Origin of the sequence: Pseudocitrobacter sp. RIT415 (genome assembly GCF_003057695.2) — a bacterium.
GTDB lineage: Bacteria > Pseudomonadota > Gammaproteobacteria > Enterobacterales > Enterobacteriaceae > Pseudocitrobacter > Pseudocitrobacter faecalis.
Window position 1 is genome coordinate 57,672 of sequence record NZ_QBJC02000001.1, and the last position, 115,343, is coordinate 173,014.

The window sequence follows — 115,343 nt, forward strand, 5'->3', positions numbered from 1 at the left end:
ACACCAGGCGGCTGAAGATATCGCGGCCAAATTCATCGGTTCCAAACCAGTGCTGCGCATTGGGTGCGGTGAGCGCGTTGTTGAGATCCTGCACCAGCGGGTTATACGATGCGATAAGCGGTGCAAAAATCGCCACCACCAGCAGCAGAAAAATAATCCCGCCGCCGATAGCGGTAAGCGGATTACGCGCCATCTTGCCGATAAACCCGCCCGTACGCTGCAACGCGCGTTTGATGCGCGCGACACCTTCGCCGCCGCCGGAGTTGACTGGCGTATCCAGAGAAACGGTCATGATTTTGTCCTCGGATCAAAGAGTTGATAAAGCATGTCGGAAAGCAGGTTCAGCATCACAAAGATCACCCCGACCACCAGCACGCAGCCCATCACCGCGTTCATATCCCCCAACAGCAGGCTGCCGGTGAGATAGGAACCAAAGCCCGGCCATGAGAAGACGGTTTCAATCAGCACCGCGCCTTCCAGCAGTGAGCCGTAGGCCAGCGCAACGACGGTCAGCAGCTGTACCAGAATGTTACGAAACGCGTGATTCCAGATGACCTGACGTTCGGTCAGCCCCTTCACACGGGCGGTGATGATGAACTCCTGCGACAACTGCGCCAGCATAAAGCTGCGGGTCATACGGCTGATGTAGGCCAGTGAGTGAAAACCGAGAAGCGCAGCGGGCAGGATCAGGTGGTTAATCGCGTTCCAGAACACCGTGCCGTTACCCGCCAGTAGCGCATCGACGGTCATTAACCCGGTTCGGCGCGGCACCAGGCCGTCCAGACCTAAATCCACACGCCCCGCGCCACCCACCCAGCCGAGCCACGCGTAAAACACCAGCAGCCCCATCATCCCCACCCAGAAGATTGGCGTGGAGTAGCCCGCCAGGCTGATAATTCTCACCACATAGTCGGAAACGCTGTTACGACGCGCCGCCGCCAGTACACCCAGCGGAATGCCGAGCCCGGCACCGACAATAATCGCCATCGTCGCCAGCTCCATGGTGGCCGGGAAGACGCGGATAATATCGTCGAGCACTGGCTTCCCGGTAAGCAATGCGTTGCCTAAATCACCGTGCAGCAGGTTGCTGAAGTAGATACCAAACTGCGCCGCCAGAGACTTATCAAAGCCCAGTTGCTGATAAACCTGCTGATAGGTGCTTTGATCCGCATCCGGGCCGACAATCGCTAATACCGGGTCGATAGGCATTACCCGCCCGATGAAAAAGGTGAGTAATAGCAGGCCGAACAGCGTAATAGCGACCTGCATCAATCGCTGAGAGAATCGCCGGGCGCGCGAGCCCGGCGCAAGTATGACCATACTCATCCTTTGTCTCCTTCGCTGACTTTATAAACTCCACGCAAAAACGTGGTGGCCGAGGGATGCGACTGGAAATCTTTGACGTCGTTACGCACCACCACCGAATCAACCATCTGCGACAGCGGTTGCAGCGCCGGGATAAGCTGGTCATAACGGGTCTGGATCGCCTGATAGTCAGCCAGTTGTTTTTGCGGGTCGCGCTCAAGCAGCGCAGTGTCGATCATCTCGTTGAGTTGCTTGTCGTAAAATCCGGTACGCCAGCCCTGGAAATTGGTCAAACGCGCTTCATCGCGGTTATCCGGGTTGTACACCAGCGCACGCAGGCTGGAGTGCGGATGGGGCTCCATCCCGCTACCGCCACGCCCCACCAGCAGGTCAAACTTGCGTTCACGCATCGCGCCGTAAATCTGGTTACCGGTGCCGGTAATGATTTTGGCGTTGATGCCCGCCTGCATCAGCGTTGACTGAACGGCAATCGCAATGTTGAGAAAAGGCTGATCGGCAAGGACGCGCAGCGTAGTGTCGAAACCCTCAGGATATCCCGCTTCCGCCAGCAGTTTCTTCGCCCGAGGAATATCGAGCTGATAGCCAGGGTCAGGCAGGGTTGACGGCATTCCGGCTTTGATAGGACGCTGGTGCAGCACCCCGTAGCCTGGCATCAGCGCTTTGTTGATTCCCTGATAATCAATCAGATAGCGCACCGCTTCGCGTACTTTCGGGTTGGCAAAGTGGGCCTCTTTCATGCTCATCGCCACGTAATACACCGTACCTTTCTGCACCGCTTCCACCGTCAGATTGGGATCGTTACGCAGGGCATTGATATCGGACACGGCCATATTATTAGCAACGTCCAAATCCCCCTTTTCAATCATCAGACGCAGGGTTTGCGACTCCTGAAAATGGCGCAGCACCACCCGGCTCATTTTGGCCTCTTCACGCCAGTAGTGCGGGTTGCGCTTCATTCGCAGTACATCTTTCGCCTGCCAGGTTTCCAGCATAAAGGGGCCCGAACCGGCTTCATTGGTGGTCAGCCAGCGGTTACCCCAATCATTATTGATTTCATGCTGCTGCACGGTTTTGCTGTCGAGCACGCCAAGGTTACCGAGCGCCCCCAGAGAGTAGATAACCAGTTGTGGATCGTTGGCCTTCGGTAGCGTGATTTGCACCGTGTAGGGGTCGGGCGCGCTCACCTGGTTATCAATATTTTTCTTACTGAAGCCATAGGATTTCCACACCGACGCCTGCGCGAGATTCAGGTGCAGAATACGGCGCATCGACCACACCACATCATCAGCAGTAAGCGGATTGCCGGAATGGAAGGTAACGTTGTCGCGCAGATGGAAGGTCAGCACCTTGCCGTCCGGGCTGATATCCCAGGATTTCGCCAGCGCCGGCTTCACGTTGGTGAGTTGATTGGCATCAAGCTCCACCAGCGAGTCGTAGAGATTAACGACAATGCCTACCACCTCGTTCCCGGTCATCGCCGCCGGGTCGAGGGTCAGCAGATTGTTCATATTCATACCAATGATGAGCTGATCGGGGGGCGTTTTCGCAAGCGTCACCCCGCTCCCCATCATCAGCGATAGCGCGAGTAAACACGCGCCCGCGAGGGAAGATTTTTTCATCTGTGTATACCGTTTGTAGGGTTGAAGTATTTTTATCTGTCAGTCGTGGCTGACGGTATTGGCTTCGATATACGCAAAATTAATATCTTCCCCGAGACCCGGCCCCTGCGGCAGATGCACAAAACCATCGGCGTCCATTGGGTCAACAATGGCGTTCAGGTAAGCCGCGGGCTCATCGTAGTTCAGGAAAGGATGCAGCAGGCCACGTTCGTACCAGCGACAGTTGCGAATCGCCCCCACCACCGCCAGGCTCGCCGCGCCGTTGCCATGCACTTCGCAATCCATGCCGAAGGATTCCGCCAGCGCCGCAACCTTCATGGTTGGCGTGATGCCGCCGACGCCGTTCGCGCCCGCACGCAGAATGTCGCAAGCTCCGGCTTTCACCCAGTCGGCGCGGCTGTGGTGCTTGCCGCCAAAGCTTTCCGGGCCAATCACCGGAATAGAAAGATTTTCCGCAAGCCAGGCGTAAGACGACATGCTGTCCTCTTCCATTGGCTCTTCAAACCAGGCGAAGTTGAGTTTTTCCAGCTCTTTACCGATCCACAGCGCTTCGGTGCGGCTGTACCAGTGATAACCGTCGATCATCAGGTCGATATCCGGGCCAACGGCTTCACGCACAGCGGCGCAGGCTTTGATATCCATTTTCGGGTTGGGCGCAAAAGAAACTGGCGGCATCCAGGTGTGCAGTTTGATGGCCTTATACCCGCGCGCCACCAGCGTTTCGGCAAACGCAGCGTACTCTTCCGGCGTGGAGAGCCCGCCTTTCAGATCGTCGCCGCACATGGTGCTGCCGTAGGCCGGAACTTTATCGCGGAAGCCGCCCAGCAGTTTATACACCGGCATATTGAGCTTGCGTCCTAGTAAATCCCACAGCGCCTGCTCGACAAACGACAGCGCGCGCTCGGTCAGTTGGTGTGCGCTCCCGCGCTGCCAGTGCACCAGATCCTGCCAGAGGCGCTCACGGTTAAACGGATCCTGCCCGACCAGCACTTTGCGGAAAAAGGTATTCACCACAAACGGGCGCACCACTTCCGGCGGGGCAAACGAAAAGCCCTGAGTGCCGTCATCAGCAGTAATCGTGAGCATCGCCATTTTTGCCAGGCTTTCCGCTCCGGGGTGCGAATGGCCTGCGCTGTCGGACACCCGACGTGTAGGGTATTGAAATACAGTGACGTTTACAGATTCAATTTTCATTATGTGTCCTTAGTACAACAAAAAGTGGGCATTGCGGATGCCACAATCCTGTGACTTACACTTCCCGGCAAGCCGGTTTTAAGTAATTGAAAAAGCGTTTCACTGGATAATCTAAGCACAAAATATGAGACCTGCCTCGGACAAATCCCGCTAACGATTGACTGTTTTTTGGGCATAAGCACGAGGGGACGTGACTGTTTTCACAAAAGGAGAGAGAAATGTGAGGGGGATCGTGACGAGAAAAGGTAAACCCGGCGAGGCAAAAACTCGCCGGGAAAGGTCATTATGCGATGGTGACTTTACTATCCAGATACACATCCTGAACCGCGTTGATTAACTGCACGCCATCGGCCATTGATTTTTTGAAGGCTTTACGCCCCAGAATCAGGCCCATACCGCCCGCGCGTTTATTGATAACCGCTGTACGCACCGCGTCGGAAAGGTCGGTTTCACCGCCTGCCGCACCGCCGGAGTTAATCAGCCCGGCGCGTCCCATATAGCAGTTCGCCAGTTGGTAGCGCACCAGATCAATGGGATTCTCGCTGGTGAGTTTGCTGTAGACGCGATCGTCCGTATAGCCAAAGTTCACCGCTTTATAGCCGCCGTTATTCTCGGCCATTTTCTGCTTCACAATATCCGCGCCGATGGTGGCGGCCAGATGGTTTGCCTGCCCGGTGAGGTCAGCGGAGACATGGTAATCGACACCGTCTTTCTTGAATGCCGGGTTACGCAGGTAGGCCCACAGCACGGTGACCATCCCCAGTTCATGCGCGCGTTCAAAGGCGGCGGAGATCTCTTCAATCTGGCGACGAGACTCTTCAGAGCCGAAATAGATGGTGGCGCCCACGGCAACCGCGCCCAGATTGAATGCCTGTTCAACGCTGGCATACAGCGTCTGGTCGAAGGTATTCGGGTAGCTCAGGGTTTCGTTGTGATTGAGTTTGACGAGGAACGGAATGCGGTGCGCGTAACGACGCGAAACAGATGCCAGCACGCCATAGGTGGATGCCACGCAGTTACAGCCCGCTTCGATCGCCAGCTCAACGATATTTTTCGGATCAAAATAGAGCGGGTTAGCGGCAAACGATGCACCGGCAGAGTGCTCTACGCCCTGGTCAACGGGCAGAATCGATAAGTAGCCGGTTCCGGCCAGACGTCCGGTATTATAAAGCGTCTGCATGTTTCGCAGCACGGCAGGCGGACGGTTATTGTCCATCATCACCCGGTCAACGTAATCGTGACCTGGCAGATAGAGTTGGTCGGCTGGAATGGTCATACAACGATGCTGTAAAAGGCTGTCGGCGTCTTTGCCAAGCAATTGCGTAATATCAGTCATGGCGATGCTCCCGTAATGCCAACGTCGTGTCGGCGTGAATTTCCTGCCCGGAATTTTTGGGCAGCAATAAGTCTGGTCGCGGAAACGGGAATTTTCCATTCTCCGGGCATTTTTAAGCGCAATCTGCTGGCACGATTCATGGACGGTAAAGTGTTACACCGGTCAAAGTTTCACCTTAAAGGTATTTAAAAGGTATTACATGATGGTATGGTCTCTACGTACCTTACCTGTCAGGAAGGATTTAAAGATGAAAACTACAGTAAAGCTGTCGTTCATGATGTTCATTGAGTGGTTTATCTGGGGCGCGTGGTTTGTTCCCTTGTGGCTGTGGCTAAATAAGAGCGGATTTTCAGCGGGCGAAATTGGCTGGTCTTATGCCTGTACCGCGATTGCAGCTATCCTCTCACCGATTCTGGTCGGCTCGCTGACAGACCGTTTTTTCTCGGCACAGAAAGTTCTCGCCCTACTGATGTTCGTTGGTGCAGCGCTGATGTATTTTGCCGCACAGCAAACCACGTTTGCCGGCTTTTTCCCGCTGCTACTCGCCTACTCGCTCACCTATATGCCGACCATTGCCCTCACCAACAGTATCGCCTTTGCCAACGTGCCGGACGTCGAACGTGACTTCCCGCGCATTCGCGTCATGGGCACGATCGGCTGGATAGCCTCCGGACTGGTGTGCGGTTTCCTGCCGCAAATGATGGGCTATAACGATATTTCACCCACAAACATTCCTTTGTTAATCACGGCGGGTAGCTCGCTGCTGCTGGGGATTTTCGCGTTCATGCTGCCGGACACCCCACCGAAAAGCACGGGGAAACTGGACTTCAAAGTCATGCTGGGGCTGGATGCGTTAGTCCTGCTGCGCGATAAAAACTTCCTCGTCTTTTTCTTCTGCTCATTCCTGTTCGCCATGCCGCTGGCGTTCTACTACATCTTTGCCAACGGGTATCTCACCGAAGTCGGCATGCAAAATGCCACCGGCTGGATGACGCTCGGCCAGTTCTCCGAAATCTTCTTTATGCTGGCACTGCCGTTCTTCACCAAACGCTTTGGCATTAAAAAGGTATTATTGCTTGGTCTTATTACCGCAGCGATCCGCTATGGATTCTTTGTCTACGGTGGCGCAGAGCAATACTTCACTTATGCCCTGCTGTTCCTCGGTATTTTGCTCCACGGCGTGAGCTACGATTTTTACTACGTTACCGCCTACATCTATGTGGATAAAAAAGCCCCGGTACATATGCGCACCGCGGCACAAGGGCTTATCACGCTCTGCTGCCAGGGTTTTGGCAGCCTGCTCGGTTACCGCATTGGCGGCGTAATGATGGAAAAAATGTTCGCTTATAAAGAGCCGGTGAATGGGTTGACCTTCAACTGGGCGGGCATGTGGGGCTTCGGCGCTATCATGATTGCCGTTATCGCTGTGCTGTTTATGCTTTTCTTTCGCGAGTCGGATAAAGAGATCACTGCTATTAAGGTGCAAAACGACCCACGCGACGCTGCACTGACACAAGGGGAAATAAAATGAAAACAGAACGTATTCTTGGCGCGCTGTACGGCCAGGCATTGGGCGATGCGATGGGAATGCCTTCAGAGCTTTGGCCGCGCTCACGCGTGAAGGCTCACTTCGGCTGGATCGACCGTTTCCTGCCGGGGCCTGCTGAAAACAATGCCGCCTGCTACTTTAACCGCGCGGAATTCACTGACGATACATCAATGGCTTTGTGCCTCGCAGACGCCATTCTTGAGCGCCAGGGGCAGATCGACCCGGATCTTATTGGCCGTAATATTCTGGCCTGGGCGGAAGGCTTCGATGCGTTCAACAAAAACGTACTGGGCCCGACCTCCAAAATTGCGCTAAACGCGATCCGCGATGGCAAACCCGTTAGCGAACTGGAAAACAACGGCGTCACTAACGGCGCGGCAATGCGCGTTTCGCCGCTGGGTTGCCTGCTGCCCGCAGCCCATCTCGACCACTTTATTAATGAGGTTGCACTGGCCTCAAGCCCAACGCATAAATCGGATCTTGCGGTAGCTGGTGCGGTGGTGGTGGCCTGGGCCATCTCCCGCGCCATTGATGGCGATAGCTGGCAGACCATCGTCGATTCACTGCCTTCCGTGGCCCGTCACGCACAGGAAAAACGCGTGACCACCTTCAGCGCCTCACTCGCCGCGCGTCTGGAACTGGCGTTAGATATTGTCCGCAAGGCTCACGGTACGGAATCCGCCAGCGAGCAGCTTTATCAGGTGGTCGGTGCAGGAACCAGTACGATTGAATCCGTGCCCTGCGCTATCGCAATGGTCGAACTGGCGCAGGGCTGCCCCAACCGTTGTGCTATTTTATGCGCCAACCTCGGGGGGGATACAGATACCATCGGGGCGATGGCAACGGCGATTTGCGGGGCACTGGGCGGTATTTCGGCCATTGACCCAGTGCTGAAAAAGCAACTCGACGACGTCAATCAACTCGATTTTTCCCGCTACGCAACCGCACTGACGAAGTATCGCGAGCAACGGGAGGCGTTATGAATGTCGCGTCGCGATTAACCACCTTAGGTAATCGACGTCCAATAACCGTCGTTGGCGCGGCGGTGATTGACGTGATTGCCGACGCCTATGCCCTGCCCTGGCGCGGCTGCGATATTGAGCTGCAACAGCAAAGCGTCAATATTGGCGGCTGTGCGCTGAATATTGCCGTGGCGCTCAAACGCCTCGGTATGCGTGCCGACAATGCGCTCCCCATCGGACAAGGCGTCTGGGCCGATATCATCCGCAATAATCTGGCTCGTGAGGGCCTGATCAGTTGCATTGATGGTGTTCAGGGTGATAACGGCTGGTGTCTGGCGCTGGTTGAGCCAGACGGCGAGCGTACGTTTATGTCGTTCAGCGGCGTCGAAAATCAGTGGAATACCGGCTGGCTGGAGGCGTTATCCGTCGCACCACAAAGCCTGGTGTCGCTTTCCGGTTATCAGCTTGCGTCGCCGTGCGGCGAGTTGCTTGTCCGTTGGCTTGAAAGCCTGCAAGACGTCACGCCATTTATCGATTTTGGCCCGCGTATTGCCGATATTCCCGATGCGCTGATGACGCGAATTATGGCCTGTAAGCCTGTTATTTCACTGAATCGCCAGGAAGCCGACATCGCCGCCGCACGCTTTAATTTACCGCCGGAAACCCGGCAGTTCGGTCGTGCATGGATGGCGACGTTTGGCACACCGCTTATCGTGCGTCATGACAAAGAGGGAGCATGGTATTTCAGCCCGCAGGAACAGGGGCTGGCAGCACCGTTTCCTGTGACGGTCGTTGACACCATCGGCGCGGGCGACAGTCACGCAGGCGGTACGCTGGCAGGTCTTGCTTCTGGCTGGACGCTCAGCGAATCCGTATTGCTCGGAAACGCGGTCGCGTCCTGGGTGGTCGGTCACCGTGGCGGCGACTGTAGCCCAACGCGCGAAGCACTACTCCTCGCACACAAAGACATATAAATCACTGCGGCAGTGGCTGATGCTGAACTCAATCGGCCGCTGCTGCTGGTCAAGCGCAACCTGTTTAATCACCAACACCGGGATTTTTTCATCCATCCGAATGTGCGACTGAAATTCCGCATCCGGCATCCGGGCGCTGACTCTTGAGCGCGTGCGCTGTGGAAAAATGTGCTGGCTGCGAAAATAGTCATACAGGGACACGCCAATCTCATCCACATCATGAATCAACTGGGCGGGCACCCAGGACTCTTCAATGGATACAGCCTCTTCATCCACATAACGAATGCGTTTGAGCAGAAAAACCTCGCTTCCTGACGCAATAGCCAGTTGTGACGCCACCTCTTCCGGGCAAGGCACAATCCGTTTATTCACCCACAGGGTATCTGGCTTTTTACCCCGTAACACGACCTGCTGGGAAAATCCGCGTGCTTCCTTCAGGGAATATTCAAAAATATTATTGATTTGCGTGCCATAACCGCGCGCACGCGTCACCACGCCTTCCTCTTCCAGCGTTTGCATTGCTTTGCGCACCGTGATGCGCGACACGCCGGTTAACTGGCTCAGATCACGTTCACCCGGCAAAATATTGCCGTGCTCAAGTATTCCGCTGCGTACGGCATTTTTCACCGTTTCAGCGAACTTCAGATAGAGCGGCGTGTTATCCGCTGCGGCAATACGCTCAGTAATTTGTGCGATTAACCGCGTATGTGATTGTTCCATTTATCTTTCCCTGCAATGGTCTCCGAGCCAGTATAGGTGGCGTCACGCCGGAAGACTACTCCCGGCAAGGAAATGGTGTTTATTCATCCCGCACGACGCGTTGTAACAACGTAAAAGCCTGTTCGACCTGCGGTGGCAGCGGTGCGGCGTTGCGCATCAACGCCACCGTTCGTGTAAGCTCCGGCTGCTGAAGCTGCACCACTTTTAGCTGCGGATCGCAGAGGTGCGCGGTGTAAAGCTGCGGCAAAATCGCCGCCGCCAGCCTGGAGCGCACCAGGCCGTACAGGGTTTCAATGTAATCGACGTGATAGCGAATATGCAGCTTCAGACGCTGACTCTCGTCGAGCGCCCCCACCAGTCGCTGAATATTACCTTTGGAAAAGACGGCTACATCGCGTCCAGCAAGTTGCTGCCACGGAAGATGGGCCGATTGGGCAAGCGGATCGCCAACATGCAGGACGGCGACAAACGGATCCTCCAGCACCGGGAAAACCTGTAAGGCCGGGGACACAGAACTGTCCAGCGCACCAATGCCGAAATCCAGTTGCCCGTTCAGGATCTGCGTCACTAACGCATCGTTAGTGAGATCGTGAAACTCCACCTTCAGCCGGGGAAATGCCTGCGCCAGCCGTTCGGCCACGGTCGGAAACAACAGCGAACTGACCGAGGGTACCAGGCCAATCCGCAAAGTGCCGTCGCCGCCGGATTCAACAATTTGCCGCATATCGCTGAACGCCTGCTGGGCGACGTTAAGCACCCGCTCGGCATGAGGAAGAATGGCAACGCCCAGCTCCGTCAGCGTCACGGCGGCGGCGGTCCGGTTGACCAGCTTACCGCCCAGCACCGTTTCAATCTGCCGTAGCGCGCTGCTCAGTGCGGGCTGGCTTATCGCGAGCTTACTGGCGGTATCGGTGAAGTGACGCAACCGGGCCAGGGTAACGAAATACTGAAGCTGCTTTAGAGAGAGTGCGGGAAGCCGTTGCCAGGGTTCGGTCATGATGGGTTTCGCATTGTTGGTTTGTTGCAGAATAACCTTTTCTTATCAGGTGATAAATTTTTTCAGCGAGGCAAACGTTTGCCATCACCTTTCACACTTCGTAAAGTAGCGCCCATATTGAATGACCGGACGATAGCTATGCTTAACACTGACTCCCTTCGCCGCCGGGCGATAGCCGCCGCAAAAGGCGACGCGCCTTTCGATCTCCTGCTTACCGATGCCAGCATCGTCGATATGGTCACCGGCGAAATTCGCGAAGCGGATGTGGGTATCGTCGGCGAAATGATTGCCAGCGTGCATCCGCGCGGCAGCCGCAGCGACGCATCAGAAACACACTCACTGCCAGGCTCTTACCTCTCGCCAGGTTTTATCGACACCCACGTCCACCTCGAAAGTTCTCATCTTCTTCCTGCCCGTTACGCGGAAATCGTGCTGGCGCAGGGCACAACGGCAGTATTCTGGGATCCGCACGAACTGGCGAACGTGCTGGGCGTGGAGGGCGTGCGTTTTGCCATCGATGCCAGCCGCAATCTTCCGCTGCAGGTGATGATTGCCGCACCCTCCAGCGTGCCCTCCACGCCGGGGCTGGAGATGTCAGGCGCCGATTTCGCCGGCGCAGAAATGGAAACCATGCTCAACTGGCCGGAAGTGTGTGGCGTCGCGGAAGTGATGGATATGCACGGCGTGCTGAACGGCAGCACGCGGATGCAGGAGATCCTTAGCTGCGGCTTACAAAGCGGTAAGCTGATTGAAGGCCACGCACGTGGGCTAAACGGGGCCGGGTTACAGGCTTACCTCGCGGCGGGCGTGACGTCGGATCATGAACTCACCTCCGCCGAAGATGCGCTGGAAAAACTGCGCGCCGGGCTAACGCTGGAAATTCGGGGTTCGCATCCTTATCTGCTGCCGGACATCGTGGCCGCGCTGAAGACGCTCCCGCATCTCTCCTCGCAGATCACCCTCTGCACCGATGATGTGCCCCCGGATATGTTGCTGGAAAAAGGCGGTATCGTGGCGCTGCTGAATCTGCTGATTGAGCACGGCTTACCCGCCGTCGATGCGCTGCGTTTCGCCACGTTCAACGGCGCTCTGCGGCTCAAGCGCGATGATTTAGGGCTGATTGCCGCGGGTCGTCGTGCGGATTTGGTGGTGCTGAATTCACTGGACACCATTACCCCTCAGCAGGTCTATGTTGCCGGGAAACGTATCGCCCGCGATGGCGCAATGATTGAACCGCTGCCGGCGGCGAGCCACCCTACGCTGCCAGATACCATGCATCTTTCATCGCTCAGCCCGGACGATTTCGCCCTTCGGATCGCTGACATCACACATGGCAACGCACGGCTGAAACATATTCGCGGCGCACGTTTTACCGAATGGGGTGAAGTCGATGTGCAAATCCGCGAGGGCCGCGTCGTGCTGCCAACCGGGTTCAGTCTGATTTGGGTACAGCATCGCCATGGTCGCCACGAGGCCAGGCCGCAAATCGCCCTGCTGGAGGGCTGGGGTGAACTCCAGGGGGCGATCGCCACCAGCTACTCGCACGATTCGCATAACCTGGTGGTACTGGGCCGCTGCCCGCGCGAGATGGCGCTGGCAGCCAATACCCTGATTGCCAGCGGCGGCGGGATGGCGCTGGCTCAGCATGGTGAGATCATCGCCCACGTGGCGATGCCGATAGCCGGTATGCTCTCTGACCTTCCAGCCCCTGAACTGGCGAGCGCATTCCGCAACCTGCGCGAACGTAGTGGTGACATTGCCGACTGGCAGCCGCCGTACCGGGTATTTAAGGCCATTGAAGGCACCTGTCTTGCCTGTAACGCCGGGCCGCATCTGACGGATTTGGGGCTTACCGATGGCGCAACACGTCAGATTGTCGACCCGCTTATTCACTCTTCGCACCAGGAAAGGAGCACCCACTAAATGGCTGACCACTCCCTTAATACGCCTGCCTCTGAGAGCTGGCTGGAACGTTGTTTTTCCCTACGCGCTCGCGGAAGCTCTGCACGCACCGAATGTCTGGCGGGCATCACGGGATTTCTCGCCGCCGCGTATCTGCTGGTGGTGATCCCCGGACTGCTGGCTGCGGGCGGGATGGATAAAGGCGCGGCGACTACTGGTACAATCCTGGTATTTGTGGTCGGCACATTGCTGATGGCGTTTTATGCCAATCTGCCGTTTATTGTTGGGCCGGGAATTGGCGGCTCGGTATTAGTCGGCGTCTCGCTGGCCGGAAACGCCGGAATTGGCTGGCCGATTGGGCTGGGGATTGCCTGCTGGTCAGGCGTGCTGTTTTTCCTGCTTACCCATTTTGGCCTGCGCGAAGTGGTCACCCGCTCGGTGCCGCAATCCATCAAACTGGGGCTGACGGCGTCTATCGGGATTTTTGTCGCCCTGCTCGGGTTTCGTAATGCCGGGTTGGTGCTGGCAAGCGCCAAAAATAACGCTTTGATGCTGGGGGATTTTCTTTCGCCGGGCGCGCTGGTGGCGCTATGCGGGCTGTTTCTGGCAATTGCCCTGCAGGCGCGGCGCATTCCTGGCGCTATCCTGTGGGCAATTCTGTGCGCGACGCTGGTAGGTATTCCGGCAGGTGTCACGCATCTGCCATCAAGCTTTATCGCCCTGCCCCACTCGTTAACACCGGTGTTTGCGCAGGTGGATATCATTGGCGCATTGAATATCGCTTTCCTGCCCTATCTGTTTGTCTTCTTCGCCTCAGAGTTTTTCTCAACCATGGGCACCACGCTTGCCGTCGGCGGGGAGGCGGGCCTGCTGGATGAAGAAGGCAATATGCCACACATCAACCGCCCGTTTATGGTTGACTCCATCGCCGCCGCGCTGGGCCCGTGGGTCGGCATCCCGGCCGCGACAGCGCTGATTGAGTCCTCAGCCTCGGCGGAAGCAGGCGGCAAAACCGGCATGACCGCGCTGGCCGCCGCCATGATGTTCCTGCTGATGCTGCTGTTTACGCCCGTTGCGCTGATGATCCCCAAAGAAGCCACCGCCCCGGCGCTGATCCTGATTGGTCTGAATATGTTTAGCGGCCTGCGTAAGGTGGATTTGGCGAATTTCACCGACGGTTTACCGGTGTTGATGATGGTGATGATCACGCTTATCGCCAACAGCTTCGGAACAGGTATCGCGGGCGGGTTGCTGTTTTATGTGGTGATTAAAACCATTGCCGGGAAGTGGCGGGAAATCCCTCTTGGTTTATGGATTCTGGCAGTGCCGCTGGTGTATTACTTTGCGACGCTGGTGCGCCATTAATGGGGTAGTCATCTGCAGTCTTTAGCGGATAGTGCACGGCACGACTATAAGAGTAAATCTATTTTTAGGGATATATCGCTTATATCCCTTTTAACCCTTGCGTCAGGGACATCACCCGTTAAATATATTATATTTCAATGAATTAATAATTTTTGTAGGTTAATAATAAACGACGATAAGCAGCGCTGGAAACTTTAACGGGATTCGGATACTTTTACTCAACTCTTCTGAAAAGGTTATGGCAATGGTCTTAATCAGAGCTGCACAATTAAAAGATATCCCCTCACTTAAAAATCTTTTTTGCCAATTGGGTTATCAAACAGATGCTGAGCGACTGGAAAACCACATTAATAAGCAGGATATGACTATTAACATCCTGGTTGCGGAATCAGATAAGGAAATCTCGGGTGTTATTGTAGTGAATTTTATCACGCCGATACATGAAGATGGCTTGTGGGCATTAATTTCAGCTCTGGTTATAGATGAATCGTCGCGGGGAGCAGGGATCGGACAATTACTTCTTATGGCTTCAGAGCAAATTGCTCTGGATAAGGGATGTTCTCAAATTGAGCTTTCGAGCAGTGAAAGTCGAGTCAGAGCACACACGTTTTATGAAACCAACGGCTATAGGGAAGTGAGGAAGCGTTTTGTAAAACGCCTCATTATTCAATAAGCGTTAACAATACCGCTCGTACTCCACCGTTTCCCGGATTTTCAGCAACGCATTTTGTAAGTTCTCAATTGATACAGAGCCCAGAGCAATCCTGAGCGCCTGGGGGACAAACCGTAATGTGCTGATTGGCTTTATTTTCTGGTACAAAGGCTTGCCACCGGAGGGATTGCTATCGTCGGTCAACGCCAACTCCTCCAGCCATTCTTAGGGCTGAGACTCTCCGCCATGCTATTGAATGAGGTGGTGGGCTCCCGCAGGTTTTCCCGATAAAACGGAGCAAACGCAGGCTGAAGATATGGCGGCCTAAGAAGCTGATAGCGGATACTTTATGCTCCGTAAAGCCTGCCATATGCGTAAAGCAGGCTGTTTATTACGCCATTACCACCAGGCGTGAAAATGATGTACCGGGCCAATCCCGCTGCCAACTTCCAGCGTATCGGCTTGCGCCAGCGCGGCAGAAAGCCAGATTTTCGCTTCCAGCACCGTATCGCCCCAATTGCTATGGCGCGGGCGCAGTGCCGCCAGCGCGGCTGATAATGTACAGCCGGTGCCGTGGGTATTTTTGGTATTGACGCGCGGCGCGGTAAAACGCTGCTCGCCGTCGCGGGTAAACAGCCAGTCGGGGCTTTCCGCGTCGTCCAGATGACCACCTTTCATAAGAACGGCGCCACATCCCATCGCCAACAGCGCACGCCCCTGCTCCAGCATTTCTCGCTCATTACGCGCATGCGGCGCATCCAGCAATGCCGCGGCTTCCGGCAAGTTCGGCGTAATTAATGACACTTGCGGAAGCAGGCGTTTACGCAGGGTTTCCACCGCCGAAGGCGAGAGTAGCGCATCACCGCTTTTCGCCAGCATGACCGTATCCAGTACCACATTTTCCACCCGATGGCGCTGTAATCGTTCCGCCACGGCTTCAACAATGTCCGTTTCCGCCAGCATACCGATTTTGGTGGTGTCGATGCGCACATCGTTAAACACGGAATCCAGCTGCGCGGCGACAAAATCCGGTTCAATACGATAGACCGACTGCACGCCATGGGTGTTTTGCGCCACCAGTGCGGTGATCACCGAACAGCCGTATGCGCCCAGGGCGGAGAAGGTTTTCAGGTCAGCCTGAATACCCGCACCACCGCTTGGATCGGTACCCGCAATAGTTAATGCATTAATCCGTTTCATGCCAGTGCCTCCCCATTCAGTGCATACAGCGCATCTAAAAATGCCGGGACAAAACTGCCCGGCCCGTTATCCTGCGCCGCTCGCCCCCCCGCCAGTTTCATAAAGGCGCAGGCTGAGGCAACGTTATCCAGCCTGTCGCCCGGCAGCGCACAGCTTGCCGCGACGACCGCCGACAATGCGCAACCCGTCCCCACTACGCGGGTCATCAGCGGGTTACCGCCCGTGACCGCGACAACGCGTTGTCCATCGGTGATGTAATCCACTTCGCCCGTCACCGCGACAATAGTCCCAATTTGACGAGCCAGCGCCTGCGCCGCAGGTAGCGCAGCGGCGGCCGTATCCGTAGTGTCCACGCCGCGCCCGCCCGCGCTCATCCCCGCCAGCGCCATAATTTCAGAGGCATTCCCCCGAATGGCGGCAGGTTTTAAGGTCAACAGGTCGTGGCAAAACTCGGTACGTAACGTTAACGCGCCCACGGCGACAGGGTCGAGAGTCCAGGGTTTACCTGCGGCGTTCGCACTCAACGCAGCGGCTTTCATCGCCTGCGCGCGCGGCTGCGTCAGCGTGCCAACGTTTATCAATAACGCATCGGCAATGGCAGAGAACTGCGCGGCTTCCTGCGCATCAATCACCATCGCGGGGGATGCGCCGAGCGCCAGCAGTACGTTAGCGGTAAAGGTCTGCACAACGTCGTTAGTCATGCAGTGAACAAGGGGGGCGTGATGACGAAAAAGATGTAACGAATGCGCGATTTGCGCGGGGCTAAGCGGCTCTGCTTGCATGGTTTGCTCCTGCCAGAACGTCCAGAAGCAATGACCTGACGGTCTCTGACTTCCCTACGCTGGCATTATCCAGATCAGGTGGTACGGGTTTTTCTCAGCCTTCACAAGGAAGGGCACCCCGAGTCATCAATACAACAAATTCGTGTATCGCAGCAGGTTACGGCAAGTGCCGGGCGGAAGCAAGCTGCACAAACCATTTGCAATCCCCCCATCATCGGCCCACAATTATTCACAAAGGTGATGGCGTTCCACCTTTCCCAACCGCCCTGCTGGGGCTGATGACGCCTGGTATACCCTCTTAACACGGAGGTATGTCAGGCTGTCTGTCGTTTGAAGACCCGCGCATACCTCGCAACCTGACGAGGTTTTTTTATGCCTGTTTATCACCATGCGCTGGTGCTGATTAATAGCAGCCTTGATGGCATTCCCCTGCTTGATCACGCCGCAAAAATGGCGCAGGAGAACGCGATGACGATAACCATCGCGCATATCAGCACCGATTATCGCGCCCTCAATTATGTCTCTGACAGCCTGATGGATGACGTGGTTTCGCAGGAAGTCATTCAGGCCAAAGCCCTGTTGAGCGAGCTGGCGGAATCCGTTTCCCTACCGGTACAAACGCTGGAGTTAGTCACGACCCGTCGCTTTGAAGATGTCGAATCCTGTATCCGCGATCGCCGTATCGATCTGGTCATCGCCGGGCATCACAATCGCTTGCTGGGCGTGCTCGCCTCCCACTCCCTTGAGTACATCAACCACTTGACGGTGGATGTGCTGATCAAACATTTAGCATAAGGATTTACGCGCGTGATGTATCGTTCATTACTGGCCGTTATAGTGGGCGGCTCAACCGGGTGTGTGATTCGTTGGTGGTTGTCGATGAAACTGAACAGCCTTTTCCCGAGCCTACCACCTGGCACGCTGGTGGTTAATCTGGTGGGTGGTTTTATTATTGGCGCGGCGCTGGCGTTCTTTTTGCGCCAGCCGCAGTTAGACCCGGCGTGGAAGTTACTGATTACCACCGGTCTTTGCGGCGGGATGACGACCTTTTCCACTTTTTCGGCGGAGATCGTCACCCTTTTGCAAAACGGCAACTATCTGTGGGCGATGATTTCCGTGATAACTCACGTGGTGGGATCGCTCCTGATGACCGCTGCCGGGTTCTTTTTGATGACGCTGGTTTAACCCCTGCGCTGCACCAGCGCTTCACAGCGTTCCTTCACCGCTTCATACAACAACCGCACCGCAGGCGAGAGCTGCTTGCGATGCGGGCAAATCATATTCAGCGGCACGCAGTCGCCTTCATAGTCTGGCAGCAGCAGTTTCAGGCGGCCCTGAAAGACATCTTCACTGACGTCGAGCCAGGACTTATTGGCAATGCCTTCCCCGGCAATTGCCAGCCGGCGAATCACTTCCGCATCATCACTAATAATTGTGCCATTGACCTGCACCTCGTGGGTTTCCCCCCCGGCAGTGAGCGTCCAGCGATCGAACAATCGGCCTCGCAGCACATACGTCAGCGCATCACACTTTCCTAAATCGGCAGGCGTTACCGGTTCGCCATTTCTGGCGATCCACTCTGGCGAAGCGACCAGTACACGGCGATTATCTGGCGCGATCGGCAGCGCAACGTACGATGCGTCCTCATTGGTGCCGTAGCGAAATGCCACATCGACCGGATCCTTAAACACATCCGTCACCTGGTCTGAGAAAAGAATGCGTAGCTTAAGCGCCGGGTGACGCAGGCGAAACTGGCGGAAAATACCGAGCAGCAGATTTCGCCCCAAATCAGAAGGCACCGCAATTTGCAGCGTACCGCGAATTTCATCATCCGGCGTTTGGATCTGCTGAAGCCCGGCCTGCATCGTTTCCAGCATTTGCGTGGCATAAGGCAGCCAGGTTTCGCCCTCCGGCGTCAAGCGCAGACTGCGCGTTGAGCGGGCGAACAGACGGATATTGAGCGCCGTCTCAAGACGCTTAATGGCGGAACTCACCTGCGCAGGCGGCAGACCAGCCTCGCGCGCCGCTTCGCTGAAACTGCTTAACGCCGCTGCGCGCACGAACAGGGTTAAATCTTCCAGCCTGAGCATTTTCACTCCTCAACGATAAGTCCTGTCGCCGCGAATGGATTTTTCCGGCAAATATCACCGGATAATATCATTCTTAGAGTTTACCCAACATCACAGAGGTGGTTATGAAAGCGATTGCGATTACTCAGGCGGCTGGCGCGCACGGCAACATTGAAGCATTAGAAGAAATTACCCTGCCCGTTCCCGTGGCGGCGGGCCACGATTTGCTGGTAGAAGTCAACGCCATCTCCGTTAACCCGGTCGATACCAAAGTGCGTGCCGGTTTTAGCGGCGACACGCCGCGCGTACTGGGCTGGGATGCTGTCGGCGTGGTGAAATCCGTTGGCGAGAAGGTCACCCTGTTTAAAGCGGGCGACGAAGTCTGGTACGCGGGCGCGTTAACGCGTCCAGGCAGCAACAGCGAGTTCCAGTTGGTCGATGAGCGTATTGTCGCCCTTAAGCCGCGTTCGCTGGATAACGTTTCTGCCGCCGCCCTGCCGTTAACCTCCATTACTGCGTGGGAACTGCTGTTCGATCGCCTGGGCATTCAGGAAAATGGCAATAAAGGCGACGTACTGCTTATTGTTGGTGCGGCGGGCGGTGTGGGTTCCATTTTGACTCAACTGGCGCGCAAGCTTACGAAAATGACGGTGATCGGCACCGCCTCGCGCCCGGAAACGCAGAAATGGGTCGCGGATGCCGGAGCACATTACGTTATCGACCACAGCAAACCTATCGCTGAAGAACTTGTTCGCATCGGTATTCCGGCAGTGACGCACGTCGCCAGCCTGACGCACACGGATAAACACTATTTGCAGCTGATTGAAGCCCTCGCCCCACAGGGCAAACTGGCGCTGATTGACGATCCTGAAACCCTGGATGCACGCCCGTTAAAAACCAAAAGCATCTCGCTGCACTGGGAATTTATGTATACCCGCTCGATGTTTGAAACGCCGGATATGATTGCTCAACATCAGTTGCTGACTCGCGTCGCCGCATTGATTGATGAGGGTGTGATCAAAACGACGTTGGGCGAGAAATTAGGAGCGATTAACGCGGAAAATATTCGCCAGGCGCATCGCCAGCTTGAGACCGGGAAAACCATGGGCAAACTGGTACTGGAAGGCTTCTGAGGCGGCGCTGTTACATTTTTTACTAAAAAACCTATTCTGTGATACAAAAGAGCGTCGATCTGCCTGTTAATTTTAAGAGAAAAAGGCAGACTCTACACCCTTAAGCATTCTGGTTATCGTTGGAGAAAGAATGGGTAAATGTAGATTATGGCTTCTGGCTGGCCTGATGGCCGCCGGAACCGCCTTCGCCGCGCCAGGCACGGGCATTCAGAAGTATGAACTGAAAGAGTTTGTCGCTGATTTCACCCACTTTAACATCGGGGACACCGTTCCTGAGATGTACCGTACTGACCAGTACAACATCAAGCAGTGGCAGCAGCGCAATCTGCCTGCGCCAGACGCGGGAACACACTGGACTTACATGGGCGGCAACTACGTGCTGATTTCTGACACGGACGGGAAAATCAGTAAAGTTTACGACGGCGAAATCTTCTATCACCGTTAATGAAAGAGGCGCATAACCCGCCTGGGTTATGCGCCTGAACGCTTATACCGCGCGGAAGGGAATTTCGCCGGGGATCACTTCACCCTGCCAGTAAAGCTGGGCGGCGGTTAAATCCGCCAGTCGACGATAAATTTGCGTAAATTCACTGTCCGGGCGATTCACCACCGTCGGGGTGCCTTTATCCAGATCTTCACGCAGGCTGATGTGCAGCGGCATCTGGCCCAGCAACTGGGTATGATATTTCTCCGCCAGTTTTTCTGCGCCGCCGGTACCAAAGATAGGTTCGTGGTGACCACACTGGCTGCAAATATGCATGCTCATGTTTTCCACGATGCCCAGCACCGGCACTTCCACTTTCTCAAACATCACGATGCCTTTTTTGGCGTCGATAAGCGCGATGTCCTGCGGGGTGGTAACCACCACCGCGCCGGTGACCGGAATGTTTTGCGCCAGCGTCAGCTGAATGTCACCGGTGCCCGGCGGCATATCCAGCACCAGATAATCGAGATCCGGCCATAAAGTCTCCTGTAGCATCTGCATCAGGGCTTTACTGGCCATCGGGCCGCGCCACACCATCGCGTTATCGTCAGTGACCAGATAACCAATCGAGTTTGTCGCCAGACCGTGAGCCATAATCGGCGCCATATGGGTGCCGTCTGGTGAGGTCGGACGCTGATTTTCCGCGCCCAGCATGGTCGGAATTGACGGGCCGTAGATGTCAGCATCGAGAATGCCGACTTTCGCCCCTTCCGCTGCCAGCGCCAGCGCCAGGTTGACGGCTGTAGACGATTTCCCTACCCCGCCCTTACCGGAACTCACGGCAATAATATTTTTCACGCCATTCACACCCGGCTGATTTTTAACGCGCTTCAGCGTGGCGATGTTATGGGTCAGTTTCCAGTCGATAGCATTCGCACCCGTGATGCGCAGCAGGTCAGCACTGCATTGCTCTTTCAGCTCTTCAAACGCGCTATTCCAGACAAACGGCATTTGCAGCTCAATGTGCACAGTGCCATCCAGCAGCGCCACATGGTGCAGCGCCTTCAGCGTGGTGAGATTATGCTTCAATGTAGGATGCTGAAAATTAGCCAGCGTCCCGGCAACCATCGCGCGCAGGCGCTCGGGGGATGTGGCCTGGGATTGAGAACTCATCCCGACTCCTTTGTTCTTGTGAGTAAACCTTCGTTGAACAAGTTTACCTGAAACACTTAGGTTTGTGCTTACTTAATAATGCCCCTTTTGGTAATATCGAAAACCCTTTTCTCTACATAAGAAGTAATGTTCATTATGACTCAAGTCGCGAAGAAAATTCTGGTAACGTGCGCTTTGCCGTACGCCAACGGCTCAATCCACCTCGGCCACATGCTGGAGCATATCCAGGCTGATGTCTGGGTCCGTTACCAGCGAATGCGCGGCCACCAGGTAAACTTCATCTGCGCGGACGATGCACACGGCACGCCGATCATGCTGAAAGCTCAGCAGCTCGGGATTACCCCGGAGCAGATGATTGCCGAAATGAGTCAGGAACATCAGGCTGATTTTGCTGGCTTCAACATTAGCTACGACAATTACCATTCAACGCACAGCGATGAAAACCGCGAGCTATCGGAGCTGATCTACGGTCGCCTGAAAGAGAACGGTTTTATCAAAAACCGCACCATCTCTCAGCTTTACGATCCGGAAAAAGGCATGTTCCTGCCGGATCGTTTTGTGAAAGGCACCTGCCCGAAATGTAAATCGCCGGATCAGTACGGCGATAACTGCGAAGTGTGTGGCGCGACCTACAGCCCGACCGAGCTTATCGAGCCGAAATCGGTGGTTTCCGGTGCGACGCCGGTGATGCGTGAATCGGAGCACTTTTTCTTTGACCTGCCTTCTTTTAGCGAAATGCTCAAAGCGTGGACCCGCAGCGGCGCGCTGCAGGAGCAGGTGGCGAACAAAATGCAGGAGTGGTTTGAATCTGGCCTGCAACAATGGGATATCTCCCGTGATGCACCGTACTTCGGTTTTGAAATCCCGAACGCGCCGGGCAAATATTTCTACGTCTGGCTGGACGCGCCAATCGGCTACATGGGCTCTTTCAAAAACCTGTGTGATAAACGCGGTGACACCGTAAGCTTTGATGACTACTGGAAGAAAGATTCCGACGCCGAGCTGTATCACTTCATCGGTAAAGATATCGTCTACTTCCACAGCCTGTTCTGGCCTGCCATGCTGGAAGGCAGTCACTTCCGTAAGCCAACTAATCTGTTCGTGCACGGTTATGTGACGGTGAACGGTGCGAAGATGTCAAAATCGCGCGGGACTTTCATTAAGGCCAGCACCTGGCTGAACCACTTCGATGCGGACAGCCTGCGCTACTACTACACCGCCAAGCTCTCTTCACGCATTGATGATATTGACCTCAACCTGGAAGACTTCATCCAGCGCGTGAACGCCGATATCGTGAACAAAGTGGTTAACCTGGCATCGCGTAACGCAGGTTTCATCAATAAGCGTTTCGATGGCGTGCTGTCTGCTGAACTGGCTGACCCTGAGCTGTATAAAACCTTCACCGACGCGGCTGCCGCGATTGGCGAAGCGTGGGATAGCCGCGAGTTCGGTAAAGCGATTCGTGAAATTATGGCGCTGGCTGACGTGGCTAACCGCTACGTTGATGAACAAGCGCCGTGGGTGGTCGCGAAACAGGAAGGTCGCGATGCCGACCTGCAGGCTATCTGCACTATGGGCCTGAACATGTTCCGCGTGCTGATGACCTGGCTGAAACCCGTGCTGCCATCGCTGACCGAACGCGCCGAAGCGTTCCTCAATACCACGCTTGAATGGGATGCTATCGCCCAGCCGCTGCTGTCGCATAAAGTGAATCCGTTTAAAGCGCTCTACAACCGCATCGAAACCAAGCAGGTTGACGCGCTGGTTGAAGCGTCGAAAGAGGAAGTGAAAGCCGCTGCCGCACCGGTCACCGGCCCACTGGCAGACGATCCTATCCAGGAAACCATCACCTTTGACGATTTCGCCAAAGTGGATATGCGCGTGGCGCTGATTGAAAACGCGGAGTTTGTTGATGGTTCAGATAAACTGCTGCGCCTGACGCTGGATCTCGGCGGCGAGAAACGCAATGTCTTCTCCGGCATTCGTTCTGCGTATCCGGAACCTGAAGCCCTGATTGGCCGCCTGACGGTGATGGTCGTCAACCTGGCCCCGCGTAAAATGCGTTTCGGCATCTCTGAAGGCATGGTGATGGCCGCAGGCCCTGGCGGGAAAGATATCTTCCTGTTAAGCCCGGATAGCGGCGCAAAACCAGGTCAGCAGGTGAAATAACCTTCCGCATAAAGCGCTGCTCCGGCAGCGCCCTTATTGCTGGCAAAGTGCGTCTGGTTCTTGCCGGATGTGGCGTAAACGCCTTATCCGGCCTACAAAATATTGCAGAAACCTTGTAGGCCTGATAAGCGCAGCGCATCAGGCAATGTTGAGTTTGCCATCAGTCTTAGCGCTGCTCCTGCAGCGCTTTTTATTTCTATCCCGAAAATGTCCCTCCGCAGCTATGCTTTTTTCTTTTTGGCTATATGATAATAGTTTGCATTTGCCAAAAGGAACTCTCATGCGCAAACTTCGCCCTACTCTCACACTGATTATCCTCTGCCTCGCGGGCAGCCTGCTGGGCTGCGATAACAAAGAGACACCTAAAGAACCGCAGACCTATGTCCAGAGCATTGCCGCCAGCAACACGCCAGAGGAAAAAGCCACGTTCTTTAATGCCGTCAACGGTGTTGAGATTAAAGTGACCTATTACTACAAAGGGGATGTTGTCCTGCGTCAGGACGTCGATAACAAAATGACCTACGCCAGCGCAGGCGTGAGCAACAAAGAAGAAGCACAACGGCGCTTTGAGCAGATCAGTAACGCGTACAAGAACACGGCCGGTGTGACGGAGACCATTAATTACCAGGACGATTATGTTACAGAGAATATCACCGTTGATTACACCAAAGCCAACATCAGCGAGCTGTGTAAACTTCCGGGCACATCATTGACCGATTGCAACGCGCAGTATTTATCAATGATTCTTTCGGAGAAGATGGTCTTAAAACAGGGATTTAAGAAACAGTAATGATGAAGCCGGGGAAGCATTGCCCCGGCTAAAAATGCATTAGCTTTTCGCCGCGTGCTCACGTACCGCCAGGCCGCGCAGGAAATAACGCAGGAACTGGTCACCGCATTCGCGGAAGTTTTTGTGGTCTGGCGCGCGCATCATCGCGGTGATTTCCGGCATCGAGACGCGGAATTTCTGCTCGGTCAGAATGGCAAGGATATCATCCGTTTTCAGGGAAAAAGCGATACGCAGCTTTTTGAGTATGATGTTGTTGTTTACGCGACGTTCAACCGCCAGCGCGGGCGCAGATTCATCGCGGCCGCGTTTTTCGTAAATCAGCCCATTCAGGAAGCAGGACAGCATAATATCCGGACAGCGTACAAATCCTTCTTCATCTTCTTTGCGCAACCACGGTGCCAGCTGCTCTGCGGTGACCACGGTGTCGCCCAGCGCAAAAATACGCAGCAGATCTTGATTGTTCATTTTCAGGATGTAGCGCATGCTACGTAAAATATCGTTACTGACCATAGTGCCTTCGGTAATGAAAAATGCGGTCGGCTAGTTTAACACGATTTACAGGCCCAACGCCTCTTTCAGGCTTTTTAAGTAGCGTCGGCTGACCGGTACGGTCTGCCCGTTGCGCAGCAACAGTTCGGCCTGGCCGTTGTCCTCCAGGCGAATCTCCTGCAAATGCGCCATGTTGACAAGATACTGTCGATGACAGCGCAGCAGCGGCGTGCGCTGCTCCAGCGTTCTTAACGTCAGTTCAGTGAAACCTTCTTTCCCTTCGTGATTGGTGACATAAACTCCACTCATTCGGCTACTGACAAACGCCACATCATCCATTTGCAACAGCCAGATACGGCTATGCCCGGAACAGGGGATAAATTTGAGCGCTTCCTGATTCTCGGTGAGGGCGGAGATATCCTGCGCATTCCGTTCCTGACGCAAACGCGTGAGGGTTTTCTCCAGCCGTTTTTCTTCAATTGGCTTGAGAAGATAATCGAAGGCATGCTCTTCAAAAGCTTTAACCGCGTACTCGTCGAACGCAGTCAGGAAAACAATATAGGGACGATGTTCCGGGTCGAGCATACCGACCATCTCCAGCCCGCTGATACGTGGCATCTGGATATCAAGGAACAGCACGTCCGGATGGAGCTTATGCACCGCGCCAATCGCTTCCACCGCGTTACCGCACTCGCCGACAATCTCGACATCCGGCTGCGCCTGTAACAGTACCCGCAGATTCTCCCGCGCCAACGGTTCATCATCGACAATCAGCACTTTAATCATGCGTTCTCCTCCAGAGGCAGCCTTAGGGTAATACGGGTGAAAATATCGGGTTCGCAGGCGACGTTGATCCCGCAGTCATCACCAAAACGTGTGCGCAGGCGCTTATCCACGAGGCTCATACCCAGCCCGCTGGCCTGCGCATTCGGTTGATACAGCCCGGCGTTGTCTTCAATCGCCAGCAGCAAATGTTGACCGTCACGGCTGGCGTTGATACGAATTTCACCCACGCTCAATAACTGCGATGTGCCGTGCTTAATGGCATTCTCAACAATCGGTTGCAGCGTGAAGGCCGGAAGCCGTATATGTGCCAGCTCGTCGGGCACATGCAACTGAACCTGTAAATTTTCCTGGAAACGCGCTTTCTCAATTTGTAGATACGCATTCACATGCTCAACTTCATCAGCGAGCGTCACGATTTCCGATGGGCGTTTCAGATTCTTGCGGAAAAAGGTTGAGAGATACTGCACCAGTTGGCTGGCCTGTTCGCTGTCGCGGCGAATCACCGCTTTCAGGGTGTTAAGCGCGTTAAACAGGAAGTGCGGGTTCACCTGCGCGTGCAGCAGTTTAATTTCCGACTGGGTGAGCAGTGCTTTTTGCCGCTCATACTGGCCCGCCAGAATCTGCGCCGACAGCAGTTGCGCGATCCCCTCTCCCAGGGTGCGGTTGATCGAGCTGAACAGGCGATTTTTGGCTTCATAGAGTTTAATGGTGCCTATAATGCGCTGGTTCTCACCGCGCAGCGGAATAACCAGCGTTGAGCCGAGCTTACACTGCGGATGAATCGAGCAGCGATACGGCACTTCATTGCCGTCGGCATACACCACCTCGCCGGTTTCAATCGCTTTTTGGGTATAACTGGAAGAGATAGGCTTACCGGGAAGATGGTGATCCTCCCCAATGCCGGTAAAGGCCAGTAGCCGTTCACGATCGGTAATCGCCACCGCGCCAATATCCAGTTCCTGGATGAGCACCTGCGCCACCTTCATGCTGTTCTCTTCATTAAAACCTTGCCGCAAAATCCCTTCCGTCGACGCCGCCACTTTCAGCGCGGTGGCGGAAAAAGCCGACGTATATTTTTCAAACATCGCGCGCTTGTCGAGCAGAATACGCATAAACAGCGCGGCCCCGACGGTATTGGTCACCATCATCGGCGCGGCAATGCTTTGCACAAGGTGAAAGGCATCCTGGAACGGACGCGCAATCAGCAGAATAATCAGCATCTGCACCAGCTCGGCGAAGAAGGTGATCGCCCCGGCGGTCCACGGGCTGAAAACTTTATCCGGACGGCCTCGTTTCACCAGCATGCTGTGCACCAGCCCACCCAGCAGGCCTTCAACGATGGTGGAGATCATACAGCTCAGTGCTGTCATGCCGCCCATTGAGTAGCGATGTAAACCACCGGTTAACCCCACCAAACCACCGACCAGCGGCCCGCCAAGCAGACCGCCCATGACCGCGCCAATGGCGCGTGTGTTGGCGATGGAGTCTTCAATATGCAGACCAAAATAGGTGCCGAGAATGCAGAAAATCGAGAAGGTCACGTAGCACAGGAGTTTATGCGGCAGGCGCACGGTCACTTGCATCAACGGGATGAATAAGCGCGTTTTACTCATTAACCACGCAATAACCAAAAACACGCACATCTGCTGAAGCAGCAGCAACACCAGATCAAATTCGTACATACCCGAAAACCACAAGACCCATGAAGCTGCGTAACATACACCGAGTGAACATAACTTTCTTTGAAGCTATGCAAATAATGGTGAAATAGCGGCCAGAATCACATTTTTAATACGTCTGGCGATGAAGTTATGCCTAAAAAACCATCACTTCAGGGCAAGGAATAAAACCCGACCTACAGTTAAAAGGATATATTCATCCAGGGAGTTATCATGGCGTGGTATACGATTGGCGAGGTGGCGCAACTGTGTGACATCACCCCGGTGACGCTCCGCGCGTGGCAGCGTCGTTATGATCTGCTAAAGCCCCAGCGTACCGACGGCGGGCACCGATTATTCACCGAGTCCGATATTGAACGCATCCGCGAAATTAAACGCTGGGTGGATACGGGCGTTCAGGTCAGTAAAGTCAAAAAGCTATTGATAGAAGGCAGTAAGGAGCAGCAACAGGACTGGCGGGAGCGCCAGGAGGAAGTGCTGCGCTATCTGCAAAGTGGTCGCATCGACCGTTTACGCCAGTGGCTGAAAGAGAGCACGCGACACTACCCCGCCCGCACGCTGGTGAATCAACTCATTACCCCTCTGCGCCAACGTCTGGCCGGTTCGCAATCGACGTTCTGCGCCATGTTGGGCATTCTGGATGGCGTGTTGATCAACACTATTGCACTTATCCTCGCCGCATCACGGAAAAAACCAGGCCACGATGCGCTGGTGGTCGGCTGGAACGTTAACGATATCACGCCATTATGGCTGGAGGGGTGGGTCGCCTGCGAACAGGGCTGGCGGGTGGATGTGCTGGCACATTCACTGCCGCAACTGCAGCCAGACCTCTTTCCAAAACAGACATTGCTGGTGTGGTGTGGGGCCGTTTCCGCGCCGCAGCAGGCTTTACAGATTCAGCGCTGGCAGGAACAGGGTTACGCGATTCGTTTGTGTACAAATTAATGGTTCATTAACAAGCATGCTTCGCAGTATAATCCTTTAATTAACATAAGGAGCACACTATGAAGCCAGCTAAACTTGCCGTCGTGGCGCTATTTCTGTTTATGGCCGTGAGCGGAATTGGCGGCGTGATGCTCGCCGGATACTCATTCATTGTTCGCGGCGGTATCGGCTAAGCCTGCGGCTCAGGCGTTCAAACCCGCGGTCGACGATGACCGCCGCCAGCGCCACCAGTACCGCTCCCTGCAATACATAGGCGGTGTTAAAACCGCTTAACCCGATGATAATCGGCGTACCCAGCGTGTTCGCGCCCACGGTCGAGGCGATTGTCGCCGTGCCGATATTAATAATGACCGACGTGCGAATGCCTGCCAGCATCACCGGCGCGGCCAGCGGGAGTTCAACTTTCAGCAGGCGCTGAACGCTGCTCATTCCCATCCCTTGCGCGACGCTACTCACCCCGGCGGGTACGGATGCCAGCCCGGCAAGCGTTCCCTGAAGAATCGGTAAAACGCCATAGAGAATTAATGCAATCACCGCCGGCTGCGGCCCAAAGCCCATCACCGGTACGGCAATTGCCAGCACCGCAACGGGTGGAAAAGTTTGCCCCATCGCGGCGATGGTCTCCACCAAAGGACGAAACTCTTTGCCCGGTTCACGGGTCACCGCGATGCCTGCGCCGATGCCCAACACAATCGCCACCAGGCTTGAGACGCCCACCAGCCAGAAATGCGCCAGCGCCAACGCGAGAAAGCTTTCCTGCTGATAGAGAGGACGCGACTGTTCCGGGAATAGCGCATGAAAAAAGGGCTCGCTGTGCGGCAAGCCGAGCAGGAGCGCAAGGAAAAGCAGCACCAGCCAGAGTAACGGATCACGCAGGAGTTTCACCGTCGCCCTCCTCGCGCAACAGATCGGCAAAGTGCAGCGCACCGCAAACCTCACCTTTTTCATTCGCCACAGGAAGTACCAGACGCCGCTGTGCCACAAACTGTGATAATGCTTCCCGCAGCGACATGGACACATGCAGCGGTTCACCCGCAACGCGTTCACCACGACGCTGATACTCCCCTACCTGTCGCAGCGAAAGCAGGCGCACGCCCAGCTCGCTTTGGCCGAAAAAGGTGCGCACAAACGCATTGGCAGGCTGCGTGAGCATCTCCAGCGGCGTACCTTGTTGAACCACTTCCCCGTTATCCATCAAAATCAGATGGTCAGCCAGGCGCAACGCTTCGTCGATATCGTGCGTCACCAGGACAATCGTGCGCCCCAGTAACTGGTGAATGCGGCGCATCTCCTGCTGAAGAGCGCCACGTGTCACCGGATCCAGCGCGCCGAAAGGTTCATCCATCAGCAATACTTCCGGATCGGCCGCCAGCGCGCGTGCCACGCCGACGCGTTGTTGCTGCCCGCCGGAAAGCTGATGCGGATAACGATCGCGTAGCTCGGGTTCAAGCCCCAGTAATGCCATCAGTTCATCACTGCGTGCCTGAGTACGCGCTTTCGGCCACTTCAACAGCTGCGGCACAGTGGCGATGTTCTGCGCCACCGTCCAGTGGGGGAAGAGACCAATAGACTGAATGGCGTACCCCATGCGCCGCCGCAGCGCCAACAGCGGCTGCTGGCGAATATCTTCACCGGCGAAACGGATGGTGCCGCTATCGTGGTTTTCCAGGCGATTGATCATCTTCAGGGTGGTCGATTTTCCGGAGCCGGAGGTGCCAATCAGCACTGTGAAAGCGCCCTCTTTAAAATGCAGAGTGAGATCTTTTACCGCTGCCCGGTCGCCAAAATATTTACTGACCTGCTGAAACTCAATCACCCTGCTCTCCTTTCACTAACGCGATGCATAAACTAAACAGCGCATCGGTGATAACCGCTAACGCCACCACCGGAATGACACCCAGCAACACGAGATCCAGCGCGCTACTGAGAAGCCCCTGGAAGACCAGCGCGCCGAAGCCGCCCGCGCCAATCAATGCCGCCACAACGGCCATCCCTATCGTTTGTACCGCCACCACCCGCAGGCTACGCAGTAAAACCGGTAACGCCAGCGGAAGCTGAACCTGCCAGAAGCGCTGTCCGCGCCCCATGCCCATTGCCCGCGCGCTTTCCAGCACATCCTCTGGCACCTGCTGCATACCTGCCACTACGCCGCGTACCAGCGGCAATAGCGCATAGAGCACCAGCGCAATTATGGCAGGCGTCAGGCCGGTTCCCGCCACGCCAAGACGCGCAAGCCAGGGAAACTGTTGTGCGAGTCCCGCCAGCGGCGCAATAAGCAGGCCAAACAAGGCTACCGAGGGAATGGTTTGAATCACATTAAGGACGGCAAAGACGTTGGTCTGACGAGCCGGGTGTCGCCAGCACCACAGGCCTAATGGAATGCCAAGCAAAAGCCCGGGCAACAGCGTGCCAAAAAGCAGCACCAGATGCTGCGCAAGCGCGTCATTAAATACATCCTGGCGATTGGCGTACTCTTTTAACAAAGAGAGTTGATCAAGTTTCCCCATCCACAGTAACAGCAGCGGCAGTAGCCAAATCTGGATTTGCAGAATCCAGCGCCAGAATGTGCTGAGCCGTAGCCGACGTAAAGTGTCGCTACAGATAAGTAACGCCAGCAACATCCATAGCCAGAGCCCGCTACCGGGTGAGGTTCGCGCGAGGGCGCTTCCCGTTGACGCCAGAGTGTTTGCCACTTCTCCGGCGGCCCACACCAGCAGGGTGAAGAGTGCCTGCCCCAGCACGAAACTTGAAACCATGGCAGCACGCCCCGGTATAAAACTCAGGGCCATCAGCAGCACCGGAAACACTAACAGCCACAGAGGGCGAAACTCACCGGTCTGCCACAACGTAAGTGATTCCCCTGAAACAAGCCGGTTAGGCGCGTAGTTCACGAAAGGTAACAGCACAGCCGCTGTTATCAGCAGGACAAGCAGAAACTGCACGCGATGGTGGCAACCCGGTCTCATCATCGAAACAGCCACATCCTTTGGTGGGGGGTCACCAACACCTTTTCTTTCAGGAACCGCTCCCTGTGATGTTTATGTTCTCCCTTTACCGTCAAACCAGCCTCCCGCGCTTCTGTTCATGATGAGTTTTCAGTTTATACGCATTCTCAGATTTAACCTGGTCGATTTTAATATTCCATAGGCGAACTAGCAGTTAAAATATGTCTTTTCCACTCCAATTCGCGGTTTATTAATTTACAAAACCTCAAAATCAAACTCTTACTGATGATAGAAATATCTTATTTCATCCGTAATGCAGATTAACCTTTTCTTTTTTACCGCATAAAAATGTTAATTTTTTCATATAAACAGTAAATAGCGCCATTAAATGTTGTATATGTGATATTTTTGTCTATCTAATGAACTTACCAGAACTTAAGATATCAACCAGACACTTTACAATCTAAAATATACAGCCAGACTTTCCACTGTTTTACCACCAAAAGGAGATGATTCTTCTTTGTATTAAGAAAAAACCATTAACGAGTTCTGACTATGAGATTTTTATTTAACAAACAGGTCATCTTTGACGCAGATTCTGGAACCTTATTTCTGGCTGATACTCCCGACGATGCGGTACAAATATCCAACCCAACTAAGCGATTATTATTACTACTCACATGCCATCAAGGGGAAGTAATTAACCGCGAGATAATATTTAAAAAAGTCTGGGATGACTTTGGTATGGTTTCCAGTAATAACAACCTCAACCATTGCATCAGCAAACTGCGCCGAATACTCCGTAACCTCGGGCTGGAAGAAGAGGTCATCACGACCGTACCCAAGATGGGGTTTATGCTCCATCAGCAGATCGGGGTCGAACTGCTTCCTGAACCCGAGACGAATCCTCCCATTGAAATTTTCAATGATATTTCAATGCGTAAACAGGGTGACTCTCCCACTACACCGGCTATCGAGGCGAAAGCGCCCCCCTCTTCAGGGAAAATCCAGATCCTTTCCATCATAATGCTTTTTTGCGCAATTCTTGCGCTTTGCGTGACGCTCGCCTTCTGGTACCAGAATCGCCCGGAAGACCGTCGGGAAATTTATATCGGCGAAGCGGGAAACTGTAATGTACTGGTCTCCGTCCCTCTGCCGAACAACACCGATACCGAAAGTTTGAAAAAGGGCATTCTGAGTTACGCGCAATCATTAAACCCGCAATGTCGTAGCGACCAGTATGTATTGGTTATAAAAAGCAATACTTTCAGAGTATACAGTAACGATCTTTCTCGCCTGTATATGATGCTTTGCGGCTCACTTCGTGAAAATAAAGCGGAGGTTTGCTGGAGTCTGAACGAACCCGCCCCCACCCCCAACCGCTAATTTTTCAATGGGCAGCGCCTGACTGCCCTTTTTTGCTCTATATCAATTTTGCATTTTTGATTCGACAAGAGAAATGCGATCTCGATCCTCTCTGGTGATTATCACTTCAGATTTTACCTAAGTCACCTTTACTAACCGATAACATTACCGCCGGTTATTTCAGCGTATAAAACCACACCTACGTATGATTCCGCATCATTAACAGAATATTAATCTTAATATTCACCTGTTAATAGTTAATGATTACAGAACCTAGGAAATATCTTAACCTTTTCGTACATGTTACTGCTGGTTTGCAACACCTCGTTTACCCGCGTTTAAAGCTGCCCGCAGAAGCCATGGAACAAGCAATCAGGTCTACTCAGGATTAACAGGAAACGCATCATGTTGAAAAAATGTTACTTAGCTATGCTGTCAGGCTCTCTTCTGGTGTCCGCCAACGCAATGGCTCTTTCAGATAACACCATCACTTTCCAGGGCGAAGTCACGGACGAAACCTGTTCTGTGGCGATTAACGGTAACCAGGCCACTCCCGTTGTTCTGCTGCCAACGGTAAGCAGCACCGATCTGGGCGCCAGTGGTGATACCGCGGGCCCGGTAACCTTTGATATCGGCCTTACCGGCTGCACCGGCGACACCACAAACGCCACCAAGATCTCTACCGTCTTCGTCGGTAATCAGGTGACCACTAACGGTAACCTGGGCAATACCGGCACCGCGTCCAACGTTGAAGTACAAATTCTGGATACCAAAGGTACCGAAATTAACCTGACGAACGGATTCACCGGTACCGGCGACCTGACGTTAGCCGCGGGCGAAAAAGAAGTGTCCGCAACCTATACCGCGCAGTACTACGCGAATGGCAAAGCGACCGCGGGTACTGTTGAAGCCACCATGCAGTACGCCGTCTCTTACCAGTAATTCTCTTCAGGGCACAGCCCGTGCTGTGCCTTTTTTTGACGGAAGGAATCCATGATTTCAATGCGCGTCTTTCATCGCAGTTTTCTGTGGCTGGTCGCCTTTAGTCTGAGCGGTCTTGCCACGGCCCACGCCAGCGTCACCATGCTGGGCAGCCGTATTATTTACAACGCGAAGTCTTCCTCCGTGGATGTTCAGCTCAAAAATAATGACGCCTACCCCTACGTTGTGCAGACGTGGTTTGACGAAGGTAATGTCGACGCCAATCCGCAAAATAGCCATGCGGTACCGTTTTTATCAACGCCGCCGGTTTTCCGCATTCAGGCTAAAGCAGGGCAAATCGTGCGCATCGTCTACAGCGGCGCGAAACCGTTGCCGAAAGACAGAGAATCCGTCTACTGGTTCAACTTCTTACAGGTTCCTCCGACTAACGTGGCGGGCGATCAAAAGCAAAACAAGATGCTGATTATGCTGCGTACCCGGGTGAAGCTGTTTTACCGCCCGGAAGGTCTCTCCGCGCCGGGAGATATTACCAAAAGCCTGCATGTTTCTGCCGTACGCGATAGCCGTAAAGGCGTAGGCATTCAGGTTAAAAATACGTCGGCATGGTTTGCTTCACTTTCCAATATGACCGTCGACGCAGGCGGCAGCAAAATCCCGGTTAACGTGGATATGGTCTCGCCCTTTTCCAGTGAAACATTTTGGCTAAACGGTACACGCGCACCTCAGCAGAGCCGGGGAAAAGTGACTCTGACGGCGATTAATGACCAGGGCGCAAGGATAAGCGAGCACTACGATGTTACGTACCCCTGATTTCCCTTTAAAACGGCTCACATCGCTGATTGCCTTGATCGTTGCAGGTGCCGCGCAAGCTGAGGATTACTATTTTGATCCCGCGCTGTTTCAGGGATCTGCATATGGGCAAAATATCGGGCAGTTTAATCAGCAACATATTTCTCCAGGGAATTACCTGGCGGATGTGTATGTGAATAACACGCTGGTGAAAACAGGTGTCAAAGTCACATTTGCAGACAAGGGCCCCGACAGTGCGCCGGAGCCCTGTCTGACCGCTTCATTGATGAAAAGCGCACAGCTCAAAGCCGTGTCGGAAGACGATGAGCCCACAACCTGCAAACCGTTTACCGTCTGGGTGCCGGACGGTAGCTGGCAGTTCGAGTCATCGACTTTACGGCTACAGCTCGCCATTCCCATGACCGAACTGGTGCACAATCCGCGCGGTTATATCTCACCCGAAGAGTGGGATAGCGGCGCATCCGCGATATTTTTACGCCACAACACCAGCTATACGGTTAATGAAAATACCGACAGCCACTACCGCTATCAATATTTATGGAGCGGTATTAACGCTGGCACCAACCTTGGCCTGTGGCAAGTGCGCCACCAGGGCAATATGCGCTATGTCGATAATAATCAGACCGGCAGCGCCTATCGCTATAACAGCGTACGTACCTGGGTTCAACGTCCGATCGAGCAGCTTGAGAGCATCATGACGCTTGGTGATAGCTACACCGACAGCAGCCTGTTCGGCAGCCTATCATTTAATGGGGTTAAGCTCGCCACCGACGAAAGAATGTGGCCGCAGGGCAAACGCGGTTATGCGCCAGAAGTGCGCGGTATTGCCGGCAGCAGCGCGCGGGTAATCATCAGTCAGTTGGGTAAAACTATCTATGAAACAAATGTTCCTCCGGGGGCGTTTGTCATTAACGATCTCTATAACACCCGTAATCAGGGCGATCTCCAGGTTGAAGTGGTGGAAGCCAACGGCAAAACGTCGACCTTCACGGTGCCCTACTCTGCCGTGCCCGACTCGGTTCGCCCCGGGAACTGGCACTACTCGCTGTCGATGGGACGCGTGCGTCAGTATTACAGCGTGAATAACAATTTCTTTGAAGGCACGCTGCAGCACGGCATCAATAATAACTTTACGCTCAACGCCGGGGCGCGTATCGCTAAAGAATATCAGGCCTGGCTGGCCGGTGGCGTGTGGGCAACCGAGCTCGGCGCATTTGGCATGAATGCCACCTGGTCAAACGCGCAGGTTGAAAATGGCGATCGTCAGCAAGGCTGGCGCAGCGAGTTAAGCTACAGCAAAACGTTTTCATCCGGCACGAATCTGGTGCTGGCGGCGTACCGCTATTCCACCAGCGGGTTCCGCGATCTCCAGGATGTCCTTGGCGTTCGCCGGGAAAACAAAAGTGATGAAGATTACTACTCTGATACGTTGCATCAGCGCAACCGACTGTCGGCGACGGTAAGCCAGCCCTTATGGGGTTTTGGCACGCTCAACATGAGTGCCAGCACAGCGGATTACTACAATAACCAGTCGCGTATTACACAGTTACAGCTGGGCTACAGCAATCAGTGGCAGCGTATCAGCTACGGCTTCAACGTTGCACGTCAGCGTACGTCGTGGGACTACGGACGTTTTTATAGCAGCGTGAACGATCCCGATGACGCCAGCAGCCGACAAAAATACACCGAGACCACCGTCTCGATGAATATTTCCATCCCACTCGACTGGGGGCGAAGCCGTTCCTCTGTTGCCATGAACTACAACCAGACGCGCCAAAGCCGTTCCGCCACCGTCTCGATGACCGGCTCTGCAGGGGAAGGCGGCGATTTCTCCTGGTCCATGTATGGCGGATATGAGCGTTATCGCGATGGCAGCACCGACAGTTCCGCGACCTTCGGCGCGGGCGTTCAGGAAAATACCCGCATCGGCGCACTGCGGGCCAATTACGACCAGGGAAGCAACTACCGTCAGACCGGGCTGGGCGCGTCGGGCACGATCGTGCTGCATCCTGGCGGCGTGACGCTCGGGCCCTACACCAGCGATACCTTTGCGCTTATCCACGCGGACGGCGCGCAGGGTGCCCGCGTACAAAACGGCCAGGGCGCGGTCGTCGATAGCTTCGGCTACGCCATTCTGCCTTCACTGGCACCGTATCGTGTCAATAACGTTAGCCTTGATACACAGCAAATGACGGCAGATGCCGAGCTCACCGGCGGCAGCCAGCGCGTGGTGCCCTATTCCGGCGCTATCGCGCGGGTGAACTTCAACACGCTAAAAGGAAAAGCGGTGTTGATAAACCTTAATGCGGGCAACGGCGTTCTGCCACCGATGGGGGCCGATGTGCTGGATAGCGAAGGGACGCTGATAGGCATGGTCGGTCAGGGCGGGCAAATTTACGCGCGAATTCCGGCGGCGTCCGGCTCGCTGCTGGTGCGCTGGGGCGCGAACGCTCATCAACGCTGCCGCGTACCGTATCAGCTTCCCGCCGATGACGAGAAACAGATAATCACCTTAAATCAACGCTGCGAGAAGGAATAACATCATGCGCGCCTGGCTTCAACTCCTGAGCATCCTCGCTGGCATTCTCTTTAGCACCTCGCTATGGGCCACTTGCACCCGCGTGACCAGTACAAGCTCGCTCTCTGACGCCGCCAAAAGCGCAGGCTATACGGCAGCAAGCTGGACAGGTGCCTGCGATACCTGTAGCGGCAACGTAGGTCTTCCAGCGGTCATTAGCCTGAACAGCGGCAGCAACTTTCAGCCGTCAGGCACACTGCTGGGCAGCGGCGTGGGGAGCTTTTTGACCGCCGCCACCAATAGCCCCTATACCGCGAATCAGATACTGTTTCGCTGCGCCGTCGCGGATGCCGACAGTCTGTATGAGTTTTACGCCACCAACGGCGACGCGACGTATGCCGGGAAATATACCACCTCAGAAGTGGACGGGGCTTACTACGACTATGTGAAAAACGTCGCGGTACGCATGACGAATCTCACCACCGGCGAATACTACAGCCGCTACTGGAAGTCGCGTAAATTTACCGCCAGCGACTGGTACAGCGATGGAACCTATATTTATATTCCAGCCAGCGCATTCAGTAACGTGCTGTATGAGATGTTCAAAATCACCTCAACGACTTACGGCTATCAAAGTGCAAATCGTTATGTGGATACCTATACCCAACCACGCGGTTATATCGCCTTTAAAGGCCCAGGTATCTCCCCATCGCTGGCCGACGGCGCGGACAGTCTCTCCAACTATTCAGGCTGGTATACCGGCTGGCCGGGTGCATGGGGCAGCTACGGCAGCGTCACCTATATACGTGGGGCGATTTGCCAGGTCAGCGATTATCCCGCGCGCGTACTGCTACCGACGATGAGTGTCGCTCAGTTGCAGGCCGGAAACGCCAGCCAGGTGCCGTTCACTGTCAGCCTGCAGTGTGAATCCGGCGCGATTTCAAGCACCAGCGCCTCAACCGCCAGCGCCGCAAACGTCGCCATGGGCTTTCTGGTCAATCAGCCCGCCGCCGTGGCTGCGGCGCGCACGCTGAATCTGGTGACCAGCGGCGGTGGCCTGACATGGTTGCTGGATACCCAGTACGGCAGCAGCGGCGTCGCCTCAGGTGTGGGCATTAAGATTTATAACAGCAATGGCACCGCGCTTAATCTGCTGCCAGACCAATCCAGTATGGGCACCGGGAACACGCGAGGCTGGTACGCCTACAAAGATCTCACCACGCTGGTTTCATCAGACACCGTGACAACGTATACCGGCGATTTCACCGCCTCTCTTGAAGCCATCAGCGGCCAAACGGTTACCGCAGGAACAGTCAATGCGCAATTACAAGTGGTGGTCAGTTTTCAGTAAGGTGGCGTTACTGCTGGCATTTTCGGCTCAGGTGAGCGCCGCAGTAAACGTTGATCGCACGCGGATCGTTTTCAGCGCCCGCGACGTCGCTCGCACGTTAAACCTGTCTAACGATGGGGCAATGCCAATGGTCATTCAGGTATGGGCAGACGATGGCGATCCGGCCAGCACGCCGGATGTGAACCCTACGCCGGTGGTCGTCATTCCACCGGTCTTTAAAATGCTCCCGGGCGAGCTTCGGTCATTAAAACTGATGCTCGCCTCTCGCCAGGGACTGGCTGAGGACAGGGAAACACTCTTCTGGCTCAATATTTATCAGATTGCCCCGGATAACGCGGCAAGTGGCCGTGAAGGACAAAAGGTGATTTTGCCACTGCGATTACGCATGAAGATTTTCATTCGCCCGGCAGGCTTGCCGACGCCTGAGGAAAAAGATGAACGCGGGCTGCGCTTTCGCGTTAGCGAAGAGACGTTGCGGGTGGAAAATCCCTCACCCTGGTATATGAGTTTATCGCTGCACCTTCCCGGCCAGCAGAAACCGACCAGTATGATGATTGCGCCTCACGCTCAGGAACAGATAACGCGCCCTGCGACCCTCAACGCGGGAAGCCGTCTGGTTTATGATGTGATTACCGATGACGGCAACTACCGACGTTATCAGGCAAACCTGACCACTGGCGGGTAAACGTTCAGGGCGTCATTAATGACGCCCTGAAATATTATTTCACCAGTCCCTTCTCTTTCAGGTAGTCCGCCGCCACTTTCTTAGCATCGACGCCCTCCACCGCAATGCGGGCGTTAAGCTGCTGAAGGGTTTTCTCATCCAGGCTTTCGAATACCGGCTTCAACCAGCTATCCAGTTGCGGATATTCCTTCAGCACCGCTTCGCGCACCACGGGCGCTGGAGCGTAAATCGGCTGCACGCCTTTCGGATCGCTCAGGGTGACTAATCCCAGCGCGGCCACCGGGCCATCGGTGCCGTAGGCCATCGCCGCATTCACGCCTGACGTTTGCTGGGCTGCGGCTTTAATCGTTACCGCGGTATCACCGCCCGCCAGCGACAACAACTGTGGCTGGTTCAGTTTGAACGCGTAGGCTTTCTCAAAGGCAGGAAGCGCATCCGGGCGTTCGATAAACTCAGCGGAGGCCGCAAGCTTAAAGCTCCCGCCCGTTTTCAGATAGCGGCTAAGGTCGTCCAGAGAAGAGAGTTTATTTTTCTCCGCGAGATCCTGACGCACGGCAATGGTCCAGGTATTGTTGGCGGGTGCAGGCGTCAGCCAGATAAGATGATTTTTCTCACCATCGAGCTTTTTGACTTTTTCGTAACCCTGCTGTGCATTTTTCCACGCCGCGTCGTTTTCATCTTTAAAGAAAAACGCGCCGTTGCCGGTGTATTCCGGGTAAATATCCAGCTCGCCTGAAGTGATAGCGCCGCGCACGACTGGCGTGGTGCCAAGCTGCACTTTGTTAACGGTTTTAACGTCGTGGCTTTCCAGCACCTGCAAAATGATATTACCGAGCAGCGCCCCTTCGGTATCAATTTTTGAGCCGACTTTTACCGGAGAGGCGGCCTGAAGCGGCAGGCTCACGGCTGCCAGAAGTGCCAGTGAACCTGCCCAACGTTTTGTACCTGACATACTGATTCCTCATTATTTTCATGTTCCTGAGGAAAAAGCGTAGTCGATCAATCTTCGTGTGGCACTTTTAACGGTATCGCCAGCACACTGGCGGCGAAATAGAGTATCGCGATCACCCACAGCGTACCTTCCACGCCGAGCGGATCGACGCAGAGCGTGACGATAAGCGGCCCGGCGAAGTTGCTTAAGCCAGATCCTAAATTAAGGCACGAAATCGCTGCACCTTTGTTTTCCGGCAGCAGCGCGGGGATCAGCGCGCTCAGCGGGCCGAATGCGCCAAGCCCGATGGCGTAAATAGCCAGCGCGGCAAACAACGCCACACCGCTATTGCCGAACAGTACCGGGGCGTAACACACCGCCAGCGACGCTGCGCCGCACAGCGTGCCGGAGAAAAAGACTACCGTTTTGCGCCAACCAATGGTGTCGCCCAGCCAACCGAAGAAGTATCCGGCGAAGATGTTCAGCACATTGACCAGCCCCCAGATAGTCAGCCACGCCTGAATACTGAAACCGAAGCGCGGCAGGTAAACCGGCATCAAAATAACCAACGAGAATTTACCGATATCGTTGATGGTTTTTACCAGTACCGCCAGGCGCATTTTCGGCTCGCGCGCCAGCACCATCAGCCCTTCGCCCAGCGCAGGTAAGATTTTACTATCTGACTCGCGCTCGGGCTGGGCACGGTTAAGCACCAGCGCACATCCGCTGCCCGCCAGCACAAAAACGAAGCCAACCAGCAAGGTGGTGGTTTCCCCGCTACGCGGGATCATAAAGCCCGAGAACCACGGCGCGACGATGGTCATGCCCACGCCAAAGGCAATCCAGAACCAGGAAACCGCACGCCCCAGAATGCGCGTTTCGCAGCACTGGTTAATCCACACCAGAAACGAGTAGGCAAAAAGCGGATAAGCCACCCCGCGAAGCGCGTAGCTGGCAACCATCAGCGGATAGTTTCCGTGCGGCAGCGCCCAGAAAATAAACGGTACTGAGCCAATAAAATAGACCAGCGTCGCCGCCCACATGAGGCGACGAATGCCCAGCACACCTGCGCCAATCCCGGAGAACCAGGAGACCAGCGCCACGCACAGGCCGAAGACCGATGACATCATACTGATATCACGCGCGTCAAAGCCGCGCTGTTGTAAAAGCGACGCCAGCCAGCTCTGTTCGACAGTCGCGCCGGTAATAAACAAAAAGACGCCAATAAACCCCCACAACAATTGGCGAGGAAGGCCAATTCGCGCCCAGATGCCTTGTTGAATGTACACGCTATGTTCAGTCATAAATGCCAGTCAAAAAAGTAAGCCCGGCGCGTGCGGCACCGGGCGGGTCAATGATTACGCGTTCTTCAGTTGCACCGCGTTTTCTTTCGCTTTCATCAGGCTGCGGTTAACGCAGCCGACGGTGTTATCTCCCCAGCACTGCTCGTAAGGCAGGCCGGTCAACGATTCGATAACCTCTTTGGTTTCGGCGGTGACCGTCGCTTTGCTGCCGCCCTGTTTCAGGCGCGCCACTTCTTCGTTGAGAATCGCATGGGTGCGACCATTTACTTTGAACTGGACAGCAGACCAAATGCCCCATGCAGTGAGGAGCACAGGCAGAATTATCATGATGGCAAGAATCATGTTGATAGCCGACTGCGGCTGGCTCGCCTGACCGGTGACAAAGCCGGACATCTGCAACGCAACACCCACCAGGAAGATTGAGAGCGCCTGAGAGGCTTTACGCAGCAGGCTCATAAAGCCAGCAAAGATCCCTTCACGGCGGTTACAGGTGAGAATTTCATCCACATCCGCCACGAAGGTGTAGTTATTCCATGGAATGGAGTAGATACCGCCGCGCGCCAGACCCGCAATCCCCGCCGCCAGATAGAGCAGCACCATGCTGGTTGAGCCGCTCAGGTAGGTGAAGGTGAACAAACCAAAAGCAATCAGCGCCATGCTGGCCTGAGTAGCAAACGCGCGGGACGGCGAGTAGCGCAGGGTCAGCCAGGTGGCGACGCCGACGCCAAAGAATTGCAGGCCGTTAATCGCACTCAGCAAGTTAGAGGCCACAATCGACGAGGTGGAGAGCGCAAACACCACAAAGTAGGTGAAGACGGAGTTGAAGATGTCCTGCCCTACCGAGCCTCCCAGATACATCCCCAGATGAGAACGAAACGTTTTGATTTTTAAGGTAGAAACGAAGTCGTAGTAGATATTGAAAATACGCGTGGAAAGCGGCAGTTTCTCGGTAGTTTCAATGGTGCGCTCGCTCAGTTCAATTTCCTCGATTGAACGTTCCCAGGTGCCGAAATAGACGAAGAACAGCACCACCATAAAGGAGACGGTGAAAATCGCCCCGGCGTAGAAGAAGGAATCCGCCGAATCGGAACCAAAAGAGTCAATCAGACGCCCCGGCAAAAACGCGGCGGTAAAGCCCGCAAACTGCGCGATGTACATGCGGGCGCTGGTGAGCTTCGAGCGTTTGGTGAAATCAGAGGTCATTTCCGCCGACAGGGTGTCGTAAGGAATCAAAATCATCGAATAGACGATTTCGAACAGGATGTAGACCAGCAGATACATCCAGTAATTGAAGCCTTCCACCCACAGCAGGCTGTAAACCGAGACCAGCGGAATACTGAGCAGCAGGAAGAAGCGGCGACGGCCAAAGCGCCTGCCCAGCCAGGTTTTATGGAAGTTATCGGAAATGTAGCCCATCAGCGGGCACATAATCACATCGACAATACGCGCCACGGCAAACAGCGACCCGGCTTCAATCGGCGTCAGGCCGCAGAAGGTGGTTAAGAAAAACAGCAACCAGGCGCTGACCAGCGTGAAGGCCCCGGAGCCGATTACATCCGCGAGACCGTAACAGACATAGTTATGGAGTTTTATCTCCCTGACTTTTTTTATCATTTTCCATCCCCTTAAACTGACATCCGGCGATTGCAGCCCCAGAGCCGCGCCGCCGCTCTGAATGCTTATTTCCCGTTCACCCTCACCACATCCTGCGGATGCCAGCCTGCGGGTAGCGGCGTTGGGCGCACAGCGTTGAACTCGCGTAGCACCAACCCGGTCACGCCATCGGCATACAGCGCCGGAAGCCCGCCAGGATACGGCTCAACGCCCCATGCGCGCCCGGTTTCCAGGTTCACCAGATAGGCGTTATCCAGCCCCATTCCGGTCGGTTTCGCCGGGTTGCACGGCGGACGAACGTCATAGCAGCCCTGCTCCTGCGCAGCGCCCTGTACCTGCTGAAGCTGAACACCGTTAAAGGTGATGTCGTGAATATCACCTGCGGTTTCGCTGTGCAGGTTGATTGCCCCTTCGCTGATACCGGAAAGATTGCTGAAAGTGATGTGCTGAATCTGCCCGGCGGCCACCTGCGGATCGCGACGACGCGCGGAGAGATACACCGGATCGGCTTTCCCCCAGTGGCACGGATGACCGTGACGGCAATCAAACAGAATGTTGCTGAAGCTCATCTGGCTGAACTCGCCGCCGTCGCGCGACACCAGGCCGATGCCGCGATTGGACTCAAAAATGGTGCAGTTGCTGACGATGATGTGGCTGATATCCGCCGCCGTTTCGGTGCCCACTTTGATGGCGCAGCTTTTTGAGCGAATGATGCAGTTGTTCACCACTACATGGCGGGTAGGCTGTTGTAACCCGGGCGCTTTGCGGGTGGTTTTCAGGCAAATGCCGTCATCAGCGGCGCTGAAGTAGCTGTCGCTGATATGGACAAACTGGCAGCTATCGAGATCCAGCGCGTCGGTATTAGAGAGCGCCAGGTCGTTATCAATGGTTAAACGGTGAATGAAAATATGTTTGCAGCTCACCAGATGCGCGGTCCACATCGGTGAATCCACCAGCGTGATATCGCACAGGCGCACCTGCTCGCACCCTTCCAGCACCAGCAGACGCGGGCGCTGTGCGGCAGGCTGACGATAGCCCTGCGCATCTGCCTGCGGCGCGAACCAGGCCGCGGCATTGCCTTCAACGCGCCCTTCTCCGCTGAGGGTTATCTGTTGCTGATTACGGGCGTACAACAGCGCCATATGCGACAACTCGGCCATAGACTGCGTCAGGTCTGCCGGGTAATCCTCCACGTTCGGGCTGGCGCGCAAACAGGCGCCTGCGTCGAGATGCAGTGTGAAATGGGACGGAAGGACCAGCGTGCCGGTCAGCCAGACGCCAGGCGAGAGAGTTAACGTACCGCCGCCTGCCGCCGCAATGGTATCAATCATTTGCTGCAACTGTGCCGTAACCGGACGCGTGCCGGTGTTATCAAGCCCGGCCTGTTCGAGGGAGAGTTTCATTGCGCTACCTGTGTCATTTTCGATAGCCGCATTTAACGAAGTTTTCGCCCTTGGCTCGCGCGCTGTTTCCAGGCTTTTTTACGTAATAGTGAAAATCATCACGTCCACCAGACGGGGGATAAATAGCTTTTGATAGTGCGCACAAAATCGCCATTACAGAGGAAAGGGAAATGCGTTGAAGGTCACATTGCCCTGTGCGATGAAGAATAAAAGAGGGAGCAAAATGGGGGTGACGGCGAAATGTTATTGAGGAAGGTGACGATGTTCACGGAAGTGGGAAATTGACGAGGGATGGGGATTGATTTTTGGTTGGTACGGTGGGTTTGCCCCTCACCCCGGCCCTCTCCCGCAGGGAGAGGGGGAAAACCAGCACAGAACAACCAGATTGGCACGATCGGTTCCCTCTCCCTGCGGGAGAGGAGAAAACCAGCACAGAACAATCAGATTGGCACGATCGGTCCCCTCTCCCTGCGGGAGAGGGGGAAAACCAGCACAGAACAATCAGATTGGCACGATCGGTCCCCTCTCCCTGCGGGAGAGGGGAAAACCAGCACAGAACAATCAGATTGGCACGATCGGTTCCCTCCCCTGTGGGAGAGGGGGAAAACCAGCACAGAACAATCAGATTGGCACGATCGGTTCCCTCTCCCTGCGGGAGAAGGGAAAACCAGCACAGAACAATCAGATTGGCACGATCGGTTCCCTCCCCTGTGGGAGAGGGGGAAAACCAGCACAGAACAATCAGATTGGCACGATCGGTTCCCTCTCCCTGCGGGAGAGGGGGAAAACCAGCACAGAACAATCAGATTGGCACGATCGGTCCCCTCTCCCTGCGGGAGAAGGGAAAACCAGCACAGAACAATCAGATTGGCACGATCGGTTCCCTCTCCCTGCGGGAGAGGGTTAGGGTGAGGGCCTACTTCAGCTCAAACGCTCCCTGCTTCACGCGCGCCGAATCGACACCAATAAAGACGTTGAACTTGCCCGGTTCCGCATCGTATTTCATGCTCTGATTCCAGAACTTCAGCGCTTCAACATCAATCGGGAAGCTGACGGTCTGCGTTTCACCGGGTTTCAGCGTCACTTTCTCAAAGCCTTTCAGCTGTTTCACCGGGCGACTCATCGACGCCGTGACGTCCTGCAAGTACATCTGGATCACCGTCGCGCCTTCGCGCTTGCCGCTGTTAGTCACCTCCACACTTGCGGTGACTTTACCGTCACGCGTCATTGACGGGGCCGACATTTTCACGTCAGAAACCGTGAACGTCGTGTAGCTCAGGCCATAGCCGAACGGATAAAGCGGGCCGTTAGCTTCATCGAAATAGCGAGAGGTGTATTTGTTTGGCTTATCCGCATTATACGGACGACCGGTGTTAAGGTGGCTGTAGTAAACCGGGATCTGCCCGACAGAGCGCGGGAAGGACATCGGCAATTTACCCGACGGGTTGTAATCACCAAACAGCACGTCGGCGATGGCGTTCCCGCCTTCGGTGCCGGCGAACCAGGTTTCCAGAATCGCATCAGCCTGCTGATCTTCTTTCACCAGCGCCAGAGGACGCCCGTTCATCAGCACCAGCACCAGCGGTTTGCCGGTGGCTTTCAGCGCGGCAATCAGGTCGCGCTGACTTTGTGGGATTTCAATATTGGTACGGCTGGAGGCTTCATGCGCCATGCCCTGCGCTTCGCCCACTACGGCAACCACCACATCAGATTGCTTCGCGGCGGCAACCGCTTCATCAATCATCGCCTGCGGGGAACGCGGGTCAACTTTCACCGCCTCTTCATATAAATTCAGGAAGTCGACAATACCTTTATCGTTGGTGACATTCGCGCCTTTGGCGTAAACCACGTTGCCCTTATCACCCAGCGCGTTTTTAATCCCGGTGAGCACGGTCACCGACTGGTCTGCCACGCCCGCCGCCGACCAGCTTCCCATCACATCACGCTTACTGTCTGCCAGTGGGCCCACTACGGCGATAGTGCCGGATTTTTTCAGTGGCAGCGTCTCGAGACGGTTTTTCAGCAATACCAGACTTTCGCGCGCGACTTCGCGTGCGTCTTTACGGTGCAGACGGCTTTCGGCATTGGTGTCCTGCGGGTCAGACTCTTTCGGCCCAAGATGGCTGTACGGGTCGTTAAACAGCCCCATATCGTATTTCACATTCAGCACATGACGCGCGGCATCGTCCAGCTCCGCCATCGTCACCTTGCCGGATTTCACCAGCCCCGGCAGGTACTTGCTGTAATATTCATCGCTCATACTCATGTTGATGCCGGACTTCAGCGCCACGCGTACCGCATCTTCCGGGTCAGAAGCTGTGCCGTGTTTAATCAGCTCTTTAATCGCGCCGTGGTCGGAAACGGTAATACCCTTAAAGCCCCATTTATCACGCAGGATCTCTTTGAGCAGCCAGGCATCTGACGTTGCAGGTGTGCCGTTCAGCGAGTTCAGCGCCACCATTACCGCGCCGCTGCCCGCATCCAGCCCCGCCTTGTATGGCGGCATATAATCGTTAAACAGGCGCTGCGAGCTCATATCAACGGTGTTGTACTCTTTCCCGCCCTCAACCGCGCCGTAAGCGGCGAAGTGTTTAACGCTGGTCATCACCGAATAGCGATCCGCCGGGCTTTTGCCCTGCATCGCTTCCACCATGGTTTTGCCCATGGTGGAGGTCAAATAGGTATCTTCACCAAAACCTTCCGAGGCACGGCCCCAGCGCGGGTCGCGCGAGACATCAACCATCGGCGCCCAGGTCATGTTCAGGCCGTCGTCCGCCGCTTCATACGCAGACACACGGCCAACGGTGCGCACCGCATCAAGGTTAAAACTTGACGCCAGGCCGAGGCTTATCGGGAATACGGTACGCTGGCCATGCAGCACGTCGTAGGCGAAGAAGAGAGGAATTTTCAGGCGGCTCAGTTCCATCACCTGATCCTGCATTTTGCGGATATCCTGGCGGGTCACGGTGTTAAAGATAGCGCCAACCTGGCCCTCTTTAATCATGTCGCGGATCGCCTCTTTCGGGTTATCCGGCCCCACGCTTATCAGGCGAAGCTGGCCGATTTTTTCATCAACCGTCATTTTTTTGAGCAACCCGGTAACGAACGCATCCCGCGCCTCGGGCGTCAACGGGTGATTGCCGAACAGATCTTCCGCCAGCGCGGGTTGCAGCGCCAGGCTCACGGCGACGCCTACAGAACATAACCATTTCATGTTGTCAGTCTCTTTATTCCATGCCAGTCAATCGGCGAAAGTTGATGAAAAACCGCAGTTTGCCATAAGCCTAAACGGCTGAGGAGCAGAAAGCGAAGGTTATTCTCTGAATTTTCGAAACATTCGTACTCCCAATAAATCTGCAAAGCGCTATTCTTAGGGACGACAAATTAGTCTCACCACAAGGAGTGGAATGATGTCTGCACAAGCCACCACTGATAATAAAGCGCTAATTAACGAACTCACCCGTCTGGTCGGTCACGCTCACCTGCTGACTGACCCGGCGAAAACCGCCCGCTATCGCAAGGGCTTCCGCTCCGGTCACGGTGACGCACTGGCCGTTGTCTTCCCCGGCTCCCTACTGGAACTGTGGCGCGTCCTCAACGCCTGCGTGAACGCGGATAAAATCATTCTGATGCAGGCGGCGAACACCGGCCTGACCGAAGGCTCAACGCCGAGCGGCAATGATTACGATCGCGAGATTGTCATCATCAGTACCCTGCGTCTTGATAAGCTGCATCTGCTCGATAAAGGCGAGCAGGTACTGGCCTGGCCGGGCACCACGCTCTATTCTCTGGAAAACGCGCTTAAGCCGCTGGGACGCGAGCCACACTCTGTGATTGGTTCTTCCTGCATTGGCGCATCGGTTATCGGCGGGATCTGCAACAACTCCGGCGGTTCGCTGGTGCAGCGTGGCCCGGCGTATACCGAAATGTCGCTGTTTGCGCGTATTGATGAGAACGGCAAGCTGGTGCTGGTTAATCACCTGGGCATTGATCTGGGCGAAACACCCGAGCAAATCCTCAGCAAACTTGACGATGAACGGGTAAAAGACAGCGACGTGCGCCACGATGGCCGTCACGCCCACGACCACGATTACGTCACTCGCGTGCGTGATGTTGAAGCCGACACCCCAGCCCGCTACAACGCGGACCCGGCACGCCTGTTCGAGTCATCCGGCTGCGCCGGGAAACTGGCCGTTTTCGCCGTGCGTCTGGACACCTTCCCGGCGGAAAAACGTCAGCAGGTGTTTTATATCGGCACCAACCAGCCGGACGTGCTGACCGAAATCCGTCGCCACATTCTGGCGGAATTCAAGAACCTGCCGGTGGCGGGGGAATATATGCATCGCGATATTTACGATATCGCCGAGCAGTACGGCAAAGACACCTTCCTGATGATTGACAAACTCGGCACCGACAAAATGCCGTTCTTCTTTACTCTGAAAGGGCGTACCGACGCGATGCTGGAAAAGGTGTCGCTGTTTAAGCCGCACTTTACCGACCGTTTTATGCAGAAAGTCGGCCACGTCTTCCCGGCACACCTCCCGGCGCGTATGAAGCAGTGGCGTGATAAATATGAGCATCACCTGCTGCTGAAAATGGCGGGAGACGGCATTGAAGAAGCGCAGGCCTGGCTGGCGGAATACTTTAAACAGGCAGAAGGCGGCTATTTTGTCTGTACCGCTGAAGAGGGCAGCAAAGCCTTCCTGCACCGTTTTGCCGCGGCGGGCGCGGCCATTCGTTATCAGGCGGTTCACGCCGATGAAGTCGAGGATATTCTGGCGCTGGATATCGCCCTGCGTCGTAATGATACCGAGTGGTTTGAGCATCTGCCGCCGGAAATCGACAGCCAACTGGTGCATAAACTCTACTATGGCCACTTTATGTGCCACGTATTCCATCAGGATTACATCGTCAAAAAAGGCGTGGACGCCCACGCGCTGAAAGAAAAAATGCTGGTGCTGCTGCGCGAACGCGGCGCGCAGTATCCGGCGGAGCATAACGTTGGGCATCTGTACGAAGCCGCCGACTCGTTAAAACGTTTTTATCGTGAAAACGATCCGACGAACAGCATGAACCCGGGCATCGGTAAAACCAGTAAACAGAAATACTGGGGCGAAGGAAAGCCGCAGAATAATCCCGTTTGTGCCGCAACCGACGAGCCCTCCGTGAAATAAGAGAGACGGATTGTTATTCAGGTTCGCACCGTATTAGAGTAAGTGAATGACGCCGGAGGAACGTTTCTCCGGCGATTTTTTTCACAAGGAATCTGAGTATGTCCGCGCGCGTATCCGCTACTGCCACTGATGTTGAAATTCGTTTAGCCCAGCCCGATGACGTCCACGCCATTTCCGCTATCTACGCCTGGCACGTGCTGAACGGGCGGGCCTCCTTTGAAGAAACGCCCCCCTCTATTGAAGAAATGCGCGAGCGCATGAAGAAGATCAATGACCACGGTCTGCCCTGGCTGGTTGCCCTTTATCGCGGCGTGGTGGTTGGGTACTGCTATGCGTCACCTTACCGCCCTCGCCCGGCTTATCGTTATACGGTGGAGGAGTCGATTTATCTGGATACCACCATGACCGGGCTCGGCATTGGCAGCGCGCTGCTGGGCCGGTTGATTGAGATTTGCGAACAGGGGCCGTGGCGCCAGATGCTGGCGGTGGTTGGGGATGGGCACAATAATCCGGGGTCGCTTAACCTGCATAAAAAAATGGGATTTGAGGTTGCCGGGCAGTTGCGCAGCGTGGGTTATAAACTGGGGGACTGGCGGGATACGTTGATCATGCAGCGCCCGCTCAATGATGGGGATTGGACGCTGCCGGAGTAGTAGGTTCGGTGCTGGCTTATGCCGGATGCGCTACGCTTATCCGGCCTACGGGGGGCTTTTGGTAGGCCGGATAAACGTTACCGTGCCGAAGCCAAAGAACCTTAATCTTCCTGGGTCGTCACTTTACCGTGCGCCAGGTTGCCTGCAATCTGCGACTCTTTCTGCTTTTTATAGCTCAGCGCGGCCGCAGGAACCGGCATCACTTTACCGGTTTCCACCCAGGTACGCAGACGGCTGGCGTCAGCGAAGTGGGTATATTTCCCAAACGCATCCATCACCACCATCGCCACCGGACGTTTATTCATCACCGTGCGCATCACCAGGCAGTGACCCGCCGCATTGGTGAAGCCGGTTTTAGTCAACTGGATATTCCAGTTATCGCGGTACACCAGATGGTTGGTATTGCGGAACGGCAGCGTATACGCCGGGTTTGCAAAGGTCGCCATATCCTCACGCGTGGTGCTCAACTGACCAATCAGCGGATACTGTTTGGTGGCAATCAGCATTTTGGTCAGATCGCGCGCCGTTGACACGTTGTGAATCGACAGCCCGGTCGGTTCCACATAGCGGGTGTGCGTCATGCCCAACGATTTAGCCTTCGCATTCATGGCGCGAATGAAGGCGTCGTAACCGCCAGGGTAATGATGCGCCAGGCTTGCCGCCGCGCGGTTCTCCGACGACATCAGCGCCAGCAGCAGCATATTTTTACGGCTGATTTTACTGTTAAGTCGCACGCGGGAGTAGACCCCTTTCATCTCCGGCGTGTGGCTGATATCGACGCTCAGCATCTCATCAAGCGGCAGGTGTGCATCCAGCACCACCATCGCGGTCATCACTTTGGTGATAGAAGCAATCGGGCGCACCAGATCCGGTTCACTGGCGTAGATCACTTTATTGGTTTCAAGATCGACAATCATCGCGCTCCCGGAAGCAATTTCCGGGCGCGAGGCTGCGGCAGTGGCTGCCGTTTTAGCACTCGCCTGAGGCGCAAAAGGCACAGCCAGCATTAACGCCAGGCTGAGCAGGGAAACGCGAAATTTCTGCATGATGTGTTTTCTGGTGGTTATTTATGCACTGTATGGAATATGGACGCCACACGCGTTAAGGCAACGCAGCGAGGACATCATCATAGCGCGGAGCGCAAGGCACCTACCAGAAAAGAATAGTGAATAAATGCTGCATTGCTGGCGCGAAACAATTCACACCAGCAATGCATTAGAACGGATCAGAACAATCGGTAACCATAGCCCCACAGAATGACGGTGATCGCCAGCAGCACCTCCAGCACCAGCACGCCAATCGCCAGCGTTGAGCTGGCAAAACTCAGCCCCTCTTCCCGGTCAATATTAAGGAACGTTGGAATACCGACATAAAGCAGATAACCGGTATAGAACAGCGCAACGGTACCGATCAGCGCACAGAGCCAGACCAACGGATAGAGCGCCACGATACCGCTCAGGAACATCGGCGTTGCCACATAGCCGGCAAACACCATACAGCGCTTGAGCGACGGACGCTCCGGATAGTTACGCGCCATCCACCAGATTACGCGCCCCATCACCGCGACGCCCCCGAGCATGACCCCATAGAAAAGTATGGCCAGGATTAAACCGGTTACCGGTGACAGTTTAACCACATTGCCATCGCCGAAATTCCAGCCCAGCTGTGTTGTGCCTATAAATGCACAGATAACAGGAATCGCGGCCATCAACAGAACATGGTGCGTGTAATGATGTGAAACGGTTTCGTTTTCACTGCGAATAACATGCATTTCCCGATCGGGATGGGAAAACAGCCCCCAGACATGGTTCATAACGCCTCCTCGACACGGCTTCGTACCACGTAACGTAAGTATAATCCACGCTAATAGATTATTTATTGAGCAGACAAAAAATAACGTCGCCCCCGGTTTAGGTTCAGGGGTGTATGCTTAAAGGAGATGTTTAAAGGAAACCAAGATAACGATGGATATACCGGCTCTGATTTCACAATATGGTTATGCCGTGCTGGTACTGGGCAGTATGGCGGAAGGCGAAACGGTGACGCTGCTGGGTGGCGTGGCGGCGCATCAGGGGTTACTGCGTTTTCCGCTGGTGGTGGTTTCCGTCGCGCTCGGCGGGATGATTGGCGATCAGGTGCTCTATTTGCTGGGCCGCCACTTTGGCGGGCGTATGCTGAAGCGTTACTCGCGCCAGCATACCAAAATCCGCAAAGCGCAACGGCTGATCCAGCGTCACCCTTACCTCTTCGTCATTGGCAGCCGTTTTATGTATGGCTTTCGTATTATCGGCCCACTGTTGATCGGTGCAAGCCGCATACCGCCTAAACTTTTTCTGCCGCTCAATATTGTTGGCGCGCTGCTGTGGGCACTGATCTTCACCACCCTCGGCTATGTGGGTGGTGAAGTGGTTGCACCATGGCTGCACAACCTCGATACCCATTTGAAACATTGGATCTGGGTAATTCTGGCCGTCGCCGTCGTGTTTGCATTGCGCTGGTGGTTTAAACGCCGCGAGAATAAATCATAACGCCTGATACCCGCCACCGAGTGCAGAAGTCAGTTGGATGGAGGCATCCAGCCATTGGCCCTGTAATTTCAGGGCGTTAATCTGCTCATGCAGCGCGGGCAGTTTCGCGTGGCTGTACTGCGCACTGGAAATAATGCCCACCTTCAGCCGCGCCTGCGCGAGCGTCGCCACGCGCCCGGCATCACGCAGCACCTTCATCTGCTGCTGATTTTTGGTCGCCAGCGTGTCCATCTGGCTGGCGCACTTCGCTACCTGGTTGACGGCTTCAACCACCGCTTTGTTGTAGCGAGCGATGGAGTAATTATTTTCCGCGCTGGCGATATCCAGATTTGCGTTCAGCCTGCCGCTGTCAAAGATGGGCAGCGTTAACCCTGCCGTGACGCCCATCTGCTGTGCGGAGTGGCGGAACAGATCGCTCAGATGCAGGGCATCCTGTTGCAGGAACGCCATGATGTTGATATCCGGGTAAAACGCCGCTTTCGCCGCATCGACATCGCTCAGGGTGGATTCCACCAGCCAGCGCGCTTCCTGTAAGTCCGGGCGACGTGCGAGCAGTTCGAAGTCCAGTTGCGCGGGCAATTGTGCCACTACCGTCGGTAACGCCACCGTCTTCAACTGCAACGCCGTTGATTGCGCGTTGGTGAGCGCCATCAACCGCGCTTCAATCTCTTTCAGATTGCCGTCGATTTCCGCCAGTTGCTGCCCGGTTTTGCCGACGTTAATATCGTTTTCAACGCCTTCCACCGAGTTAGTGATACCCGCCTGATAAAGTTTTTTATCCACCGAGACAATCAGATTTTGTTCTTCCTGAATCTGTTCAAGCTGCTGGCGAATTGCCGATTCCGTTTGCCACTGCCAGTACAGCCGCGCCACGCTGCTCGCCAGCAGTTGACGAGTTTGCGCCATCCCGGCAATGTCAGCCTTAACTTTGCCAATTCGCGCACTCACCTGCGCCGAATCTTTTCCCCACAGGTCGATATTCCAGCCCGCGGTTAAACCAAACGTGCCGTTGGTGTACCACGGGCCCGTGGTTCCCGCGGCCGGATCATCAAATGCAAATGGCCCCATAAGCCCTTCGGCTGACATTTTTTGTCGTTCCAGGTCAGCGGAGAAATTCACCTGCGGCCCGCCGTTCGCTTCGGCCATTTTCGCCTGCGCTTCCGCAAGCGCAATGCGCTGCTGTGCGATAGCCATATCCGGCGCATCGTGCAGCGCACGTTCAATCAGCGCGTTAAGCTGTGGGTCATGATAATCGTGCCACCACGAGGATGTCGGCCAGCCATTTTTCAGCGCCACAGGCAGTGACGAATCAATATGCGAGACGGGTACCTTTTTGGCCAGACGCGCATCGGTTTCATGTGATGGCGCACAGGCGCAAAGCGTAAAGAGTAGCGGTAAGCTTAATACCGCGAGCGTTTTAGCAGAATGTTTCATGGAATTTGCGTGCGTCTGAAAAGAGGCGCAAATAATAGAGAAAATCAGAGGCTTTGCTTTAGTAACCCGTGTGCAAGGGGCATCCATGAAAAATCATTACATCGCGTTATTTATTCGTCTCATAAATACGTTAGCGACATTTTGAAATACTTCTGCACTTATTTTTTGATTCAGATCGAATTAAACCGTGCGACTTAATATAATTTAGCCTTTAATATTGGCACAATTATTTATTATATGAATATTTCAGAGGTTATTGATGACGCAAAATATTTATGATGATCCGCACTTTTTTGCCGGTTACGCCACGCTTGACCGCTCAGTGAAAGGGTTAGACGGCGCGCCGGAGTGGGCAGATATTCAAACAATGCTGCCTGAAATTCAGGGCAAAACCGTTGTAGATTTGGGTTGCGGCTACGGCTGGTTCTGCCGCTGGGCGCGCGACAACGGCGCGGCAAACGTGCTGGGGCTGGATGTTTCGCAGAAAATGCTCGCGAAGGCGCAGGAGATGACATCCGGTGAACGCATTACCTATCAGCGGGCTGACCTGGAAACGCTTGTTCTGCCTGCAGCTTCCGTCGATCTGGCCTACAGTTCGCTGGCCCTGCACTATCTCACAGACATCGACCGTTTATTCCGCACCCTGCATCAGGCGCTAAAACCCGGCGGTAAACTGGTTTTCTCCGCCGAGCATCCTGTTTACACCGCGCCGGCGAATCAACAATGGGTGATGGATAATCAAGGAAACAAGCACTGGCCGGTCAGCCAGTATCAGCAGGAAGGCGAGCGCATCAGCAACTGGTTTGCCGATGGCGTAAAGAAGCAGCACCGCAAACTCGCCACCTGGATTAATGCGTTAATTGCCGCCGGTTTTATCATTGAAGCGCTGGATGAATGGGGGCCGACGGCTGAGCAAATCGCCGCTAACCCGGCACTGGATGAAGAGAAAGAGCGCCCGATGATTTTTATTCTCAGCGCCCGAAAAGCTTAACGCCAGCGCAGGATTTCGCGCGCCACCGACGCGGAGTCCTGCAACGCCCGCACCGCCATAAACAGTTCCGTGGCTTCCTCATACTCTTTACGCAGATAGCCCAACCACTGTTTAATACGCGCCAGATGATACAGCCCGGTGTCGTCCTGTTTTTCCAGCAGGCAATATTTTTGCAGCAGACGCACCACGTCCGGCCACGGCATACGCGGTTCGTTATACTTAATGACCCGGCTCAGGTTCGGTACGTTCAGCGCACCGCGGCCAATCATCACCGCGTCACATCCGGTCACCGCCATGCATTGTTGCGCGCTCTCCCAGTCCCAGATTTCGCCGTTGGCGATGACCGGAATGGTCAGACGCTGGCGAATATCTGCAATTGCCTGCCAGTTAATGCGCTCGGCCTTGTAGCCATCTTCTTTAGTACGACCATGAACGACCAGCTCGGTTGCGCCCGCCTGCTGCACCGCATCGGCAATTTCGAACTGGCGCGCGCCGCTGTCCCAGCCCAGACGCACTTTAACGGTCACGGGAAGCGCCGCTGGCACCGCTTCACGCATCGCTTTCGCGCCGCGATAGATAAGCTCAGGATCTTTTAGCAACGTCGCCCCACCGCCGCTGCCGTTAACCATTTTGGACGGACAGCCGCAGTTGAGATCCACGCCCCATGAGCCCAGTTCCACCGCGCGGGCGGCGTTTTCGGCCAGCCATTCGGGATACTGGCCGAGAAGCTGAATGCGCACCAGCGTACCGCTGGGCGTGCGGCTGTGGTTGTTCAGTTCCGGGCACAGTTTATGGAACGATTTTACCGGCAGCAGTTTATCCACCACGCGCAAAAATTCGGTGACGCAGAGGTCGTAATCATTCACTTCGGTTAGCAGCTCTCGCACCAGCGAATCGAGCACGCCTTCCATCGGCGCCAGTAACACACGCATATTGATACCCGGTAAAAAAAGAGGCGCTATGTTAGCGCCTCTTTTCATCGGTTAAAAGCCTGTTAGCGGGGTTCGAGGCAGTTATCCTCTTTCCAGCCGTAGAGCCACTCCATGCCGCGATAGAACTCGGCCTGGGTTTTGCCTTTCCACAGAAGGTTACGCACGTGACGCTCGACGCCTGCAGCGTGATAAATACGCCCCATTTCACGCGTCGACCAGACAATGCGCGCGGTGCGCGGAATACGCACGGACTCATACAGCGCGAAAGCTTCTGCCGCATCGCCGTCGCATTGCGCCAGCGCTTTGCCGATAGTGACCGCATCCTCCAGCGCCATACACGCTCCCTGCGCCATATACTGCGCCACCGGGTGTGCCGCGTCGCCCACTAAGGTAATGCGATCGTTCCCCCATTTTTCCACCGGCTCACGGTCAGCGGTAGACCAGCGACGCCACGAGGTCGGTTTGTCGAGCATCTGGCGTGGACGCGGGTGAATGCCTTTAAAGTAAGAGAGCACCTCTTCTTTACTGCCGTCCTTCACGCCCCACTCTTCCGTTTCACGGCTGTGGAAGGTGACCACCAGGTTGTACTGTTTGCCGCCACGCAGCGGATAGTGCACCAGGTGACAGTGCGGGCCTGCCCACAACACCGGGGCGTTGATGCGTAAATCATCCGGCATATCGTCGCAGTCAATCACCGCGCGATACACCACATGCCCGGTAACTCGGGGAGTGTCCCCCAGCAGGCTCTGACGCACGACGGATTTCACGCCATCGCAACCAATCAGAACATCGGCCGTCCAGCTATTGCCTTTGTCATCAAACACGGTGACATCATGGTCGGTCTGGCGGATATCCACCACGTGCGTTGAGGTGCGATATTCCACACACGGATGCACCATCGCCGCTTCCCAAACGGTCGCGTGAATATCAACACGGTGAATAACCGCATAGGGGCCACCGAAGTGATCGCGGAACGCCTGCCCGGTTTCGATATGCACCACTTCTTCGCCGTTCACCGCGTCCATCATCGTGATATGGTCGGTAAATACCGCACGCTGGCGGGCAACGTCCCCCACGCCCAGGCTATCCAGTGCCGAAAACGCGTTCGGGCCGAGCTGAATGCCCGCGCCGATTTCACCAATTTCATGCGCTCTTTCCAGCAGCATCACTTTGATGCCCTGACGCGCCAGAGACAACGCGGTCGCCGCGCCGCCAATCCCGCCACCGACAATAATTGCACTTGTCACTTTTGCCATGATAACTCTCCTTATTATGCCGGGATTTTGTCCTGTTGGTTCTCAGGTGCGGCAGCGACGAACGCTGGCAGCGCGGAACAGGCTTCATACACGGCTTTACAGCGGGGATACCCGCTAAGATCGCAACCCATACGTAACGCATTGGCCCACTGCGGCACTAAGCAGCAATCGGCCAGCGTCGGCGTATCGCCCACGCAGAATTGCCCCGACTGGCTGTGGCGCAGCAGTTGCTCCACTGCGCTCAGCCCCTGCTGGACCCAGTGCGCATACCAGCGTTGTTTATCCTCTTCGCTCACCTTCAGTTCATCGGTCAGGTAGCGCAGGACGCGCATGTTATTGATTGGGTGAATATCGCAACTGATGGCGTAGACGATTTCCAGAATCCGCATCCGCGCCGGATCGTTGTCCGGCAGCAGCGGGGTTTGCGGGAAATGCCGGTCCAGCCAGTCAATAATCGCCAGCGACTGTCCCAGTGATTCGCCATCGTCCGTCACCAGCGCGGGCACCAGCCCAACCGGGTTGAGCCTGCGGTACTCCAGCGCGTTTTGCTGGCCGATACGAATATTGACGCCGACGGTGTCATAATCGATTCCCTTGAGCGCCATCGCGATGCGCACCCGATAGGAGGCCGAGCTATTGAAAAAACTGTACAGCTTCATCCGTCACCTCAAACAATCTTCACGGCGATAGGCGTCAAACCATCCACGTTGCCGGTAATCGTGTCGCCTTTCACTACCGCGCCAACGCCTTCCGGCGTGCCGGTGAAAATCAGGTCGCCGGGTTGCAGTTCGAAAAAGCCCGACAGATAACTGATGGTTTCATTTACTGACCAGATAAGATGTTTGATGTCGCTACGCTGGTGATCTTCACCGTTCACCTGCAACCAGATTGGCGCGTTATCGACGCCGGAAACGTCAGCGGCTTTATGCAGCGGCGAAATGGGCGCGGAGTTATCGAACGCTTTACCGATTTCCCACGGACGGCCCATCTGGCGCATCTCCATCTGACGGTCACGGCGCGTCATATCCAGGCCGGTCGCATAGCCCCAGACATATTCATGGGCCTTTTCCAGCGGAATATCACTGCCTTTTTTGCCAATCGCCACCACCAGCTCAATTTCATAGTGATAGTTGTCAGTCTGTGCCGGGTACGCCAGATTGAGCGTTTCGCCTGCGGCAACGGGAACGACGGCATCAGCGGGTTTGCAGAAGAAGAATGGCGGTTCGCGATCCGGATCAAAGCCCATTTCACGGGCATGGGCGGCATAGTTACGCCCTACGCAATAGACGCGGCGTACCGGGAATTGTTCATCGCTACCAACAACCGGGATCGCAACGGGGGCCTGGGGTTCAAATACATACTTGCTCATTATTCTTCTCCTGATTAGTAGCGTGCTTCGCGGAACAGGCCCAGCGCTTCCTGAACGGGGCGGTCCGAGAAACTGAATAACACGGTGTCGTCCTGCGCATCGAACGACACGCTGTGCCAGGTTGGCACGACAAAGACATCTTTTTCTTTAAAGCTGAAGGTCTGATCGCCAATCGTGACCTGCCCACTGCCTTCCACCACGTGATAAATCGTGCTGTCAGTAGTACGCGCCTGGCGGGAGCGGAAGCCCTTCGGCAGCAGTTGCAGGAATGCGCCCATGGATGGCATCGGGTAGCCGCCCGTCACCGGGTTGACATAGCGCATTTTGTAACCGTCCCACTCATCGGCATCGCCCAGACGAGTCAGGTCATGCAACGCTTCGCGGCTGCGGTCATAGCGATAGTTGAAAATCGGTGATGAGTTACCGGTTTGATGGCGCAGCGGCAGCATATTGGCGGCGTAGCGCGGCAGGTAGTCGCCCTCTTTACGGGTAACCGGTTGCTGCTCTTCCGGATAATCCTCGGCAAAACCGCAACCAAGGTAATTCACCAGCGGCAGATCCAAACCATCCAGCCAAATCACCGGCTCATCGCCAGGGTTGCCGTGGTCGTGCCAGCGCCACTGCGGGGTGAGGATAAAGTCGCCCGGGTGCATCTGAGTACGCTCGCCATCGACGGCGGTAAATGCGCCTTTTCCTTCCACGATAAAGCGCAACGCCGACTGGTTATGGCGATGGCTCGGGGCCACTTCACCCGGCATAATTAACTGTAAACCGGCGTACAGCGATGAGGTAATCGACGATTGTCCGCGCAGCGCCGGGTTTTCCAGCACCAGCACGCGGCGCACCGCCTCTTTCGCACCAATCAGGCTGCCACTTTCCAGCAACAGCGGGCGAATTTCCTGATAGCTCCAGTGCGCAGGCGCGCAGGTCGGGTTTGGCGTTTGCGGCACCAGGTGATGCAGCGATTCCCACAGCGGGGTCAGGTTCTGCCCGGAAATGTGCTGGTAGTACTGTTGCCGTTCATTTTTGACGTCCGGATTTAACTGGCTCATTGTTATTCTCCTTATTTATTCACCACACCTGTAGCAGGCAGCGGGTTGGGTACTCTTGTCGTCCGGCGAACAGCCAGGGTAAGCAGCGTCAACATGATGGCGCTGATGGCTGCCGGGACGGCAATCACGTAAAACAGAGTGTCGAAAGAGAAATTCAGCGCCATCATTACCCCCCCGGAAACCGAGCCGACAATGGCACCACAGCGACCAATCGCGTTTGCCCAGCTCACGCCTGTCGCGCGGCTTTGGGTTGGGTAGAGCATGGCGGTTAAGGCATTCAGGCCAACCTGCGAGCCGCTGATCCCAATTCCGGTGCCGAAAATCGCCAGCGCCATCAGCCAGAGGCCGTTTTCACTGAGGCCAATCATCACGATGCACACCGCGCCCAGCGCGTAGCTCACTGCCAGCACCCGGAAGGGATTGAATTTATCCATTAATACGCCGAGCAGAATCGCGCCCATTGTGCCGCCAATCTGGAACGCCGCCGTCACCCATGACGCGTGTTGCAGGTCGATGCCACGATGGTTAAGCAGCGTCGGCATCCAGCTTGAGAGCAAATAGATAATCAGCAGGCTCATAAAGAACACCACCCACAGCATCAGTGTGATAGCGAGCTGGCGTCCGGCGAAAAGCTGGCCGATGCTGCCTTTGTTTACCGACGTCGGTTCATCGAGCCAGAAGATGGTGTCGTCATGGCGCGCCTGGGTCATCTCACTGACCAGCCGCGCGATGTGCGCCTGAGGTCGCTGACGGCGCACCATCCAGCGGGGAGATTCCGGCAGCGCAACCAGTAAGTAGAAGAACAGGATCATTGGCAGCACGCCACCGAGTACCAGAATACCCGCCCAGCCGATCATGCCAACCAGCTGCGCGCTAACAATCCCGCCAAAGGCGGAGCCGAGCGTGAAGCCGCAGAACATCAGGGTCACCAGCGCGCCGCGTCGACGAGCTGGCAGGTATTCGGAGGTCATGGTGATGGTATTGGGCATTGCGCCGCCTAAGCCCAGCCCGGTTAAGAAGCGCAAGATAACCAGCGTTTCCAGATCCGGTGAAAAAGCGGAGAGCAGGCTGAGGATGCCGAAAAACGCCACGCACCATTCAATGACGCGTTTGCGGCCAAAGCGATCGGAAAGTGGCCCGCAAAGCAGTGCTCCGGCGGTAAGACCGAGCAGGCCAGCACCAAATAGTGGGGCCAGTTCTGCTGCCGTTAGTTGCCAGTGTGCGCGGATATCGGGGGCGATAAAGCCAATCGCTGCCGTGTCAAAACCATCCATCATCACCACCAGAAAACAGCAGATAATGACACGCCACTGGAGCGCGCCGATGGGGGCAGCATCAATCAGAGCTTGTAGTTCACGTCGTTGAGTCATGGTAAATGCCTCAGGTGTGTAGGGTATACACGGCATCCTTCAAGCTGCCTCTGCGTTGGCTGCGCTCGTTCACCCCAGTCACGTACTTATGTACGCTCCCGGGGATTCACTCCCTTGCCGTCTTGATGCAGCTTGAATGCTTTGTGTATAGATGTTGTGTTTGTTGTTTGTATGTAGCAAGTTTGTGGTAATTGAAATGAGTTGTACAATGGCTTTCCATGCAGCGTCATAACCTGGAGGTTATTGCTAATGGCAAACTGGACGCAGAAACTGAAGCTTCATCACCTGCAAATGCTGGTCGCGCTGGGCGAACAGTGCAATCTGACGCAGGTGGCCAAAATGATGCACATCACCCAACCTGCCCTTTCCAAGTGGCTGACACAGTTCGAAGAAGAGGTCGGGATCACACTTTTCGAGCGCCATAGCAAAGGATTACGTCCCTCGGAAGGGGGAAAGCTGCTGCTTGCGCACGCGCAACGGTTAATCAACGATCTCGAACGTTCGCAGTTTGAGATGGAACGGTTTAAGCAGGGTGGCCTGGTCGGTAGCCTGAAAATCGGCTGCTCGCCGGTCGCGACCGATTGCGTCTCGCAGGCGATTTTCCCGCTCCTCAAAGAGATGCCTTCCCTGCATCTGAACATTGAAGAAAAAGTAATGACGCCGTTGCTGCATGATTTGCAGTCTGGCGTAGTGGATGTGGTGGTCGGGCGAATTGGTGGGCGAGCACTGGAACTGCCGTTAAATTACCAGGTGTTATATACGGAACCCGTTTGTTTTGTTGCCCGCACCGATCATCCTCTCGCCGCTTACGACCGTCTAAGCTGGAAGGATCTGGAGCCCTGGCGCTGGATAGTCTGGCCGACCGGCACGCCCATCCGCCAGAGTATTGATAACGCCCTCGTAGATAACGGCGTGATGCTGCCGGAAAACACCATCGAATCCGCCTCAATGAACGTCAGCGTCAACCTGCTGCAAAGCAGCGAGATGATTTCTATTCTTTCTTTACGACTGGCTGAACGTTACGCCCAACAGGGGCAACTCACTATTCTCGCGCTGCCCAAAATTGAGCAAAAAGGCAGCGTCGGCGTATTCTGGAGAAAAAACGATCAGCCCTCGCAGGCGCTGAGTCGTTTTCTTTATCATTTATCGCATCCGCTTCTGTCAGATGCCTGATGTTCCGCTTGTCTATGTCAGGTATGCTCACAATTCATGATGTGATCAGTAGCACATTTCTGGCTTTAATTGTATGATGAATGCGTTCCATCAAGGGTAACCAACATGAGCAAATCGCTGACTATTATCTGGCAATACCTGCGTGCTTTCGTCCTGATATACGCCTGTTTATACGCGGGAATTTTTATCGCCTCGCTGCTACCGATCACCATCCCCGGCAGTATTATCGGGATGTTGATCATGTTCGTTTTACTGGCACTGCAAATTCTGCCGTCGAAGTGGGTTTTGCCGGGCTGCTACATTCTTATCCGCTACATGGCGCTGCTGTTCGTGCCCATCGGCGTGGGCGTGATGCAATATTACGACCTGCTGAGCGCCCAGTTCGGCCCTATCGTCGTCTCCTGCGCGGTCAGTACGCTCGTCGTTTTCCTGGTGGTGAGCTGGAGTTCGCACATTATTCATGGCGAACGCAAAGTGGTTGGTCAAAAAGGAACTGACGAATGATGCATTATATCTGGTGGTCGTTGCCGCTGACGCTGGCGGTCTTTTTTGCCGCACGCTGGCTGGCTGCACGGGTAAAATTCCCGCTACTGAACCCGCTGCTAGTGGCGATGGTGGTGATCATTCCCATCTTGCTGCTGACCGGCACGCCTTACGATCACTATTTCCAGGGCAGCAAAGTCCTGAACGATTTGCTGCAACCGGCGGTCGTGGCCCTTGCCTTCCCGCTGTATGAACAGCTGCACCAAATCCGCGCGCGCTGGAAATCGATTATCACTATTTGCTTTTTCGGCAGCGTGGTCGCGATGATTACCGGTACCTCGGTGGCGCTGTTAATGGGCGCATCGCCTGAAATTGCCGCCTCTATTTTACCGAAGTCGGTCACGACGCCGATTGCAATGGCGGTTGGCGGCAGCATTGGCGGCATTCCAGCGATTAGCGCTGTCTGCGTGATTTTCGTCGGGATCCTGGGCGCAGTATTTGGCCATACCCTGCTGAACCTGATGCGCATTAATACCAAAGCCGCGCGTGGCCTGGCGATGGGGACGGCTTCGCACGCCCTCGGTACTGCCCGTTGTGCAGAAGTCGATTATCAGGAAGGCGCGTTCAGTTCGCTGGCGCTGGTGCTGTGCGGGATTATTACCTCGCTCGTCGCCCCGTTCCTGTTCCCGATTATTCTCTCTGTGGTCGGCTAAAAATGCGACAAGTCACACATTTTGTAAAACGATTGCATATGTTGCATAAATAATGAGATTTAGATCACTCATTTAAGCGTGATCGGCACGTACACTGTTTACCCTTACACTGTTACGAGGCAACGACATGCACCCACGTTTTCAATCTGCTTTTTCGCAACTGCCTGCGGACCTGCAAACAGCCATCGCCCCTGTGCTGGCTGATGCACACTTCTCCGCAATGCTGAGCGCCGGGCAGGTCTCATCGCTGCGTAGCGCGACAGGACTGGACGAAGACGCGTTGGCCTTCGCGCTCCTGCCGCTGGCTGCCGCCTGCGCGCGCGCCGATCTTTCCCACTTCAACGTTGGCGCCATTGCGCGCGGCGTCAGTGGGAACTGGTATTTCGGCGGCAATATGGAATTTCTGGGCGCGACCATGCAACAAACCGTCCATGCCGAGCAAAGCGCCATCAGCCACGCCTGGCTGCGCGGTGAAAAAGCCCTTGCGGCGATCACCGTTAACTACACCCCTTGCGGTCACTGCCGTCAGTTTATGAATGAACTGAACAGCGGGCTGGCGCTGCGCATCAACCTGCCGGGCCGTGCGCCGCATACGCTGAAGGATTATTTGCCGGACGCGTTTGGGCCAAAAGATCTCGATATTAAAACGCTGTTGATGGATGAGCAGGATCACGGTTACGCACTGGAAGGCGATGCGTTAACTCAGGCTGCGATTAAAGCCGCGAACAAAAGTCATACGCCTTACAGCAAGTCACCCTCCGGCGTGGCGCTGGAACTGGCCGACGGCACCATTTTCAGCGGTAGCTACGCCGAAAACGCCGCTTTCAACCCGACACTGCCCCCATTGCAGGGTGCGCTGAATCTGTTAAGCCTGCATGGCTATGATTATCCTGCCATTACCCGCGCGATGCTTGCTGAACGCGCCGATGCGCCGCTCATCCAGTGGGATGCGACGGTGGCGACGCTCAAAGCGTTAGGCTGCCAGAACATCGACCGCGTCCTTCTCGGTTAATCATTCAGTGCGGGCGAAAGCCCGCAACTGGCGAATTTCCCTGCAATTAACGCGCTGTTTCTTGCTCTTAAGCGGCGGGTACAGTAGCCTGAAGACTCCTTTTCACCATCATTGAGCCTTTTATGTTGAAGCGCGTGTTTTACAGCCTGTTAGTCCTGCTCGGCCTGCTGCTGTTGACCGTGTTAGGTCTTGATCGGTGGATGAGCTGGAAAACCGCGCCGTATATCTATGACGATCTGCAGGATCTCCCATACCGCCAGGTCGGTGTGGTATTAGGCACCGCTAAGTATTATCGCAAAGGCGTCATTAATCAGTATTACCGTTATCGTATTCAGGGCGCGCTTAATGCTTATAACAGCGGCAAGGTGAATTATCTGCTGCTGAGCGGCGATAACGCGCTGCAAAGCTATAACGAGCCGATGACCATGCGCAAAGATTTCATTGCCGCTGGCGTCGACCCGGCGGATATCGTGCTCGACTACGCCGGTTTCCGTACGCTTGATTCCATCGTTCGCACACGTAAAGTCTTCGATACCAACGATTTTATTATCATCACCCAACGCTTCCACTGCGAACGCGCGCTGTTTATCGCGCTGCATATGGGGATTCAGGCCCAGTGCTACGCTGTGCCTTCGCCGAAGGATATGTGGAACGTTCGCCTGCGTGAATTCGGTGCGCGATTTGGTGCGCTGGCCGATCTCTACGTCTTTAAACGTGAACCGCGATTTTTAGGCCCGCTCATTCCGATTCCGACACAGCATGAAGTGCCGGAAGATGCCCAGGGTTACCCGGCAGTGACGCCGGAGCAGTTGCTGAAATTGCAGAAACCGTAATGTGTAAAATATTACGCATTACGTAACACCGGAACAGATTATGACAATGCCTGCGAATAATAAAATCAATAATTCGATAGCAACGGTCAATAAAGTATTCAGGCCTTTTGGCTTACAAATGGTTTAATGCCCACAACACCCAGTCGGCTGATTAATTTGCTCGGTACGGTAAAAAAATAACGACATCATGACAGGCCGCGTGTACATCATAAACAATAAAGCCCGAAGCCAGACAGCTTCGGGCTTTTTGTTATCCGTGACTTATTTCTTACGCGCGTATTTCAGTGAATCCAGCGCTACGGCGAAGATAATAATTGCCCCTTTAATAATGTACTGCCAGTACGGGTTAACACCGATATAGGTCAGACCATAGTTGATAACCGTAAAGATAATCACACCAGTGACCACACCAAGCACCGTACCCACGCCGCCACTGAAGGAAACCCCACCCACAACACAGGCTGCAATAGCATCCAGCTCATACATAAAGCCAAGGTTGTTGGTCGCAGAACCAATTCGCCCCGCTTCCAGTAGACCGCCGAAAGCGTAGAACACACCGGACAGCGCATAGATAACCAGCAGGTTTACCGCCACGTTCACGCCGGAAACTTTCGCCGCTTCCGGGTTACCGCCGATGGCGAAAATGTTTTTACCGAAGCGGGTTTTGTTCCACAGCACCCAGACAAACGCTACCGCAATCAACGCATAGAACGTAATGTAGGAGAGACGGAAACTGCCGAGCGCAATAAAGCCCTGCGCAAAAGTGGAGAAGCCGCTATCAAAACCAGAAATCGGCGAGGCGCCCACAAAGTCGTAATACAGGGAGTTGATCCCGTACACAATAATCATGGTACCCAGGGTGGTAATAAACGGCGTCACGTTCAGATAAGCAATAATAATGCCGTTGATCAGGCCGATGATCGCACCAATCGCGCAGACAATCAGGATGACCAGCGCAATCGGCATAGTCGCCATTTCCGGGAACACCTTGTTGGCGTTATCCACGGATTGCAGCAGCGTCGCGGCAATCACCGCTGCCAGCCCTACCTGGCGACCAGCAGACAGGTCAGTACCCTGGGTGACAATCAACCCCGCCACCCCAAGCGCGATGATAATACGTACAGAAGACTGGGTCAGGATGTTACTTAAGTTCAGCAAACTTAAAAACGTCGGGTCCTGAAAAATAATAATCGCCAGCAGAACTAAAAGAACGACGTAAATACCGCCTTCTTTCAGATAAGTGAGAAAGCTTTTTTTATTTAACGCACTCATGTCGAGCCCCTGATCTTAAAGGTGCAATGACGCAAGACGGAGAATTTCGTTTTGCGTTGTTGTTTTTGTGTCTACAATTCCGGCAACCAGACCGTTGCTCATTACCAGAATGCGATCGGTAATGCCCAGCAGTTCCGGCATTTCGGATGAGATAATAATGATCCCTTTATCTTTCTTGGCCAGCTCAGCAATCAGCTGATATATTTCAAATTTCGCACCGACGTCAATCCCACGTGTCGGTTCATCGAGCATTAAAATTTCAGGCTGGGTTAACAGCCAGCGGCCAATAATGACCTTTTGCTGGTTTCCGCCGGAGAGTGAACCAATTTGCGTATGGTGGCCCGGCGTTTTCACGCGCATGGAATCGATAACCCATTGGGTATCGCTCTTCATGCGGGAATTATCGAGTAGGCCGACTTTGTTCTTATAATTTTTAATATTGGAGATCAGCGAATTAAAGCCGATATCCAGATAAGCGTAAATACCGGTTGAGCGCCGCTCTTCAGTCACCAGTGCGAAGCCGTTATTGATGGCTTCATTGGCATTGTGGTTATTAATTTTTTTACCGTGCAGGGTTATGGTACCGGACGATTTTTCACGCACGCCAAACAGCGTTTCGACGATGTCGGTACGTTTTGCCCCCACCAGCCCGGCAATACCCAGGATTTCACCTTTACGCAGCTGGAACGATACATCACGGATAGACGGTTGACGCAGCGAGGTCAGATTCTGCACGTCCAGAATAACCTCACCCGGCGTATTGGAACGATCCGGGAAGCGCTGATTCAGCGAGCGGCCCACCATCATGGCGATAATCTTATCCATATCCAGCCCTTCCAACGGCTGGGTGGCGATCCACTGACCATCACGCAGAACGGTGATTTCATCACATAACTGGAAGATCTCTTCCATTTTGTGAGAGATATACACGATGCCGCAACCGCGATCTTTGAGCTTGCGAATAATCGTAAACAGGTGATTGACTTCTTTCTCGGTCAGAGACGATGTCGGCTCATCCATAATGACGATTTTAGCGTTATAAGAAAACGCTTTGGCGATTTCAATCATCTGCATTTGTGAAACGGATAGCGTGCCAACACGCGCGCGCGGGTCGATATCGATATCCAGTTCATCAAAAATCGCTTTGGTGTCGCGATACATTTTTTCCTGATCGACAAACACGCCTTTGGCCGGGTAACGCCCCAGCCACATGTTATCCATCACGGAGCGTTGCAGTACCAGGTTCAGTTCCTGGTGCACCATCGAAATACCATTTTCCAGCGCTTCTTTTGCCGAATGGAAATCGATCTCTTTGCCCTGAAAAATAATGCTACCGGAATCTTTTTGATAGATCCCAAACAGGCATTTTAATAACGTCGATTTTCCGGCGCCATTCTCCCCCATCAGTGCATGGATTGAATGCGGGCGAACCTTTAAATTAACATTATCGAGTGCCTTAACGCCTGGAAACGACTTGTTGATATGGCTCATTTCCAACAAGAATTCGCCCGACGACTCTCTATTATCGCTGACCATAGTTTTACCTGGCTGCTGGTTTTTAATGGCTATTTACGCGAAATAGCCATGGTCTTAATCGTCAATAAAGGGCGCACTCACGCGCGCCCAAAGAATATAAAATTACTTGTTGGTAAATTCGCTGAGGTTTTCTTTATCGACGCCGACATACGGCACGCGAACCACTTTATTTTCAATTTTCCAGTTCGTGCCTTCCGCCGCGGCTTTACCATCCGCCAGGTTTTTCGCCAGATCGAATGTGGCTTTCGCCTGGTTGTTAGCATCGTTCAGAACCGTACCGGCCATTGCGCCGGATTTTACCAGCGCCAGTGCTTCTGGCAGGGCATCAACGCCGAAGACCGGAATGCTGCTCTTGTTGTGCGCTTTCAGTGCTTCAACCGCACCCATTGCCATCGCATCGTTGTTGGCGATAACCACTTCGATTTTGTTAGCGTTCGGGCCAGAAAGCCACGCGTCCATTTTGTCTTTCGCCTGTGCGGTATCCCACATGGCGGTATCTAACTGCAGCTGCTGGGTTTTCAGCCCTTTGTCGTTCAGCTCTTTAATCACGTAGGTGGTACGCGCTTCCGCATCCGGGTGTCCCGGTTCGCCTTTCAGCAGCACGAATTGAACCTGACCATCTTTGTTCAGATCCCAGTTCGGGTTAGCCGCCCAGTGTTTGGCAATCAAATCACCCTGAATGATACCGGACTCTTTCGAATCGGTGCCCACGTAATAAGCTTTGTCGTAGCTGTCCAGCGCCTTACGGGAAGGTTCTTTGTTAAAGAAAACGATAGGCACATTCTGGCCACGCGCTTTCTCAATGACCGTGCCTGCCGCCGCCGGGTCAACCAGGTTGATCGCCAGCGCTTTAACGCCCTTCGCCAGCAGGACGTCAATCTGGTCGTTCTGCTTGGACTGGTCGTTCTGGGAGTCGTTCATCAGTAGCTGTACATCCGGCGCTGCTTTGCCGTCTTTTTCGATAGCTTTGCGGACCACGGACATAAAGTTATCGTCATACTTATAGATCGTCACACCAATGCGGGTATCAGCAGCGTGCGCCGCGGCACCGAATAACATGCTTGCCATCACAGCAGACAGGGTTAACACCTTCTTATTCATGGTATCTCCGGTTTTATTATGCAGGGTAGTTCGTATGGAAAAAGTCGGCGGGCAGTGTTAAAGAAACGTTACTGCACGACGAAATTCATTCTTAAGTAAAATTACTCTTCCGTGGTCGATAACGCTCCAGAGTGCGCTTTATTGCTTGCTTTTGGCTTGACTGCCATACAAAAAGTGATTAATCACCGTGATGTCATATTCGGCCTTTACAAACGCTGACATCATAGTCAGCGCAATGTTAATATACTGTGAAATCACTCACAGATTGAAAACGGTTACATCGGGTCATGAAATCAGTTAGTGACGGGCAGCACAGATTGCCGCTGAGCCACCGAATGACGGCGCACCAGTGTCGGCATAAAACAATGCGTTGCCGACGCATCCAGTTTCCCTGCCGCCCCCAGTAAAGCCAGTTCGGTCGCCAGTTTTGCCATGGAAACAATCGGGTAGCGAATGGTGGTGAGTTGTGGATCGGTGTAACGCGCCAGCGGAATATCATCAAAACCGATGATTGAAACCTGCTGTGGCACCGCAACGCCGTTGTCTTTTAGCGCCGTGAGCGCGCCCGCAGCCATATTATCGTTATAGGAAAACACCGCCGTCAGGCCTGGATTGCGTCCCAGCAGTTCAACCATTGCGGCTTCTCCACCCTGCATATCCGGCGATCCGGTTCCGATCCAGCTGTCAGGCGCCGTGATACCCTGCTCGCGTAATGCCCGTTGCCAGCCTTCACGGCGTAAGTCTTCATCTTCAATCTGATGACTGGAGGCAAGATAACCAATGCGCTGGTGACCGTGATTCAACAATGTGCGCGTAGCCATGACCGCGCCACTGACGTTGTCCAGCCCCACGCATCGATGTGCATACCCCGGTACGATGCGGTTAATCAGCACCATTCCCGGAATATGATCCATAAAATCGCCCAGTTCGCGATCGCTGAGGGCTTTTGAGTGCACGATAAGCGCGCTGCATCGCTGGCGGATCAACACCTCAATGGCGTTACGCTCTTTTTCCGCTTCATGGTAGCTGTTGCCGATAAGTACATATTTTTGCTGTAACTGGGCAATGGTATCGACGGCTTTTACCAGCGCGCCAAAAAAGGGATCGGAGACGTCCATCACTACCACGCCGATGGTATCGCTCGCCTGCGTCGCCAGCGCCTGTGCATTGGCGTTAGGTCGATAGCCCAGCGCCGCCACCGCTTTCATTACCGTTTCGCGCGTTTCGGGGCTAACCAGCGCGCTGTTATTCAGCACGCGAGAAACCGTTGCCACCGATACGCCCGCCTGACGCGCCACGTCACGAATGGTGATCATCGCCACCGCCCTGCTGTGCATTGCTGCCATTCATAGCCAAACCCTCTTTCTGGGAAGAGCGCTATTCTGGCAATGAATGCACCAGCGCTACGTGAAGAAGGTCACACGGCTGGAAACGGTTACATCCGTTTTGTTAATGATTGTGATCCAGATCGTTATCTGAATGTTTTGCGTAAGGAAACACCAGAAGCGCGTGCGGTGAGCTGTCGCCAGAGCCATTCGAGCGGCCCCTGACGGAAATAACGCAGCCACAGCAGCGAGAAGACAATGTTAACCAGCCAGACCGGCACGACAAATGCCAGCAACGTCAGGCGGTCAAATTTCATAAAGAGATCAAACCGATAGAACAGCGTGGTGCAGATAAGCGTTTGCAGTATGTAGTTTGAGAGCGCCATCCGTCCCACGCAGGCGATAGCCATCGCCAGCCGGGAATGGCAGATTTGCGGCCAGAATCCCCACGCCAGCGCCGCGTAGCCCAGCGTTTGCAGCGGCGCGCTCAGTTCGCGTGGTGCCTGAAGCAGAAAAGCACACCAGCGATAATCCCAGCCCAACTGCCACTGCGCGATAATCGCCGGCAGGTTGATCAACATGCCAATAGCAATCAGCGATGCGCCGGTTCGCCGGTAATGCCGCAGGCTAAACTGCCCTTTCAGCCAGCCGCTGCGCATCAGCGCCGCCCCCATCAGCATCATCCCCGCCAGTTGCCAGCCATACTGCGCGCCAAGCGCCAGCAGGTTTGCAGACAGCATATCCACCCGATTGCTGATGGCTTCTCTGCCGCCGGTCACCTTCCAGAAGTGTTCATAAAGCAGCGTGGAGGCATCCGGCACCCAGGAGCGACTCTGCCCCGAGTCGGCAATCAGCCCCAGCAGCACCAGTAAGCCGACGCCCACCAGGTATAGCATCGCCCCGGTTTTAAACAGTGATTTCACATCGCGCGCGTCGCGGATTAAACGCCAGCTAATTAATCCCACCAGCGCATAGGCCAGCAGAATATCGCCGTCCCAGAGGAGTAAACCGTGAATAAAGCCGAGTAAAGCAAGCAGCGTTAAGCGTGACTGGATCCAGCGTTTGCCGCGAGGCAGAAGCAGTTGCAGACCTGCACCAAATAGTAGCGCAAACAGCGTGAGGAATTTGACCTGCGCGAAGAGGTCGAGCACCGCCCAGGTCCAGGCATCGCGTGAGGTGATATCGCCATACCAGGCGGGGTTAAGATAGGCGGCTTTGGGCAAGCCAAAGCCGTTAATATTCAGCAGCAGGATACCGAGGATAGCCACGCCCCGCACAAAATCCAGGGTGACATTTCGTTCCATGTATCCTGCCCCGCTTAGTTGTGGTGGCGCACGGCGCGCAAGAATTCCTGACGGGTATTCTGGCTGGATTTAAACAGGCCGCCGAGCGAGGTCGTGGTCGTCGCGCTGGTGGCATCACGAATGCCGCGCGCTTTCACGCAATAATGCACCGCATCAATGGAAACCGCCACGTTGTTGGTTCCCAGCAGGGTTTGCAGCGCGGTGAGAATTTGCTGCGTGAGACGTTCCTGCACCTGCGGGCGCTGAGCGAAGAACTGCACGATACGGTTGATTTTGGACAACCCAATCACCGACTCTTTCGGGATGTACGCCACCGTCGCTTTACCATCGATGGTCACAAAATGGTGTTCACAGGTGCTGGTGAGGGTGATGTCGCGCACGGTCACCATCTCATCAACCTTCATTTTGTTTTCAATGACGGTGATTTTCGGGAAATTGGCGTAATCGAGGCCAGAGAAAATCTCATCAACATACATTTTGGCGATGCGATGCGGGGTTTCCATCAAACTGTCATCACTCAGATCGAGATTCAACAACTGCATAATCTCGGTCATATGCCCTGAAATCAGACGCTTACGGGTTTCATTATCCATTTCGCGCACCGGTGGGCGCAGCGGCGTTTCCAGCCCACGAGCAACCAATGCTTCATGAACCAGTGCAGCTTCTTTACTCAGTGATGACATCTTTTTTTTCTCCAGCAGGTGGGGCACTCCGCCCTTCATGGGGCAAAGTTTGCACTTATTGTGCGTGAGGCCGCGCACATAATCCAGTATTCGTAACGATAATTATTGCAATTGCTGCTGCCTTGCATGCTCTGGTCGCCATACCAGTACGCCGCCAATAAACAGCGCCAGCGCCGCGACGCCAAGCGCAGGGTCCAGGCGATGCGTAAGCCAGGTCGATAACGCCGAGGTCATTGGGCCAACCAATTGACCGACTGCATAGCCAGTAGTCAGCAATCCGGCCATATAGCGTGAGTGACGCGGCGCCAGCTCCCGCCCATATAACAGCGAAAGCTGCACCGCGCAAAGGAAACCGCCGCCCACCAGCGCAGCACCCAAAGCTAACCCCGGCAAACCAGGCACCAACCACGCGAACAGCACACCAATCCCCTGCAACCACAGAACCACCGCCAGACGGTGATGGCTTTTACCCAGGTGACGCATCGCAATACTCAGAGCGATACCGATTACCGACGCAACGCCAAATATCGGCCAGACAAACTGGGCGAACAGGCTACCGGGAAAGCGCTGCGAGGCCATTTGTGAGAGAAAGGTCGCGGGCAAAATATAGCCGAATCCCGCCAGGCTGTAACTCCAGACCAGACGTTTGAGGTCGGCGGTTAAATGTAGCGGTTCGGGCGTTGTGCCTGACGGATGCAGCGCGCCGGGATGCGGCAACCAGCGCGCCACCAGAATAATCAGCAGTAACGCCAGCAGGCCATAAAGCAGCCAGCCCTGCGACGCGGTCAGCGACTGAGAGTGGATCCACACCGCCAGCAGGCCGCTCAGTGCAATTCCCGCGCCTGGCCCCGCGAAAACCGCGGCACTCAACCCAACATGGCCTGACTGCGCAAGACGCTCGTTGGTCCAGGCGGCGGTGAGCACCAGCGCCCAACCGCTCATGCAGCCCAGAATCAGGCGCAGTATACCGTGCAGCCAGGCATTATCGGCCCACGCGGAAAGCAGCGTGAACACCACCGCCCCGGCAATGCCCAGATACAAGCGCGTTTCAACGTGACGCTGCGCGCGCATCGCATCCCACGCGCCAATCAGATAGCCCAGATAGTTCATCGCCGCCACCAGCCCGGCGCTGGTCAGCGTCAGCTGGTTGTCAGCCATCATTAATGGCACCTGGGGGGTAAAGGCAAAGCGCCCTATCCCCATGATCACCACCAGCACCGTAAAGCCGCTGAATGCGATGCGTAAGGCCATATCGCCTCAATTGTTAACAATAAGTTATATGTATGATGCGATATATCAAGTCGATGCGGAAGTGAAAGTTACTCAACGGCGATGAATTATCTGTATGATGATCCCAGTATTTCTGTTTTTGAATATAAGGAGCCTTGCATGGAATTGCTTGAAGAACATCGTTGTTTTGAAGGCTGGCAACAACGCTGGCGGCACGACTCCACTACGTTGAACTGCGTTATGACGTTCAGCATCTTTTTACCGCCTCCCCGCGGGACAACGCCACCGCCGGTACTTTACTGGCTATCCGGCTTGACCTGTACGGACGAGAACTTCACCACGAAAGCGAACGCACAGCGCGTTGCCGCTGAGTTGGGCATAGTGCTGGTGATGCCCGATACCAGCCCGCGCGGCGCGGATGTCGCTAATGATGATGGCTATGATCTGGGCCAGGGCGCGGGTTTTTATCTGAACGCCACGCAGCAGCCGTGGGCGGCACATTTCCGAATGTATGACTATATTCGCGATGAGCTGCCAGCCCTGATTCAGGATAAGTTCAATGTCAGCGATCGCTGTGCTATCAGCGGTCACTCAATGGGCGGCCACGGCGCACTGCTGCTGGCGCTGAAGAATCCGGATAAATATGTGAGCGCATCGGCGTTTGCCCCTATTGTGAACCCAGCCACTGTGCCGTGGGGTAAGAAAGCGTTTACAGCGTATCTGGGTGAGGATCAATCCGCCTGGGCGCAGTGGGACAGTTGCGCGTTGTTGCATGGGAGCCATGCTGATGCGGCGATTCCGATGCTTATCGATCAGGGTGACAACGATCAGTTCCTGGCCGATCAACTGCAGCCTGCGGTATTCGCGGAGATCGCGCGGCAAAAAGACTGGCCGCTGACGCTGCGCATTCAGCCGGGTTACGATCACAGTTATTTCTTTATTGCGTCGTTTATTGAGGATCATCTGCGCTTCCATGCGCAGTATTTGTTGACGTAAGCGTGGGTTGCCGGATGCGCTGGCGCTTATCCGGCCTACGAACGCATGCGATCCTGGGATTGCCTGATGCGCATGAACTCGTAGGTCGGATAAGGCGTAGCCGCATCCGACACTACCGCTACCGCACCATCAGAAGCGGTAATCCACCGCCATAAAGTAGCGACGACCATCTTCGTTATAGCTGTAGTCATCACGACTCAGGTCTTTATCCCCCAGGTTGAGCACACCGGCACGCAGCTTAACGTTTTGCGTGGCCTGCCATGCGCCGCCCAGATCCCAGGTCGTGTAGCCGCCCGGCGTTTTCGACGTTGCGCTCACCGCACGCTGTTCGCCGTTGTAACGCGCCGCCAGGTAGAACGACCAGTCCTGTACCGGCGTCCAGTCTACGCGACCGTTAGCCGTATGGAACGGCAGCTCCTTCAACGGCTTATTCCCGCCATTACTGAGATCGCGACCATCGTTGTAGGTGTAGTTCAGCGTCACTTTCCACTGCTCACCAAACGGCACTTTCAGCTCGGTTTCTACACCCTGAATTCGTGCTTTATTCACGTTGTAATACGCGAAAATTGGCTTGCCGCTGGAATCAAAACCAACGAAGTTAGAATAGCCTGGCGCTGTGCTGACATCAGAAGTACGCGCAATGTTGATCATATCTTCCACATCGTTGCGGAAGGTGGTCACGCTACCCTGCACGCCTTCCAGCCAGCCCTCTTCCCCCTGGTAGTAGAGACCCATTTCCCAGCTTTCGCTGGTTTCGGGTTTCAGATCAGGGCTGCCGACGATACGGCAGCCGCCGCGGCAGGAGTTAGTCGTCCAGTCGGGGCTCAATTGCAGCAACGATGGCGCTTTAAAGGCCGTTGCCCAGCCGCCTTTCACCGTAATGGTATCCGTCGCGCTATACACGAGGTAAGCACGCGGGCTCCAGTGGTCGCCATAGGTTTCGTGATCGTCCATACGAATACCGGTGGTCAGCGCCAGTGGTTCAAAAATACGCCATTCATCTTCAATAAACAGCGCGTACTGACTGGCAGAGGTCTTGCTGCTGGTGCCGCCAGTGAGGTTAACCGGATCTTTCAGCTTGTCGTGTCGCCATTCGCCGCCGAACGTGATCAACTGGTTGATAGCGCCTACCGGCAGCACATATTTACCGTCGATGGTGTTGCTTTCTGAGGTGATTGGGCTGCTGTTGCCAGGATTCTTGTTATCGACTTTTTCGCCGTAGAACTTCAGCTCGCTGTTACCGACATCCCAACGACCGTTATGAGTCAGGGAATAGTTTTGACGCTCAAGACGGTTCTTATCCAGCGAGTCTGAATTTCTGTCCTGACGGTCAAAACCGTAACCGGCGGTGATGTCCTGATTCTCCGTGGGTGTCCAGGCAAATTCGACGTTGGCATCGCGGCTGGTGAAACCTTCGATACGCGGCGTTTCACCGGTGGAGCTGGTAGTGGACGATTCCTGCTTATCTTTCTCACGTTTGGAGAGGCTACCAAAGGCTTTCACTCCCAGTACGCCATCCACTAATGGGCCGCTGGTAAAGAACTGGCCATTGTAAGTATCGCCACGATCGCGGTTTTCCTGAATGGTGGTGTCAGCCGTGATGCTGCCCGTCCACTTCTGACCAATCTTTTTGGTGATGATGTTGACCACGCCGCCCAGCGCATCGGAACCGTAAAGTGAGGACATGGGCCCGCGCACCACTTCGATACGCTCGATGGAGTCTGCCGGGATCCAGTTCAGGTCAAAATCGTTATGACGGAAAACGGCGTTGCGCGAATTCACGCGTTTACCATCGATGAGAATCAGAGTGTAGCTGCTGTCGAGGCCGCGAATACTCACGCCCTGGCGGTTATCGCCTTCATTGGTGAGCTGTACACCCGGCACTTCCTTGAGGATATCTTTCAGGTTTTGCACCGGCTTGCGTTGCAGATCTTCCTGAGTGATCACGCTGATACTGGCGGGGGCATCTTTGACGCTCTGCTCGGTTGCAGCAGCGGTGACGACCATTTGTTCGCCTTCAGTGGCGGCGGTAACCGGCAGCGCCAGTGACAAAGCGGACACGCAGAGCCCGCCCCGGACGAAGGGGTTTAACCTGAACATTCCAAATCTCCATGAGGTGAATACGTAATTATTTCAAAAGGGTATTGCTCACACTGACTGCTTCACGCTGCTGACCTTCAGCGCTTATTTTTTTATGCAGATGTGGCTGTCGCCTCTTGTCGGTCACGATTTACCGTAAGAGAGGGAGTGGCTTCATCCAGTATTAACGCGGAGATGATAAAGAGAATGATAACAATTATCAATTTAGTTATTTAAAGTTATGTCAATATGTAATCGTTTAATTCTATCAATAGGGGAATAATCTTAGGCGGTGTGTAATTTTGGGTAAAAAAAAGCCCTCTTTGCGTGAAGAGGGCTTCTCAGACTGAGCGCTAATTATTTCTTAAAGCGCTCCGGGAAGTGCATTTCGCTGTAGCGAACGAAGCGTGTTCCACGACTCAGCTTGTAACCAAACCAGATAATCAGGAACAGCGGAATACCGATATAAGTCGCGGCAACAGCCCCCCAGTCGATGGTATCGGCCAGGAACGCTTCATAGTTCTGGCCCAGGGTGATAATCAGACACAGGACGAACGCGAAGATCGGCCCCAGCGGGAAGAACCCGGAACGGTACGGCAGATTGTTAATATCATTGCCCTGCATCACGTAACCACGACGGAAGCGATAGTGACTGATGGCTATCCCCAGCCAGGCGATGAAGCCTGTCATCCCGGAGGTGTTCAGCAGCCACAGGTAAACGGTCTGGTTGCCAAACATAGAGGTCAGGAAGCACAGGCCCGCAATCACCGTAGTTGCATACAGCGCGTTACGCGGCACACCGCCTTTTGACAACTTCGAGAAGATACGCGGTGCTTTACCGTCGCACGCCAGGGTATAAAGCATACGCGTGGATGCGTACATCCCGGAGTTACCCGCCGACAGTACCGCCGTCAGGATAACGGCATTCATCACCGCGGCCGCTGAGAGCAGACCCGCATGCTGGAAGACCAGGGTGAACGGGCTGACGCTGATGTCTTTAACATCATTACGCAGCAGGCTCGGATCGGTATACGGAATAATCAGGCTGATAATCAGAATGGCGAACACATAGAACAGCAGGATTCGCCAGAACACCTGACGCACCGCACGTGGAATGTTTTTCTCTGGATCTTCAGATTCCCCCGCCGCGATACCAATCAGCTCGGTGCCCTGGAAGGAGAAACCGACAATCATCGCCACGCCAATCATCGCCGACAAGCCACCGGCAAACGGCGCATCGCCGGTTGTCCAGTTGCTCCAGCCCACAGGCTGTGCGCCTTTGAAGATGCCAATAATCATCATTACACCCACAACGATGAAGATGATGACGGTGGCGACTTTAATTAGCGAGAACCAGTATTCTGCTTCGCCGAAGCCTTTAACAGAGATGTAGTTAAGCAGGAAAATGACGCACAGGAACACGGCGCTCCAGATCCAGCCCGGCGTATCCGGGAACCACCAGCTCATCACCAGTTGTGCGGCGACCAGGTCAACGGCGATTGTCACCGCCCAGTTGTACCAGTAGTTCCAGCCCAGCGCGAAGCCGAAGCCCTCTTCAACATAGTTCTGACCATAAGTGGCGAACGAACCGGAAACCGGCATGTATGCCGCCAGTTCGCCCAGACTGGTCATCAGGAAGTACACCATCAGGCCAATCAGAATATAGGAGAATAACGCCCCGCCGGGGCCTGCTGCGGAAATGGTTGCGCCTGATGCGACAAAAAGGCCTGTACCGATTGAACCGCCAATGGCGATCATCGTCAGGTGACGCGCCTTGAGTTCGCGACGGAGCGCGGGCGCTTGTGTGGTTTTCGTTTCGGAACCCATGTGAAAATACTGTCCATCCAAAAATTGAGGCGCGATTGTAGCAGACGAGAAGCGCATCATCTGGCAGAAATGCGCAGTTATAAGAGACCTTCATGATTAGCGGCCAATTATAAGTAAAGCAGTACATGCTGTGGCTGGCGAGTTTCTCGCCAGCTGGCGACCTCTATGAGATGGTGCAGTATGAGAGAAAACGCTGTAACGCATTAGACAGATGTTTCTGCCGATGATGAATGCGCCACAGCGTGCGGTTCAGGCCCGGTAACGGCACCGTCACCTCAACCAGTTTTCCGCTTTCCAGCTGTTCGGCAATCACCCGACGGGACAGACAACTGATGCCGAGCCCGTGGCGCACCGCATGTTTGATGGCTTCTGAGTTGCCAAGCTCCATCCCCAGGCGGAACTGCGGCAAATGCGAAAGCAGCAGATAATCGACGATTTCGCGGGTACCGGAGCCTTTCTCACGCAATATCCACGGCTGCGCCGACAAACGCGCGAGGGTCACCTCCCCTTCCAGCAATGGCGAATCCGGTGCGGCAAACACCACCAGTTCATCCTCCAGCCAGGGCTCCGCCACGATATCTGCTGAATGACACGGCCCCTCAATAAAACCGATATCCACGCGAAAATCCGCCACGGCATTAATGGCATCCTGGCTGTTGCCGACGCTAAGCTCAATCGGCAAATCAGGAAAATCCCGGCGATAGCGACCAATCATTTCCGGCAGGAGATAGTTACCGATAGTGCTACTGGCGTAGACGCGGATGGCACCGTTATCTTCCCGGAACAGTTGCTCAATTTCAGTTGCTTGTTCCAGCAGCGCCAGCGCGCGCGGATAAAGCAGACGTCCGTGCTCATTCACCACCAGCCGTTTACCGACGCGGTCAAAAAGCTGCACGCCCAGTTGCCCTTCGAGATCGGTTAACGCCGCGCTGACCGCAGACTGTGACAGCGCCAGCATCTGCGAGGCCTGGGTGGTGGAACCGCTTTTAAGTACTTCCGCGAACACTTCAAGCTGTCGCAGCGTGATATGCATATCTTTCCTGCCCGTTAAATCGGTGCTTACCAGTTATTACGATTAATTATAAATATATAATCAATTTTATCTTTAAACCAGCACGGCGTAATCTTTTGCCCAGACAAAGGAGAAGGTTATGGCAGAAATCACATTACGCGAACCTCATCGTACTGTAAGACACTATCTCCCCGGGCTGGCGCTTAGCGCGGTGATCACCGGGGCGGCACTGTGGGCCGGGGGGATTCCCGCTATTTCAGGCGCAGGCTTCAGTGCATTAACGCTGGCTATCCTGCTGGGGATGGTCATCGGTAACACGGTTTACCCTAAAATCTGGCAGTCCTGCGACGGCGGCGTCCTGTTTGCCAAACAGCACCTGCTGCGGCTCGGTATCATTCTTTATGGCTTCCGCCTGACGTTTTCGCAAATTGCTGAAGTGGGCGTCAGCGGGATTGCCACCGATGCCCTCACGCTGACCAGCACCTTTTTACTGGCCTGTTGGTTGGGGCAAAAGGTATTTGGTTTGGATAAACAAACCAGCTGGCTGATTGGTGCGGGTAGCAGTATCTGTGGCGCGGCAGCCGTACTGGCGACGGAACCGGTGGTAAAAGCAGAAGCGAGTAAAGTGACCGTAGCAGTCGCGACCGTGGTTATCTTCGGTACGCTGGCTATTTTCCTTTACCCGGCGATGTACCCACTGCTGGCGCACTGGTTCACCCCGGAAACCTACGGCATCTATATTGGTTCAACCATGCACGAAGTGGCGCAGGTGGTTGCTGCGGGTCATGCGATTAACCCGGATGCGGAAAACGCGGCGGTGATATCGAAAATGCTGCGTGTGATGATGCTGGCTCCGTTCCTGCTCATTCTGGCAGCGCGAGTGAAGCAGCTTGCTCCGGCGGGCAGCGGTCAGAAAAGTAAAATCACTATCCCCTGGTTTGCGGTGCTGTTCATTGTGGTCGCGATTTTCAACTCCTTCCACCTGTTGCCGAAAGCCGTAGTGGATATGCTGGTGACGCTGGATACAGTACTGCTGGCAATGGCGATGGCGGCGCTGGGCTTAACCACCCACGTGAGCGCGTTGAAAAAAGCCGGTGCAAAACCGATGCTGATGGCGCTGGTGCTGTTCATCTGGTTAATCGTCGGCGGTGGCGCTATCAACCTTGCGGTTCACGCCCTGATGGCATAATCCATCACGACTTCTCCCTGTTAACCCGCTATGATTACGGTTTGCTTTCCCCTCCTCTGGCGGGTTTAACAGGAGTCGTTATGAAATACATTGGAGCGCACGTGAGCGCCTCCGGCGGCGTAGCCAACGCCGCCATTCGTGCAGCAGAATTAGGAGCGACCGCTTTCGCCCTGTTCACCAAAAATCAGCGCCAGTGGCGCGCCGCCCCTCTCACAACCGAAGTGATTGATGATTTCAAAGCGGCCTGCGAAAAATATCACTACACCGCCGCGCAGATCCTTCCCCACGACAGCTATCTGATTAACCTCGGTCACCCTGTGGAAGAGGCGCTGGAAAAATCTCGCGAAGCTTTTATTGATGAGCTCAGCCGCTGCCAGCAGCTTGGCCTGACGCTGCTGAACTTCCACCCTGGCAGCCACCTGATGCAAATTGATGAAGATAAGTGCCTGGCGCGTATCGCTGAATCCATCAACATCGCGCTGGCGCAAACCGAAGGCGTGACCGCGGTGATTGAAAACACGGCCGGTCAGGGCAGCAACCTTGGCTTTAAATTCGAACATCTGGCGGCCATCATCGACGGTGTGGAAGATAAATCCCGCGTCGGCGTCTGCATTGATACCTGCCACGCCTTTGCCGCCGGATACGATCTGCGTACCACTGACGAATGTGCAAAAACCTTTGCCGAATTTGAGCGTATCGTGGGCTTTAACTACCTGCGCGGGATGCACCTCAATGATGCAAAAAGCGCCTTCGGCAGCCGTGTCGACCGCCATAACAGCCTCGGTGAAGGCAATATCGGCCACGATGCCTTCCGCTGGATTATGCAGGACAACCGTTTTGACGGTATTCCGCTAATTCTGGAAACCACAAACCCGGATATCTGGGCGGAAGAGATTGCGTGGCTGAAAGCGCAGCAGGTTGCTGAAGAGGTGGCGTAAGCATGATTGACAGGGAGAAGCAGATCCTCAACATCCTGCGCCGTAACCCGCTTATTCAGCAAAACGAAATCGCCGACATTTTGCAGGTGAGTCGTTCACGCGTCGCGGCGCACATTATGGATCTCACGCGCAAAGGGTTAATCAAAGGTAAAGGCTACATCCTGACTGAACAGGATTACTGCGTCGTGCTGGGCGCAATCAATATGGATATTCGCGGGGTCGCTGATATCCATTATCCGCAAGCGGCCTCCCAGCCAGGCGATATTCGCTGTTCTGCCGGAGGTGTGGCACGTAATATCGCCCACAATCTGGCACTGCTGGGGCGGGATGTTCATTTACTCTCGGCGGTGGGCAGCGATTTTTATGGTGATATGTTGCTTGAGCAAACGCGTCAGGCCGGCGTAAATACCCAGAACTGCATTCGCCTGCATGGGCAAAATACCTCAACCTATTTATCGATTGCCAATCCGCAGGATGAAACGGTCCTGGCCATCAACGACACACATTTACTTGATGCGCTAACCCCCCAACTTCTCAACGCCTCGCGAGAGCTGCTCACGCATGCAGGGGTGATCCTCGTGGACTGCAATCTGACGCCACAAGCGCTGGAGTGGGTCTTTACGCTGGCCGGAAATATTCCGGTATTTGTGGATACCGTCTCAGAGTTTAAAGCGGAAAAAGTCAAAAGCTGGCTGGGTCGCATTCACACGTTAAAACCGACACGCCGTGAACTGGAAATCCTGTGGGGGAACGCCATCACTAATGATGAGCAGTTACGGTGTGCTGCTAACGATTTACACGCTCAGGGCATACAGCGCATCGCCGTTTGTCTGGAAGACGAGTCCGTCTTTTGTAGCGAAAAAGAGGGAGAAGCCTTTGCGCTGACGCCGCCAGCGCATCCGGTGGTGGACAGTTTTGGCGCTGATGACGCGCTGATGGCTGGGCTACTTTATAGCTTCCTCGACGGAAGCGAATTCAGAGACGGCGCACAATTTGCCGTTGCCTGTGCGGCCTTAACGCGTGCCAGCATCAGTATCAACAACCCAACACTCTCAGTTGACAACGCCTGGTATCTGCTAAAAAACAGCGCACAGTAATGTGCGCTGCTAACCGTTTTCATTACCCAAGGCTAATAAAGAAACCCGCAATGGTCGCACTCATTAAATTTGAGAGCGTTGCCGCAGCCAGCGCCCGCACACCCAACTGGGCGATTTCCGGTGCACGCTGGGGAGCAATGGCCGAAAATGCGCCCACAACGACGCCAATCGAACCGAAATTGGCAAATCCACAAAGGGCAAACGAGATAATCGCGATGGTTTTCACATCCAGCGAACCCGCGACTTGCAAGTATGGAGAGAAACTCAGATAGGCGACAAATTCATTGATTGCCAGTTTCTGCCCAATCAGGCTACCCGCAAGCGTAGCATCACTCCAGTCAACGCCCATAATCCACGCCAGCGGTGCCAGCACATAGCCAAAAATCCCTTCAAGGGATGCATGTTCAAAACCAAACCAACTGCCAACGCCCCCGATAATGCCGTTCAGCAACGCGATAATCGCCACAAATGCCATTACGACTGTCGCCACACCGGCGGCAATCTTCAGCCCGGTCATGGCCCCGCTCGCCGCTGCTTCAATAATGCTTTTTGGTGGCGTTTCGGTGAAGGAAAGATTCTCAAACGTTACCTGAGACTCTTCCGTCGCCGGGCTCATCAGTCTGGCGAACAGTATGCCACCGGGGATTGCCATTAATGACGCAGCCAGAAGATAGTCAATGGGCACGCCCATTCCGGCGTATCCGATCAACATCGATCCAGCAATCGAGGCCATACCGCTACAGATAGCGGTAAACAGTTCATTGCGGTTCAACTTCTCAATAAACGGCTTCACGATCGCCGGGATCTCATTCTGGCCGAGGAAAATCGTTGTTACCGCGACAAAAGATTCAACTTTGCTGATATTCAGTGCTTTCTGGAAAATACCGCCAAGAATACGGATCAGCAATCCCATCACGCCGATGTAGTAAAGCAGGCTTATCAGGGCAGTCACAAAGATAATGGCGGGCAAAACGCGGAACGCAAAGACAAACCCGGCCCCATCAAAAAGCACATCCATCTTGGGTCCAACCAATGAGCCAAAAATAAATGCACTCCCGGCATCGCTGTAGGACATCACTTTATGAACACCCATTGCCGCCTGCTCTACCAGCCATTTTCCTGGCGGGAAATAGAGCATGATGCCACCAATGGCAATCTGCAAAGCCAGCGCCACCCCTACAGTACGCAGGCTAATCCGTTTTTTATTCACCGAGAGTAAAAACGCAATGATCAGGAGTACCGCCATTCCCAGAACACTTCTCATAATATCCATAATGAATACCCTTACCTGGTGGAAAACCTGGCACAGGCCAGGTTTTCAAAAACAGAGTGACGGGCGACAGCCTCCTGCCCGATGCTGATTTACTGCAAACGCTGATACTCTTTGGCAATTTCGCAGGCCAGAATCGCGTTATTAAAGACCAACTGAATGTTAGATTTAAGACTGTCGCCGCCGGTCAGTTCAGCAACACGCGCCAGCAGGAACGGCGTACTTTCTTTCCCGACAATGCCCTGCTGTTCCGCCTCGGCCACCGCGCGATCAATTGCCGAATTGATCTGCTCTTCTGGCATGGCATATGCCTGAGGGATAGGATTGGCGATAACCAGACCACCGTTCAGGCCAGACTGCCATTTCACGGCCATCGCTCGTGCGATTTGCTCCGGTGTGTCCAGACGAATACTCACCTCGAACGGGCTGGTCCGACAGAAAAAGGCGGGTAACGCTTTTGTTTGATAGCCAATAAGCGGTACCCCAAATGTTTCGAGATATTCGGTTGTTAAACCCAGATCGAGAATAGATTTGGCACCGGCACAAACCACCGCAACATTGGTATGGGCGAGTTCCTGTAAGTCGGCTGAAATATCAAAGGTATGTTCGGCGCCCCGATGAACACCGCCAATCCCTCCCGTGGCAAAAACTTTAATACCGGCAAGAGCAGCAATAATCATGGTTGATGCAACGGTGGTTGCACCATTTATTCCAGCAGCCAAGACAAAGGGTAAATCACGGCGACTTACTTTGGTTACGCTGTGTCCTTCACGACCTAACAATTCAATTTCCTGCTGGCTGAGCCCAACTTTCATGACTCCGCCGATAATAGCGATAGTGGCAGGAACCGCACCGTGTTTGCGGATTGTCTCTTCCACTTCAATGGCCGTTTGTGCGTTTTGTGGAAATGGCATTCCATGGGAAATAATCGTCGATTCCAGTGCCACGACCGGTTTATTATCTGCAAGCGCTTGCTTAACTTCCGGTGAAATCTGTAATAAATCAGATGAAATAGTTAATTCTGACATTCTTTTCTCTCCACTAAAGCTAATACGTTAGAAAACGATAATTCAGGGTTGTTGGTATATTCAGATGAGAGCGCCATTGAGGCACACCCTTGGGAAAAACGAACGGATTCAGGTAATGAAAAACCTTCGTGCCAGCATGCAGCAAGCCCAGCCATCATGGCATCACCGGCTCCCGTAACGTTCACGACTTGCGTTTTCAGAGGCGATGACCAGCCAGATTCACCCTGCATATCACTGTAATAAACGCCGTCGCCCCCCATACTCAGAACCAGCCGTTGTAGGCCTTGTTGGTGGAACCATGCCGCGACAGCAGTGACATCCTGGCGTGAGACCAGAGGTATCCCACTCAATGTTTCCGCTTCAAGTCGGTTCGGTTTTAAGGTATGAATGTGAGGGAGCCAGTCACGGATTTTCACGCACTTCCACGCTGATACCGGATCGACAAAAATCGGCGTTTTACCTCGATGTTCCATTATCCATGCCAGGGCCGCCTCGCTGATGTTGCAATCAACAACGATGACGCGTGCTCCCCGAATAAATTCCCGATGTTGCGCCAAAAATTCTGGTGATAAGCATTCAGAGATGCTCATATCATTAATAGCAACCAGCATTTCACCGGTATTATCCAGAAGGGAAAGATAACTGGAGGTACTTTCCTCAGAAACTTTCAGGCATTTATCTACATGCACACCTGATAATTCTGTTTGCATAAGCAAAGACTGGCCATAAAAATCATCACCGACAGCCGTCAGAAGCCAGGAACTTTTACCGAGCAGTGCAATATTATGGGCAATATTCCTACCCACACCTCCCGGGGTAAACCTTATCTTTCCGGGATTTGAATCAGCATAATTCAATTGATTCTGCGAATATCCAGCGACATCCATGTTCGCAGAACCAATCGTAACAATATAATTATCTTCAAGCATAGAACGCCCCCGGACATATTCGTCCCTTTCATGCAGAGTTCGTTATTAACGCCATAAAACACACTTATTAAACACATGTTCACTATCGAACATGTGTTTATCCTGGCCAGGTATGAATGTAAAGTAAAGCTATCGAAAGGAGCGTTATGGAAGAGATATGAAGTGAATCACAAATATATTAGCAATATGCGTTTTGCATTATCAAAAGTGGGATTAAGGACACAATTATTTGAGACATGAAAAAAGGCGAAGATAATCTCCGCCCTTTTTAACAAGAAGATAAAACCTTACGCTGCTTTCGCGACCCCTTCCGCGTCAGCACGTTTCACCACTGCGTAGGACAAGCCTGCCACCAGCGTACCCGCCACAATCGCCAGCAGATAACCCAGAACCGGAGTGATTGCGCCAGGGATCAGCAGAACAAACAGACCGCCGTGCGGCGCCATCAGTTTTGCGCCTACCGCCATGGAGATAGCGCCGGTGATTGCGCCGCCAACGATACAGCATGGCAGAACACGCATCGGGTCACGCGCTGCGAAAGGAATTGCCCCTTCAGAGATGAAGCACAGACCCAGCACCAGCGCCGCCTTACCGCCTTCACGCTGACCTTTATGAAACTTGTTGCGCGCAACCAGCGTCGCAACGCCCATCGCCAGCGGTGGCACCATGCCCGCGGCCATAATTGCCGCCATCGGCGCGTAGGTTTGTGTACTGAGCAGACCGACGCCGAACGCATACGCCGCTTTATTCACCGGGCCACCCATGTCGGTACACATCATACCGCCGAGAATGGCACCCAGCAGAACGGCATTCGCCGTGCCCATGGTTTGCAGCCAGTGCGTCAGACCCGCCAGGATACCGGCAACCGGTTTACCGATAAGGTAGATCATCGCCAGGCCAACGATCAGGCTGGAGATCAGCGGAATGATCAGAATCGGTTTCAGCGCCTCCATGCTCGGCGGCAGTTTCAGCTTCGTGCTGATGGCTTTCGCCACGTAACCGGCAAGGAAGCCCGCGATGATACCGCCGATGAAGCCTGAACCGGTGCTAACGGCTAACATACCGCCAATCAGACCCGGCGTCAGGCCAGGACGGTCAGCAATTGAGAAGGCAATGAAGCCCGCCAGAACAGGAACCATCAGGGCAAAGGCTGAACCACCGCCGATTTGCATCAGCGCGGCAGCCAGCGTGTCCGGTACTTCGAACGCTTTGATACCAAAGGCAAAGGAGAGCGCGATACAAAGGCCGCCCGCCACCACCATCGGCAGCATGTAAGAAACACCGGTCAGTAGGTGGCGATAAGCGCCGCCGCCCTCTTTCTTCGCGCTGGTCGCGGCCTGGGTTTGGCCGGTCGGTTGATACGGCTTCGCTTCGGCCAGGGCTTTATCAAACTCCTGCGCCGTTTTCTTCAGCGCCAGGCCGGTCGAGGTGCGATACATCGGTTTACCGGCGAACTTCGCCAGATCCACTTCGATATCCGCCGCCACAATAACCAAATCGGCCTGCTCAACTTCTTCCGGGGTGATGGCATTGCCTGCGCCCACGGAGCCGCGGGTTTCAACCTTCACCCACATACCGCGTTTTTTGGCTTCAGTCTCAATCGCTTCCGCCGCCATAAAAGTATGTGCGACCCCGGTCGGGCATGCGGTTACCGCCACGATGCGTTTGACCGCGCCAGAGGTTGTGGGTGCCGCGATAGCCGGTGCTTCGTAAGGCAGCGCATGACCTTTCGCTTCGCCAAGGAACAGTTCTGGATGCGCGACTGCGCGATTGATATCACCCAGATAGACTTTCTTTCCGACCAGAGCGTTGTCTGTTGGTAAGGCTGATCCCAGCACAATCACCAGTTCCGCATCGTTCGGGTTATCAATCAGTTCGAGCTTTGCTTTTTGTGCCGCCGCGCTCAGCAGGGTTTTCGCCATGTAGGCGCGAGCCTGTCCGAGTCCGGCATCAATAATCAGCAGCGTTCTCATGATTTCTCTCCTGCTGTTAATTAAACGGTTGTAAGTCAACGCGCGCCATCATGGCCGCCAGTTGGGTACGGTCGGTAATGCCGACGTTGCTCTGACTAACGGCCAGTGCCGCTACTGCCGTCGCCAGACGCAGTGTGTGCTCGCTGGATTCACGCATCAGCAAGCCGTAAATCAGGCCACCGACCATGGAATCCCCTGCACCCACGGTGCTGACCACTTCCATTGAAGGCGGTTTAGCGATCCACTCACCAGAGGCATTTACCCACAACGCGCCTTCCGCGCCGAGGGAAATCACCACATGAGCGATACCCTGTTCACGCAGAGCGTGAGCCGCGTCAATCACGTCTTTCATTTCCGGCAGCTTGCGACCTGCCCAGATTTCCAGTTCGCGACGGTTCGGTTTCACCAGCCACGGCGCGGCTTTCAGGCCCGCCACCAGCGCCTCACGGCTGCTGTCGAAAATGATGCACGGACACTGGCTACGCAGACGCGTCATCCAGTCGGTAAACGCTTCCGGGCTGACGCCTGCCGGCAGGCTGCCGCTGACGCACACCATGTCGAACTGCCCCAGCCAGCTCAGGGAGTCGTTCACAAAACGTTCCCAGTCTGCGGCAGTCACGTCGAAACCGGAGAAGTTGAAGTCGGTGACTTCACCGTCTTTTTCCGTCAGCTTCACGTTAATGCGGGTACGCCCCTGCACCACCTGAAAACGGTTGGCGATGCCAAGTTCGCTGAACAGTTGCTGAAAACCGTCCTGGTTGTCTTTGCCGAGGAAGCCGCCGACGGTGACATCGATGCCCAGGTCCTTCAGCACTTTTGCAACGTTAATCCCTTTACCCGCGGCGTGCAGGCCGGTAGTGCGTACCAGGTTAACTTCGCCACGCTCAATTTCTGGCGTGAAGCCAACCAGATCGTAGGCCGGATTCAGTGTGATTGTTGCAACGCGTCTGCTCATTTATGCGCCCTCCCCGAGGCCAGAGGCGATCGCCTCTCCAATTGCGTCCAGTGCCTGACGAGCATCGTCCCCCTGAGCGGTGAAGCGCAGGCGATGGCCTTTCTTCACCCCGAGCGCGACAACTTTCATCAAACTACGACCGTTCGCCGGTTTACCGCTGCCATCAAGGTTGGTGACGGTGATATCACTGCTGAACTGTTTGATTGTATTGACTAACATGGTACCCGGACGGGCATGTAAGCCATGCTCGTTGCGCACCACAAACTCTTCGCTTAAGACGTCTTCCGCTGCCGCATCGTCGCTGGTCAGCAGCGCCAGCAGGGTAGCCGCATCGGCTTTCAGCAGACGTTCAGCTTTATTTTCCAGCAGCAGATTACTCAGTCGGCTGAGCACGGCTGTCGGTTGATCGTCCGCCATTGCCACGGTAATCAACATGGCAGCCTGAGATTCGCCCACGCTAACCGGGCTTGCCGCACGGCTCACCGCCACGGCGCTACGCAGGTTGCCGTTTACACCATCGCTCAGCCAGATACCCTGACCGAGATTCAACGGCTGTTCGTTAATCGCATGGGCGACAAAAGCGCTATCGACCGCTCCCGCCTCTTTCAGACGCGCGGCGTTCAGCGCCTGCAGCGTCACCAGATCGTTTGCCGCGACATCCAGCGACAGCGTATCGTTATCAAGCTTCAGCGATTCGCTCTGCTTTTCGCCCATCAGCAATGCACGCAGCTCTTCCGCCGTGGTGGCGCTTTTCAGCTGTTCAGCAACCGAGTCATCGCTCAGCACGTGCGTCAGCTGACGCAGCAGACCAAGGTGTTCATCTGAGCTTGCGGCAATACCGATAGCCACATACGCCGTTTGCCCTTCACCCCAGGTCACGCCCTGCGGGAACTGATAAACCTGGACGCCAGTTTTCAGCACCTGGTCACGCGTATCGGTGGTGCCGTGCGGAATGGCGATGCCATTGCCTAAGAAAGTGGACGTTTGTTGCTCACGCGCCAGCATCCCGGCGACGTAACCTTCCGCCACGTTGCCTGCACTGACCAGTGCTGAAGCAACCTGCCGAATAGCCTCTTCTTTATCCGCGGCCTGCTGACCGGGATGAATATCCTGAACAGATAACTGGAACATGGTTCTCCTCTCCTGCTGAATTGAATCGTTTCAGCTAACATGAGAAAAAAGGCGTCACCTTATGCCGAAAGAAAGGTCAGATGACGCTGAAACGTTTCAATGGAGTCTGTCCCTTTCTTAACCACCCTGCAAGATAAGTTGAATTTCTGATGTTTAAAGTTAGATCTACAGCACATTTTATTAGCATTAATGCCACAACTGCTGACGCGTAAATCGGCTGAATTTACAGCGTCAGCAAACGTCAGCTTGAGTGAGAATTATTTTGAAATAGCTTTTTAATTTTTTTGTGCGGAATTTGATGTAGATGACTGTTCATTTTCTGAGTGGCGACGTAAACTCCCGCCTCCTGTCACGCTAGCGATAAAGAGATATGCACAACAGTTCCGCCGCCGTTCCCCGACGTCCGTTTGATCTCACCTCATCGTCGTTTCTGATTGTCGCGTTTTTAACCGGTATCGCCGGGGCGTTGCAAACGCCGACCCTGAGCCTGTTTCTGAGCAATGAAGTCCACGTTCGCCCGGCGATGGTGGGTTTCTTCTTTACCGGTAGCGCGGTCATCGGCATTTTCGTCAGCCAGTTTCTGGCCAGTTGGTCAGATAAACGCGGCGATCGTAAAAACCTGATTGTCTTTTGCTGCCTGCTTGGGGTGATGGCGTGCATTCTTTTCGCCTGGAATCGCAACTACTTTATTCTTCTGTTTGTCGGCGTGTTCCTTAGTAGCTTTGGCTCTACCGCTAACCCGCAGATGTTCGCGCTTGCTCGCGAACATGCCGATAAAACGGGACGCGAAGCGGTAATGTTCAGTTCCATCATGCGTGCGCAGGTCTCACTGGCCTGGGTTATTGGCCCGCCGCTGTCCTACGCGCTGGCAATGGGGTTTGGTTTCACGACGATGTACCTGGCAGCCGCTGGCGCATTTGTTGTTTGCGGCGCGATGGTCTGGCTATTCCTCCCCACCATGCGCAAAGAGAAAGTGATGATCAGCGGCGCGATTCAGGCGCCGCGAACCAACCGAAAAGACGCCCTGCTGCTGTTCGCCATCTGCACGCTGATGTGGGGAACCAACAGCCTGTATATCATCAACATGCCGCTCTACATTATTAATGAGCTGCATCTGCCTGAAAAACTGGCTGGCGTAATGATGGGGACGGCGGCCGGCCTGGAAATACCGACAATGCTTATTGCCGGATATTTTGCAAAGAGGTTGGGTAAACGCTTTCTGATGCGTTTGGCCGCCGTCGCCGGACTGCTGTTCTACGCGGGTATGCTGACCTTCCATAACCCCATGCTGCTTCTGGCAATGCAGGTGCTGAATGCGATCTACATTGGGATCCTTGGCGGCATCGGAATGCTCTACTTTCAGGATTTGATGCCGGGCCAGGCGGGGTCAGCGACAACGCTTTATGCCAACACTTCACGCGTGGGCTGGATTATCGCCGGTTCGCTGGCGGGCGTTGTTGCGGAAATCTGGAACTACCATACGGTGTTCTGGATAGCGCTGGTTCTGTGCGTTTGTGCGGTTGGCTGTCTGGCAAGAATTAAAGACGTTTAAGGTGCCGTTAGCGCTTCAAGGGTCAAAAGCCATGTGATTGCCTCTGTGCGGTTCGCGCCGCACATCTCCGCGGACGGTTGAAGTCCGGCACAGACGTTAGGCCGCAGCGGCGAGGTGAAAATCTTACATCGCTGACGCTCGTCAAGCTGTACGCAGGGAGTGTTAGCCGGCTTGCCGTTCGGCATGCCAGGGATGGGGCTGGAGATAGACGGCGCAGTGCAGCAGGCCCCACAATCCGGGCGACATTCCATAATGTAGACTCTTATCAGGGGCGCAATGGCGCGCACAGTAACACCTTTTAGCGGAAGATAGCAAACCCCTTCAATTCCTCTTGCCTGAAAGGCCCGGCGCGAGTACTTTTACGCGATATTTTTGACACCCTTGTACACAGGATAATTGCAATGCCAAGAGCGAACGAAATTAAGAAAGGTATGGTGCTGAATTACAACGGCAAGCTGCTGATTGTAAAAGATATTGATATTCAGTCACCGAGCGCCCGTGGCGCTGCAACGCTGTATAAAATGCGTTTCTCTGATGTCCGCACCGGTCTGAAAGTCGAAGAACGTTTTAAAGGCGACGATCTGCTTGATACCGTGACTCTGAACCGCCGCTTTGTTGACTTCTCTTATGTTGATGGCAACGAGTACGTCTTTATGGATAAAGAAGACTATACCCCGTACACCTTCACCAAAGATCAGATTGAAGAAGAGCTGCTGTTTATTCCTGAAGGCGGCATGCCGGATATGCAGGTGCTGCTGTGGGACGGTCAGTTGCTGGCGCTGGAACTGCCGCAGACCGTTGATCTGGAAATCGTTGAAACGGCACCGGGTATTAAAGGTGCTTCTGCCAGCGCGCGCAACAAACCCGCTACGCTGACCACCGGCCTCGTTATTCAGGTTCCTGAATACCTGAGCGCAGGTGAAAAAATCCGTATTCATATTGAAGAAAAACGCTATATGGGCCGCGCGGACTAATCGCGATGCCTTCGCCTGATGCGCTTCGCTTATCAGGCCTACAAGGTCGGTGCATTTTATCAAATTGTATTCACTTGTAGGCCGGGCAAGCGCAGCGCCCCCGGCGAGCGCGGCGAAAATGCCTGATGCGCTTCGCTTATCAGGCCTACAAGGTCGGTGCAATTTATCAAATTGTATTCACTTGTAGGCCGGGCAAGCGCAGCGCCCCGGCAAAAATACAGGCTCTCGCATTAACGTAAAAAAGCCAGCTCAATGAGCTGGCTTTTTTTATTCTGAAACCAAGTTACAGCAAATCGCGAAATTTAGTCGCTTTCAGCGCCATCTCAACGCCACGCACTTCCGCCAGCCCTTTCAGACGACCAATCGCGGAATAACCTGGGTTGGTTTTCTTTTTCAGATCGTCAAGCATCTGATGGCCGTGGTCAGGACGCATCGGAATTGGACGCAGATCGCCGGCATTCTTACGACGCTGCTCTTCAGTCAGAATCGCATCAACCACCGCAACCATATTCACGTCGCCCTGTAAATGCGCAGCTTCGTGGAAGGTTTTCGGGTTGTCTTCACGGCAGGTGGAGCGCAGGTGCGTGAAGTGAATACGATCGCCGAAGGTTTGAATCATTTTCACCAGGTCGTTATCAGCGCGCACGCCATAAGAACCGGTGCACATGGTGAAGCCATTGTTGATGCTGTCGACGGTCTCTTTCAGCCACTGCATATCTTCGATGGTGGAAACGATACGCGGCAGGCCGAGGATCGGACGCGGCGGATCGTCCGGGTGAACCGCAAGGCGCACGCCCACTTCTTCAGCAACCGGCACAATCGCACGCAGGAAAACGGCCATGTTTTCACGCAGTTGCTCTTTGCTGATGTGATCGTACTCAGCCAGACGCGCACGGAACTGATCAAGGGTATAGCCCTCTTCCGCGCCCGGCAGGCCAGCAATGATATTGCGGGTCAGTTTTTCAATATCGGCAGCGGTCATAGCCTCGAAATAGGCTTTCGCTTGCTGCTGCTCTTCTGCGGTGTAATCAGCTTGCGCGCCTTCACGCTTGAGGATATGCAGCTCAAAAGCGGCAAACGCAATCTGGTCAAAACGCAGCGCTTTGGAACCATCTTCCAGCGTGTATTCGAGGTCAGTACGCGTCCAGTCAAGGATTGGCATAAAGTTGTAGCATACGGTATCAATGCCGCAGGTCGCCAGATTGCGAATGCTCTGCTGGTAGTTAGCAATCCAGGTTTTGTATTCGCCGGAAGCCGTTTTGATATCTTCGTGAACCGGGATACTTTCAACAACAGACCAGGTCAGCCCTTTTTCCGCCAGCATCGCCTGACGTTTTTGAATTTCTTCGACCGGCCACACCATGCCATTCGGGATGTGGTGCAGTGCAGTCACAACACCTGTGGCACCCGCCTGACGCACATCATCAAGGGAAACCGGATCATTTGGGCCGTACCAACGCCATGTTTGTTCCATCGCCTCAACCTCTCAACTTGTTATACCAATAAAATGTTCGTTAATGACGACTACCATACATGTTTATTCGTAGTGGTCAAATACGGCCCCTGCAATGATTGATCTGGCTCACATTACCCGGATAAATTCGGCACACCAATTTAATTTGTTGTCATATAACTTTACACTGGCATTGTTAATTACTGGTTAATTGGACGTGTAAAGAATGAAAACAATCGCCAACAGTACGCTCCCTGAGAATGTGCAACTGCCTCATTATGATAGAAAAGCGCTGCGCTCACGGATTGTGCATTTTGGTTTCGGCGCCTTCCATCGCGCGCATCAGGCGCTGCTGACTGACCGTGTACTGAATGCCGTGGGCGGCGATTGGGGGATCTGCGAGATCAGCCTGTTTAGCGGCGACCAGTTGATGAGCCAGCTTCGCGCACAGGATCATCTGTTCACGGTGCTGGAAAAAAGCGGTGACGGTAATCAACCAATAGTGATTGGCGCAGTGAATGAGTGCCTCAATGCCAAACTCGATTCGCTGGCCGCGATTATTGAGAAATTCTGTGAGCCGCAGGTGGCGATTGTTTCTCTGACAATCACCGAGAAAGGCTACTGCATCGACCCGGCGACCGGGCAATTGGACGTGAATCAGCCACGCATTGCACACGATCTCGGCCATCCGCAGGAACCCCACTCTGCGCCGGGTATTCTGGTCGAAGCCCTGCACCGCCGTCGCCAACGCGGACTGCCGGCTTTTACGGTTCTCTCCTGCGACAATATTCCGGACAACGGACACGTGGTGAAAAACGCCGTGATGGGAATGGCGAAACAGCGCGATCCGGCACTGGCGGCGTGGATATCAACGCATGTTACCTTTCCCGGCACCATGGTTGATCGCATCGTACCGGCGGCAACCGAGGCGTCGCTTGCGGAAATCACCGATGAGCTGGGCGGCGTGAACGATCCTTGTGCAATCAGCTGTGAGCCATTTATTCAGTGGGTTATTGAAGATAACTTCGTGGCGGGCCGCCCGGCATGGGAAATCGCCGGCGCGCAACTGGTTAACGATGTGTTGCCGTGGGAAGAGATGAAGTTACGCATGCTCAACGGTAGCCACTCGTTCCTGGCGTATCTCGGTTATCTGGCGGGTTATCAGCACATCAGCGACTGCATGCAGGACGCGGATTACCGCCTCGCCGCTCAACGTTTAATGATGACAGAACAGGCTCCTACACTGAAGATAACCGATGTGGACTTAGGCGCTTACGCCGAGAGCCTGATGAGCCGATTTAGCAACCCGGCGCTGAAGCATCGTACCTGGCAAATCGCGATGGACGGTAGCCAGAAGCTGCCACAGCGCCTGCTGGACGGCATTCGCGTTCATCTGGCGCAGAACACAGCGTGGCCGTTGCTGGCATTAGGCGTCGCGGGCTGGATGCGTTATGTCAGCGGCATCGACGATGCGGGTGAAAAAATTGATGTGCGCGACCCGTTATCCGAGAAGATCGCCCGGATCGTTGCCGACAGCCGTGACGAAGAACGCGTCACCGCCCTGTTAACACTCAGTGAAATCTTTGGCAGCGACCTGCCGCGCAACGCGACCTTTGTCGAAAATATCCAACAGGCATGGCAGCGTCTGGTGCAACTCGGTGCACGTCAGGCCATTATCACAACCCTGAATAGTTAACAATTTCTGCTGTTATGCGAAGAGAAATCATTTCTCTTCGCGAATTACTTCTCTTTTCATCGCCTTTTCGCCAGGATTAATGCAACCCGTAGCAACATTGCAGATTTTTATCCTGGAGTTTTCGTGACAAAGACCAACCTGATAACCGGTTTTCTCGGTAGCGGTAAAACCACCTCCATCCTCCATCTGCTCGCGAATAAACCAGCCGATGAGAAGTGGGCGGTGCTGGTAAATGAGTTCGGCGAAGTGGGCATTGATGGCGCGCTGTTGGCCGATAGCGGTGCGCTGCTCAAAGAGATCCCCGGCGGTTGTATGTGTTGTGTGAATGGTTTGCCAATGCAGGTGGGCCTGAATACGCTGCTGCGTCAGGGCAAGCCAGACCGTCTGCTCATTGAGCCCACCGGGCTGGGCCATCCTAAGCAGATCCTCGATATTCTCACCGCCGCGGTCTACGAGCCATGGATCGACCTGCGGGCGACACTTTGCATACTTGACCCGCGTCAGCTGCTGGATGAGAAAGTGGTGCTCAATGAGAACTTCCGCGACCAACTCGCCGCCGCCGATATCATCATTGCCAATAAAGGCGATCGCGCGACGGCGGAAAGCGAGCAGGCCCTGGAAAGCTGGTGGCAACAATACGGCAACAATCGTCAGCGGGTTAGCGCGACGCAGGGTAACATTGATATCGCCCTCCTCGACCAGCCGCGAAGCAATCTCACACAGCTCCCTGCCAGCGCCGCACACTCGCACGCGCATTCGGAGAAAAAAGGGCTCGCCGCGCTCAGCCTGCCGGAACATCAACGCTGGCGTCGCAGCCTGAATAGCGGCCAGGGTTATCAATCCTGCGGCTGGATTTTTGACGCCGACACAACTTTCGACACCGTGGGGATTCTCGAATGGGCACGTCTTGCTCCCGTTCAGCGCGTTAAAGCGGTCATGCGGATCCCGGAAGGGCTGGTGCGGATAAACCGCCAGGGTGCAGATCTGCACATTGAAACGCAGAGTGTCGCACCGCCGGACAGTCGCATCGAGCTGATTAATGATGCGGATGCCGACTGGAATGGGTTGCAAACCACTCTGTTGAAGCTCCGTTTAGCGTAAAAGCGCTAAGGTTGCGGTCGTTGTTGAATTAAGGTGATGAAAAAATGAAAACGCGATATCCGTTAATCCTGCTGCTGAACGCTGCGGGCATAGCGCTCTTTTTATGCTGGTTCCTGCCGCCCAACCATGGCGTCTGGTTTAATGTTGATTCCGCGATTTTCCACTTCTTCAATCACGGGCTCGATGAGAGCCGCGTTTATCAGTGGTTCCTCGCTATAACCAACAACCGCGCCTTTGATGGCTGTTCGCTGCTGGCCATGGGCTGCCTGATGCTTAGCTTCTGGCTGAAAGAGGATTCCGCTGGCCGTCGCCGGATAATTATTATTGGCCTGGTCATGCTGCTTTCCGCAGTAATTATTAACCAGCTGGCACAGAATTTGATGCCGGTTAAGCGCGCCAGCCCAACGCTATTTTTCCCGGATACCCATCGGGTGAGCGATTATTTGCACATCTCGACCAAGGATGCTTCACGGGATAGTTTCCCAGGCGACCACGGCATGATGCTGCTCATTTTTTCAACATTCATGTGGCGTTATTTTGGTAAAAAAGCGTTCGCCATCGCGCTGGCTATTTTCGTGATTTTTGCCTTCCCGCGCGTAATGATTGGCGCACACTGGTTTACTGATATCGCCGTGGGTTCTCTGACAGCCGTGTTGATTGGCATTCCGTGGGTATTGATGACCCCGCTGAGTGACAAAGCAATATCGCTTTTTGAACGTTATCTTCCGCGGTTCAATATGGCCCAATCCGAAAATAAATAACGGACGTTATAAAATTATCATCAGGGATCGTTTTAGATCCCTGATTTATCTCCGCCGATAAATCATTCTGAATAACGTTTTCCGCCACAAATATTCGCCTTAAGAATGAGAGAGTTGCCTATTTTTCAGGCTAAATTGACACTATTTTACGCATTCACAAATTTTAACTTTCTGTATCACAATTTCTTATAAGAAATCCTGTAAAACCACTCGCAATGCCCTTGTCAATCGGGTAATCTCAATCGCGTTTGCCAATAATGAGCAATTATTCTCACAGTGAATAAATTTGTGCGCTAGTCCACAGATCTGACTTTAAAGAATTGTCTCATTGTTAGCGTGTATTTAGTCTCAGACGCGTTTGGCATTTTTTATAACGACATTGTCGTTAAGGACTTCAAGGGAAAACACATAAAATGGTCAAATCTCAACCAATCTTGAGATATATCTTGCGAGCGATTCCAGCAGTAGCAGTTGCGGTTCTGCTTTCTGCCTGTAGTACAACAAAAGACACCGCCAGGAATATGCATTCTGAGACGCATGCTGTGGGCACCAACGATGCCTCGTCACTGCAAGCCTCTCAGGATGAATTTGAATCAATGGTACGCAACCTCGACGTGAAATCACGTTTGATGGATCAGTACGCAGGCTGGAAAGGCGTTCGTTATCGTTTAGGCGGTGACACCAAACGCGGCGTTGATTGCTCCAGCTTTGTACAGCGCACCTTCCGCGAACAATTTGGTTTAGAGCTGCCGCGTTCTACGTGGGAACAGCAGGAAACCGGTAAATCCGTTTCTCGTAGCCAGCTTCGCACCGGCGATTTAGTTCTGTTCCGTGCAGGATCAACAGGTCGTCATGTCGGCATCTATATCGGTAATAATCAGTTCGTTCACGCGTCTACCAGCAGCGGTGTTACGATCTCCAGCATGAATGAACCATACTGGAAGAAGCGCTATAATGAAGCGCGCCGAGTGTTAAGCCGCTCTTAATATCACTTGCTGTCAGTATCCCTTGATTGACCGCAAGCATAAGAAAGCACTGCTCTGGCAGTGCTTTTTTTTTCCTGATGATTTTGCAAAACCGATTTAAATAACCGAGACCCGCAATCTTTATGCTAAGCCGCAAAACGCTGTTAAGCCGCAGAATCGCCATCACCAGTTTGTTGGTCGGCGTGGTATTTGCTCTGCTGGCAGGCGGTACTCAGTTTTACGTCTCTTACCACAAACGCACCGAGCAGTTTGACAACACCATTACCGAGCTGAAAACCTATCTCAACAGCTATTTTGGCGAGGTGCTCAGTACTATCGATACGCTGCAACCGCTGACCATGAGTTTGTGTGAGGACGTCTCCTCTGAGCTCACTTCGCGGGCGGCTTTTAGTCTTAATATTCGCGCTTTTCTACTGGTCAAAGACGGCCATGCGTTTTGTTCATCGGCAACAGGGCCGCTGGATATCGCGATTAAAGATCTCGTCCCTGCTCTTGACCTGTCACAAAATAAAGCGATGACGATTTTGCCCGGCACCCCCATGATGCCGCACCGCCCGGCATTTATTCTGTGGGCGCGTAGCCCACTGTTGGCTGACCGAGGGGTATTTACGTCCATCAACGCCAATCTGATGCCGTGGATACTGAATTCATCGAAACAGAGTCAGTACAGTGGCATCGCGCTGGTGATTAATGGCAATACGGCGATCTCAACTTTTAACCACCAGCCCGTGGCGCTGACAAGCATTGAAAATAGCCCCATTCGCCGGGCTAAAATCAACGGCGTGCCGCTGGAGATTTATCTCTATGGCAACGAAGTCGCCACGGATAATATGCTTTACGCACTGCTGTTAGGGGCGATGTGTGGCCTGCTGAGTGGAATTTTGTGCGCCTACGTAATGACGATAAGAATGCGGCCTGGCCGGGAAATTCTATCGGCAATTACCCGAAATCAGTTTCACGTGGTCTACCAGCCGGTGGTGCATGCCAGCGATTTGCATATTGGCGGCGTGGAAGTGCTGATGCGCTGGACGCATCCTGTTGCCGGCAATATTCCTCCCGACGCCTTTATCAGTTTCGCAGAGGGGCAAAACCTGATGGTTCCTCTCACCCGCCATCTTTTTGAGTTAATTGCCAACGATGCGCCTGCGCTGCAAAAAGTGCTGCCGCCCGGCACAAAGCTTGGGATTAATATCTCGCCAAGTCATCTGCACGCTGAGAGCTTCAAACAGGATATCCGTCATCTGCTTGCCAGTTTGCCTGAGAACTATTTCCAGGTGGTGCTGGAGCTCACCGAGCGCGACATGCTCAACGAAAAGCAGGCGGTGAAACTGTTTGAATGGCTACACGGCGAGGGCATAGAAATTGCCATTGACGATTTCGGTACCGGTCATAGCGCGCTGATTTATCTTGAGCGCTTCACGCTGGATTATCTGAAAATCGACCGTGGTTTTGTCAAAGCCATTGGCACGGAAACGGTCACCTCGCCGGTACTGGACACTGTACTGACGCTTACGCATCGTCTAAATCTGGTCACCGTGGCAGAAGGCGTGGAGACGCAGGAGCAGGCAACGTGGCTGCGCGACCACGGCGTCGATTTCCTGCAGGGCTACTGGATAAGCCGACCGCTCACTCTCCCTCAGCTTGTTGAGGCGCATAATGAGCCTGCGAAATATTTCACAAGCCGCTAAGGGTCAATTATGATTCAAGGACATCAGGAACGGATCATAAAGGGAAGGTAGCCCGGTGATATTTGTGCGCATGTGTCTCGTGCTGTTGGCGCTGAGCAGTTTTCCCCTCGGCGCACAGACGATTAAAGAGAGTTACGCGTTTGCCGTCATTGGCGAGCCGAAGTATGCCATTAACTTTAATCACTTCGATTACGTCAATCCGGCTGCGCCGAAAGGCGGCGCGGTGACGCTTTCTGCTATTGGCACCTTCGATAACTTTAACCGTTATGCGCTACGCGGCAACCCCGGCGTGCGTACAGAATCGCTTTATGATGCGCTCTTCACCACCTCGGACGATGAACCGGGCAGCTACTATCCGCTGATTGCCGAAAGCGCCCGCTACGCCGATGATTACTCATGGGTCGAAGTCAGCATGAACCCCCAGGCTCGCTTTCATGATGGAAGCCCCATTACCGCCCGCGACGTCGAGTTTACCTTCCACAAGTTTATGACCGAAGGTGTGCCGCAATTCCGTTTGGTCTACAAAGGCACGACTGTTAAAGCCATTGCGCCGCTCACGGTGCGTTTCGAACTGGGCAAACCGGGCAAAGAGGATATGTTGAGCCTTTTCTCCCTGCCGGTGATGCCAGAGAAATTCTGGCGCGACCACAAACTCAGCGATCCGCTCTCTACCCCACCGCTCGCCAGCGGCCCCTATCGCATTACCGACTGGCGGCTGGGGCAATATATTGTCTATTCACGAGAAAAAAATTACTGGGGCGCGAATTTGCCCGTCAACCGTGGCCGCTGGAATTTTGATACGCTGCGCTACGACTACTACCTTGATGACAATGTCGCCTTTGAAGCATTTAAGGCGGGTGCCTTCGATCTGCGTAACGAAGGCAGTGCCAAAAACTGGGCCACGCGCTATATCGGCAAAAACTTCGCCAATGGCTATATCGTGAAAGAGGCGCAAAAAAATGAGGCTGCTCAGGATACACGCTGGCTGGCGTTTAATATTCAGCGCCCGGTCTTTGCCGATCGTCAGGTACGTGAAGCCATCAGCATGGCCTTCGATTTTGAATGGATGAATAAGGCGCTGTTTTATCACGCCTACAGCCGCCCCGTCAGCTATTTCCAGAATACAGAGTACGCGGCGCGCCATTATCCGAATGCCGAGGAACTCACGCTGCTGGCTCCGATGAAAAAGGATCTTCCACCCGACGTCTTTACCACTATTTATCAGCCGCCCGTCTCAAACGGTGATGGTGCGAACCGCCAAAACCTGCTTAAAGCAGGCGAGCTGCTCACCCAGGCCGGCTGGGTGTTGAAAAATCAGCAGCGCGTAAATGAAAAAACGGGCCAGCCACTTCGCTTCGAACTGCTGGTCGCCTCTGGTGGGAATAACCAGTGGGTGCTGCCGTTCCAGCGCAATCTGAAGCGCCTCGGCGTCGATATGTCTATTCGCCAGGTCGATAACTCTCAGTTGCTCAGCCGCTTACGTAAACGCGATTACGATATGATGCCAAGCCTGTGGCGCGCCACGCCGTGGCCCAGCTCCGACCTGCAAATTTCCTGGTCATCCGAGTACATCAACTCAACCTATAACGCGCCCGGCGTCGCCAGCCCGGTCGTTGACACGTTAATCAATCAAATAATCCAGGCAAAAGGTGACGAGAAAAAATTGCTGCCGCTGGGTCGCGCGCTGGATCGCGTCTTAACCTGGAACTTCTACATGCTGCCGATGTGGTATATGGCGGAGGATCATGTGGCTTACTGGGATAAATTCTCACACCCACCGGTTCGCCCGCTCTATGCCAGCGGCTTTGACAACTGGTGGTATGACGTCAATAAAGCGGCGAAACTGCCGGAAGCCCGGCGTTAAGGAGAAGAGATGAGCGCCTATTTGCTCCGCCGCTTATTGCTGATTATCCCGACGCTGTGGGCAATCATCACGCTTAACTTTTTTATTGTTCAGATTGCCCCTGGCGGCCCGGTCGATCAGGCCATTGCCGCCGTTGAGTTCGGTAACCCCGGCGGCCTGCCCGGCACCGGCGGAGGCGGCTCGGGCGGCAGTCATGCACGCGCGGGCGTGGGTAATATCGCCGACAGCCAGTATCGCGGCGGGCGTGGCCTTGACCCGGAAGTGATCGCCGAAATTACTCAGCGCTACGGTTTTGATAAACCGCTGCACGAACGCTACGTCAAAATGCTGTGGGATTACATCCGCTTTGATTTCGGCAACAGCCTGTTTCGTAACGCCTCCGTTTTACAGTTAATGAAGGACAGCCTGCCCGTGTCGATTACGCTCGGCCTGTGGAGCACGCTGATTATTTACCTGGTGTCGATACCGCTGGGGATTCGCAAAGCGGTGCAAAACGGCAGCCGTTTCGACACCTGGAGTAGCGCACTGATTATTATTGGCTACGCCATTCCGGCGTTTCTGTTCGCTATTTTGTTGATCGTGTTCTTCGCTGGCGGCAGTTACTATGACCTGTTCCCGCTACGTGGGCTGGTATCGGCCAATTTCGACACGCTTCCCTGGTATCAGAAAATTACCGACTACCTCTGGCACATCACGCTGCCGGTGCTGGCGACGGTGATTGGCGGCTTTGCGGCGCTTACCATGCTGACTAAAAATTCGTTTCTGGACGAAATTCGCAAACAATACGTGGTCACCGCCCGCGCCAAGGGCGTCAGCGAGCACAACATCCTGTGGAAGCATATTTTTCGTAACGCCATGCTGCTGGTGATTGCCGGTTTTCCGGCCACTTTTATCAGCATGTTCTTTACCGGTTCGTTGCTGATCGAAGTGATGTTTTCACTGAACGGGCTGGGGCTTCTGGGTTATGAGGCAACCGTCTCACGCGATTACCCGGTGATGTTCGGTACGCTCTATATTTTTACCCTGATCGGCCTGCTGCTGAATATCGTCAGTGATATCACCTACACGTTGGTCGATCCACGCATCGATTTTGAGGGCCGGTGATGATGCAGTTAACCCCAATCAACCAGGCCCGCTGGGCGCGCTTTCGCCATAACCGTCGCGGTTACTGGTCGTTATGGATCTTTCTGATCATCTTCGTTTGCAGCATGTGCTCCGAACTCATCGCCAACGATCGTCCTTTGCTGGTGCAGTACAAAGGCAGCCTCTACGTGCCGCTGGTAAAAGAGTACAGCGAACAAACCTTTGGCGGCCAGTTCGCCACCGCCGCCGATTACCAGGATCCGTGGCTGCGTAAGCAGTTGAGCGAAAATGGCTGGGTGCTGTGGGCGCCGGTTCGCTACGGTGCAACAACCATCGACTTTAATACCGACCTCCCCTTCCCTTCGCCACCTTCTTCACAAAACTGGCTGGGCACCGACGCCAACGGCGGTGATGTGCTGGCGCGCATTCTCTACGGCACTCGCATCTCGATTTTGTTTGGCCTGATGCTGACGATTTGCTCCAGCGTAATGGGGGTAACAGCCGGCGCGATTCAGGGCTATTACGGCGGTAAGATTGACCTGTGGGGGCAACGCTTTATTGAGGTATGGTCCGGCATGCCGACGCTGTTCTTGATCATTTTGCTCTCAAGCGTCGTGCAACCGGGCTTCTGGTGGCTGCTGGCGATTACTGTCCTGTTTGGCTGGATGGCGCTGGTCGGCGTGGTGCGCGCGGAATTTTTACGCACGCGAAACTATGACTATATTCGCGCGGCACAGGCGCTTGGCGTCAGCGACCGCAGCATTATTTTCCGTCATATGCTGCCCAACGCGATGGTTGCCACCCTCACCTTCCTGCCGTTTATTTTATGCAGCTCCATTACCACGCTGACCTCGCTGGATTTCCTTGGCTTCGGCCTGCCATTGGGGTCGCCATCGCTGGGAGAACTGCTTTTACAGGGCAAAAATAACCTTCAGGCTCCGTGGCTTGGCATCACGGCATTTCTTTCCGTTGCTGTGCTGTTGTCGCTGCTGATTTTTATCGGCGAAGCCGTGCGCGACGCTTTTGATCCGAATAAGGCGGTTTAAGATGAGTCATCATCTGCTTGAGATAGACAATCTTTCCATCGCCTTTCGCAATCAGGGCGTCACACGTACTGTTGTTAGCGAGCTCTCATTACAGATTGACGCTGGTGAAACGCTGGCGCTGGTTGGTGAATCGGGCTCGGGAAAAAGCGTCAGCGCGCTCTCCATTTTGCGCCTGCTGCCTCAGCCGCCGGTGAGCTATCCTGGCGGCGATATCCGTTTTCAGGGCGAAACTCTGCTTCATGCCAGCGAACACACGCTGCGTGGCGTGCGTGGCAACCGCATTGCGATGATTTTTCAGGAGCCGATGGTCTCGCTGAACCCGCTACATACGCTGGAAAAACAGCTTTATGAAGTGCTCTCGCTGCATCGGGGGATGCGCAAAGAGCCTGCGCGGGCAGAAATCCTGGATTGCCTGGACAGGGTTGGCATTCGTAACGCGGCTAAACGGCTGGCGGATTATCCGCATCAGCTCTCCGGCGGCGAACGTCAGCGCGTGATGATTGCGATGGCATTGCTGACGCGTCCTGCCCTGCTGATCGCCGATGAGCCCACCACCGCGCTGGATGTATCGGTGCAGGCACACATTCTCACCCTGCTGCGCGAGCTAAAGCACGAGTTAGACATGGGCTTACTGTTTATCACCCATAACCTGAGCATTGTGCGCAAGCTGGCTGACCGGGTTGCGGTCATGCAGCAGGGCCGCTGCGTTGAACAGAATCGCGCTCAGACGCTGTTTGCCGCACCGGTGCACCCGTATACCCGCAGGCTGCTCGACAGCGAGCCGTCGGGCTCTCCGGTACCTTTACCGGAGGATGCCGCCACGTTGCTCAAGGTAAACGATCTCAGCGTCGAATTTCCGATACGTAAAGGCGTCCTGCGCCGCATCGTTGATAACAATCGTGTGGTGAACAATTTAAGCTTTACCCTGCGCGCGGGCGAAACGCTGGGGCTGGTAGGGGAATCGGGTTCAGGGAAGAGCACCACCGGGCTTGCGCTACTGCGGCTTATTGCCTCCAAAGGCGAGATTCAGTTTGCCGGGGAAATGTTGCAGGGCCGTAGCCGTAAGCAACTCCTGCCGCTGCGCCATCGCATTCAGGTGGTCTTCCAGGATCCGAACTCGTCGCTTAACCCGCGTCTGAACGCGCTACAGATTATTGAAGAAGGTTTACGGGTACACCACCCAGCGCTGTCGGCAATCGATCGCGAACAACGCGTCATTCAGGCCATGCAGGAAGTGGGGTTAGATCCGGACACACGTCAGCGCTATCCGGCGGAATTTTCCGGCGGCCAGCGACAACGTATCGCCATCGCGCGCGCCTTGATCCTGAAACCTGAATTGATCATCCTCGATGAACCCACGTCATCGCTCGATCGCACCGTTCAGGCGCAGATACTGACGCTATTAAAGGAATTGCAGAAAAAGTACCGGCTGGCCTATATCTTTATCAGCCACGACCTGCATGTGGTACGTTCGCTGTGTCACCAGGTGATTGTGCTGCGACAGGGAAAAGTGGTCGAACAGGGAGAGTGCCAGCGCATTTTCGCAGCACCAGAGCAGGATTACACCCGTCAGCTCATTATGCTGAGCTGACGATCAGAACGGATTATTGCCGGAGAAGGTTTCGGCAATCGCCACGCCAAAATTTTTCAGACGGCAGGTCGCGGCACATTCGTCCTGACGTTTTACAAACAGGCACGGCTCCCCTTCACACTCCAGAACGGAGCTTTCGAGCGAGATATCCGACAATGCCTGGCTTAAGGTATGCATCACCGGCCAGGCTTTATCACCGTCCGGGCTCAGCAGTTTCAGGGCCACCAGCGCATTTTCGTTGCTATCGCCACTTTGCGGAATCGGTTCAACTCTTGAACCTGCGAAACCCGCTGCCCAGCGATAATCCTGCGGCAGTCGATGTACTATAGAAAGCTGTAATGTCGTCACGTTCTTTTCCCCGGAAGCAATTTACTTCACAATTATTTTACATCCATATTAACACATTGTTGACAAATCGTCCTGCATCCAGAAAAAAACGCCTGCAACTCACGGCTTATTCATTGACTGAGTGATTATTTTTGTCGCGACAAGCGAATTGGGTGATGCTTTTCGGCGCTATATGTACCCGTTTCTGTGATCTAACACAACCTTTTTATCTACAACAATGTGACTTTTTACATTATTAGATTTTACATAAAAGAAACATACATAAGTACCACGAATAGTACTTCGGTTGATATGCATCAAAAAAAAGGGGCGAAAAATCGCCCCTTTATCAAAATGTTTGTACTACGCGCATTTTCGTCGACGGCTGGCGTAAAGCAGGAAAAAGAGTGAGCAACTGGCGCACAGCCCAATGGAGAGAATCATTGGCCAGGCTGAGTTGAACGTCGCCAGCGACAGCAGCGCACCAATGATAGCGCCAATGCCGAAACGGAAGGTTCCGGCGAGCGACGACGCCGTGCCTGCCATATGCGGGAACTCGTCAAGAATGACCGCCATCGCATTCGAGGAAACCATCGATACGCAGCCGACAAATACCGCAATGCCCAGCACCAGCGACCAGAACCCCACGTCCAGCAGCGCACACGCCACCATCCACACCGCCATAGCAAACTGTACCAATAACCCGGCACGGAACATGTTTAATGCCCCTACGCGGCGCACAATGCGGCTGTTGATGGTGGTCATGATGAACAGGAAGACGATATTCAGCGCGAAGTAGTAACCGAAATGCTGTGGCGAGACATGGTTCAGTTCAATATAAACAAACGGCCCGGCGCTCAAAAACGAGAACATCGCGGCAAAGCTAAAACCGCTCGCCAGCATGTAGGAAAGTACGCGTTTGTGACGGAACAGCGAGGCGAAGTTACCCAGTACCGTGCGCAAATGAAACGTCTGCCGCTTTTCAACGGGCAGCGTTTCCGCGATAAAGAACCAGATAGCCAGCGACGCCAGAATCGCCGCTGCGGCGAGGATCCAGAAAATCGCCCGCCAGCTAAACCAGACCAGCACCGCGCCCCCCGCCATCGGTGCGACCAACGGTGCAATGGTGGTAACCAGCATGACAAACGACATCATCCGCGAGAACTCTTCTTTAGGATAGATATCACGCATCAGAGCGTTAATCACCACGCTTGCCGCCGCAGCCGCCAGGCCGTGGAAGAAGCGCATCACAATGAGCTGATCGATGCTTTTTGACAGCGCGCAGGCAATGGCGGCAACCGCAAAAATCAGCGTCCCGCCCAGGATAACCGGCTTGCGGCCCAGGCTATCGGCCATCGGGCCATACAAAAGTTGCCCGAACGCGAACCCCAGTATGTACGTACTGAGGGTCATCTGTGCGCTACCCGCAGGCACGCCAAACTGTTGTGAAATAACCGGCAGCGCCGGGAGATACATATCAATAGAAAGCGGCATCAGCATGGCCAGAAGGCCAAGGATAAACACGATATTGAATGACGATGGCTGCCTGGATGTCACAAGTTACCTCAATGTTAGCGCGGCGGCAGGCCGACGCTTGCGATTTCTTCTTCGGTTAACGGACGGTATTCGCCCGGCTCAAGATCGTCGTCGAGCGCAATCTCACCGATACGCTCACGATGCAGACCCACCACGTGGTTGCCCACGGCGGCGAACATACGTTTCACCTGGTGATAACGACCTTCGCTGATGGTCAGTCGTACCTGCGTCGGGGTAATCACTTCCAGCACCGCCGGTTTGGTGAGATCTTTTTCGTTGTGCAGTTGAACGCCTTTGGCGAACTGCGCTGCGGTATCGTCGCTGACCGGGTTTTCCAGCGTCACGAGGTAGGTTTTTTCACAGTGGTGACGCGGTGAAGTGATGCGGTGCGACCACTGGCCGTCATCGGTCATCAGCACCAGACCGGTGGTGTCGATATCCAGACGACCAGCGGCATGCAGTTTGTGCGCCACAGGTTCATCAAGGAAATAGAGCACGGTAGGATGATCCGGGTCGTCGGTTGAGCAGACATACCCTTCCGGCTTGTTGAGCATAAAGTAGCGCGGGCCGTGCTGCTGGGCCAGAGGGTTCCCCTCATAAGCCACCTCATGTTCAGGAAGCAGTTTAAACGCCGTATCTCGCACAATTTCGCCATCCACGGTGATGTGGTTGCCGCGGATTTGACGCCCGGCAATAGCACGGCTGACGCCGAGTTGCTGAGCGATAAACTTATCAAGTCGCATGAAAATTTTTAGCCTGTATGATGCCGGGTGTCGGGCAACGCGCCCGAAAAATGGAGTAACAACAATCGAGTATAGACTCAAAATCATTCGAGTTGCTTCAAGGCGGCAAAGATGTGAACAAGTGCAGCCAACGCAGAAGCAGCTTGAAGGATGAAGAGTATAACGGGGTTGTTATACCACTCAAGTGAAAAGATTCGTGGCATACTAATCGCGAGCAAAACCAATAAACGAGCCCCATGACTTTTACACTTCGCCCCTATCAGCAGGAAGCCGTCGACGCCACGCTTAACCACTTTCGCCGCCATCAGCACCCTGCCGTGATTGTGCTGCCCACCGGCGCGGGTAAAAGCCTGGTGATTGCCGAACTGGCAAGACTGGCGCGTGGACGTGTGTTAGTACTTGCACATGTTAAGGAGCTGGTCGCGCAGAACCACGCCAAATATTGCGCGCTGGGTCTTGAGGCCGATATCTACGCGGCGGGCCTGAAGAAAAAAGAGAGCCACGGCAAAGTGGTGTTTGGTAGCGTGCAGTCCGTCGCGCGCAATCTTGACCATTTTCAGCGTGAATTTTCGCTGCTGATCGTCGATGAGTGCCACCGCATCAGTGATGATGACGACAGCCAGTATCAGCAAATCCTCACCCACCTGAAGAGCGTAAACCCCACCGTGCGCCTGTTAGGGTTGACCGCCACGCCCTTCCGCCTGGGAAAAGGCTGGATTTATCAGTTCCATTATCATGGTATGGTGCGGGGCGACGAAAAAGCCCTTTTCCGTGATTGCATCTATGAGCTGCCGCTGCGCTATATGATCAAACACGGCTACCTGACGCCACCCGAGCAGCTTGATATGCCGGTGGTGCAGTACGATTTCAGCCGCCTGCAGGCCAACAGCAACGGGCTGTTCAGCGAAACGGATCTCAATCGCGAACTGAAACAGCAAAAACGCATTACGCCGCACATTATCAGCCAGATTGAAGAGTTTGCTCAGGGCCGCAAAGGGGTGATGATTTTCGCGGCCACCGTTGAGCACGCGCGTGAAATCACCGGCCTGCTGCCCGCCAACGATGCGGCGTTGATTACCGGCGAAACGCCCGGCCCGATGCGCGATGAACTCATCGACGCCTTCAAGGCGCAGAAGTTTCGCTATCTGGTGAACGTATCGGTATTAACCACCGGCTTTGACGCCCCGCATGTCGATCTCATCGCTATCCTGCGCCCGACCGAATCAGTGAGTCTTTACCAACAAATTGTGGGTCGCGGCCTGCGCCTGTCACCGGGAAAAACGAGCTGCCTGATTCTGGACTACGCCGGAAACCCTCACGACCTCTACGCGCCGGAAGTCGGCGCGCCAAAAGGCAAAAGTGACAACGTACCTGTCCAGGTTTTCTGCCCCGGCTGCGGCTTTGCCAATACCTTTTGGGGCAAAACCACCGCTGATGGCACGTTGATTGAACACTTTGGCCGCCGCTGTCAGGGCTGGCTGGAAGATGACGAAGGGCACCGGGAACAGTGCGACTACCGCTTCCGCTTCAAAAACTGCCCACAGTGTAATGCGGAAAACGATATCGCCGCCCGCCGCTGTCGGGAGTGCGACACGGTGCTGGTCGACCCGGACGATATGCTGAAGGCGGCGCTGAAGTTAAAAGATGCGCTGGTACTGCGCTGTAGCGGCATGGTGCTTCAGGACGGCGCGGATGACAAAGGCGCATGGCTGAAAATCACTTACTACGATGAAGATGGCGCTGATGTAAGTGAGCGCTTCCGTCTGCACACACCAGCACAGCGTACCGCTTTTGAGCAACTTTTTATGCGCCCGCATACCCGAACGCCGGGCGTACCGTTACGCTGGATAACGCCTGCTGACATCATTGCCCAGCAGGCGCTGTTGCGTCACCCCGATTTCGTGGTAGCGCGTAAAAAAGGGCAGTTCTGGCAGGTACGCGAGAAAGTTTTTGATTATGAGGGGCGCTTCCGTCGCGCCAACGAATTGCGCGGATAAATGTCCTTTTGATTGATACGGCGCGCATTTAAGTATAAAATGCCGCCCGCTTTCACATCCGTGAAGCAGATCATTTACCTGCTGCTGGGTCGCCTGTAGCAGGAATAATTAAGAGAGATTTAAATGTTTACTATCAATGCAGAAGTACGTAAAGAGCAGGGTAAGGGTGCGAGCCGCCGCCTGCGCGCAGCTAACAAGTTCCCGGCTATCATTTATGGTGGCGAAGCTGCTCCGGTTGCAATCGAACTGGATCACGACAAACTGTGGAACATGCAGGACAAAGCTGAGTTTTACGCAGAAGTTGTTACCATCGTAATCGATGGCAAAGAAGAAAAAGTGAAAGTTCAGGCTGTACAGCGTCACGCTTACAAACCGAAACTGTCTCACATCGACTTCGTTCGCGCGTAATCGCTGACAAGTTGTGAAAAAGCCCCGCTTGCGGGGCTTTTTTGTGCACAGCGTTTATTTCCCGCCAACGCGGCGCTGAAGCTGATCGCGCAGGTTCGGCGGCGTACCTTTAATGGTCAGCGTATCCGTTGCCGGATCCCAGAAAATACGCTCGCCCAGCAGCAAAGAGTCGAAGTTAATCGTTAAACCGCCGCCGCTACCGGCAAACTTCGTCAGCTGACGCAGAGTGCTGCGATCTGCCGGGAAGCTCTCTTCCAGTTCATAGCCTTTTTCAGCCGTAAACTCGCTAAAGCTCACTTCACTCACGCCAGAAATCTCTTTGGAAAGGGATTCCAGTTCAATCTCTTCGCCCGCCTGCAACTGCTCATTACAGTAGTCGTAAACCTGCTGACGCACGGTCTGACGCTCGTTTTTATCAAGCTGCGCTTCGGCGGAGAAATCATCCAGCGCCTGCAACAGGCCACGGTTTTGCACTTTGGCGTTTAGCCCTTCGCTGGCACCGAGGAAATCCATAAAGAAATCCGCGACTTTACGCCCGACGCGCCCTTTCAGGAACGTCAGGTAACGGGTCGATTCCGGGTTGCTTTCCCACTCGGTTAAATCGATACGCGCCACGATATCCGCATGATTAATATCGAGATAGTGTGTCGAGCTGATATCCAGCTGTTCGTTGACGCGCATGCTGCTGAGATTATTCAGCACCGCCACCAGCAGGTATTCCACCGCCAGATATCGATAATGGCAAAACAGCACGATGCCGCCATCGGCAAACGGATACTTGGCCAGCTCATCGCGCAGACGGCCAGTCGCCGCCCGGCTGAATGCCAGAAAATCTTCTTCTCCCTGACGCTGCAGGCGCAACGCCTGGGCCAGCTCGCTTTCTTCATTAAACAGCCCGTAGGCCTTATTTTTAGCGCTGTAGACCCGATGCAGTTCCGCCATCATCTCTTCGACGGGCGCAGTGGGCTCCAGCAGCGAATCACGCAGTACCAGTTCAAGCGTCTGCTCATCGCGTTTGATAAGCTGGTGCAGCGCAATCTGGTCGATATCCAGACTCATGTTAAACTCTCCTTTTAGATCGGGTGTATTCAACCACCCCTTAGGCTGCTGTGCAACTTGCTCTTTCTTCTGACGCCCGATCCTTTCAACCCTGAGGAAAGGATGACGTTTAGGGCGAAAAAATGCGGAAAAAATGCTGGTGCTACGGTAATATATTGCCCTTCCATATAAAGACAGATTTGATTTATGCCACAACAATCCCGCTACAGTGATGAACACGTTGAACAACTGCTCAGTGAACTGGTCAACGTACTGGAACAACACAAGACTCCAACAGACCTCTCTTTGATGGTTCTGGGGAATATGGTGACGAACCTGATTAACAGCAGCGTCGCCCCGGCTCAGCGCCAGGCTATCGCCCGCTCGTTTGCTCAGGCGTTACAGTCTTCGATTAACGACGACCCGGCGCACTAAGGGATACACACAACAGTTTATGGTGACTCATCGTCAGCCCTACCGAGAAAAAGTCTCCCAGATGGTTAGCTGGGGGCACTGGTTTGCTATGTTCAACATGTTGTTGGCCATGGTGCTCGGCAGCCGCTATCTTTTTGTTGCCGACTGGCCGACAACGCTTACCGGTCGCGTCTACTCGTACCTGAGCCTTGTCGGGCATTTCAGCTTCCTGGTGTTCGCCGCCTATCTGCTGATTCTTTTTCCGCTGACGTTTATCGTCGGATCGCAGCGTTTAATGCGGTTCCTTTCCGCTATTCTGGCGACCGCCGGAATGACGCTGCTGCTAATCGATACTGAAGTTTTCACCCGCTTCCACCTGCACCTTAACCCGGTGGTGTGGGAGCTGGTTATCAACCCGGACCAAAATGAAATGGCCCGCGACTGGCAGCTGATGTTTATCAGCGTGCCGGTGATTTTACTTATCGAAATGCTGTTCGCCACCTGGAGCTGGCAAAAGCTGCGCAGTCTGATGCGCCGACGCCGCTACTTCCGCCCCGTCGCCTGGCTCTTTTTTGTGGCATTTATCAGTTCTCACGTAATGTACATCTGGGCTGATGCTAACTTCTATCGCCCAATTACCATGCAGAAAGCGAACCTGCCGCTCTCTTACCCAATGACCGCGCGCCGCTTCCTTGAAAAACACGGCCTGCTGGATGCGCAGGATTACCAGCGTCGTCTGGTTGAGCAAGGCGATCCGGAAGCCGTTTCGGTGCAATATCCCCTGAGCGAACTGCGCTATCGTGATATGGGCGCGGGGCAAAACGTCCTGCTGATCACCGTCGATGGCCTGAACTACTCACGCTTCGAGAAACAGATGCCATCACTGGCCCAATTTGCCAGTGAAAACGTCAACTTTACCCAGCACCTCAGCTCGGGTAATACGGCGGATAACGGTACCTTTGGCCTGTTCTATGGTATTTCCCCGGCTTATATGGATGGCGTGCTCTCGGCACGTATCCCGGCGGCGTTAATTACTGCACTGAACCAGCAGGGTTATCAGTTGGGCCTGTTCTCATCAGATGGCTTCAGTAGCCCGGTTTACCGTCAGGCACTGCTTTCGGACTTCTCTCTGCCGCCTGGCAAATCGCAAAGCGACCAGCAGACGGCAAACCAGTGGATTAACTGGCTGGGCCGCTACGCGCAGGAAGAAAACCGTTGGTTCTCGTGGGTCTCCTTTAACGGTACTAACCTCGATAACAGCCAGCAGCAAGGCTTCACCCGCCGTTATGCGGCCGCGGCATCCGATGTCGATACACAGATTAATCGTGTACTGAGCGCCCTGCGTGATTCCGGCAAGCTGGATAGCACAGTGGTCATTATTACCGCCGGTCACGGCGTGCCGCTGGGCGATGAACGTGAGCAGTTCGACTGGTCACGCGCGCGGCTTCAGGTTCCGCTGGTAGTCCACTGGCCGGGCACCCCGGCGCAGCGTATCGACGCCCTGACCGAACATAAAGACGTGATGACCACCCTGATGCAGCGTTTATTGCACGTCAGTACGCCGGCGAATGAATACTCGCAGGGTCAGGATCTCTTCAGCGCCACGCGTCGCCACGTCTGGGTGACCGCCGCAGATAACAACACGCTGGCGATTACGACCCCGCGCTTTACCGTCGTGCTCGACCACAATGGTCATTACCAGACGTGGAACAGCGACGGCGAGAAAGAGCGCGAGCAAAAACCTCAGTTGAGCCTGCTGTTGCAGGTACTGACCGAGGAAAAACGATTCATCGCTAACTGATTGATTACTTATGCATCAATCGCGCGATCGCTGACTTGCAATCAGCAACGAAAAGGGTACTATTGCCTCCACGTGTCGGCACGTAGCGCAGCCTGGTAGCGCACCGTCATGGGGTGTCGGGGGTCGGAGGTTCAAATCCTCTCGTGCCGACCAAAAAGATTTTCTGATACGTTTTTTAACGTTCAATACCCCTTAAGAGCCCGCATTCTCTCTGAGTTTGCGGGTTTTTTAATGCCTGCTTTTCGCCTCTCCTGCCAAAATGTGCCCCCGCTCACCAACTCCATCGAATGCACGGTTTGTCCTGTCTTACGTCATTTCTGTCCGTTGACTGAAAAGGGCTTCCGGCATGATATGAAGCCTCGAGTTTCATACCAGTCCGTCAGAGGCTGGAATCACCTGCAACCCGAGGATAAGAACAATGAGCCATCAGGTTACCCTACGCTTTGAAGACGGCGCGACGCATTTTATTCAGTGTCTTCCCGGTGAGTCTGTCGCCGATGCGGCGCTGCGCGCAAAAATTGCTATTCCACTCGACTGTCGTGACGGTGTGTGCGGCACCTGCAAAGCCACCTGTGAATCAGGCCAGTTTGTGCCTGGCGATTATGTGCCTGACGCCCTTTCTGATGATGAAGCGAATGCCGGACATGTACTGACCTGCCAGATGCGTCCGTTGAGCGATTGCGTGGTACAGATTGCCGCTACATCTGAAGCAGCGGGCATCAGCAGCACAGCCTTCACCGGGCGCATCACCGCGTGTGAAGCGCTCTCGCCCACTGCAATCACTTTCTCCGCCGAGGTGGAAAACCGCAGCGCTCTCCGCTTCCTGCCGGGTCAGTACGTCAATGTGCAGGTACCTGGCAGCACGCAAACGCGCTCCTACTCATTTAGCTCAGGCCCCTCGGCCAACGAAGTTTCCTTTCTGCTCCGCAATGTTCCGCAGGGTTTAATGTCCCGCTATCTTGCCGAGCGAGCTAAACCCGGCGACGCCATTACGTTTCGCGGGCCGATGGGCAGTTTCTACCTGCGCCCCATCGAACGCCCGCTTTTATTCCTCGCGGGCGGCACGGGACTTGCGCCGTTTTTGTCCATGCTGGATAAGATCGCTGAAGAAGGTGAAGTCACGCAGCCGATCCAGTTGATCTTCGGCGTCACCCACGACGAGGATCGGGTTGAACTGGCTCGGCTTGAAGAATACGCCCGGCGCCTGCCGAATTTTCGCTATCTCTGCACGGTCGCCAGCCCTGAAAGTTCATCGCCGCACAAAGGCTACGTGACTCAACATATTACTGCGTCGCAGCTTAACGGCGGCGATGTTGATATTTATCTCTGCGGG

General features: G+C 54.5%; 102 protein-coding genes, 1 tRNA gene, 2 pseudogenes and 2 riboswitches (2 of these 107 cut by a window edge). Of the genes and pseudogenes, 51 read left to right on the forward strand and 54 right to left on the reverse strand.

Going from position 1 to position 115,343, the window contains the following annotated elements:
• From DBY68_RS00250 to fbaB, 5 genes are all read right to left on the reverse strand, one after another.
• Positions 1 to 292, reverse strand: the 5' portion of a protein-coding gene (locus DBY68_RS00250; RefSeq protein ID WP_108473721.1) for an ABC transporter permease. Its footprint begins 614 nt before the window's first position; 292 of the gene's 906 nt are visible here — the first part of the coding sequence; it begins with the start codon at positions 290 to 292; its stop codon lies beyond the left edge, outside the window.
• Complete coding sequence (locus DBY68_RS00255; protein WP_108473720.1) at positions 289 to 1,326, reverse strand: ABC transporter permease; 1,038 nt, start codon at positions 1,324 to 1,326, stop codon at positions 289 to 291. The genes DBY68_RS00250 and DBY68_RS00255 overlap by 4 nt, the downstream gene beginning before the upstream one ends.
• Positions 1,323 to 2,945: an ABC transporter substrate-binding protein gene (locus tag DBY68_RS00260; RefSeq protein WP_108473719.1), complete on the reverse strand. Its 1,623-nt coding sequence runs from the start codon at positions 2,943 to 2,945 to the stop codon at positions 1,323 to 1,325. Before DBY68_RS00260 ends, DBY68_RS00255 begins: the two co-directional genes overlap by 4 nt.
• A gap of 39 nt (positions 2,946 to 2,984) precedes the next feature.
• Entirely contained in the window at positions 2,985 to 4,139 is a 1,155-nt protein-coding gene (locus tag DBY68_RS00265) for a mandelate racemase family protein (RefSeq protein ID WP_108473718.1), read from the reverse strand.
• A gap of 283 nt (positions 4,140 to 4,422) precedes the next feature.
• Positions 4,423 to 5,475, reverse strand: coding sequence for a class I fructose-bisphosphate aldolase (fbaB, locus tag DBY68_RS00270; protein ID WP_108473717.1), 1,053 nt, complete (start codon positions 5,473 to 5,475; stop codon positions 4,423 to 4,425).
• 247 nt (positions 5,476 to 5,722) lie between these two features.
• Between fbaB and DBY68_RS00275 the strand changes: the two genes are divergently transcribed.
• The 3 genes from DBY68_RS00275 to DBY68_RS00285 are packed head-to-tail and all read left to right on the forward strand — an operon-like array spanning position 5,723 to position 8,960.
• The gene (locus DBY68_RS00275; protein ID WP_108473716.1) at positions 5,723 to 7,006 is read left to right on the forward strand and encodes a nucleoside permease; all 1,284 of its coding nucleotides are present in this window, start codon (positions 5,723 to 5,725) and stop codon (positions 7,004 to 7,006) included.
• Positions 7,003 to 8,007, forward strand: a complete 1,005-nt coding sequence (locus tag DBY68_RS00280; RefSeq protein ID WP_108473715.1) for an ADP-ribosylglycohydrolase family protein — start codon at positions 7,003 to 7,005, stop codon at positions 8,005 to 8,007. The genes DBY68_RS00275 and DBY68_RS00280 overlap by 4 nt, the downstream gene beginning before the upstream one ends.
• Entirely contained in the window at positions 8,004 to 8,960 is a 957-nt protein-coding gene (locus tag DBY68_RS00285; RefSeq protein WP_108473714.1) for a PfkB family carbohydrate kinase, read from the forward strand. The genes DBY68_RS00280 and DBY68_RS00285 overlap by 4 nt, the downstream gene beginning before the upstream one ends.
• On the opposite strand, the gene DBY68_RS00290 is transcribed toward DBY68_RS00285, so the two are convergent.
• Both DBY68_RS00290 and DBY68_RS00295 read right to left on the reverse strand, forming a co-directional pair.
• The gene (locus DBY68_RS00290; RefSeq protein WP_108473713.1) at positions 8,934 to 9,680 is read right to left on the reverse strand and encodes a GntR family transcriptional regulator; all 747 of its coding nucleotides are present in this window, start codon (positions 9,678 to 9,680) and stop codon (positions 8,934 to 8,936) included. The genes DBY68_RS00285 and DBY68_RS00290 overlap by 27 nt on opposite strands.
• A 79-nt stretch (positions 9,681 to 9,759) precedes the next feature.
• Entirely contained in the window at positions 9,760 to 10,677 is a 918-nt protein-coding gene (locus tag DBY68_RS00295; RefSeq protein ID WP_108473712.1) for a LysR family transcriptional regulator, read from the reverse strand.
• A gap of 138 nt (positions 10,678 to 10,815) precedes the next feature.
• On the opposite strand from DBY68_RS00295, the gene DBY68_RS00300 reads away from it, so the two are divergent.
• The 3 genes from DBY68_RS00300 (at position 10,816) to DBY68_RS00310 (ending at position 14,617) form a co-directional block, all read left to right on the forward strand.
• Positions 10,816 to 12,600 carry an adenine deaminase C-terminal domain-containing protein gene (locus DBY68_RS00300; RefSeq protein ID WP_108473711.1) on the forward strand — a complete coding sequence of 595 codons (1,785 nt, stop codon included), beginning with the start codon at positions 10,816 to 10,818 and terminating at the stop codon, positions 12,598 to 12,600.
• Complete coding sequence (locus DBY68_RS00305; protein ID WP_108473710.1) at positions 12,601 to 13,944, forward strand: NCS2 family permease; 1,344 nt, start codon at positions 12,601 to 12,603, stop codon at positions 13,942 to 13,944.
• 244 nt (positions 13,945 to 14,188) lie between these two features.
• A complete protein-coding gene (locus tag DBY68_RS00310; RefSeq protein WP_108473709.1) occupies positions 14,189 to 14,617 on the forward strand; it encodes a GNAT family N-acetyltransferase in 429 nt (142 codons plus the stop codon).
• A gap of 3 nt (positions 14,618 to 14,620) precedes the next feature.
• Here DBY68_RS00310 and DBY68_RS23035 read toward each other — a convergent pair.
• Positions 14,621 to 14,725 (reverse strand): annotated as a pseudogene (locus tag DBY68_RS23035) (hypothetical protein); the annotation flags it as partial.
• Between the two features lie 7 nt (positions 14,726 to 14,732).
• Here DBY68_RS23035 and DBY68_RS22975 point away from each other — a divergent pair.
• A pseudogene (locus DBY68_RS22975) lies at positions 14,733 to 14,887 on the forward strand (EamA/RhaT family transporter); the annotation flags it as partial.
• Between the two features lie 108 nt (positions 14,888 to 14,995).
• Here DBY68_RS22975 and thiD read toward each other — a convergent pair.
• Together thiD and thiM are read right to left on the reverse strand one after the other, a co-directional pair.
• Positions 14,996 to 15,796 (reverse strand): bifunctional hydroxymethylpyrimidine kinase/phosphomethylpyrimidine kinase, encoded by an 801-nt coding sequence (gene thiD, locus DBY68_RS00320; protein WP_108473708.1) that lies wholly within the window; start codon positions 15,794 to 15,796, stop codon positions 14,996 to 14,998.
• The gene (gene thiM, locus DBY68_RS00325; protein WP_108473707.1) at positions 15,793 to 16,578 is read right to left on the reverse strand and encodes a hydroxyethylthiazole kinase; all 786 of its coding nucleotides are present in this window, start codon (positions 16,576 to 16,578) and stop codon (positions 15,793 to 15,795) included. The genes thiD and thiM overlap by 4 nt, the downstream gene beginning before the upstream one ends.
• A gap of 34 nt (positions 16,579 to 16,612) precedes the next feature.
• Positions 16,613 to 16,709: riboswitch (TPP riboswitch) on the reverse strand.
• A 96-nt stretch (positions 16,710 to 16,805) separates the two neighbouring features.
• Positions 16,806 to 16,873, forward strand: a riboswitch (Fluoride riboswitch).
• Positions 16,874 to 16,950: 77 nt separating this feature from the next.
• Here thiM and DBY68_RS00330 point away from each other — a divergent pair.
• Together DBY68_RS00330 and crcB are read left to right on the forward strand one after the other, a co-directional pair.
• Positions 16,951 to 17,373, forward strand: a complete 423-nt coding sequence (locus DBY68_RS00330; RefSeq protein ID WP_108473706.1) for a universal stress protein — start codon at positions 16,951 to 16,953, stop codon at positions 17,371 to 17,373.
• Positions 17,374 to 17,388: 15 nt separating this feature from the next.
• A complete protein-coding gene (crcB, locus tag DBY68_RS00335; protein ID WP_108473705.1) occupies positions 17,389 to 17,763 on the forward strand; it encodes a fluoride efflux transporter CrcB in 375 nt (124 codons plus the stop codon).
• Here the strand turns inward: crcB and DBY68_RS00340 are convergent.
• Positions 17,760 to 18,668: a LysR family transcriptional regulator gene (locus tag DBY68_RS00340; protein ID WP_108473704.1), complete on the reverse strand. Its 909-nt coding sequence runs from the start codon at positions 18,666 to 18,668 to the stop codon at positions 17,760 to 17,762. The two genes, crcB and DBY68_RS00340, sit on opposite strands and share 4 nt — an antisense overlap.
• Before the next feature lie 104 nt (positions 18,669 to 18,772).
• Between DBY68_RS00340 and DBY68_RS00345 the strand changes: the two genes are divergently transcribed.
• Together DBY68_RS00345 and DBY68_RS00350 are read left to right on the forward strand one after the other, a co-directional pair.
• Complete coding sequence (locus DBY68_RS00345) at positions 18,773 to 19,780, forward strand: zinc-binding alcohol dehydrogenase family protein (protein WP_108473703.1); 1,008 nt, start codon at positions 18,773 to 18,775, stop codon at positions 19,778 to 19,780.
• Positions 19,781 to 19,946: 166 nt separating this feature from the next.
• Positions 19,947 to 20,225 carry an RcnB family protein gene (locus tag DBY68_RS00350; RefSeq protein WP_229837630.1) on the forward strand — a complete coding sequence of 93 codons (279 nt, stop codon included), beginning with the start codon at positions 19,947 to 19,949 and terminating at the stop codon, positions 20,223 to 20,225.
• 42 nt (positions 20,226 to 20,267) lie between these two features.
• Here the strand turns inward: DBY68_RS00350 and apbC are convergent, their stop codons facing one another.
• Positions 20,268 to 21,377, reverse strand: coding sequence for an iron-sulfur cluster carrier protein ApbC (gene apbC, locus DBY68_RS00355; protein WP_108473701.1), 1,110 nt, complete (start codon positions 21,375 to 21,377; stop codon positions 20,268 to 20,270).
• 135 nt (positions 21,378 to 21,512) lie between these two features.
• Here apbC and metG point away from each other — a divergent pair, with 135 nt between their 5' ends.
• Both metG and DBY68_RS00365 read left to right on the forward strand, forming a co-directional pair.
• Positions 21,513 to 23,546 carry a methionine--tRNA ligase gene (gene metG / locus DBY68_RS00360; protein WP_108473783.1) on the forward strand — a complete coding sequence of 678 codons (2,034 nt, stop codon included), beginning with the start codon at positions 21,513 to 21,515 and terminating at the stop codon, positions 23,544 to 23,546.
• Between the two features lie 280 nt (positions 23,547 to 23,826).
• Entirely contained in the window at positions 23,827 to 24,336 is a 510-nt protein-coding gene (locus DBY68_RS00365; protein WP_158529096.1) for a DUF1307 domain-containing protein, read from the forward strand.
• 39 nt (positions 24,337 to 24,375) lie between these two features.
• Here DBY68_RS00365 and DBY68_RS00370 read toward each other — a convergent pair whose 3' ends face one another.
• The 3 genes from DBY68_RS00370 to DBY68_RS00380 are packed head-to-tail and all read right to left on the reverse strand — an operon-like array spanning position 24,376 to position 27,293.
• Complete coding sequence (locus tag DBY68_RS00370) at positions 24,376 to 24,846, reverse strand: DUF1456 family protein (RefSeq protein WP_108473699.1); 471 nt, start codon at positions 24,844 to 24,846, stop codon at positions 24,376 to 24,378.
• A gap of 45 nt (positions 24,847 to 24,891) precedes the next feature.
• On the reverse strand, positions 24,892 to 25,611 hold the full coding sequence (gene btsR, locus DBY68_RS00375) for a two-component system response regulator BtsR (RefSeq protein WP_108473698.1): 720 nt from the start codon (positions 25,609 to 25,611) through the stop codon (positions 24,892 to 24,894).
• Positions 25,608 to 27,293, reverse strand: a complete 1,686-nt coding sequence (locus DBY68_RS00380; RefSeq protein ID WP_108473697.1) for a sensor histidine kinase — start codon at positions 27,291 to 27,293, stop codon at positions 25,608 to 25,610. Before DBY68_RS00380 ends, btsR begins: the two co-directional genes overlap by 4 nt.
• A gap of 210 nt (positions 27,294 to 27,503) precedes the next feature.
• Between DBY68_RS00380 and DBY68_RS00385 the strand changes: the two genes are divergently transcribed.
• Both DBY68_RS00385 and DBY68_RS00390 read left to right on the forward strand, forming a co-directional pair.
• Positions 27,504 to 28,235: a MerR family transcriptional regulator gene (locus DBY68_RS00385; RefSeq protein ID WP_108473696.1), complete on the forward strand. Its 732-nt coding sequence runs from the start codon at positions 27,504 to 27,506 to the stop codon at positions 28,233 to 28,235.
• Positions 28,236 to 28,294: 59 nt separating this feature from the next.
• Complete coding sequence (locus tag DBY68_RS00390; RefSeq protein WP_015963773.1) at positions 28,295 to 28,408, forward strand: protein YohO; 114 nt, start codon at positions 28,295 to 28,297, stop codon at positions 28,406 to 28,408.
• Here DBY68_RS00390 and DBY68_RS00395 read toward each other — a convergent pair.
• Genes DBY68_RS00395 through DBY68_RS00405 form a run of 3 tightly spaced genes read right to left on the reverse strand, consistent with a single transcriptional unit; the run spans position 28,383 to position 31,201 of the window.
• Positions 28,383 to 29,120: an ABC transporter permease gene (locus tag DBY68_RS00395; protein ID WP_108473695.1), complete on the reverse strand. Its 738-nt coding sequence runs from the start codon at positions 29,118 to 29,120 to the stop codon at positions 28,383 to 28,385. The two genes, DBY68_RS00390 and DBY68_RS00395, sit on opposite strands and share 26 nt — an antisense overlap.
• Positions 29,104 to 30,051, reverse strand: a complete 948-nt coding sequence (locus tag DBY68_RS00400) for an ABC transporter ATP-binding protein (RefSeq protein WP_108473694.1) — start codon at positions 30,049 to 30,051, stop codon at positions 29,104 to 29,106. Before DBY68_RS00400 ends, DBY68_RS00395 begins: the two co-directional genes overlap by 17 nt.
• Complete coding sequence (locus DBY68_RS00405; RefSeq protein WP_108473782.1) at positions 30,044 to 31,201, reverse strand: ABC transporter permease; 1,158 nt, start codon at positions 31,199 to 31,201, stop codon at positions 30,044 to 30,046. Before DBY68_RS00405 ends, DBY68_RS00400 begins: the two co-directional genes overlap by 8 nt.
• A 534-nt stretch (positions 31,202 to 31,735) precedes the next feature.
• Between DBY68_RS00405 and DBY68_RS00410 the strand changes: the two genes are divergently transcribed.
• The 6 genes from DBY68_RS00410 (at position 31,736) to DBY68_RS00435 (ending at position 38,851) form a co-directional block, all read left to right on the forward strand.
• Positions 31,736 to 32,566, forward strand: a complete 831-nt coding sequence (locus DBY68_RS00410; RefSeq protein ID WP_108473693.1) for a winged helix-turn-helix domain-containing protein — start codon at positions 31,736 to 31,738, stop codon at positions 32,564 to 32,566.
• A 384-nt stretch (positions 32,567 to 32,950) separates the two neighbouring features.
• A complete protein-coding gene (locus DBY68_RS00415; protein WP_108473692.1) occupies positions 32,951 to 33,487 on the forward strand; it encodes a fimbrial protein in 537 nt (178 codons plus the stop codon).
• 60 nt (positions 33,488 to 33,547) lie between these two features.
• Positions 33,548 to 34,297: a fimbria/pilus periplasmic chaperone gene (locus DBY68_RS00420; protein WP_229837628.1), complete on the forward strand. Its 750-nt coding sequence runs from the start codon at positions 33,548 to 33,550 to the stop codon at positions 34,295 to 34,297.
• Positions 34,281 to 36,836: a fimbrial outer membrane usher protein gene (locus DBY68_RS00425; RefSeq protein ID WP_108473690.1), complete on the forward strand. Its 2,556-nt coding sequence runs from the start codon at positions 34,281 to 34,283 to the stop codon at positions 36,834 to 36,836. Before DBY68_RS00420 ends, DBY68_RS00425 begins: the two co-directional genes overlap by 17 nt.
• A 4-nt stretch (positions 36,837 to 36,840) precedes the next feature.
• The gene (gene stbD, locus DBY68_RS00430) at positions 36,841 to 38,166 is read left to right on the forward strand and encodes a fimbrial usher protein StbD (RefSeq protein ID WP_108473689.1); all 1,326 of its coding nucleotides are present in this window, start codon (positions 36,841 to 36,843) and stop codon (positions 38,164 to 38,166) included.
• Complete coding sequence (locus DBY68_RS00435; RefSeq protein ID WP_108473688.1) at positions 38,132 to 38,851, forward strand: fimbrial assembly chaperone; 720 nt, start codon at positions 38,132 to 38,134, stop codon at positions 38,849 to 38,851. The genes stbD and DBY68_RS00435 overlap by 35 nt, the downstream gene beginning before the upstream one ends.
• Positions 38,852 to 38,885: 34 nt before the next feature.
• Here DBY68_RS00435 and DBY68_RS00440 read toward each other — a convergent pair whose 3' ends face one another.
• The 5 genes from DBY68_RS00440 to bglX all read right to left on the reverse strand — a co-directional run bounded on the left by DBY68_RS00440 (position 38,886) and on the right by bglX (position 47,317).
• Positions 38,886 to 39,803 (reverse strand): ABC transporter substrate-binding protein, encoded by a 918-nt coding sequence (locus DBY68_RS00440; RefSeq protein WP_108473687.1) that lies wholly within the window; start codon positions 39,801 to 39,803, stop codon positions 38,886 to 38,888.
• Between the two features lie 47 nt (positions 39,804 to 39,850).
• Positions 39,851 to 41,086, reverse strand: a complete 1,236-nt coding sequence (locus DBY68_RS00445) for an MFS transporter (RefSeq protein ID WP_108473686.1) — start codon at positions 41,084 to 41,086, stop codon at positions 39,851 to 39,853.
• Between the two features lie 54 nt (positions 41,087 to 41,140).
• Positions 41,141 to 42,700, reverse strand: a complete 1,560-nt coding sequence (locus DBY68_RS00450; RefSeq protein ID WP_108473685.1) for an MFS transporter — start codon at positions 42,698 to 42,700, stop codon at positions 41,141 to 41,143.
• Between the two features lie 65 nt (positions 42,701 to 42,765).
• On the reverse strand, positions 42,766 to 44,103 hold the full coding sequence (locus DBY68_RS00455) for a glycoside hydrolase family 28 protein (protein WP_108473684.1): 1,338 nt from the start codon (positions 44,101 to 44,103) through the stop codon (positions 42,766 to 42,768).
• A gap of 916 nt (positions 44,104 to 45,019) precedes the next feature.
• Complete coding sequence (gene bglX / locus DBY68_RS00460; RefSeq protein WP_108473682.1) at positions 45,020 to 47,317, reverse strand: beta-glucosidase BglX; 2,298 nt, start codon at positions 47,315 to 47,317, stop codon at positions 45,020 to 45,022.
• A 196-nt stretch (positions 47,318 to 47,513) separates the two neighbouring features.
• Between bglX and dld the strand changes: the two genes are divergently transcribed.
• Together dld and DBY68_RS00470 are read left to right on the forward strand one after the other, a co-directional pair.
• Positions 47,514 to 49,277, forward strand: a complete 1,764-nt coding sequence (gene dld, locus DBY68_RS00465; RefSeq protein ID WP_108473681.1) for a D-lactate dehydrogenase — start codon at positions 47,514 to 47,516, stop codon at positions 49,275 to 49,277.
• Between the two features lie 98 nt (positions 49,278 to 49,375).
• Positions 49,376 to 49,930 carry a GNAT family N-acetyltransferase gene (locus DBY68_RS00470; protein ID WP_108473680.1) on the forward strand — a complete coding sequence of 185 codons (555 nt, stop codon included), beginning with the start codon at positions 49,376 to 49,378 and terminating at the stop codon, positions 49,928 to 49,930.
• A gap of 101 nt (positions 49,931 to 50,031) precedes the next feature.
• Here the strand turns inward: DBY68_RS00470 and pbpG are convergent, their stop codons facing one another.
• Both pbpG and DBY68_RS00480 read right to left on the reverse strand, forming a co-directional pair.
• The gene (pbpG, locus tag DBY68_RS00475) at positions 50,032 to 50,976 is read right to left on the reverse strand and encodes a D-alanyl-D-alanine endopeptidase (protein ID WP_108473679.1); all 945 of its coding nucleotides are present in this window, start codon (positions 50,974 to 50,976) and stop codon (positions 50,032 to 50,034) included.
• Between the two features lie 179 nt (positions 50,977 to 51,155).
• Positions 51,156 to 51,743 (reverse strand): Yip1 family protein, encoded by a 588-nt coding sequence (locus tag DBY68_RS00480; protein ID WP_108473678.1) that lies wholly within the window; start codon positions 51,741 to 51,743, stop codon positions 51,156 to 51,158.
• Between the two features lie 151 nt (positions 51,744 to 51,894).
• Here DBY68_RS00480 and DBY68_RS00485 point away from each other — a divergent pair, with 151 nt between their 5' ends.
• Positions 51,895 to 52,458 (forward strand): DedA family protein, encoded by a 564-nt coding sequence (locus DBY68_RS00485; protein ID WP_108473677.1) that lies wholly within the window; start codon positions 51,895 to 51,897, stop codon positions 52,456 to 52,458.
• Here DBY68_RS00485 and mdtQ read toward each other — a convergent pair.
• Complete coding sequence (gene mdtQ, locus DBY68_RS00490) at positions 52,453 to 53,892, reverse strand: multidrug resistance outer membrane protein MdtQ (protein WP_108473676.1); 1,440 nt, start codon at positions 53,890 to 53,892, stop codon at positions 52,453 to 52,455. The two genes, DBY68_RS00485 and mdtQ, sit on opposite strands and share 6 nt — an antisense overlap.
• A 259-nt stretch (positions 53,893 to 54,151) precedes the next feature.
• Here mdtQ and DBY68_RS00495 point away from each other — a divergent pair, with 259 nt between their 5' ends.
• A complete protein-coding gene (locus DBY68_RS00495) occupies positions 54,152 to 54,883 on the forward strand; it encodes a class I SAM-dependent methyltransferase (protein ID WP_108473675.1) in 732 nt (243 codons plus the stop codon).
• Here the strand turns inward: DBY68_RS00495 and dusC are convergent.
• The 6 genes from dusC to DBY68_RS00525 form a co-directional block, all read right to left on the reverse strand.
• Positions 54,880 to 55,815 (reverse strand): tRNA dihydrouridine(16) synthase DusC, encoded by a 936-nt coding sequence (gene dusC / locus DBY68_RS00500; RefSeq protein WP_108473674.1) that lies wholly within the window; start codon positions 55,813 to 55,815, stop codon positions 54,880 to 54,882. The genes DBY68_RS00495 and dusC overlap by 4 nt on opposite strands.
• A 62-nt stretch (positions 55,816 to 55,877) precedes the next feature.
• Positions 55,878 to 57,071, reverse strand: a complete 1,194-nt coding sequence (locus DBY68_RS00505) for a 3-hydroxybenzoate 6-monooxygenase (protein ID WP_108473673.1) — start codon at positions 57,069 to 57,071, stop codon at positions 55,878 to 55,880.
• Positions 57,072 to 57,085: 14 nt separating this feature from the next.
• Positions 57,086 to 57,730 carry a maleylacetoacetate isomerase gene (gene maiA, locus DBY68_RS00510; RefSeq protein ID WP_108473672.1) on the reverse strand — a complete coding sequence of 215 codons (645 nt, stop codon included), beginning with the start codon at positions 57,728 to 57,730 and terminating at the stop codon, positions 57,086 to 57,088.
• 8 nt (positions 57,731 to 57,738) lie between these two features.
• Positions 57,739 to 58,440 (reverse strand): fumarylacetoacetate hydrolase family protein, encoded by a 702-nt coding sequence (locus DBY68_RS00515; protein WP_108473671.1) that lies wholly within the window; start codon positions 58,438 to 58,440, stop codon positions 57,739 to 57,741.
• A 14-nt stretch (positions 58,441 to 58,454) separates the two neighbouring features.
• On the reverse strand, positions 58,455 to 59,492 hold the full coding sequence (gene gtdA, locus DBY68_RS00520; RefSeq protein WP_108473670.1) for a gentisate 1,2-dioxygenase: 1,038 nt from the start codon (positions 59,490 to 59,492) through the stop codon (positions 58,455 to 58,457).
• Positions 59,493 to 59,503: 11 nt separating this feature from the next.
• Entirely contained in the window at positions 59,504 to 60,862 is a 1,359-nt protein-coding gene (locus DBY68_RS00525) for an aromatic acid/H+ symport family MFS transporter (protein WP_108473669.1), read from the reverse strand.
• A gap of 249 nt (positions 60,863 to 61,111) precedes the next feature.
• Between DBY68_RS00525 and DBY68_RS00530 the strand changes: the two genes are divergently transcribed.
• The 5 genes from DBY68_RS00530 to sanA all read left to right on the forward strand — a co-directional run bounded on the left by DBY68_RS00530 (position 61,112) and on the right by sanA (position 65,076).
• Positions 61,112 to 62,035, forward strand: a complete 924-nt coding sequence (locus DBY68_RS00530) for a LysR substrate-binding domain-containing protein (protein WP_108473668.1) — start codon at positions 61,112 to 61,114, stop codon at positions 62,033 to 62,035.
• Positions 62,036 to 62,140: 105 nt separating this feature from the next.
• A complete protein-coding gene (locus tag DBY68_RS00535) occupies positions 62,141 to 62,539 on the forward strand; it encodes a CidA/LrgA family protein (protein WP_108473667.1) in 399 nt (132 codons plus the stop codon).
• Entirely contained in the window at positions 62,536 to 63,231 is a 696-nt protein-coding gene (locus DBY68_RS00540; protein WP_108473666.1) for a CidB/LrgB family autolysis modulator, read from the forward strand. Before DBY68_RS00535 ends, DBY68_RS00540 begins: the two co-directional genes overlap by 4 nt.
• Positions 63,232 to 63,358: 127 nt before the next feature.
• Entirely contained in the window at positions 63,359 to 64,243 is an 885-nt protein-coding gene (gene cdd / locus DBY68_RS00545) for a cytidine deaminase (RefSeq protein ID WP_108473665.1), read from the forward strand.
• A gap of 122 nt (positions 64,244 to 64,365) precedes the next feature.
• Positions 64,366 to 65,076: an outer membrane permeability protein SanA gene (gene sanA / locus DBY68_RS00550; protein ID WP_015963741.1), complete on the forward strand. Its 711-nt coding sequence runs from the start codon at positions 64,366 to 64,368 to the stop codon at positions 65,074 to 65,076.
• A gap of 261 nt (positions 65,077 to 65,337) precedes the next feature.
• Here sanA and mglC read toward each other — a convergent pair whose 3' ends face one another.
• The 7 genes from mglC to DBY68_RS00585 form a co-directional block, all read right to left on the reverse strand.
• Positions 65,338 to 66,348 carry a galactose/methyl galactoside ABC transporter permease MglC gene (gene mglC / locus DBY68_RS00555; protein ID WP_015963738.1) on the reverse strand — a complete coding sequence of 337 codons (1,011 nt, stop codon included), beginning with the start codon at positions 66,346 to 66,348 and terminating at the stop codon, positions 65,338 to 65,340.
• Between the two features lie 15 nt (positions 66,349 to 66,363).
• Complete coding sequence (gene mglA / locus DBY68_RS00560) at positions 66,364 to 67,884, reverse strand: galactose/methyl galactoside ABC transporter ATP-binding protein MglA (protein ID WP_108473664.1); 1,521 nt, start codon at positions 67,882 to 67,884, stop codon at positions 66,364 to 66,366.
• Positions 67,885 to 67,986: 102 nt separating this feature from the next.
• The gene (gene mglB / locus DBY68_RS00565) at positions 67,987 to 68,985 is read right to left on the reverse strand and encodes a galactose/glucose ABC transporter substrate-binding protein MglB (protein ID WP_108473663.1); all 999 of its coding nucleotides are present in this window, start codon (positions 68,983 to 68,985) and stop codon (positions 67,987 to 67,989) included.
• 293 nt (positions 68,986 to 69,278) lie between these two features.
• Positions 69,279 to 70,301: an HTH-type transcriptional regulator GalS gene (gene galS / locus DBY68_RS00570; protein ID WP_108473662.1), complete on the reverse strand. Its 1,023-nt coding sequence runs from the start codon at positions 70,299 to 70,301 to the stop codon at positions 69,279 to 69,281.
• Between the two features lie 155 nt (positions 70,302 to 70,456).
• On the reverse strand, positions 70,457 to 71,614 hold the full coding sequence (yeiB, locus tag DBY68_RS00575) for a DUF418 domain-containing protein YeiB (RefSeq protein ID WP_108473661.1): 1,158 nt from the start codon (positions 71,612 to 71,614) through the stop codon (positions 70,457 to 70,459).
• Between the two features lie 14 nt (positions 71,615 to 71,628).
• The gene (gene folE / locus DBY68_RS00580; protein WP_041686408.1) at positions 71,629 to 72,297 is read right to left on the reverse strand and encodes a GTP cyclohydrolase I FolE; all 669 of its coding nucleotides are present in this window, start codon (positions 72,295 to 72,297) and stop codon (positions 71,629 to 71,631) included.
• A 102-nt stretch (positions 72,298 to 72,399) separates the two neighbouring features.
• Positions 72,400 to 73,548 carry a YbfB/YjiJ family MFS transporter gene (locus DBY68_RS00585; RefSeq protein ID WP_108473660.1) on the reverse strand — a complete coding sequence of 383 codons (1,149 nt, stop codon included), beginning with the start codon at positions 73,546 to 73,548 and terminating at the stop codon, positions 72,400 to 72,402.
• Between the two features lie 138 nt (positions 73,549 to 73,686).
• Between DBY68_RS00585 and fghA the strand changes: the two genes are divergently transcribed.
• Positions 73,687 to 74,523 (forward strand): S-formylglutathione hydrolase, encoded by an 837-nt coding sequence (gene fghA, locus DBY68_RS00590; protein ID WP_108473659.1) that lies wholly within the window; start codon positions 73,687 to 73,689, stop codon positions 74,521 to 74,523.
• Between the two features lie 129 nt (positions 74,524 to 74,652).
• On the opposite strand, the gene cirA is transcribed toward fghA, so the two are convergent.
• From cirA to yieE, 3 genes are all read right to left on the reverse strand, one after another.
• Positions 74,653 to 76,623 (reverse strand): catecholate siderophore receptor CirA, encoded by a 1,971-nt coding sequence (gene cirA / locus DBY68_RS00595; protein ID WP_108473658.1) that lies wholly within the window; start codon positions 76,621 to 76,623, stop codon positions 74,653 to 74,655.
• Between the two features lie 336 nt (positions 76,624 to 76,959).
• On the reverse strand, positions 76,960 to 78,429 hold the full coding sequence (locus tag DBY68_RS00600; protein ID WP_108473657.1) for an amino acid permease: 1,470 nt from the start codon (positions 78,427 to 78,429) through the stop codon (positions 76,960 to 76,962).
• Between the two features lie 163 nt (positions 78,430 to 78,592).
• The gene (gene yieE / locus DBY68_RS00605) at positions 78,593 to 79,462 is read right to left on the reverse strand and encodes a DNA-binding transcriptional regulator YeiE (protein WP_015963728.1); all 870 of its coding nucleotides are present in this window, start codon (positions 79,460 to 79,462) and stop codon (positions 78,593 to 78,595) included.
• A gap of 118 nt (positions 79,463 to 79,580) precedes the next feature.
• On the opposite strand from yieE, the gene DBY68_RS00610 reads away from it, so the two are divergent.
• The 3 genes from DBY68_RS00610 to DBY68_RS00620 all read left to right on the forward strand — a co-directional run bounded on the left by DBY68_RS00610 (position 79,581) and on the right by DBY68_RS00620 (position 82,665).
• The gene (locus tag DBY68_RS00610) at positions 79,581 to 80,630 is read left to right on the forward strand and encodes a YeiH family protein (protein ID WP_108473656.1); all 1,050 of its coding nucleotides are present in this window, start codon (positions 79,581 to 79,583) and stop codon (positions 80,628 to 80,630) included.
• An 80-nt stretch (positions 80,631 to 80,710) separates the two neighbouring features.
• Positions 80,711 to 81,568, forward strand: a complete 858-nt coding sequence (nfo, locus tag DBY68_RS00615; RefSeq protein ID WP_108473655.1) for a deoxyribonuclease IV — start codon at positions 80,711 to 80,713, stop codon at positions 81,566 to 81,568.
• Positions 81,569 to 81,570: 2 nt separating this feature from the next.
• Entirely contained in the window at positions 81,571 to 82,665 is a 1,095-nt protein-coding gene (locus DBY68_RS00620) for a sugar kinase (RefSeq protein WP_108473654.1), read from the forward strand.
• 22 nt (positions 82,666 to 82,687) lie between these two features.
• Here the strand turns inward: DBY68_RS00620 and DBY68_RS00625 are convergent, their stop codons facing one another.
• The 6 genes from DBY68_RS00625 to fruB form a co-directional block, all read right to left on the reverse strand.
• Positions 82,688 to 83,938 (reverse strand): NupC/NupG family nucleoside CNT transporter, encoded by a 1,251-nt coding sequence (locus DBY68_RS00625; RefSeq protein WP_108473653.1) that lies wholly within the window; start codon positions 83,936 to 83,938, stop codon positions 82,688 to 82,690.
• An 89-nt stretch (positions 83,939 to 84,027) separates the two neighbouring features.
• The gene (locus tag DBY68_RS00630; RefSeq protein ID WP_108473652.1) at positions 84,028 to 84,963 is read right to left on the reverse strand and encodes a pseudouridine-5'-phosphate glycosidase; all 936 of its coding nucleotides are present in this window, start codon (positions 84,961 to 84,963) and stop codon (positions 84,028 to 84,030) included.
• Positions 84,951 to 85,892 carry a pseudouridine kinase gene (locus DBY68_RS00635; protein WP_108473651.1) on the reverse strand — a complete coding sequence of 314 codons (942 nt, stop codon included), beginning with the start codon at positions 85,890 to 85,892 and terminating at the stop codon, positions 84,951 to 84,953. The genes DBY68_RS00630 and DBY68_RS00635 overlap by 13 nt, the downstream gene beginning before the upstream one ends.
• A gap of 287 nt (positions 85,893 to 86,179) precedes the next feature.
• Positions 86,180 to 87,865 (reverse strand): PTS fructose transporter subunit IIBC, encoded by a 1,686-nt coding sequence (gene fruA / locus DBY68_RS00640; protein ID WP_108473650.1) that lies wholly within the window; start codon positions 87,863 to 87,865, stop codon positions 86,180 to 86,182.
• A 16-nt stretch (positions 87,866 to 87,881) separates the two neighbouring features.
• Positions 87,882 to 88,820 (reverse strand): 1-phosphofructokinase, encoded by a 939-nt coding sequence (gene fruK / locus DBY68_RS00645; protein ID WP_108473649.1) that lies wholly within the window; start codon positions 88,818 to 88,820, stop codon positions 87,882 to 87,884.
• Positions 88,821 to 89,951, reverse strand: coding sequence for a fused PTS fructose transporter subunit IIA/HPr protein (fruB, locus tag DBY68_RS00650; RefSeq protein ID WP_108473648.1), 1,131 nt, complete (start codon positions 89,949 to 89,951; stop codon positions 88,821 to 88,823).
• A gap of 370 nt (positions 89,952 to 90,321) precedes the next feature.
• Here fruB and setB point away from each other — a divergent pair, with 370 nt between their 5' ends.
• Entirely contained in the window at positions 90,322 to 91,503 is a 1,182-nt protein-coding gene (setB, locus tag DBY68_RS00655; RefSeq protein WP_108473647.1) for a sugar efflux transporter SetB, read from the forward strand.
• Here setB and DBY68_RS00660 read toward each other — a convergent pair.
• A complete protein-coding gene (locus DBY68_RS00660; RefSeq protein ID WP_108473781.1) occupies positions 91,500 to 91,754 on the reverse strand; it encodes a YkgJ family cysteine cluster protein in 255 nt (84 codons plus the stop codon). The two genes, setB and DBY68_RS00660, sit on opposite strands and share 4 nt — an antisense overlap.
• 150 nt (positions 91,755 to 91,904) lie before the next feature.
• Here DBY68_RS00660 and yeiP point away from each other — a divergent pair, with 150 nt between their 5' ends.
• A complete protein-coding gene (gene yeiP / locus DBY68_RS00665) occupies positions 91,905 to 92,477 on the forward strand; it encodes an elongation factor P-like protein YeiP (RefSeq protein ID WP_015963720.1) in 573 nt (190 codons plus the stop codon).
• 283 nt (positions 92,478 to 92,760) lie between these two features.
• Here the strand turns inward: yeiP and uxuA are convergent, their stop codons facing one another.
• Entirely contained in the window at positions 92,761 to 93,951 is a 1,191-nt protein-coding gene (uxuA, locus tag DBY68_RS00670) for a mannonate dehydratase (RefSeq protein ID WP_108473646.1), read from the reverse strand.
• 205 nt (positions 93,952 to 94,156) lie between these two features.
• Here uxuA and DBY68_RS00675 point away from each other — a divergent pair, with 205 nt between their 5' ends.
• The 9 genes from DBY68_RS00675 (at position 94,157) to yejF (ending at position 105,746) form a co-directional block, all read left to right on the forward strand.
• Positions 94,157 to 95,626: a fructuronate reductase gene (locus tag DBY68_RS00675; protein ID WP_108473645.1), complete on the forward strand. Its 1,470-nt coding sequence runs from the start codon at positions 94,157 to 94,159 to the stop codon at positions 95,624 to 95,626.
• A 123-nt stretch (positions 95,627 to 95,749) separates the two neighbouring features.
• A complete protein-coding gene (locus DBY68_RS00680) occupies positions 95,750 to 96,727 on the forward strand; it encodes a GTP-binding protein (RefSeq protein ID WP_108473644.1) in 978 nt (325 codons plus the stop codon).
• Between the two features lie 44 nt (positions 96,728 to 96,771).
• Entirely contained in the window at positions 96,772 to 97,488 is a 717-nt protein-coding gene (locus DBY68_RS00685; protein ID WP_108473643.1) for a phosphatase PAP2 family protein, read from the forward strand.
• A 413-nt stretch (positions 97,489 to 97,901) separates the two neighbouring features.
• Positions 97,902 to 98,474, forward strand: a complete 573-nt coding sequence (gene mepS / locus DBY68_RS00690; protein ID WP_108473642.1) for a bifunctional murein DD-endopeptidase/murein LD-carboxypeptidase — start codon at positions 97,902 to 97,904, stop codon at positions 98,472 to 98,474.
• A 122-nt stretch (positions 98,475 to 98,596) separates the two neighbouring features.
• The gene (locus tag DBY68_RS00695; protein WP_108473641.1) at positions 98,597 to 100,162 is read left to right on the forward strand and encodes a cyclic di-GMP phosphodiesterase; all 1,566 of its coding nucleotides are present in this window, start codon (positions 98,597 to 98,599) and stop codon (positions 100,160 to 100,162) included.
• Between the two features lie 58 nt (positions 100,163 to 100,220).
• Positions 100,221 to 102,026, forward strand: a complete 1,806-nt coding sequence (locus DBY68_RS00700; RefSeq protein WP_108473780.1) for an extracellular solute-binding protein — start codon at positions 100,221 to 100,223, stop codon at positions 102,024 to 102,026.
• 9 nt (positions 102,027 to 102,035) lie between these two features.
• Complete coding sequence (locus tag DBY68_RS00705) at positions 102,036 to 103,130, forward strand: microcin C ABC transporter permease YejB (RefSeq protein WP_108473640.1); 1,095 nt, start codon at positions 102,036 to 102,038, stop codon at positions 103,128 to 103,130.
• A complete protein-coding gene (locus tag DBY68_RS00710) occupies positions 103,130 to 104,155 on the forward strand; it encodes a microcin C ABC transporter permease (protein ID WP_108473639.1) in 1,026 nt (341 codons plus the stop codon). Before DBY68_RS00705 ends, DBY68_RS00710 begins: the two co-directional genes overlap by 1 nt.
• A gap of 1 nt (position 104,156) precedes the next feature.
• A complete protein-coding gene (gene yejF, locus DBY68_RS00715) occupies positions 104,157 to 105,746 on the forward strand; it encodes a microcin C ABC transporter ATP-binding protein YejF (RefSeq protein ID WP_108473638.1) in 1,590 nt (529 codons plus the stop codon).
• A 3-nt stretch (positions 105,747 to 105,749) separates the two neighbouring features.
• Here the strand turns inward: yejF and DBY68_RS00720 are convergent, their stop codons facing one another.
• The 3 genes from DBY68_RS00720 to rsuA form a co-directional block, all read right to left on the reverse strand.
• Positions 105,750 to 106,094, reverse strand: coding sequence for a YejG family protein (locus tag DBY68_RS00720; protein ID WP_108473637.1), 345 nt, complete (start codon positions 106,092 to 106,094; stop codon positions 105,750 to 105,752).
• Positions 106,095 to 106,436: 342 nt separating this feature from the next.
• Positions 106,437 to 107,630 carry a Bcr/CflA family multidrug efflux MFS transporter gene (locus DBY68_RS00730; RefSeq protein WP_108473636.1) on the reverse strand — a complete coding sequence of 398 codons (1,194 nt, stop codon included), beginning with the start codon at positions 107,628 to 107,630 and terminating at the stop codon, positions 106,437 to 106,439.
• A gap of 14 nt (positions 107,631 to 107,644) precedes the next feature.
• The gene (gene rsuA, locus DBY68_RS00735) at positions 107,645 to 108,352 is read right to left on the reverse strand and encodes a 16S rRNA pseudouridine(516) synthase RsuA (RefSeq protein ID WP_108473635.1); all 708 of its coding nucleotides are present in this window, start codon (positions 108,350 to 108,352) and stop codon (positions 107,645 to 107,647) included.
• 236 nt (positions 108,353 to 108,588) lie between these two features.
• Here rsuA and DBY68_RS00740 point away from each other — a divergent pair, with 236 nt between their 5' ends.
• Both DBY68_RS00740 and rplY read left to right on the forward strand, forming a co-directional pair.
• On the forward strand, positions 108,589 to 110,349 hold the full coding sequence (locus tag DBY68_RS00740; RefSeq protein WP_108473634.1) for a DEAD/DEAH box helicase: 1,761 nt from the start codon (positions 108,589 to 108,591) through the stop codon (positions 110,347 to 110,349).
• 123 nt (positions 110,350 to 110,472) lie between these two features.
• The gene (rplY, locus tag DBY68_RS00745; RefSeq protein WP_015963705.1) at positions 110,473 to 110,757 is read left to right on the forward strand and encodes a 50S ribosomal protein L25; all 285 of its coding nucleotides are present in this window, start codon (positions 110,473 to 110,475) and stop codon (positions 110,755 to 110,757) included.
• 54 nt (positions 110,758 to 110,811) lie between these two features.
• Here the strand turns inward: rplY and yejK are convergent, their stop codons facing one another.
• A complete protein-coding gene (yejK, locus tag DBY68_RS00750) occupies positions 110,812 to 111,816 on the reverse strand; it encodes a nucleoid-associated protein YejK (protein WP_108473633.1) in 1,005 nt (334 codons plus the stop codon).
• A gap of 186 nt (positions 111,817 to 112,002) precedes the next feature.
• Here yejK and DBY68_RS00755 point away from each other — a divergent pair, with 186 nt between their 5' ends.
• From DBY68_RS00755 to benC, 4 genes are all read left to right on the forward strand, one after another.
• Positions 112,003 to 112,230 (forward strand): YejL family protein, encoded by a 228-nt coding sequence (locus DBY68_RS00755; protein ID WP_108473632.1) that lies wholly within the window; start codon positions 112,003 to 112,005, stop codon positions 112,228 to 112,230.
• A 19-nt stretch (positions 112,231 to 112,249) separates the two neighbouring features.
• Positions 112,250 to 114,010, forward strand: coding sequence for an LPS biosynthesis-modulating metalloenzyme YejM (gene yejM, locus DBY68_RS00760; RefSeq protein ID WP_108473631.1), 1,761 nt, complete (start codon positions 112,250 to 112,252; stop codon positions 114,008 to 114,010).
• A 76-nt stretch (positions 114,011 to 114,086) separates the two neighbouring features.
• Positions 114,087 to 114,163: transfer RNA gene (locus DBY68_RS00765), tRNA-Pro, on the forward strand.
• A gap of 265 nt (positions 114,164 to 114,428) precedes the next feature.
• On the forward strand, positions 114,429 to 115,343 hold the start of the coding sequence (gene benC, locus DBY68_RS23240; RefSeq protein ID WP_108473630.1) for a benzoate 1,2-dioxygenase electron transfer component BenC. 1,836 nt of this gene lie beyond the right edge of the window; only the first 915 of its 2,751 coding nucleotides appear in the window; the start codon lies at positions 114,429 to 114,431; its stop codon lies beyond the right edge, outside the window.

Bases quoted from the DNA above. Each gene is read 5' to 3' on its own strand.
- DBY68_RS00480 (WP_108473678.1), bottom strand. From the start codon at position 51,743: ATGAACCATGTCTGGGGGCTGTTTTCCCATCCCGATCGGGAAATGCAT.
- DBY68_RS00505 (WP_108473673.1), bottom strand. From the start codon at position 57,071: ATGGCAAAAGTGACAAGTGCAATTATTGTCGGTGGCGGGATTGGCGGC.
- dld (WP_108473681.1), top strand. From the start codon at position 47,514: ATGTCTGCACAAGCCACCACTGATAATAAAGCGCTAATTAACGAACTC.
- DBY68_RS00280 (WP_108473715.1), top strand. From the start codon at position 7,003: ATGAAAACAGAACGTATTCTTGGCGCGCTGTACGGCCAGGCATTGGGC.
- DBY68_RS00440 (WP_108473687.1), bottom strand. From the start codon at position 39,803: ATGTCAGGTACAAAACGTTGGGCAGGTTCACTGGCACTTCTGGCAGCC.
- bglX (WP_108473682.1), bottom strand. From the start codon at position 47,317: ATGAAATGGTTATGTTCTGTAGGCGTCGCCGTGAGCCTGGCGCTGCAA.
- DBY68_RS00265 (WP_108473718.1), bottom strand. From the start codon at position 4,139: ATGAAAATTGAATCTGTAAACGTCACTGTATTTCAATACCCTACACGT.
- DBY68_RS00755 (WP_108473632.1), top strand. From the start codon at position 112,003: ATGCCACAACAATCCCGCTACAGTGATGAACACGTTGAACAACTGCTC.
- stbD (WP_108473689.1), top strand. From the start codon at position 36,841: ATGCGCGCCTGGCTTCAACTCCTGAGCATCCTCGCTGGCATTCTCTTT.
- pbpG (WP_108473679.1), bottom strand. From the start codon at position 50,976: ATGCAGAAATTTCGCGTTTCCCTGCTCAGCCTGGCGTTAATGCTGGCT.
- yejK (WP_108473633.1), bottom strand. From the start codon at position 111,816: ATGAGTCTGGATATCGACCAGATTGCGCTGCACCAGCTTATCAAACGC.
- cirA (WP_108473658.1), bottom strand. From the start codon at position 76,623: ATGTTCAGGTTAAACCCCTTCGTCCGGGGCGGGCTCTGCGTGTCCGCT.
- DBY68_RS00425 (WP_108473690.1), top strand. From the start codon at position 34,281: ATGTTACGTACCCCTGATTTCCCTTTAAAACGGCTCACATCGCTGATT.
- DBY68_RS00390 (WP_015963773.1), top strand. From the start codon at position 28,295: ATGAAGCCAGCTAAACTTGCCGTCGTGGCGCTATTTCTGTTTATGGCC.
- uxuA (WP_108473646.1), bottom strand. From the start codon at position 93,951: ATGGAACAAACATGGCGTTGGTACGGCCCAAATGATCCGGTTTCCCTT.
- DBY68_RS00495 (WP_108473675.1), top strand. From the start codon at position 54,152: ATGACGCAAAATATTTATGATGATCCGCACTTTTTTGCCGGTTACGCC.
- apbC (WP_108473701.1), bottom strand. From the start codon at position 21,377: ATGAGTTCTCAATCCCAGGCCACATCCCCCGAGCGCCTGCGCGCGATG.
- yeiP (WP_015963720.1), top strand. From the start codon at position 91,905: ATGCCAAGAGCGAACGAAATTAAGAAAGGTATGGTGCTGAATTACAAC.
- DBY68_RS00695 (WP_108473641.1), top strand. From the start codon at position 98,597: ATGCTAAGCCGCAAAACGCTGTTAAGCCGCAGAATCGCCATCACCAGT.
- sanA (WP_015963741.1), top strand. From the start codon at position 64,366: ATGTTGAAGCGCGTGTTTTACAGCCTGTTAGTCCTGCTCGGCCTGCTG.
- DBY68_RS00515 (WP_108473671.1), bottom strand. From the start codon at position 58,440: ATGAGCAAGTATGTATTTGAACCCCAGGCCCCCGTTGCGATCCCGGTT.
- thiD (WP_108473708.1), bottom strand. From the start codon at position 15,796: ATGAAACGGATTAATGCATTAACTATTGCGGGTACCGATCCAAGCGGT.
- yeiB (WP_108473661.1), bottom strand. From the start codon at position 71,614: ATGGAACGAAATGTCACCCTGGATTTTGTGCGGGGCGTGGCTATCCTC.
- DBY68_RS00380 (WP_108473697.1), bottom strand. From the start codon at position 27,293: ATGTACGAATTTGATCTGGTGTTGCTGCTGCTTCAGCAGATGTGCGTG.
- cdd (WP_108473665.1), top strand. From the start codon at position 63,359: ATGCACCCACGTTTTCAATCTGCTTTTTCGCAACTGCCTGCGGACCTG.
- mglC (WP_015963738.1), bottom strand. From the start codon at position 66,348: ATGAGTGCGTTAAATAAAAAAAGCTTTCTCACTTATCTGAAAGAAGGC.
- DBY68_RS00705 (WP_108473640.1), top strand. From the start codon at position 102,036: ATGAGCGCCTATTTGCTCCGCCGCTTATTGCTGATTATCCCGACGCTG.
- setB (WP_108473647.1), top strand. From the start codon at position 90,322: ATGCACAACAGTTCCGCCGCCGTTCCCCGACGTCCGTTTGATCTCACC.
- DBY68_RS00305 (WP_108473710.1), top strand. From the start codon at position 12,601: ATGGCTGACCACTCCCTTAATACGCCTGCCTCTGAGAGCTGGCTGGAA.
- DBY68_RS00535 (WP_108473667.1), top strand. From the start codon at position 62,141: ATGAGCAAATCGCTGACTATTATCTGGCAATACCTGCGTGCTTTCGTC.
- DBY68_RS00370 (WP_108473699.1), bottom strand. From the start codon at position 24,846: ATGGTCAGTAACGATATTTTACGTAGCATGCGCTACATCCTGAAAATG.
- DBY68_RS00385 (WP_108473696.1), top strand. From the start codon at position 27,504: ATGGCGTGGTATACGATTGGCGAGGTGGCGCAACTGTGTGACATCACC.
- fghA (WP_108473659.1), top strand. From the start codon at position 73,687: ATGGAATTGCTTGAAGAACATCGTTGTTTTGAAGGCTGGCAACAACGC.
- folE (WP_041686408.1), bottom strand. From the start codon at position 72,297: ATGTCATCACTGAGTAAAGAAGCTGCACTGGTTCATGAAGCATTGGTT.
- DBY68_RS00310 (WP_108473709.1), top strand. From the start codon at position 14,189: ATGGTCTTAATCAGAGCTGCACAATTAAAAGATATCCCCTCACTTAAA.
- DBY68_RS00740 (WP_108473634.1), top strand. From the start codon at position 108,589: ATGACTTTTACACTTCGCCCCTATCAGCAGGAAGCCGTCGACGCCACG.
- DBY68_RS00405 (WP_108473782.1), bottom strand. From the start codon at position 31,201: ATGAGACCGGGTTGCCACCATCGCGTGCAGTTTCTGCTTGTCCTGCTG.
- DBY68_RS00525 (WP_108473669.1), bottom strand. From the start codon at position 60,862: ATGACTCAACGACGTGAACTACAAGCTCTGATTGATGCTGCCCCCATC.
- DBY68_RS00530 (WP_108473668.1), top strand. From the start codon at position 61,112: ATGGCAAACTGGACGCAGAAACTGAAGCTTCATCACCTGCAAATGCTG.
- btsR (WP_108473698.1), bottom strand. From the start codon at position 25,611: ATGATTAAAGTGCTGATTGTCGATGATGAACCGTTGGCGCGGGAGAAT.
- fruK (WP_108473649.1), bottom strand. From the start codon at position 88,820: ATGAGCAGACGCGTTGCAACAATCACACTGAATCCGGCCTACGATCTG.
- yejM (WP_108473631.1), top strand. From the start codon at position 112,250: ATGGTGACTCATCGTCAGCCCTACCGAGAAAAAGTCTCCCAGATGGTT.
- DBY68_RS00255 (WP_108473720.1), bottom strand. From the start codon at position 1,326: ATGAGTATGGTCATACTTGCGCCGGGCTCGCGCGCCCGGCGATTCTCT.
- DBY68_RS00620 (WP_108473654.1), top strand. From the start codon at position 81,571: ATGATTGACAGGGAGAAGCAGATCCTCAACATCCTGCGCCGTAACCCG.
- DBY68_RS00410 (WP_108473693.1), top strand. From the start codon at position 31,736: ATGAGATTTTTATTTAACAAACAGGTCATCTTTGACGCAGATTCTGGA.
- fbaB (WP_108473717.1), bottom strand. From the start codon at position 5,475: ATGACTGATATTACGCAATTGCTTGGCAAAGACGCCGACAGCCTTTTA.
- mglB (WP_108473663.1), bottom strand. From the start codon at position 68,985: ATGAATAAGAAGGTGTTAACCCTGTCTGCTGTGATGGCAAGCATGTTA.
- DBY68_RS00585 (WP_108473660.1), bottom strand. From the start codon at position 73,548: ATGGCCTTACGCATCGCATTCAGCGGCTTTACGGTGCTGGTGGTGATC.
- thiM (WP_108473707.1), bottom strand. From the start codon at position 16,578: ATGCAAGCAGAGCCGCTTAGCCCCGCGCAAATCGCGCATTCGTTACAT.
- DBY68_RS00600 (WP_108473657.1), bottom strand. From the start codon at position 78,429: ATGGGTTCCGAAACGAAAACCACACAAGCGCCCGCGCTCCGTCGCGAA.
- galS (WP_108473662.1), bottom strand. From the start codon at position 70,301: ATGATCACCATTCGTGACGTGGCGCGTCAGGCGGGCGTATCGGTGGCA.
- DBY68_RS00485 (WP_108473677.1), top strand. From the start codon at position 51,895: ATGGATATACCGGCTCTGATTTCACAATATGGTTATGCCGTGCTGGTA.
- dusC (WP_108473674.1), bottom strand. From the start codon at position 55,815: ATGCGTGTGTTACTGGCGCCGATGGAAGGCGTGCTCGATTCGCTGGTG.
- DBY68_RS00420 (WP_229837628.1), top strand. From the start codon at position 33,548: ATGCGCGTCTTTCATCGCAGTTTTCTGTGGCTGGTCGCCTTTAGTCTG.
- mglA (WP_108473664.1), bottom strand. From the start codon at position 67,884: ATGGTCAGCGATAATAGAGAGTCGTCGGGCGAATTCTTGTTGGAAATG.
- DBY68_RS00630 (WP_108473652.1), bottom strand. From the start codon at position 84,963: ATGTCAGAATTAACTATTTCATCTGATTTATTACAGATTTCACCGGAA.
- DBY68_RS00675 (WP_108473645.1), top strand. From the start codon at position 94,157: ATGAAAACAATCGCCAACAGTACGCTCCCTGAGAATGTGCAACTGCCT.
- DBY68_RS00685 (WP_108473643.1), top strand. From the start codon at position 96,772: ATGAAAACGCGATATCCGTTAATCCTGCTGCTGAACGCTGCGGGCATA.
- fruB (WP_108473648.1), bottom strand. From the start codon at position 89,951: ATGTTCCAGTTATCTGTTCAGGATATTCATCCCGGTCAGCAGGCCGCG.
- DBY68_RS00260 (WP_108473719.1), bottom strand. From the start codon at position 2,945: ATGAAAAAATCTTCCCTCGCGGGCGCGTGTTTACTCGCGCTATCGCTG.
- mdtQ (WP_108473676.1), bottom strand. From the start codon at position 53,892: ATGAAACATTCTGCTAAAACGCTCGCGGTATTAAGCTTACCGCTACTC.
- DBY68_RS00365 (WP_158529096.1), top strand. From the start codon at position 23,827: ATGCGCAAACTTCGCCCTACTCTCACACTGATTATCCTCTGCCTCGCG.
- DBY68_RS00300 (WP_108473711.1), top strand. From the start codon at position 10,816: ATGCTTAACACTGACTCCCTTCGCCGCCGGGCGATAGCCGCCGCAAAA.
- nfo (WP_108473655.1), top strand. From the start codon at position 80,711: ATGAAATACATTGGAGCGCACGTGAGCGCCTCCGGCGGCGTAGCCAAC.
- DBY68_RS00450 (WP_108473685.1), bottom strand. From the start codon at position 42,700: ATGATAAAAAAAGTCAGGGAGATAAAACTCCATAACTATGTCTGTTAC.
- DBY68_RS00415 (WP_108473692.1), top strand. From the start codon at position 32,951: ATGTTGAAAAAATGTTACTTAGCTATGCTGTCAGGCTCTCTTCTGGTG.
- DBY68_RS00330 (WP_108473706.1), top strand. From the start codon at position 16,951: ATGCCTGTTTATCACCATGCGCTGGTGCTGATTAATAGCAGCCTTGAT.
- DBY68_RS00540 (WP_108473666.1), top strand. From the start codon at position 62,536: ATGATGCATTATATCTGGTGGTCGTTGCCGCTGACGCTGGCGGTCTTT.
- DBY68_RS00710 (WP_108473639.1), top strand. From the start codon at position 103,130: ATGATGCAGTTAACCCCAATCAACCAGGCCCGCTGGGCGCGCTTTCGC.
- gtdA (WP_108473670.1), bottom strand. From the start codon at position 59,492: ATGAGCCAGTTAAATCCGGACGTCAAAAATGAACGGCAACAGTACTAC.
- DBY68_RS00275 (WP_108473716.1), top strand. From the start codon at position 5,723: ATGAAAACTACAGTAAAGCTGTCGTTCATGATGTTCATTGAGTGGTTT.
- DBY68_RS00625 (WP_108473653.1), bottom strand. From the start codon at position 83,938: ATGGATATTATGAGAAGTGTTCTGGGAATGGCGGTACTCCTGATCATT.
- DBY68_RS00635 (WP_108473651.1), bottom strand. From the start codon at position 85,892: ATGCTTGAAGATAATTATATTGTTACGATTGGTTCTGCGAACATGGAT.
- DBY68_RS00295 (WP_108473712.1), bottom strand. From the start codon at position 10,677: ATGACCGAACCCTGGCAACGGCTTCCCGCACTCTCTCTAAAGCAGCTT.
- rsuA (WP_108473635.1), bottom strand. From the start codon at position 108,352: ATGCGACTTGATAAGTTTATCGCTCAGCAACTCGGCGTCAGCCGTGCT.
- metG (WP_108473783.1), top strand. From the start codon at position 21,513: ATGACTCAAGTCGCGAAGAAAATTCTGGTAACGTGCGCTTTGCCGTAC.
- DBY68_RS00285 (WP_108473714.1), top strand. From the start codon at position 8,004: ATGAATGTCGCGTCGCGATTAACCACCTTAGGTAATCGACGTCCAATA.
- DBY68_RS00435 (WP_108473688.1), top strand. From the start codon at position 38,132: ATGCGCAATTACAAGTGGTGGTCAGTTTTCAGTAAGGTGGCGTTACTG.
- DBY68_RS00290 (WP_108473713.1), bottom strand. From the start codon at position 9,680: ATGGAACAATCACATACGCGGTTAATCGCACAAATTACTGAGCGTATT.
- DBY68_RS00340 (WP_108473704.1), bottom strand. From the start codon at position 18,668: ATGCTCAGGCTGGAAGATTTAACCCTGTTCGTGCGCGCAGCGGCGTTA.
- DBY68_RS00470 (WP_108473680.1), top strand. From the start codon at position 49,376: ATGTCCGCGCGCGTATCCGCTACTGCCACTGATGTTGAAATTCGTTTA.
- yejF (WP_108473638.1), top strand. From the start codon at position 104,157: ATGAGTCATCATCTGCTTGAGATAGACAATCTTTCCATCGCCTTTCGC.
- DBY68_RS00345 (WP_108473703.1), top strand. From the start codon at position 18,773: ATGAAAGCGATTGCGATTACTCAGGCGGCTGGCGCGCACGGCAACATT.
- crcB (WP_108473705.1), top strand. From the start codon at position 17,389: ATGTATCGTTCATTACTGGCCGTTATAGTGGGCGGCTCAACCGGGTGT.
- DBY68_RS00350 (WP_229837630.1), top strand. From the start codon at position 19,947: ATGGCCGCCGGAACCGCCTTCGCCGCGCCAGGCACGGGCATTCAGAAG.
- DBY68_RS00610 (WP_108473656.1), top strand. From the start codon at position 79,581: ATGGCAGAAATCACATTACGCGAACCTCATCGTACTGTAAGACACTAT.
- mepS (WP_108473642.1), top strand. From the start codon at position 97,902: ATGGTCAAATCTCAACCAATCTTGAGATATATCTTGCGAGCGATTCCA.
- DBY68_RS00455 (WP_108473684.1), bottom strand. From the start codon at position 44,103: ATGAAACTCTCCCTCGAACAGGCCGGGCTTGATAACACCGGCACGCGT.
- DBY68_RS00445 (WP_108473686.1), bottom strand. From the start codon at position 41,086: ATGACTGAACATAGCGTGTACATTCAACAAGGCATCTGGGCGCGAATT.
- maiA (WP_108473672.1), bottom strand. From the start codon at position 57,730: ATGAAGCTGTACAGTTTTTTCAATAGCTCGGCCTCCTATCGGGTGCGC.
- fruA (WP_108473650.1), bottom strand. From the start codon at position 87,865: ATGAGAACGCTGCTGATTATTGATGCCGGACTCGGACAGGCTCGCGCC.
- yieE (WP_015963728.1), bottom strand. From the start codon at position 79,462: ATGCATATCACGCTGCGACAGCTTGAAGTGTTCGCGGAAGTACTTAAA.
- rplY (WP_015963705.1), top strand. From the start codon at position 110,473: ATGTTTACTATCAATGCAGAAGTACGTAAAGAGCAGGGTAAGGGTGCG.
- DBY68_RS00660 (WP_108473781.1), bottom strand. From the start codon at position 91,754: ATGGAATGTCGCCCGGATTGTGGGGCCTGCTGCACTGCGCCGTCTATC.